This is a genomic window from Isoptericola sp. NPDC056605 (assembly GCF_042792795.1).
Classification (GTDB): Bacteria; Actinomycetota; Actinomycetes; order Actinomycetales; family Cellulomonadaceae; genus Isoptericola.
This window is the reverse complement of the sequence record NZ_JBHTVT010000012.1, coordinates 1-114,402: the sequence shown is the minus strand read 5'-3', so window position 1 is coordinate 114,402 and position 114,402 is coordinate 1. Positions and strand designations below refer to the sequence as shown.

97 protein-coding genes, 1 tRNA gene and 1 other RNA gene (1 of these 99 only partly in view) are annotated in these 114,402 nt (G+C 72.6%); 41 read left to right on the top strand and 58 right to left on the bottom strand.

Annotated elements, in window-relative coordinates:
• On the top strand, window positions 1-1,106 hold the 3' portion of the coding sequence (gene glnA, locus ACFQ8Y_RS13755) for a type I glutamate--ammonia ligase (RefSeq protein ID WP_429764245.1). The gene continues 319 nt to the left of window position 1, outside the view; the window shows 1,106 of its 1,425 coding nt (coding positions 320-1,425); its start codon lies beyond the left edge, outside the window; the stop codon is at window positions 1,104-1,106.
• A gap of 385 nt (window positions 1,107-1,491) precedes the next feature.
• Here the strand turns inward: glnA (ACFQ8Y_RS13755) and ACFQ8Y_RS13750 are convergent, their stop codons facing one another.
• The 10 genes from ACFQ8Y_RS13750 to ACFQ8Y_RS13705 form a co-directional block, all read right to left on the bottom strand.
• On the bottom strand, window positions 1,492-1,785 hold the full coding sequence (locus tag ACFQ8Y_RS13750) for a hypothetical protein (RefSeq protein ID WP_430564754.1): 294 nt from the start codon (window positions 1,783-1,785) through the stop codon (window positions 1,492-1,494).
• 58 nt (window positions 1,786-1,843) lie between these two features.
• Window positions 1,844-2,227 carry an ankyrin repeat domain-containing protein gene (locus ACFQ8Y_RS13745; RefSeq protein WP_430585803.1) on the bottom strand — a complete coding sequence of 128 codons (384 nt, stop codon included), beginning with the start codon at window positions 2,225-2,227 and terminating at the stop codon, window positions 1,844-1,846.
• 16 nt (window positions 2,228-2,243) lie between these two features.
• Complete coding sequence (locus ACFQ8Y_RS13740; RefSeq protein WP_430585802.1) at window positions 2,244-3,188, bottom strand: IS1595 family transposase; 945 nt, start codon at window positions 3,186-3,188, stop codon at window positions 2,244-2,246.
• Window positions 3,189-3,252: 64 nt separating this feature from the next.
• The gene (locus ACFQ8Y_RS13735; protein ID WP_430585801.1) at window positions 3,253-4,428 is read right to left on the bottom strand and encodes a bifunctional 2-methylcitrate synthase/citrate synthase; all 1,176 of its coding nucleotides are present in this window, start codon (window positions 4,426-4,428) and stop codon (window positions 3,253-3,255) included.
• A gap of 49 nt (window positions 4,429-4,477) precedes the next feature.
• Window positions 4,478-5,824, bottom strand: a complete 1,347-nt coding sequence (locus ACFQ8Y_RS13730; RefSeq protein WP_430585800.1) for a cytochrome b/b6 domain-containing protein — start codon at window positions 5,822-5,824, stop codon at window positions 4,478-4,480.
• A complete protein-coding gene (locus tag ACFQ8Y_RS13725; protein ID WP_430585799.1) occupies window positions 5,821-6,801 on the bottom strand; it encodes an electron transfer flavoprotein subunit alpha/FixB family protein in 981 nt (326 codons plus the stop codon). The genes ACFQ8Y_RS13730 and ACFQ8Y_RS13725 overlap by 4 nt, the downstream gene beginning before the upstream one ends.
• A 12-nt stretch (window positions 6,802-6,813) precedes the next feature.
• Window positions 6,814-7,590, bottom strand: coding sequence for an electron transfer flavoprotein subunit beta/FixA family protein (locus tag ACFQ8Y_RS13720; protein WP_430585798.1), 777 nt, complete (start codon window positions 7,588-7,590; stop codon window positions 6,814-6,816).
• The gene (locus ACFQ8Y_RS13715) at window positions 7,587-8,693 is read right to left on the bottom strand and encodes a phosphotransferase family protein (RefSeq protein ID WP_430585797.1); all 1,107 of its coding nucleotides are present in this window, start codon (window positions 8,691-8,693) and stop codon (window positions 7,587-7,589) included. Before ACFQ8Y_RS13715 ends, ACFQ8Y_RS13720 begins: the two co-directional genes overlap by 4 nt.
• On the bottom strand, window positions 8,690-9,919 hold the full coding sequence (locus ACFQ8Y_RS13710) for an acyl-CoA dehydrogenase family protein (protein WP_430585796.1): 1,230 nt from the start codon (window positions 9,917-9,919) through the stop codon (window positions 8,690-8,692). The genes ACFQ8Y_RS13715 and ACFQ8Y_RS13710 overlap by 4 nt, the downstream gene beginning before the upstream one ends.
• On the bottom strand, window positions 9,916-10,704 hold the full coding sequence (locus ACFQ8Y_RS13705; protein WP_430585795.1) for an SDR family oxidoreductase: 789 nt from the start codon (window positions 10,702-10,704) through the stop codon (window positions 9,916-9,918). The genes ACFQ8Y_RS13710 and ACFQ8Y_RS13705 overlap by 4 nt, the downstream gene beginning before the upstream one ends.
• Window positions 10,705-10,853: 149 nt before the next feature.
• On the opposite strand from ACFQ8Y_RS13705, the gene ACFQ8Y_RS13700 reads away from it, so the two are divergent.
• From ACFQ8Y_RS13700 to ACFQ8Y_RS13685, 4 genes are read left to right on the top strand one after another with little or no spacing between them, the layout of a single operon-like run.
• Complete coding sequence (locus ACFQ8Y_RS13700; RefSeq protein WP_430585794.1) at window positions 10,854-12,014, top strand: acyl-CoA dehydrogenase family protein; 1,161 nt, start codon at window positions 10,854-10,856, stop codon at window positions 12,012-12,014.
• Between the two features lie 8 nt (window positions 12,015-12,022).
• Window positions 12,023-13,249 (top strand): acetyl-CoA C-acetyltransferase, encoded by a 1,227-nt coding sequence (locus ACFQ8Y_RS13695; protein ID WP_430585793.1) that lies wholly within the window; start codon window positions 12,023-12,025, stop codon window positions 13,247-13,249.
• Window positions 13,246-15,435 (top strand): 3-hydroxyacyl-CoA dehydrogenase NAD-binding domain-containing protein, encoded by a 2,190-nt coding sequence (locus ACFQ8Y_RS13690; RefSeq protein WP_430549970.1) that lies wholly within the window; start codon window positions 13,246-13,248, stop codon window positions 15,433-15,435. Before ACFQ8Y_RS13695 ends, ACFQ8Y_RS13690 begins: the two co-directional genes overlap by 4 nt.
• Window positions 15,344-16,435 (top strand): NAD(P)H-dependent flavin oxidoreductase, encoded by a 1,092-nt coding sequence (locus ACFQ8Y_RS13685; RefSeq protein ID WP_430585792.1) that lies wholly within the window; start codon window positions 15,344-15,346, stop codon window positions 16,433-16,435. The genes ACFQ8Y_RS13690 and ACFQ8Y_RS13685 overlap by 92 nt, the downstream gene beginning before the upstream one ends.
• Here the strand turns inward: ACFQ8Y_RS13685 and ACFQ8Y_RS13680 are convergent.
• Window positions 16,410-17,030 (bottom strand): TetR/AcrR family transcriptional regulator, encoded by a 621-nt coding sequence (locus ACFQ8Y_RS13680; protein WP_430549972.1) that lies wholly within the window; start codon window positions 17,028-17,030, stop codon window positions 16,410-16,412. The genes ACFQ8Y_RS13685 and ACFQ8Y_RS13680 overlap by 26 nt on opposite strands.
• A gap of 121 nt (window positions 17,031-17,151) precedes the next feature.
• Between ACFQ8Y_RS13680 and ACFQ8Y_RS13675 the strand changes: the two genes are divergently transcribed.
• On the top strand, window positions 17,152-18,666 hold the full coding sequence (locus ACFQ8Y_RS13675) for an aldehyde dehydrogenase family protein (protein ID WP_430585791.1): 1,515 nt from the start codon (window positions 17,152-17,154) through the stop codon (window positions 18,664-18,666).
• Between the two features lie 25 nt (window positions 18,667-18,691).
• Here ACFQ8Y_RS13675 and ACFQ8Y_RS13670 read toward each other — a convergent pair whose 3' ends face one another.
• The 6 genes from ACFQ8Y_RS13670 to ACFQ8Y_RS13645 form a co-directional block, all read right to left on the bottom strand.
• Window positions 18,692-20,980: an alginate lyase family protein gene (locus tag ACFQ8Y_RS13670; RefSeq protein WP_430585790.1), complete on the bottom strand. Its 2,289-nt coding sequence runs from the start codon at window positions 20,978-20,980 to the stop codon at window positions 18,692-18,694.
• A 100-nt stretch (window positions 20,981-21,080) separates the two neighbouring features.
• A complete protein-coding gene (locus ACFQ8Y_RS13665; RefSeq protein ID WP_430585789.1) occupies window positions 21,081-21,869 on the bottom strand; it encodes an SDR family NAD(P)-dependent oxidoreductase in 789 nt (262 codons plus the stop codon).
• A 64-nt stretch (window positions 21,870-21,933) separates the two neighbouring features.
• On the bottom strand, window positions 21,934-23,136 hold the full coding sequence (locus ACFQ8Y_RS13660) for a mandelate racemase/muconate lactonizing enzyme family protein (RefSeq protein ID WP_430585788.1): 1,203 nt from the start codon (window positions 23,134-23,136) through the stop codon (window positions 21,934-21,936).
• Window position 23,137: 1 nt separating this feature from the next.
• Window positions 23,138-24,445: an extracellular solute-binding protein gene (locus ACFQ8Y_RS13655; RefSeq protein WP_430585787.1), complete on the bottom strand. Its 1,308-nt coding sequence runs from the start codon at window positions 24,443-24,445 to the stop codon at window positions 23,138-23,140.
• Window positions 24,446-24,495: 50 nt separating this feature from the next.
• Window positions 24,496-25,434: a carbohydrate ABC transporter permease gene (locus ACFQ8Y_RS13650; RefSeq protein ID WP_430585786.1), complete on the bottom strand. Its 939-nt coding sequence runs from the start codon at window positions 25,432-25,434 to the stop codon at window positions 24,496-24,498.
• Complete coding sequence (locus ACFQ8Y_RS13645; protein ID WP_430585785.1) at window positions 25,431-26,231, bottom strand: carbohydrate ABC transporter permease; 801 nt, start codon at window positions 26,229-26,231, stop codon at window positions 25,431-25,433. The genes ACFQ8Y_RS13650 and ACFQ8Y_RS13645 overlap by 4 nt, the downstream gene beginning before the upstream one ends.
• Before the next feature lie 217 nt (window positions 26,232-26,448).
• On the opposite strand from ACFQ8Y_RS13645, the gene ACFQ8Y_RS13640 reads away from it, so the two are divergent.
• The gene (locus ACFQ8Y_RS13640; RefSeq protein WP_430585784.1) at window positions 26,449-27,138 is read left to right on the top strand and encodes a GntR family transcriptional regulator; all 690 of its coding nucleotides are present in this window, start codon (window positions 26,449-26,451) and stop codon (window positions 27,136-27,138) included.
• 116 nt (window positions 27,139-27,254) lie between these two features.
• On the opposite strand, the gene ACFQ8Y_RS13635 is transcribed toward ACFQ8Y_RS13640, so the two are convergent.
• Complete coding sequence (locus tag ACFQ8Y_RS13635; RefSeq protein WP_430549974.1) at window positions 27,255-28,463, bottom strand: TetR/AcrR family transcriptional regulator; 1,209 nt, start codon at window positions 28,461-28,463, stop codon at window positions 27,255-27,257.
• 158 nt (window positions 28,464-28,621) lie between these two features.
• Here ACFQ8Y_RS13635 and ACFQ8Y_RS13630 point away from each other — a divergent pair, with 158 nt between their 5' ends.
• Window positions 28,622-30,202, top strand: coding sequence for a long-chain-fatty-acid--CoA ligase (locus tag ACFQ8Y_RS13630; protein WP_430564768.1), 1,581 nt, complete (start codon window positions 28,622-28,624; stop codon window positions 30,200-30,202).
• Between the two features lie 149 nt (window positions 30,203-30,351).
• Here the strand turns inward: ACFQ8Y_RS13630 and ACFQ8Y_RS13625 are convergent, their stop codons facing one another.
• The 3 genes from ACFQ8Y_RS13625 to glnA (ACFQ8Y_RS13615) all read right to left on the bottom strand — a co-directional run bounded on the left by ACFQ8Y_RS13625 (window position 30,352) and on the right by glnA (ACFQ8Y_RS13615) (window position 36,127).
• Entirely contained in the window at window positions 30,352-31,434 is a 1,083-nt protein-coding gene (locus ACFQ8Y_RS13625) for a DUF808 domain-containing protein (RefSeq protein ID WP_430585783.1), read from the bottom strand.
• 152 nt (window positions 31,435-31,586) lie between these two features.
• Window positions 31,587-34,793: a bifunctional [glutamine synthetase] adenylyltransferase/[glutamine synthetase]-adenylyl-L-tyrosine phosphorylase gene (locus ACFQ8Y_RS13620; RefSeq protein ID WP_430585782.1), complete on the bottom strand. Its 3,207-nt coding sequence runs from the start codon at window positions 34,791-34,793 to the stop codon at window positions 31,587-31,589.
• On the bottom strand, window positions 34,790-36,127 hold the full coding sequence (glnA, locus tag ACFQ8Y_RS13615) for a type I glutamate--ammonia ligase (RefSeq protein WP_429764241.1): 1,338 nt from the start codon (window positions 36,125-36,127) through the stop codon (window positions 34,790-34,792). The genes ACFQ8Y_RS13620 and glnA (ACFQ8Y_RS13615) overlap by 4 nt, the downstream gene beginning before the upstream one ends.
• Window positions 36,128-36,245: 118 nt before the next feature.
• Here glnA (ACFQ8Y_RS13615) and panB point away from each other — a divergent pair, with 118 nt between their 5' ends.
• On the top strand, window positions 36,246-37,118 hold the full coding sequence (panB, locus tag ACFQ8Y_RS13610; protein ID WP_430563688.1) for a 3-methyl-2-oxobutanoate hydroxymethyltransferase: 873 nt from the start codon (window positions 36,246-36,248) through the stop codon (window positions 37,116-37,118).
• 7 nt (window positions 37,119-37,125) lie between these two features.
• On the opposite strand, the gene ACFQ8Y_RS13605 is transcribed toward panB, so the two are convergent.
• Both ACFQ8Y_RS13605 and ACFQ8Y_RS13600 read right to left on the bottom strand, forming a co-directional pair.
• Window positions 37,126-37,989, bottom strand: a complete 864-nt coding sequence (locus ACFQ8Y_RS13605; RefSeq protein WP_430585781.1) for an alpha/beta fold hydrolase — start codon at window positions 37,987-37,989, stop codon at window positions 37,126-37,128.
• Window positions 37,990-38,048: 59 nt separating this feature from the next.
• Window positions 38,049-38,246: an SPOR domain-containing protein gene (locus tag ACFQ8Y_RS13600; protein WP_430549980.1), complete on the bottom strand. Its 198-nt coding sequence runs from the start codon at window positions 38,244-38,246 to the stop codon at window positions 38,049-38,051.
• Window positions 38,247-38,274: 28 nt separating this feature from the next.
• On the opposite strand from ACFQ8Y_RS13600, the gene ppgK reads away from it, so the two are divergent.
• On the top strand, window positions 38,275-39,042 hold the full coding sequence (gene ppgK / locus ACFQ8Y_RS13595) for a polyphosphate--glucose phosphotransferase (RefSeq protein WP_430549981.1): 768 nt from the start codon (window positions 38,275-38,277) through the stop codon (window positions 39,040-39,042).
• A gap of 18 nt (window positions 39,043-39,060) precedes the next feature.
• Here ppgK and ACFQ8Y_RS13590 read toward each other — a convergent pair whose 3' ends face one another.
• The 5 genes from ACFQ8Y_RS13590 to ACFQ8Y_RS13570 all read right to left on the bottom strand — a co-directional run bounded on the left by ACFQ8Y_RS13590 (window position 39,061) and on the right by ACFQ8Y_RS13570 (window position 42,956).
• Window positions 39,061-39,450, bottom strand: coding sequence for an STAS domain-containing protein (locus ACFQ8Y_RS13590; RefSeq protein WP_430549982.1), 390 nt, complete (start codon window positions 39,448-39,450; stop codon window positions 39,061-39,063).
• Window positions 39,451-39,639: 189 nt separating this feature from the next.
• Entirely contained in the window at window positions 39,640-40,863 is a 1,224-nt protein-coding gene (locus ACFQ8Y_RS13585) for a hypothetical protein (protein ID WP_430585780.1), read from the bottom strand.
• Window positions 40,851-41,516, bottom strand: a complete 666-nt coding sequence (locus ACFQ8Y_RS13580; protein WP_430545157.1) for a response regulator — start codon at window positions 41,514-41,516, stop codon at window positions 40,851-40,853. Before ACFQ8Y_RS13580 ends, ACFQ8Y_RS13585 begins: the two co-directional genes overlap by 13 nt.
• Window positions 41,517-41,555: 39 nt before the next feature.
• Window positions 41,556-42,497 carry a universal stress protein gene (locus tag ACFQ8Y_RS13575; protein WP_430585779.1) on the bottom strand — a complete coding sequence of 314 codons (942 nt, stop codon included), beginning with the start codon at window positions 42,495-42,497 and terminating at the stop codon, window positions 41,556-41,558.
• 87 nt (window positions 42,498-42,584) lie between these two features.
• Window positions 42,585-42,956 (bottom strand): STAS domain-containing protein, encoded by a 372-nt coding sequence (locus tag ACFQ8Y_RS13570; protein WP_430585778.1) that lies wholly within the window; start codon window positions 42,954-42,956, stop codon window positions 42,585-42,587.
• Window positions 42,957-43,219: 263 nt separating this feature from the next.
• Here ACFQ8Y_RS13570 and ACFQ8Y_RS13565 point away from each other — a divergent pair, with 263 nt between their 5' ends.
• From ACFQ8Y_RS13565 to ACFQ8Y_RS13545, 5 genes are all read left to right on the top strand, one after another.
• The gene (locus ACFQ8Y_RS13565) at window positions 43,220-44,074 is read left to right on the top strand and encodes an alpha/beta fold hydrolase (RefSeq protein WP_430549987.1); all 855 of its coding nucleotides are present in this window, start codon (window positions 43,220-43,222) and stop codon (window positions 44,072-44,074) included.
• A 129-nt stretch (window positions 44,075-44,203) separates the two neighbouring features.
• Complete coding sequence (locus tag ACFQ8Y_RS13560; protein WP_430585777.1) at window positions 44,204-46,933, top strand: LuxR C-terminal-related transcriptional regulator; 2,730 nt, start codon at window positions 44,204-44,206, stop codon at window positions 46,931-46,933.
• 98 nt (window positions 46,934-47,031) lie between these two features.
• Complete coding sequence (locus ACFQ8Y_RS13555; RefSeq protein WP_430585776.1) at window positions 47,032-47,856, top strand: alpha/beta fold hydrolase; 825 nt, start codon at window positions 47,032-47,034, stop codon at window positions 47,854-47,856.
• A 16-nt stretch (window positions 47,857-47,872) separates the two neighbouring features.
• A complete protein-coding gene (locus ACFQ8Y_RS13550; protein ID WP_430585775.1) occupies window positions 47,873-48,715 on the top strand; it encodes an alpha/beta hydrolase in 843 nt (280 codons plus the stop codon).
• A gap of 123 nt (window positions 48,716-48,838) precedes the next feature.
• Complete coding sequence (locus ACFQ8Y_RS13545; RefSeq protein WP_430585774.1) at window positions 48,839-50,014, top strand: epoxide hydrolase family protein; 1,176 nt, start codon at window positions 48,839-48,841, stop codon at window positions 50,012-50,014.
• A gap of 843 nt (window positions 50,015-50,857) precedes the next feature.
• Here the strand turns inward: ACFQ8Y_RS13545 and rnpB are convergent.
• Window positions 50,858-51,262, bottom strand: an RNA gene (rnpB, locus tag ACFQ8Y_RS13540) — RNase P RNA component class A.
• A 60-nt stretch (window positions 51,263-51,322) separates the two neighbouring features.
• On the bottom strand, window positions 51,323-51,706 hold the full coding sequence (locus tag ACFQ8Y_RS13535) for a tautomerase family protein (RefSeq protein WP_430585773.1): 384 nt from the start codon (window positions 51,704-51,706) through the stop codon (window positions 51,323-51,325).
• Window positions 51,707-51,793: 87 nt separating this feature from the next.
• Between ACFQ8Y_RS13535 and ACFQ8Y_RS13530 the strand changes: the two genes are divergently transcribed.
• Together ACFQ8Y_RS13530 and ACFQ8Y_RS13525 are read left to right on the top strand one after the other, a co-directional pair.
• Window positions 51,794-52,630: a YaaA family protein gene (locus ACFQ8Y_RS13530; protein WP_430585772.1), complete on the top strand. Its 837-nt coding sequence runs from the start codon at window positions 51,794-51,796 to the stop codon at window positions 52,628-52,630.
• 36 nt (window positions 52,631-52,666) lie between these two features.
• Entirely contained in the window at window positions 52,667-53,020 is a 354-nt protein-coding gene (locus tag ACFQ8Y_RS13525; protein WP_430585771.1) for a TfoX/Sxy family protein, read from the top strand.
• A gap of 18 nt (window positions 53,021-53,038) precedes the next feature.
• On the opposite strand, the gene ACFQ8Y_RS13520 is transcribed toward ACFQ8Y_RS13525, so the two are convergent.
• The 5 genes from ACFQ8Y_RS13520 to ACFQ8Y_RS13500 are packed head-to-tail and all read right to left on the bottom strand — an operon-like array spanning window position 53,039 to window position 57,649.
• The gene (locus ACFQ8Y_RS13520) at window positions 53,039-53,746 is read right to left on the bottom strand and encodes a histidine phosphatase family protein (RefSeq protein WP_430549995.1); all 708 of its coding nucleotides are present in this window, start codon (window positions 53,744-53,746) and stop codon (window positions 53,039-53,041) included.
• Window positions 53,746-54,495, bottom strand: coding sequence for a zinc ribbon domain-containing protein (locus tag ACFQ8Y_RS13515; RefSeq protein WP_430549996.1), 750 nt, complete (start codon window positions 54,493-54,495; stop codon window positions 53,746-53,748). The genes ACFQ8Y_RS13520 and ACFQ8Y_RS13515 overlap by 1 nt, the downstream gene beginning before the upstream one ends.
• Window positions 54,496-54,517: 22 nt before the next feature.
• Window positions 54,518-55,480, bottom strand: a complete 963-nt coding sequence (locus ACFQ8Y_RS13510) for a Nif3-like dinuclear metal center hexameric protein (RefSeq protein ID WP_430549997.1) — start codon at window positions 55,478-55,480, stop codon at window positions 54,518-54,520.
• A gap of 25 nt (window positions 55,481-55,505) precedes the next feature.
• Window positions 55,506-57,254 (bottom strand): bifunctional 3'-5' exonuclease/DNA polymerase, encoded by a 1,749-nt coding sequence (locus tag ACFQ8Y_RS13505; RefSeq protein WP_430585770.1) that lies wholly within the window; start codon window positions 57,252-57,254, stop codon window positions 55,506-55,508.
• 29 nt (window positions 57,255-57,283) lie between these two features.
• Window positions 57,284-57,649, bottom strand: coding sequence for a phosphotransferase (locus ACFQ8Y_RS13500; RefSeq protein ID WP_430585769.1), 366 nt, complete (start codon window positions 57,647-57,649; stop codon window positions 57,284-57,286).
• A 293-nt stretch (window positions 57,650-57,942) separates the two neighbouring features.
• Between ACFQ8Y_RS13500 and ACFQ8Y_RS13495 the strand changes: the two genes are divergently transcribed.
• The 7 genes from ACFQ8Y_RS13495 to ACFQ8Y_RS13465 all read left to right on the top strand — a co-directional run bounded on the left by ACFQ8Y_RS13495 (window position 57,943) and on the right by ACFQ8Y_RS13465 (window position 67,965).
• Window positions 57,943-59,367 (top strand): dihydrolipoyl dehydrogenase family protein, encoded by a 1,425-nt coding sequence (locus tag ACFQ8Y_RS13495; RefSeq protein ID WP_430585768.1) that lies wholly within the window; start codon window positions 57,943-57,945, stop codon window positions 59,365-59,367.
• A 137-nt stretch (window positions 59,368-59,504) separates the two neighbouring features.
• Window positions 59,505-61,325: a protein kinase gene (locus ACFQ8Y_RS13490; RefSeq protein WP_430585767.1), complete on the top strand. Its 1,821-nt coding sequence runs from the start codon at window positions 59,505-59,507 to the stop codon at window positions 61,323-61,325.
• 115 nt (window positions 61,326-61,440) lie between these two features.
• Window positions 61,441-62,820, top strand: a complete 1,380-nt coding sequence (locus ACFQ8Y_RS13485) for an efflux RND transporter periplasmic adaptor subunit (RefSeq protein ID WP_430585766.1) — start codon at window positions 61,441-61,443, stop codon at window positions 62,818-62,820.
• A complete protein-coding gene (locus ACFQ8Y_RS13480) occupies window positions 62,817-63,569 on the top strand; it encodes an ABC transporter ATP-binding protein (protein ID WP_430550001.1) in 753 nt (250 codons plus the stop codon). Before ACFQ8Y_RS13485 ends, ACFQ8Y_RS13480 begins: the two co-directional genes overlap by 4 nt.
• Window positions 63,566-64,783, top strand: a complete 1,218-nt coding sequence (locus ACFQ8Y_RS13475) for an ABC transporter permease (RefSeq protein ID WP_430585765.1) — start codon at window positions 63,566-63,568, stop codon at window positions 64,781-64,783. The genes ACFQ8Y_RS13480 and ACFQ8Y_RS13475 overlap by 4 nt, the downstream gene beginning before the upstream one ends.
• 70 nt (window positions 64,784-64,853) lie before the next feature.
• Complete coding sequence (locus ACFQ8Y_RS13470; protein WP_430585764.1) at window positions 64,854-65,840, top strand: hypothetical protein; 987 nt, start codon at window positions 64,854-64,856, stop codon at window positions 65,838-65,840.
• On the top strand, window positions 65,833-67,965 hold the full coding sequence (locus tag ACFQ8Y_RS13465; protein WP_430585763.1) for an HlyD family efflux transporter periplasmic adaptor subunit: 2,133 nt from the start codon (window positions 65,833-65,835) through the stop codon (window positions 67,963-67,965). Before ACFQ8Y_RS13470 ends, ACFQ8Y_RS13465 begins: the two co-directional genes overlap by 8 nt.
• On the opposite strand, the gene ACFQ8Y_RS13460 is transcribed toward ACFQ8Y_RS13465, so the two are convergent.
• Both ACFQ8Y_RS13460 and ACFQ8Y_RS13455 read right to left on the bottom strand, forming a co-directional pair.
• Window positions 67,957-69,543, bottom strand: a complete 1,587-nt coding sequence (locus ACFQ8Y_RS13460) for a sensor histidine kinase (protein WP_430585762.1) — start codon at window positions 69,541-69,543, stop codon at window positions 67,957-67,959. The genes ACFQ8Y_RS13465 and ACFQ8Y_RS13460 overlap by 9 nt on opposite strands.
• A gap of 94 nt (window positions 69,544-69,637) precedes the next feature.
• Window positions 69,638-70,426: a response regulator transcription factor gene (locus ACFQ8Y_RS13455; protein WP_430585761.1), complete on the bottom strand. Its 789-nt coding sequence runs from the start codon at window positions 70,424-70,426 to the stop codon at window positions 69,638-69,640.
• Between the two features lie 195 nt (window positions 70,427-70,621).
• Between ACFQ8Y_RS13455 and ACFQ8Y_RS13450 the strand changes: the two genes are divergently transcribed.
• From ACFQ8Y_RS13450 to ACFQ8Y_RS13440, 3 genes are read left to right on the top strand one after another with little or no spacing between them, the layout of a single operon-like run.
• Window positions 70,622-71,590 carry a polyphosphate polymerase domain-containing protein gene (locus ACFQ8Y_RS13450; RefSeq protein WP_430585760.1) on the top strand — a complete coding sequence of 323 codons (969 nt, stop codon included), beginning with the start codon at window positions 70,622-70,624 and terminating at the stop codon, window positions 71,588-71,590.
• Window positions 71,587-72,258, top strand: a complete 672-nt coding sequence (locus tag ACFQ8Y_RS13445) for a DUF4956 domain-containing protein (protein WP_430550008.1) — start codon at window positions 71,587-71,589, stop codon at window positions 72,256-72,258. The genes ACFQ8Y_RS13450 and ACFQ8Y_RS13445 overlap by 4 nt, the downstream gene beginning before the upstream one ends.
• Window positions 72,259-72,280: 22 nt before the next feature.
• Window positions 72,281-73,894 (top strand): CotH kinase family protein, encoded by a 1,614-nt coding sequence (locus ACFQ8Y_RS13440; protein ID WP_430585759.1) that lies wholly within the window; start codon window positions 72,281-72,283, stop codon window positions 73,892-73,894.
• A 102-nt stretch (window positions 73,895-73,996) separates the two neighbouring features.
• Here the strand turns inward: ACFQ8Y_RS13440 and ACFQ8Y_RS13435 are convergent, their stop codons facing one another.
• From ACFQ8Y_RS13435 to ACFQ8Y_RS13425, 3 genes are all read right to left on the bottom strand, one after another.
• A complete protein-coding gene (locus ACFQ8Y_RS13435; protein WP_430585758.1) occupies window positions 73,997-74,497 on the bottom strand; it encodes a MarR family winged helix-turn-helix transcriptional regulator in 501 nt (166 codons plus the stop codon).
• Window positions 74,494-75,252, bottom strand: coding sequence for an SDR family NAD(P)-dependent oxidoreductase (locus tag ACFQ8Y_RS13430; protein WP_430585757.1), 759 nt, complete (start codon window positions 75,250-75,252; stop codon window positions 74,494-74,496). The genes ACFQ8Y_RS13435 and ACFQ8Y_RS13430 overlap by 4 nt, the downstream gene beginning before the upstream one ends.
• 88 nt (window positions 75,253-75,340) lie before the next feature.
• Window positions 75,341-76,324, bottom strand: coding sequence for a GlxA family transcriptional regulator (locus tag ACFQ8Y_RS13425; protein WP_430563637.1), 984 nt, complete (start codon window positions 76,322-76,324; stop codon window positions 75,341-75,343).
• Window positions 76,325-76,915: 591 nt separating this feature from the next.
• On the opposite strand from ACFQ8Y_RS13425, the gene ACFQ8Y_RS13420 reads away from it, so the two are divergent.
• Together ACFQ8Y_RS13420 and ACFQ8Y_RS13415 are read left to right on the top strand one after the other, a co-directional pair.
• Window positions 76,916-77,068, top strand: a complete 153-nt coding sequence (locus ACFQ8Y_RS13420) for a hypothetical protein (RefSeq protein ID WP_430585756.1) — start codon at window positions 76,916-76,918, stop codon at window positions 77,066-77,068.
• Window positions 77,069-77,154: 86 nt separating this feature from the next.
• Window positions 77,155-77,721 (top strand): dihydrofolate reductase family protein, encoded by a 567-nt coding sequence (locus tag ACFQ8Y_RS13415; RefSeq protein ID WP_430550014.1) that lies wholly within the window; start codon window positions 77,155-77,157, stop codon window positions 77,719-77,721.
• Between the two features lie 612 nt (window positions 77,722-78,333).
• Here ACFQ8Y_RS13415 and ACFQ8Y_RS13410 read toward each other — a convergent pair.
• The 3 genes from ACFQ8Y_RS13410 to mobF all read right to left on the bottom strand — a co-directional run bounded on the left by ACFQ8Y_RS13410 (window position 78,334) and on the right by mobF (window position 83,954).
• On the bottom strand, window positions 78,334-79,644 hold the full coding sequence (locus ACFQ8Y_RS13410; RefSeq protein ID WP_430585755.1) for a nucleotidyltransferase: 1,311 nt from the start codon (window positions 79,642-79,644) through the stop codon (window positions 78,334-78,336).
• Window positions 79,641-80,243: an SLATT domain-containing protein gene (locus tag ACFQ8Y_RS13405; protein ID WP_430585754.1), complete on the bottom strand. Its 603-nt coding sequence runs from the start codon at window positions 80,241-80,243 to the stop codon at window positions 79,641-79,643. Before ACFQ8Y_RS13405 ends, ACFQ8Y_RS13410 begins: the two co-directional genes overlap by 4 nt.
• Before the next feature lie 186 nt (window positions 80,244-80,429).
• Window positions 80,430-83,954: a MobF family relaxase gene (mobF, locus tag ACFQ8Y_RS13400; protein WP_430585815.1), complete on the bottom strand. Its 3,525-nt coding sequence runs from the start codon at window positions 83,952-83,954 to the stop codon at window positions 80,430-80,432.
• Between the two features lie 362 nt (window positions 83,955-84,316).
• On the opposite strand from mobF, the gene ACFQ8Y_RS13395 reads away from it, so the two are divergent.
• Window positions 84,317-84,451: a hypothetical protein gene (locus ACFQ8Y_RS13395; protein ID WP_430585753.1), complete on the top strand. Its 135-nt coding sequence runs from the start codon at window positions 84,317-84,319 to the stop codon at window positions 84,449-84,451.
• 657 nt (window positions 84,452-85,108) lie between these two features.
• Here ACFQ8Y_RS13395 and ACFQ8Y_RS13390 read toward each other — a convergent pair.
• Both ACFQ8Y_RS13390 and ACFQ8Y_RS13385 read right to left on the bottom strand, forming a co-directional pair.
• Window positions 85,109-85,840 (bottom strand): hypothetical protein, encoded by a 732-nt coding sequence (locus ACFQ8Y_RS13390; protein ID WP_430585752.1) that lies wholly within the window; start codon window positions 85,838-85,840, stop codon window positions 85,109-85,111.
• Window positions 85,804-86,541 carry a hypothetical protein gene (locus tag ACFQ8Y_RS13385; RefSeq protein ID WP_430585751.1) on the bottom strand — a complete coding sequence of 246 codons (738 nt, stop codon included), beginning with the start codon at window positions 86,539-86,541 and terminating at the stop codon, window positions 85,804-85,806. The genes ACFQ8Y_RS13390 and ACFQ8Y_RS13385 overlap by 37 nt, the downstream gene beginning before the upstream one ends.
• A 374-nt stretch (window positions 86,542-86,915) precedes the next feature.
• On the opposite strand from ACFQ8Y_RS13385, the gene ACFQ8Y_RS13380 reads away from it, so the two are divergent.
• A complete protein-coding gene (locus tag ACFQ8Y_RS13380) occupies window positions 86,916-87,446 on the top strand; it encodes a hypothetical protein (protein ID WP_430585750.1) in 531 nt (176 codons plus the stop codon).
• Window positions 87,447-87,722: 276 nt separating this feature from the next.
• On the opposite strand, the gene ACFQ8Y_RS13375 is transcribed toward ACFQ8Y_RS13380, so the two are convergent.
• A complete protein-coding gene (locus ACFQ8Y_RS13375) occupies window positions 87,723-88,250 on the bottom strand; it encodes a hypothetical protein (RefSeq protein WP_430585749.1) in 528 nt (175 codons plus the stop codon).
• Window positions 88,251-88,617: 367 nt separating this feature from the next.
• Between ACFQ8Y_RS13375 and ACFQ8Y_RS13370 the strand changes: the two genes are divergently transcribed.
• Window positions 88,618-89,112 (top strand): DUF2199 domain-containing protein, encoded by a 495-nt coding sequence (locus tag ACFQ8Y_RS13370; protein WP_430585748.1) that lies wholly within the window; start codon window positions 88,618-88,620, stop codon window positions 89,110-89,112.
• A gap of 576 nt (window positions 89,113-89,688) precedes the next feature.
• Here ACFQ8Y_RS13370 and ACFQ8Y_RS13365 read toward each other — a convergent pair.
• The 5 genes from ACFQ8Y_RS13365 to ACFQ8Y_RS13345 form a co-directional block, all read right to left on the bottom strand.
• Window positions 89,689-90,570, bottom strand: coding sequence for a hypothetical protein (locus ACFQ8Y_RS13365; protein ID WP_430585747.1), 882 nt, complete (start codon window positions 90,568-90,570; stop codon window positions 89,689-89,691).
• 18 nt (window positions 90,571-90,588) lie between these two features.
• Window positions 90,589-90,822: a hypothetical protein gene (locus ACFQ8Y_RS13360; RefSeq protein WP_430585746.1), complete on the bottom strand. Its 234-nt coding sequence runs from the start codon at window positions 90,820-90,822 to the stop codon at window positions 90,589-90,591.
• Window positions 90,823-91,201: 379 nt separating this feature from the next.
• On the bottom strand, window positions 91,202-91,972 hold the full coding sequence (locus ACFQ8Y_RS13355; RefSeq protein ID WP_430585745.1) for a hypothetical protein: 771 nt from the start codon (window positions 91,970-91,972) through the stop codon (window positions 91,202-91,204).
• Window positions 91,973-92,151: 179 nt separating this feature from the next.
• Window positions 92,152-92,790, bottom strand: a complete 639-nt coding sequence (locus ACFQ8Y_RS13350; protein ID WP_430585744.1) for an RNA polymerase sigma factor — start codon at window positions 92,788-92,790, stop codon at window positions 92,152-92,154.
• Window positions 92,791-92,917: 127 nt separating this feature from the next.
• Window positions 92,918-93,640 (bottom strand): hypothetical protein, encoded by a 723-nt coding sequence (locus ACFQ8Y_RS13345; RefSeq protein WP_430585743.1) that lies wholly within the window; start codon window positions 93,638-93,640, stop codon window positions 92,918-92,920.
• Window positions 93,641-93,878: 238 nt separating this feature from the next.
• Between ACFQ8Y_RS13345 and ACFQ8Y_RS13340 the strand changes: the two genes are divergently transcribed.
• Complete coding sequence (locus ACFQ8Y_RS13340) at window positions 93,879-94,283, top strand: hypothetical protein (RefSeq protein ID WP_430585742.1); 405 nt, start codon at window positions 93,879-93,881, stop codon at window positions 94,281-94,283.
• Between the two features lie 93 nt (window positions 94,284-94,376).
• Here ACFQ8Y_RS13340 and ACFQ8Y_RS13335 read toward each other — a convergent pair whose 3' ends face one another.
• Window positions 94,377-95,129, bottom strand: a complete 753-nt coding sequence (locus tag ACFQ8Y_RS13335) for a hypothetical protein (protein ID WP_430585741.1) — start codon at window positions 95,127-95,129, stop codon at window positions 94,377-94,379.
• Window positions 95,130-95,288: 159 nt separating this feature from the next.
• On the opposite strand from ACFQ8Y_RS13335, the gene ACFQ8Y_RS13330 reads away from it, so the two are divergent.
• Window positions 95,289-95,912, top strand: coding sequence for a GNAT family N-acetyltransferase (locus ACFQ8Y_RS13330; RefSeq protein ID WP_430585740.1), 624 nt, complete (start codon window positions 95,289-95,291; stop codon window positions 95,910-95,912).
• Window positions 95,913-96,664: 752 nt separating this feature from the next.
• Here the strand turns inward: ACFQ8Y_RS13330 and ACFQ8Y_RS13325 are convergent.
• From ACFQ8Y_RS13325 to ACFQ8Y_RS13305, 5 genes are all read right to left on the bottom strand, one after another.
• A complete protein-coding gene (locus ACFQ8Y_RS13325) occupies window positions 96,665-96,892 on the bottom strand; it encodes a helix-turn-helix domain-containing protein (protein ID WP_430585739.1) in 228 nt (75 codons plus the stop codon).
• 120 nt (window positions 96,893-97,012) lie between these two features.
• Window positions 97,013-98,092: a tyrosine-type recombinase/integrase gene (locus ACFQ8Y_RS13320; RefSeq protein WP_430585738.1), complete on the bottom strand. Its 1,080-nt coding sequence runs from the start codon at window positions 98,090-98,092 to the stop codon at window positions 97,013-97,015.
• Between the two features lie 294 nt (window positions 98,093-98,386).
• Window positions 98,387-98,463: transfer RNA gene (locus tag ACFQ8Y_RS13315), tRNA-Val, on the bottom strand.
• Window positions 98,464-98,531: 68 nt separating this feature from the next.
• Entirely contained in the window at window positions 98,532-99,008 is a 477-nt protein-coding gene (locus ACFQ8Y_RS13310; protein WP_430563630.1) for a peroxiredoxin, read from the bottom strand.
• Between the two features lie 15 nt (window positions 99,009-99,023).
• Window positions 99,024-99,434 (bottom strand): DUF3052 domain-containing protein, encoded by a 411-nt coding sequence (locus tag ACFQ8Y_RS13305; protein ID WP_429764203.1) that lies wholly within the window; start codon window positions 99,432-99,434, stop codon window positions 99,024-99,026.
• A gap of 381 nt (window positions 99,435-99,815) precedes the next feature.
• Here ACFQ8Y_RS13305 and aceE point away from each other — a divergent pair, with 381 nt between their 5' ends.
• The gene (gene aceE, locus ACFQ8Y_RS13300; protein ID WP_430585737.1) at window positions 99,816-102,563 is read left to right on the top strand and encodes a pyruvate dehydrogenase (acetyl-transferring), homodimeric type; all 2,748 of its coding nucleotides are present in this window, start codon (window positions 99,816-99,818) and stop codon (window positions 102,561-102,563) included.
• A gap of 95 nt (window positions 102,564-102,658) precedes the next feature.
• On the opposite strand, the gene ACFQ8Y_RS13295 is transcribed toward aceE, so the two are convergent.
• Window positions 102,659-103,333 (bottom strand): hypothetical protein, encoded by a 675-nt coding sequence (locus ACFQ8Y_RS13295; protein WP_430550021.1) that lies wholly within the window; start codon window positions 103,331-103,333, stop codon window positions 102,659-102,661.
• A gap of 99 nt (window positions 103,334-103,432) precedes the next feature.
• On the opposite strand from ACFQ8Y_RS13295, the gene ACFQ8Y_RS13290 reads away from it, so the two are divergent.
• The 6 genes from ACFQ8Y_RS13290 to ACFQ8Y_RS13265 all read left to right on the top strand — a co-directional run bounded on the left by ACFQ8Y_RS13290 (window position 103,433) and on the right by ACFQ8Y_RS13265 (window position 114,368).
• A complete protein-coding gene (locus tag ACFQ8Y_RS13290; RefSeq protein ID WP_430550022.1) occupies window positions 103,433-104,665 on the top strand; it encodes a PucR family transcriptional regulator in 1,233 nt (410 codons plus the stop codon).
• A 125-nt stretch (window positions 104,666-104,790) separates the two neighbouring features.
• Window positions 104,791-105,771, top strand: coding sequence for an ACP S-malonyltransferase (locus ACFQ8Y_RS13285; RefSeq protein WP_430565096.1), 981 nt, complete (start codon window positions 104,791-104,793; stop codon window positions 105,769-105,771).
• Complete coding sequence (locus ACFQ8Y_RS13280; protein WP_430585736.1) at window positions 105,768-106,793, top strand: beta-ketoacyl-ACP synthase III; 1,026 nt, start codon at window positions 105,768-105,770, stop codon at window positions 106,791-106,793. The genes ACFQ8Y_RS13285 and ACFQ8Y_RS13280 overlap by 4 nt, the downstream gene beginning before the upstream one ends.
• A 151-nt stretch (window positions 106,794-106,944) precedes the next feature.
• Complete coding sequence (locus ACFQ8Y_RS13275; RefSeq protein ID WP_079574895.1) at window positions 106,945-107,196, top strand: acyl carrier protein; 252 nt, start codon at window positions 106,945-106,947, stop codon at window positions 107,194-107,196.
• A gap of 103 nt (window positions 107,197-107,299) precedes the next feature.
• Window positions 107,300-108,553, top strand: a complete 1,254-nt coding sequence (locus tag ACFQ8Y_RS13270; protein WP_430550025.1) for a beta-ketoacyl-[acyl-carrier-protein] synthase family protein — start codon at window positions 107,300-107,302, stop codon at window positions 108,551-108,553.
• A gap of 286 nt (window positions 108,554-108,839) precedes the next feature.
• Window positions 108,840-114,368: a choice-of-anchor G family protein gene (locus tag ACFQ8Y_RS13265; protein ID WP_430585735.1), complete on the top strand. Its 5,529-nt coding sequence runs from the start codon at window positions 108,840-108,842 to the stop codon at window positions 114,366-114,368.
• The last annotated feature ends 34 nt before the right edge of the window (window positions 114,369-114,402 follow it).

Genomic DNA, 114,402 nt, shown 5'->3' with positions numbered 1-114,402 from the left:
CCCGCACGATCGCCGCCAAGGCGGAGGCCTACCTCAAGTCGACCGGCATCGCGGACACGGCGTTCTTCGCCCCCGAGGCCGAGTTCTACGTCTTCGACGACGTCCGCTTCTCGACGAACCAGCACGAGAGCTTCTACAGCGTCGACTCGGTCGAGGCCGCGTGGAACACCGGGCGCGAGGAGGAGGGCGGCAACCTCGGGTACAAGACCCGCTACAAGGGCGGCTACTTCCCCGTCTCCCCCAACGACCAGTTCGCCGACCTGCGCGACGAGATGTGCGCGGTCCTGGCGGAGGTCGGGCTCGACGTCGAGCGCGCGCACCACGAGGTGGGCACCGCCGGCCAGCAGGAGATCAACTACCGGTTCAACACCCTGCTGCACTCGGCCGACGACCTGATGAAGTTCAAGTACGTCATCAAGAACGTCGCCTGGCAGCACGGCAAGACCGTCACCTTCATGCCGAAGCCGATCTTCGGCGACAACGGCTCGGGCATGCACTCGCACCAGTCGCTGTGGCTGAACGGCGAGCCGCTGTTCTACGACGAGAAGGGCTACGGCGGCCTGTCCGACACGGCCCGCTGGTACATCGGCGGCCTGCTCAAGCACGCCCCGTCGCTGCTGGCCTTCACCAACCCGTCGGTGAACTCCTACCGCCGCCTGGTGCCCGGCTACGAGGCCCCGGTCAACCTGGTCTACTCGGCCCGCAACCGCTCCGCGTGCATCCGTATCCCGGTGACCGGCTCCTCGCCGAAGGCCAAGCGCGTCGAGTTCCGCGTGCCGGACCCGACGGCCAACCCGTACCTCGCGTTCGCCGCGCAGCTCCTCGCGGGCATCGACGGCATCAAGAACCGCATCGAGCCGCCGGCGCCGATCGACAAGGACCTGTACGAGCTGCCCCCCGAGGAGCACGCGCAGATCGCCCAGGTGCCCGCGTCCCTCGAGGAGGCCCTCGACAACCTCGAGCGCGACCACGAGTTCCTCACGCAGGGCGACGTCTTCTCCGAGGACCTCATCGCCACCTGGATCGACTACAAGCGCAGCAACGAGATCGACCCGATCCGCCTGCGCCCGCACCCCCACGAGTTCGAGCTCTACTACGACATCTGATCGGCGGCCCGCAGGGGCCCGCTGACGTCGCCAGGACGGCGGCCCTCCCTTCGGGGCGGGCCGCCGTTCGGCGTCTTCCGCCAGCAGGTCACGACGCCACCGGCCGCCGGACGGCGTCGGCGGATGTCGTCAGACCATCCGCCCGATCGGTGGTACCCACCCGTCCGTCGGCCGGTCCCGCCCGCAGCGGGCGCAGAGCAGGTATTGCGAGTCCTCGTTCTGGCGCCGGAGCCATTTGTGCATGCCCAGCACGCAACGCACGTCCCTCATGACGTGCTCCCCTCGACGACGCGGACGTGGCGACGGCCGCCACGGGTCGCCTTCTCAGGCTAGGCCGCGGCCCACCGACTCGACAGCCGAGCGCGACCGCGCGCACGACGCCCGGCTACCGCCTCGTGACGGCACCCGCCCACAACCAGACGAAGCCTTCGCGGCCGTGGGAGTCGACGTAGCGCACGTGCACCTGCGCGTCGGTCCAGGCGGTCGCCTCGCCGTCGACGAGCTGCTCGCCGGACTGCCGCGACGTGATCCAGGCGCGCACGGGGATCCCGCGCTCGGGGCGCGTGACGTGCGCCCCGTCGCGCGATCTCCCCGGCGCCCCCTCGGCGGCGTCGCGCAGCGGCACGCGGTCGACCGCACCTGACGATCCGCCGGCCTCGTCTCGTCGCCTGCTTCCCACGGGAGCAGGATAGCCCCGGTTCGAACAGGTGTTCTGGGTATCTGCTTGAGTGAAGCGGCTACCGGAGTTCCGTGATGTCATGGTTCGCGATCGTGACGGCGAGGTCGCGCGGCGTGCGCCCTGCGGCGTTGACGTGGTCGCGGTTCGCGCCTGCGCCCAAAAGGAGGCGGATGACCGTCTGGTCGTCCCGGGAGTTGAAGACGGCCCCCCAGAGTGCAGTGTTCCCGTGGCGGTTGGTGATCTCGGTGTCGGCACCGGCCTCCAGGAGGAGGCGCGTGGCCGCCACGTTCTGATTGATGGCCGCCAGGGCGAGCGCCGTGTGTCCCTGATCGTCGACGGCGTCGATGGGCGCACCGCTTGAGATGGCGGCCGTGATGGCCGCAGCATCGCCGTCGGTCGCGGCATCGTGAAGCGCAGTCCGGCGGTGCCGTTCATCTGGCATGGGTGATCGGTGCTCCTCAGTGGTCTCGGATCAGTTCGCGGAGCGGGTGCGGATCGGTTTGAACCGCTTGCTCCAGAAGTCGGTAGAACAGCAGGCCGCGCGACCTGGAGTCGCGCCGGTTGAAGCGAAAGGTGTACTCATCGAGGTAGTAGGGCAGGTGCTCGGCGGCGATGCCGTAGTGCAGTGTCCCGATGATCCATCGCTTGAGCAGCGAGGCGACCATGTGCAGGCCGGGCAGCAGCGTCTCCTTGTCGACGGTGCGCATCGCGACGGTGCGTTCGTGGGCGTAGCCCATATCGGTCAGCCGGCGGAACATCTGCGCTCCGTCGGTGTGGATCTCGCTGCCCGGCGCGATGACCTCCTGGGCGAACTCGAGGATCTCGATCGAGCCGGGCCGAGTGGCGACCTGGGCCCGGATGCGGCCGATCGTGCGCCCGTTCTTCTCGACGGCGAGCATCACGCACGCCTTGTCGGTGCTGGCGCCGTAGCCGCCGCGTGACACGCCGCCGATGAACGTCTCGTCCAGCTCAACCACTACACCTGGGCCACCGAGCAGGTCCCGCTCGGGCCGGACCATCGCTCGGCGCAGCTTGTGCAGCCAGGCCCAGGCCGTCTCATAGGACCCGAACCCGAGCACGCGCTGCAGCCCGAGCGCCGAGACCCCGCCCTTCTGCGACGTCACGAACCACACGGCGGCGAACCACGTCGTCAACGGCCTTCGGGTGCGGTGAAAGATCGTGCCCGCGGTGACCGACGTGCGTCGCCCGCAGGCCTTGCACATCCACTGCCCTCTAGCTGTCTTCCAAAACCCGTCAGCGTCGCAGACCGGGCAGCGAAACCCGCTCGACCAACGCAAGCGAGCCAGGTATTCCAGGCACGCATCGTCGTCCGGGAACCACGCCAGCAGATCCGCATAGGTGCGGGGATAGTCGACCCCGGCCTCGGGGTGCCCGTCCTTCATCCACCGAGACTACTTCACGCAAGCAGATACCCAGAACAGGTGTTCTACCCGCGAGCGGCGCGGGTCACCCTGCCCGCTCCACCTCCCGGGTCGCGGCCGCGAGCGCGGCGTCGTCGGGCACGTAGCCCTGGACGTGCCGTTCGGCCACGCCGTCGTAGGTGCTGAGGGGGCGGATGAGCGCGTTGGACGCGAGCTGCTCCTGGACGTGCGCCGTCCACCCCGCGATGCGCGAGGCGACGAAGATCGGGGTGAACAGCTCCGTGTCGAAGCCGATGAGGTGGTACGCCGGGCCCGACGGGTAGTCGAGGTTGGGGTAGATGCCCTTGCGGCCCACGAACTCGTCCTCGAGCGCGTCGTACAGGGCCGCCAGGTCGGGGCGGTCGTAGTGCTCCACCAGGGTGTCGAGGGCGGCCTTCATGGTGGGGACCCGCGAGTCGCCGCGCTTGTAGACCCGGTGCCCGAAGCCCATGACCTTCCGCTGGGCCGCGAGCGCGTCGTCGAGCCACCCGGCCGCGGCGTCCGCCGTCCCTATCTCGGCGAAGGTGTGCATGACGGCCTCGTTCGCCCCGCCGTGCAGCGGGCCCTTGAGCGCGCCGACGGCCGCGACGATCGCGCTGTAGTAGTCCGACAGGGTCGACGTGACGACGCGCGCGGCGAACGTCGACGCGTTGAACGAGTGCTCCGCGTACAGCGTCATCGAGACGTCGAACGCCCGGCACGCGACGTCGTCCGGCTCCTCGCCGAACGACATCCACAGGAAGTTGGCGGCATACCCCAGGTCGTCGCGCGGGGGCACCGGCGGCAGCCCGCGGCGGCGGCGCTGCAGGTGCGCGACGACGGTGGGCAGCTTCGCGTACAGCACGAGGGCCTTGTCGAGGACGGCGTCCGGCTCGTGGTCCCACGCGTCCGGGTCGTCCGTGCCGAGGATGCTGACGGCGGTGCGCACCACGTCCATCGGGTGGGCGGCGGACGACAGCCCGTCGATCACCTGCACCAGGGCGGGGTCGAGCGCGCGGTGACGGCGCTCCGCCGCCACGAAGCGCTCGAGCTGGGCGGCGTCGGGGAGCTCCCCGTGCCACAGCAGGTGCACCACCTCCTCGAACGAGGCGGTCGCGGCGAGCTCCTGGACGGGATATCCCCGGTACAGCAGCGAGTTGGTCGCGGCGTTGACGGACGAGACCGCGGTGCGGTCGACCGTCACCCCCGCGAGGCCCTTCTTGATCTCGACGGTGTCGCTCATGGTCGCTCCTTCACGCTGGGAGATGGACGTTCGGGGCAGGGAGGGATGCTCAGCGCCCGCTGACCGTGCCGAAGCGCCGGGCCACCGGCGCGACGACGACGGGGCGCATCGCGGCGGCGGCACCTGCGATCACCACGACGGAGACAAGGAACAGCGCGAGGCCGACCCAGCTCCCGTCGTCGCGCGCGCCGAACATGTGGTCGAGGTTGCGCCGGGCCCCCGTCGCGAGCACCAGGCCCACGTGCAGGACGACGAACGCGACGAAGTAGAGCATCACCGGGAAGTGGACGCGGCGGGCGAGCCCGATCGGGACGAGCCGGTCCGCGGCGGGCCGGGACCGCCAGTACACGCTCATCCGCACGCCGCTGAGGATCGCCAGGGGCGCCGCGACGAAGACGGTCACGAAGTAGGCGAGCTGCTGGAGGCCGTTGTAGTGCACCCACCCGTCCTCGGTGGGCCACTGCAGCGACAGGTACTGGAGCCCGGCCGACAGGGCCTCCGGGACGACGGTCCAGCTGGTCGGGACGACCCGCACCCACTGACCGGTCACGAACAGCAGCACGATGTAGACCGCGCCGTTGACCACCCAGAGCACGTCGAGCGCCTGGTGCGCCCACGCCATGAGGCCGATGCGCGCCCCCGGGTCCGCGCGGGGTGCCCACGACGCCGCGGGACGGCGCTGCAGCCGCACCTGCCACCCGGTCCGCACCGCCAGCACCAGCAGGAACACGTTGAAGAAGTGCTGCCACGCCAGCCAGGCCGGGATGCCCACCGGCGCGTCGTCGGGCATCGGGGCGGTGCCCGGGTAGGTCGCGAGGAAGCCCTGCCCGGCGTCGGTGCCGACCCACCAGCGCGCGGCCAGGACGAGCAGCCCGAGGACGACCGCCGCCACGGCGGCCGCGATCCCCGTCCGGCCCGCCCACGCCGGGAGCCGACGGCGGCGCGGGGCTGCCGCGACGGGTGGGGCCACCGGCTCGGGCACGGGCGACGACGGCGCGGGCTCGACCGTGGGCGGCGGCTCCGCCGGCCGGTCGTCCGGTGTGACGGGGACGGACGATTCCCGCCCGGGCGGCACGACCCCGGCCGGGGGCCACGGCACCCCGCCCGCGGTCCTCGGCAGGCCACGCCGCAGAGGTGTGCCGACCACAGCGGCTGGAGCCGTCTGGGCGAGGCCGGCTCCCGGCTCCGCGGTGGCGCCCGCCGTCGTCGACCGGGCGACGCGCGGCAGGCCCTGCCGCACCCCACCGGGTGCGGCCGCCCCGCCGGCCGTCCCGGCCCCGGTCGGACCGTCCGCTCGCGTCGTCGCGTGCGCGACCTCCGCCGTGCCGGCGTCCGCGCCGTCCACCGGCGGCCACGGCGGGCCGCCGGGCCGGCGCGGCAGCCCCTGGCGCGTCATGCGTCCCGCCTCGCCTCGAGCGCCGCGACGAGCTGGGGCACCACCTCGAAGACGTCGCCCACCACGCCGAAGTCGGCGATCTCGAACAGGGGCGCGTGCTCGTCGGAGTTGACGACGACGATGGTCTGCGCGGTCTGCATCCCCGCGAGGTGCTGGATCGCGCCCGAGATGCCGAGCGCCACGTACAGCCGCGGCGACACCGTCACGCCCGTCTGCCCGACCTGGCAGGACGCGGCGACGTAGCCCGCGTCGACCGCCGCCCGCGAGGCGCCGACCGCGCCGCCGAGGGTGTCCGCGAGCTGCTCGACCAGGGCGAAGCCCTCCACCGACCCCAGCCCGCGCCCGCCGGACACGACCGTGCCCGCCCCGCGCAGCTCGGGCCGGGTCGAGCCCGACTCGACGGGCTCGACGGCGAGCACCGTGGCCGCGGGCCTCCCCGACCCGGGGACCGCGAGCGCCTCCACCTGCGGGTCGTCGACGGCCGGGGCGCGGTCGTCGACGGCGCCGACGCGCAGCGTGACGACCGGGGCGCCGAAGGTCGCCGCCGACTCGACGAGGTACGTGCCGCCGTAGGCCGCGTGGTGCGCGACGACGCCCTCGTCGTCACGCGACACGCCCACCGCGTCGAGGGCGAGCGCCGAGCGCGACCGCACGGCGTAGCGCGCGGCCGCCTCCCGGCCCTCGACCGAGTGCGACACGAGGACCGCGGCGGGCCGGACGAGCTCGGCCGCGGCCTCGAGGGCGTCGACGACCGGCACGCCGAGACGTTCCGCGTCCCCGGGGGCGAGCAGCACGCGGCGGGCCCCGAGGCGCGCGGCCGCGGGCGCCTGGTCGTCGGCGCCGGGCCCCACGACGAGCGCCACGGGGGTGCCGATCGACGCGGCGGCCGCCAGCAGCCCCGCCGACGATCGTGCGAGCCCTCCGTGCGGCTCACGGTCCACCAGGACCAGGACGGGTTCTTCCCGGACGTCGGTCATGTCGTCGCCTCCTCAGGCCAGCCGGTGGTCGACGAGGAAGGCCGCCAGCTGCTCGCCGGCGTCGCCCGTGTCGACGATCCTGGTGCCGGCCGTGCGTGGCGGCCGACGGGTGATCGCGGTCATGATCGAGCGCGCGGCGTCCGAGGGCTCGGGGTCCGCCCCCAGGTCGGTCGCCGTGACGGTCTCGACGACCTTCTTCTTGGCGGCCATGATCCCCTTGAAGCCCGTCAGCCGGGGCCCCGGCGCGGCCTCGGTCACGGAGACGACCGCGGGCAGCGGCGCCGAGACGCGCAGCGTGGCGGCGTCCGACACCCGCACGCCGGTGACCTCGGTGTCCGTGATCGTGACCTCGCGCAGCGCCGTCGCGCACGGCACGCCGAGCGTCTCCGCCACGGCGGCGGGCACCGCTCCCCCGGCCCCGTCGGTGGACGCGTCGCCCGCGACGACGAGGTCGGCTCCCGCGTGCCGCACCGCGGCGGCGAGCACCTCGGCGGTCAGGACGACGTCCGCGCCGACCAGCCTCTCGTCCACCACCTGGAGGGCCGACGTCGCCCCCATGGCGAGCGCCTTGCGGAGGCTGGTCTGCGCGAGCTCGGGCGCCATGGCGATCACGACCACGTCGGTGTCGGGGTGGTCGTCCGCGTGGGCCAGGGCCGCCTCGAGCGCCCGCTCGTCGATCTCGTCGAGGACGGCGTCGTCGGCGCTGCGCTCCGCGAGCCCCGTCTCGAGGGACAGCGTGCGGTCGCCGTACGTGTCCGGGACCACCTTCATCAGGACGGCGATCTTCATCGGCTTCCTCTCTCGTGACGGTGCAGTGCGTGCGCGGCGGCCTCGGCGAGCGCGGGGACGCCGTCGGCGAGGGCCGGGGCGAAGGAGTCGTCGGGCCGCTGCCCGTCGAGCCACCGGGTGTAGATGGCCTCGCAGAAGATCGCCGACTTCCACAGGGCGAGCGCCTCGTACCAGGGCAGCTCCCCTACGTCGGCGCCGGTGCGCGCCGCGTACCGGTCGACGAGATCCGTGCGCGTGGGGAACCCCGGCCCGGCGGTGACGGGCGTGAGGTCCATCGGCGTGGGCGCGGCCCCGGGCGCGGAGTAGGTCGCGACGAGGTAGCCGAGGTCGGCGAGCGGGTCGCCGAGCGTCGCCATCTCCCAGTCCAGGATCGCCGCCACCCGCCCGGGCGCAGCGAACATGAGGTTCCCCAGCCGGTAGTCCCCGTGCACGACGGCGGCCCGGTCCGACGCGGGCACGGTGGCCGCCAGCCGCTCGGCCAGGGTCTCGACGAGCGGCACCGACCGCCGGGTGTTCAGCGGCCACAGCTGGGCGAACCGGCGGACCTGGCGGTCCAGGTAGCCGTCCGGCCGGCCGAGGCCGGCGACGTCGCCGTCGAGCGGGACGGCGTGCAGGTCCGCGAGCGCGTCGACCGCGGCGTGCACCAGGTCGGCGCGGGCGCCGCGGCCGTCGAAGCCCGCGGGGAGGTGGTCCGTCACCACCTGCCCCTCGACCAGCTCCATGAGGTAGAACGGCGCCCCCACGACGGCAGGGTCGTCGCAGACCGCACGGACGACCGGCACCGGCACGCCCGCCGCCCCCACCGCCGCGACGACGCGCGCCTCGCGCAGCATGTCGTGGGCCGACGGCGGGAAAGGGGGCCGCGGGCCGCGCCGGAGGACCACGCGCTCCCCGCCGCGCCGCAGCTCGTACGTGACGTTCGCCTGGCCGTCGCCGATCCGCCGCCATGCCAGCTCCCCGGCGGGCATCCCCACGCCGTCGAGGAAGCGCCCGAGCGGCTCGAGCACCAGCAACGGCGGTCGCGCGGGCGCGGCGACGCCGTCCCCCGCGGGCAGCGCACGCACGACGTCGACGCCGTCCGGCGCGCTCGCGAGCGCCGTCATCGTCGCCCCTCCGCCCGGTCCAGGACCCGTTCGCCCGCGTCGACCTCCCGGCGCCGGCGCGCGACGGCGCGGCGGGCGATCGCCCAGCGGTGCGTCTCGCTCGACCCGTCGTAGACGCGGAACGGGCGCACCTCGTCGAGGAACGCGGCCAGCGGCAGCTCGAGCGTGACGCCGTCTCCCCCGCACAGCTGCACGGCCCGGTCGACGACGCGGCCCACGGCCTCGGAGCAGTGCACCTTGGCGATCGACGAGGCCTGCGCACCCGCCCGGACGTCACCGTCCTCCAGCGCCGCGGCCGCCCGGTCGATCAGGGCGGCGCTGCTGGCGAGGTCGATCTCGGAGTCGGCGAGCAGGCCCTGGGCGAGCCCGAGGTCGGCGAGCGGGGCGCCGAACAGCTCGCGGTGCCGCACGCGGTCGAGCGCCGTGTCGTGGGCCCGACGGGCGAGGCCGAGCCAGCGCATGCAGTGCGTGAGCCGGGCGGGGCCGAGGCGCACCTGCGCGTGGCGGAAGCCGTCGCCGGGCGTGCCCAGCACGTCGCCGTCGGCCACGAAGCAGTCGGTGAGCGAGACGTGCGGGTGCCCGCCCGTGATCGCCCGCTCGAGCGTGCGGATGCGGTGACCGAGCTCGAACCCGTCGGCGTCGGTACGGACGAGGAAGAGCGTCGCGGCGTCGTCCCCGAGGTCGGGCGTGCGGGCCATGACGATGGCGAAGTCCGCCTCCTCGGCCCCCGAGACGAACCGCTTCTCGCCGTCGAGCACCCAGCCCCCGTCGACGCGGCGGGCGGTGGTGGCCAGCGCGGCCGGGTCCGACCCTGCTCCGGGGTGCGGCTCGGTCATGGCGAAGCACGACCGCGCCTCGCCGGCGGCGAGCGGGGCGAGGAACCGCTCCTGCTGCTCGGCGGAGGCGATCCTCTCGAGCAGCAGCACGTTCCCCTCGTCCGGGGCCATGCAGTTCAGGGCCGCGGGCCCGACCGGGGAGTACCCGGCCTCCTGGAAGACGGCGGACCACGCGCCCAGCGGGAGCCCCAGCCCGCCGAGGCGGACCGGCACGTGCGGGGCGAAGACGCCCGCCTCGCGCGCCCGCTGCTGCAGCGCGCGGCGCCCGGCGGCGTCGAGGGCCGTCCCCGCCGGCGGCTCCGCGGGGAGCACGACGTCCCGGACGAAGCGGCGGGTGCGCTCCACGACACCGGCGACGTCGACGGCGCCCACCCTCCCCCGCGCGCTCACGCCGTCCCTCCCGCGGCCAGCAGCCCGCCGTCGAGGGTCAGCACCTGGCCGGTGACCCAGCCCGCCTCGTCGGAGCAGAGGTAGGCCGCGGCGGCGGCCACGTCGTCCGGGCTGCCCAGCCGCCGCATCGGGTAGGCCGCGGCCACCTCCTCCTCGCGCCCCTCGTACAGGGCGCGCGCGAACTGCGTCCGCACGACCGCCGGGGCGAGCGCGTTGACCCGGACCCGGGGGCCGAGCTCGGCCGCCAGCGTCACGGTGAGGTGCGAGACCGCGGCCTTGCTCACGCCGTACCACCCGATCCCCGGCGACGGCACGGCCCCGGCCACCGACGACATGTTGAGCACGGCCGCGCCGTCCCGCGCGCCCAGCCCGGCGGCACAGGCCTCCTGGACCCAGCCCAGCGTGCCCAGCACGTTGACGTCCAGGATCTTGCGGGCCGCCTCGGGGTCCAGGTCGACCAGCGGCCCGTACACGGGATTGATGCCGACGTTGTTGACCAGGACGTCCAGCCCGCCGAGCTCGCGCACGGCGGTACCGATCGCCTCGCGCCGGTGCGCGGGGTCCTGGGCGCGGCCGGCCACGACGCGTACCGGGACCCCGTCCCCGAGCGACTCCGCCGCGGTGGCCAGCGCGTCCGCCGACCGCGCGGTCAGCACGAGCGCGGCGCCCTCGGCCGCGAAGCGCCGCGCGATCGCGTGCCCGATGCCGCGGCTCGCCCCGGTGACGACCGCGACGCGGCCACGCAGCCGGTCGCCGCCCGTCGTCGGGGAGGGGTGCTCTCCCATGTCACGCTCCCTTGCGCGATTGCTTAATGCAGATTCAAACCTCGGGAGCATCGCATCATGACTAGAGGTCAGGATCAAGCCCTGGTAGCCGCGGTTTCTAACATGGTATAAAAAGTGGGACGTCGAGATCAAGGATGATCGGAGGCAGCATGACCGGCATCATCGGGCCGCGTGACCTGTACGAGGACGAGCACGAGCAGTTCCGCGACATGGTGCGCGCCTTCGTGGAGCAGTACGCGCGCCCCCACGCCGACCGCTGGGACGCCGAGGGGCGGGTCGACCGCAAGCTCTTCGTCCAGGCGGCCGAGGCGGGGATCCTCGGGTTCGGCATCCCGGAGCGCTTCGGCGGCGGCGGGTCGGACGACTTCCGCTTCAACGCGGTGATGGGCGAGGAGCTCGCCCGCCACCCCGTGTCGTCCGGGATGGCCGGCATCGCCCTGTCGAACGACATCGTCATCCCCTACTTCACCGACCTGACGACCGAGGAGCAGAAGCAGCGCTGGCTCCCCGGCATCGCCGCCGGCGAGACCGTCGTGGCCGTGGCGATGTCCGAGCCCGGCACCGGCAGCGACCTCGCAGGGATCCGCACGTCGGCGGTCCGCGACGGCGACGACTACGTCGTCGACGGGTCGAAGATCTTCATCTCCAACGGGCAGAACGCCGACCTGGTGGTCACGGCCGTGCGCACCGGGGAGCACCCGCACCGCGGGCTGAGCCTGCTCGTGATCCCCGCCGACTCCCCCGGCTTCTCCCGGGGGCGCCGGCTCGACAAGATCGGCCTGCACGCCCAGGACACGAGCGAGCTCGCCTTCCAGGGCGTACGCGTCCCGGCCGCGAACCTGCTCGGCGAGGAGGGCACGGGGTTCGCGGGCCTCATGCGCAACCTCCCGCAGGAGCGCATCTCCATCGCCGCGGCCGCCGTCGCCTCCAGCGAGGGCGTGCTGGAGCGCACGCTGGAGTACGTCAAGCAGCGACAGGCCTTCGGGCAGCCGATCGGGTCGTTCCAGAACACCCGCTTCGAGCTCGCCGAGATGGTCACGGCCGTGCGCGCCGGCCGCGCGCTGATCGACGGCTGCCTGAAGCGGCACGACGCGGGATCCCTGGATCCCGAGGACGCCGCCGCCGCCAAGTTCTGGACCACCGAGCAGTACGTCGACGTCGTGGGCCGCTGCCTGCAGCTCCACGGCGGCTACGGCTACATGCGCGAGTACCGCATCGCGCGGGACTACGAGGACGCCCGCATCACCACCATCTACGGAGGCACGACCGAGATCATGAAGGAGATCGTCGGTCGGGGCCTCGGGCTGTGAGGACATCCGTGACAGAGGCATACATCTACGACGCCGTCCGCACGCCGCGCGGCAAGAACCGCGGCGGGGCGCTCCACGGCGTCAAGCCCGTCGACCTGGTCGTGGGGCTGATCCACGCCCTCGGCGAGCGCCACCCCACGCTCGACCCGGCGGCCGTCGACGACATCGTGCTCGGCGTCGTCTCGCCCGTCGGCGAGCAGGGCGGCGACATCGCCCGCACCGCGGCGCTCGTCGCCGGCCTGCCCGAGACCGTCGCGGGCGTCCAGCTCAACCGGTTCTGCGCCTCGGGCCTGGAGGCCGTCAACGTCGCCGCCCAGAAGGTCGCCAGCGGCTTCGAGGACCTCGTGCTGGCGGGTGGCGTCGAGTCGATGTCGCGCGTGCCGATCGGCTCCGACGGCGGCGCCTACGTGCAGGACCCGACCACGAACTACGACCTCTACTTCGTCCCGCAGGGCATCGGCGCCGACCTCATCGCCACGCTCGACGGGTTCTCCCGCGAGGACGTCGACGCCTACGCCGTGGAGTCGCAGCGACGGGCCGACGAGGCGTGGCGCGAGGACCGGTTCGCCCGGTCGGTCGTGCCGGTGCGCGACCTCAACGGCGTCACGCTGCTCGACCACGACGAGCACCGCCGGCCGGGCTCCACGGTCGAGAGCCTGGGCCACCTCAAGCCCGCGTTCGAGATCCCCGGGGCGCAGGCCGGCTACGACGCCGTGGCGCTGCAGAAGTACCACTGGCTCGAGTCGATCGACCACGTGCACACGGCCGCGAACTCGTCGGGCATCGTCGACGGCGCGGCCCTGGTCGTGGTCGGCAGCAGGGAGGTGGGCGAGCGACTCGGCCTCACGCCGAGAGCGCGGGTCGTCGCCACCGCCGTGACGGGCTCGGAGCCCACCATCATGCTCACCGGACCCGCCCCCGCCACGCGCAAGGCGCTCGATCGTGCGGGCCTCACGGTCGACGACATCGACCTGTTCGAGCTCAACGAGGCCTTCGCCTCGGTCGTCATGCGGTGGGAGCGCGAGCTCGGCATCCCGCACGACAAGGTCAACGTCAACGGCGGGGCGATCGCCATGGGGCACCCCCTGGGCGCCACGGGCGCGATGATCCTCGGCACGCTGCTCGACGAGCTGGAGCGCCGCGACCTGCGTCGCGGCCTCGCCACGCTGTGCGTCGGGGCGGGCATGGGCATCGCCACCATCATCGAGCGGGTCGAGGAAGGGGAGACGGCATGAGCGTCATCGAGGACCGGGCGGGCGTGCAGGGCGGGTACGCCTGGGACGAGGACGGGGACGGCGTCGTCACCCTCACCATGGACGACCCCGACCGCGGCGCCAACACCATGAACGCCCACTTCCGGGCCGCGCTCGAGGCGAGCGTCGAGCGCCTCGAGGCCGAGCGCGACCGGATCTCCGGCGTCGTCCTCGCGTCGGCGAAGAAGAGCTGGTTCGCCGGCGGGGACCTCGAGCTGCTCCGCTCCGCCGACCCGGCGCGGTCGGCCGAGGAGACCGCGGACATCGAGCACGTGAAGTCGCTGCTGCGCCGGATCGAGCGGCTCGGCCGGCCGGTGGTCGCCGCGATCGACGGCACGGCGCTGGGCGGGGGGCTCGAGGTCGCGCTCGCCACCCACCACCGCATCGCCGCCGGCGACGTCAAGGGCCTGCGCCTCGGCCTCCCCGAGGTCTCCCTCGGCCTGCTGCCCGGCGGCGGCGGCGTGAGCCGCACGGTGCGGATGCTCGGGCTACAGAAGGCGCTGGCGGACGTCATCCTGCCGGCCACGAAGTTCACCGCCGCGGGCGCGCTCGAGGTCGGCCTCGTCGACGAGGTGGTCCCCGCGGCGGAGGTCCGCGACCGCGCGAAGGCATGGATCGCCGCGAACCCCGACCCGGTCAAGCCGTGGGACGTCAAGGGCTTCCGGCTGCCCGGCGGCGCGCCGACCTCCCCGTCCCTCGCACAGGCGCTCGCGGCGATGCCCGCGATGCTGCGCCGGCAGGTCAAGGGGGCCCCGATGCCCGCGCCGCGCGCCGCGATGGCGGCCGCCGTGGAGGGGGCGTACGTCGACTTCGACACCGCCTCGACGATCGAGACCCGCTACCTGGTGCAGCTCACGCACTCGCCGGTCGCGAAGAACATGATCAAGGCGTTCTTCTTCGACCTGGAGAGCATCAACGCCGGCGCCAGCCGGCCCGCCGGGTACCCGACGTTCCGGGCGAAGAAGGTCGGCGTCGTCGGCGCCGGGATGATGGGCGCCGCCATCGCCTACGTGGCCGCCCGCAGCGGCGTCGACGTCGTGCTCAAGGACACGTCGGCGGGTGCCGCGGAGCGGGGCAAGGACTACGGGCGCCGCCTCGAAGAGAAGGCCCTGGGCCGCGGGAGGACGACGCCGGAGGCGAGCGCGGCCCTCCTGGAGCGGATCTCCACGACCGACGACCCCGCCGACTTCGCGGGCGTGGACTTCGTCGTCGAGGCGGTCTTCGAGTCCGTCGACCTCAAGCAGTCCGTGTTCCGGGAGATCCAGGACGTCGTCGAGCCCGACGCCGTGCTCGGCTCGAACACGTCCACCCTGCCGATCTCGCTGCTCGCCGAGGGGGTCGACCGGGCCGAGGACTTCATCGGGATCCACTTCTTCTCCCCCGTCGACAAGATGCCGCTGGTCGAGATCGTCCGGGGCGCGCGCACCAGCGACGTCGTCCTCGCGAAGGTCTTCGACTTCGTGCTGCAGATCCGCAAGACGCCCATCGTCGTCAACGACGCCCGGGGCTTCTTCACCTCGCGGGTGATCGGCCGGTTCATCGACGAGGCCGTCGCCGCCGTGGGCGAGGGCGTCGAGCCCGCGTCCGTGGAGCAGGCCGCGCTCCAGGCCGGGTATCCCGCGGGGCCTCTGCAGCTCCTCGACGAGCTCACGATCTCCCTCACCCAGAAGATCCGCACCGAGACACGGGCCGCGCACGAGGCGGAGGGCGGCACCTGGACGGCGCACCCCGCCGAGGCGGTCGTCGACTGGATGGTCGACGACCAGGACCGGCCCGGACGCAGGGCGCGGCGCGGCTTCTACGACTACGACGAGGCGGGCCGGCGCACGCGCCTGTGGCCGGGGCTGCGCGACCGGTACGGCTCGGGGAGCGCCCGGGTGCCCCTGGTGGACCTGCAGGAGCGGATGCTCTTCGCCGAGGCGCTGGACGCGATCGCCTGCCTCGACGACGGCGTGCTCACCTCCGTCGCGGACGCCAACGTCGGGTCGATCTACGGCATCGGGTTCCCCGCCTGGACCGGCGGGGTGCTGCAGTACGTCAACCAGTACGACGGCGGCCTGACGGGCTTCGTCGCCCGTGCGCACGAGCTGGCCGACACCTACGGCGAGCGGTTCCGGCCACCCGCCTCCCTGGTCGCGCGGGCCGCCGCCGGCGAGACCTACGAGTGAGCGGGGGGACGTCGTGATCAGCACGCGCTTCACCGAGGCGTTCGGGATCGAGCACCCGGTCGTCCAGGGCGGCATGATGTGGGTCGGCCGGGCAGAGCTGGCCGCCGCGGTCTCCGAGGCGGGCGGGCTGGGCATCATCACCGCGCTCACCCAGCCCACCCCGGCCGACCTCGTCAGGGAGATCGAGCGGGCCCGCCGCCTGACCGACAAGCCCCTCGGCGTCAACCTCACGATCCTGCCGGCGATCGACCCGCCGCCGTACGACGAGTACCGGCGGGCGATCGTCGACGCCGGCATCACGATCGTCGAGACCGCCGGCTCCAACCCCGAGCCGCACATGGAGATGTTCGGCGCCCACGGGGTGCGGGTGATCCACAAGTGCACCAGCGTGCGGCACGCGCTCAAGGCCCAGGCCGTCGGGGTGACGGCGGTGTCGATCGACGGGTTCGAGTGCGCCGGTCACCCCGGCGAGGACGACGTGCCCGGCATGGTGCTGCTCCCGGCCGCCGCGGACCGGCTGACGATCCCGTTCCTCGCCTGCGGCGGGATCGCGGACGGCCGGGGCCTGGCGGCGGCGCTGGCCCTCGGGGCCGACGGGGTCACGATGGGCTCGCGGTTCATGTGCACGGTCGAGTCGCCCGTCGCGCCGGCCGTGAAGGAGCGGATCGTCGCCGGGTCGGAGCTCGACACCAACCTCATCTTCCGCTCCCTGCGCAACACGGCGCGGGTCGCGAAGAACGCCGTCAGCGACGAGGTCGTCGAGATCCTGGCGGGCGGCGGGCGGTTCGAGGACGTGCGCGACCTGGTCGCGGGCGCCCGGGGCCGGAAGGTCTTCGAGCACGGCGACCTCGACGCGGGGATCTGGACCGTCGGGCTCGTCCAGGGCCTCATCCACGACGTCCCGGCCGCCGGGGAGGTGGTCCGCCGCACCGTGGCCGAGGCCGAGGAGGTGCTGCGGGCCCGGCTGGAGCTGGTCAGCCGGCCCCGGCTCCGTGCCTGACCATCCCCTGCGCGGTCGCCACCAGCTCGTCGAGGGAGCGCGTGCGCGGGTTCCACCACTCGACCACCCAGTTCATCGCCCCCAGCAGGAGCAGGCGGAAGGTGTTGACGTCCAGGTCGGCGCGCACCTCCCCCGCCTGCTGGGCGGCGACGAACAGGTCGCGCCACAGCCTGCTGTAGAGCGCCTCCTCGGCGGCCGGGCGCACCCGCAGCTGCTCCGGGACGTGCCCCGCGTTGCGGATCGAGGCGGTGGCGTAGTCGGACAGCTGCAGCTCGTAGCGCAGGTGCGCGTCCACGGCCACGAGGAGCCGCTCCATCGCGGTGGTGCCGTCGGGCAGCGCCTCCAGCGTCTCCTCGACGTGGAGCCGGACGCGGTGCGCACCCTCCCACATGACCTCCTCGACGAGACCGTCGCGCGAGGAGAAGTAGTAGTAGATCGCGGGCGCCTGGACGCCGGCGACCGCGGCGACGTCGGCGAGGCGCGTGCCCGCGTACCCCTTGCGCGACAGCACCTCGGCGGCCGCGTCCAGGATGCGCTGTCGCGTCTGCGCCGATTTCGACGCCGGTCGCGTCGCCTCCGTCCCGGTGACGTCCATGCTCCGATCCTAGCCTGATTTCTAACCAAGATTAGAGAAATCCTTGCGCGTCGTCCCGGAGCGGCCCTAATGTGTGACTCGCGATTTACTTGTCTGCTCGACGTGGAGTAGGAGACCGGCGATGACGCTTGCGGACCAGACCGCCCAGGCCGGGCGGGAAGCCCGGCAGATCACCACGTACCGCCCCGTCGACGGCGAGCCCGTCGCCAGCTACCCGGTGGCGGACGCCGCCCAGGTCGGCATCGCCGTCACCAGCGCCCGGGACGGCGCCCGCTGGTGGCGCGAGCAGGGCTTCGCCGGACGTCGCGCGCACCTCCTGCGCTGGAAGTCGCACGTCGCGCTGCGCGCCCGGGAGCTGGCCGACCTCATCGCCGCGGAGACCGGGAAGCCGGCGGACGACGCCCTGCTCGAGGTCATGCTCACCCTGGGGCACCTCGACTGGGCGGCGAAGAACGCCGCCCGCGTGCTGCGCCGCCGCCGGGTGCGCGCCGGCCTGGTCAACTACAACCAGCACGCCACGGTCGGCTACGAGCCCTACGGCGTCGTGGGCGTCATCGGGCCGTGGAACTACCCGCTGTACACCCCCATGGGCTCGATCTCGTACGCGCTCGCCGCCGGCAACGCCGTCGTCTTCAAGCCCAGCGAGCTGACGCCCGGCCCGGCCGTGTGGCTCGCCGAGCGCTGGCGGGAGGCTGTGGGGCACGACGTCCTCGTCGCCGTCACGGGCGACGGGGCGACGGGCGCCGCGCTCGTCGCGGCCGACGTCGACAAGGTCGCGTTCACGGGCTCCACCGCGACGGCGAAGAAGGTCATGGCGGCCGCCGCCGAGCGGCTGGTGCCGATCGTGGCCGAGTGCGGCGGCAAGGACGCGCTGCTCGTCGCGGCCGACGCCGACCTCGACGCCGCGGCCGACTTCGTCGTCTTCGGCGCGATGGGCAACGCGGGCCAGACGTGCGTGGGCGTCGAGCGCGTCTACGTCGTCGAGGCGGTGCGCGACGCCCTCGTGTCCCGTGTCGTGGAGCGGGCGGGACGGCTGCGCACCTCGGGCGCCGACGCGCAGTACGGCCCGATGACGTTGCCCGCCCAGGCGGACGTGGTGCGCCGGCACGTCGAGGACGCCGTGCGGTCGGGCACGGCGGTGCTCGGTGGTACCGAGAGCGTGCACGGCCGGGTGATCGACCCGATCGTCATCACCGACGTCGACGAGCACTCCCTCGCGGTGCGGCACGAGACGTTCGGCCCGCTCGTCGTGATCAACACCGTCGCCTCCCTCGAGGAGGCGGTCGAGCGGGCGAACGCGACCCCGTACGGGCTCGGCGCGGCGGTCTTCACCAAGGACGCCCGCGCGGCGTCGGCGGCCGCCGACGCCCTGCGCGCCGGCGTCGTGACCGTGAACTCGGTGCTCGGGTTCGCCGCGGTCGCGGCCCTCCCCTTCGGCGGGGTCAAGGAGTCCGGATTCGGCCGCATCCACGGCGCCGACGGCCTGCGCGAGTTCAGCACGGTGAAGTCCGTGGCACGCCAGACCCGGAAGGCCGCGCTGAACCTCCTGACGATGGACCGCACCGAGAAGGACATGCACCTGGTCGCCAGGATGATCCCGCTGCTCCACGGTCGCGCGAAGGGCTCCCGGGGCTAGGGCCCGGATCCAGGGGCGGTGCCGGTCACCTCGACCGTGATGACCCGGCCCCCTCCTGGTCGGTCACGACCACCGGTGCGGACGCTCGCGACCCCGGCGCCACCAGCGTGAACTCCGACCGGGTCACGTTCCCGGCGACGTCGAACACCTCCAGCGTGTTCGCGCCCAGCACCGCGCCGAAGGCTCCCGGCTCCACCTGGTTGACGTCGCTCCACGGGTTGTCGGCCAGGTCCTTGGGCTTCCCGTTCACCACCACCCGGTCGACCCGGTAGGCATCGAACACCTTGAACGACACGCTGCTGAACCCGCCGGGCGCCGCCACCGACTCGTCCTTGACGGTCACGGTGGGAGGTGCGTCGTCCAGGACGAACCTCATCGTCGTCACGTTGCCCGCCACGTCGAGGACGCTCAGCTCGTTGTCTCCGGCCCTCCCGCCGGAGACGCCCGGCGCCACGCCGTCCAGGTCCGACCAGACGTCGTCAACCAGATCTCGCTCGGTCCCGTTCAGGATCAGCTTGTCGACGAACCCCTCGTCGTGGAACCGGAACGCCACGTGCCCGAAGACTCCGTCCCGACCCTGAGACCCGGGCTTCACGGAGATCACCGGTCCGGACGTGTCCTGCTCGACGACCGCGGGCCCATGGGTGAACGTCAGGTACGGAGAGGTGTGCAGGGTCGACACGGGCCGGTCGGCGACGAGAACGGAGTCGGCCGCCTCGGACGGCCAGTGGGCGTTCAGGATCTCGAAGTAGCTGACGGTGGACTCGCGCACCTGCCGTCCGTCGAACACGTACTCGATCGTGCGGACGTTGGTCATCCCGGAGGGGTCGCCCTGCCACACCGGGAAGGTCTCCGGCTCGGCGACCCACCCGGAGACGGCTTCGTACGCCTGCCGGAGCGAACGCCCGCTCGGCGACCGGTAGTCGTACAGGTCGACGCCGTTCACGAGTGCGATCTCGGCCGCGATCGTCTGTGGCTGCAGGGTGAAGTGGGTGTACCAGATGCCGTGGCTTCCCGTCCCGTCGTTGCGGGAGATCTCCAGGGGGAGGGTGCCGTCGGCATCGATCTGGTGCTCGACGAAGTACTTCCACCGGTGGACGGCCGTCTGGAAGAGCGCCTCGTCCTCGAGATACGCAGCGGTGGCGATCACGAGGACCATCCCCCAGTTCCCCCAGTTGTTGGTCCGGTCCATGGTGTTCGCGTTCAGGGACCCGCCGCGGAGGAAGGCGGTGAACGCGGCGCGGTCGCCGGCGCTGAACCCGTCGTAGTCGTCGATGAGGTCGGCCGCGAAGATCATCGCGGGGAAATGGTAGGAGAACGTGAGCCCCGAGTCCTCGGTCGTGCGGACCTCCTGCACGTGCGACCAGGCACGGATCATCTTGGCTGCCGCCTCGGCATACACCTCCTCACCGGTCACGGAGTACGCGATCCCGGCGGCATACGCCTGGTTCGCGTCGTCCAGCAGTGCGTGCTTTGCCGCACGGTTGGCGTCCGCCCCCGCGTAGAAGGGCGGCACCTCCCAGATCTCCGGCGCCTGGGCATCGCGCGAGACCGCTCGTTCCGCCTGAGCGAGGACGTCCTGCCACGCGATGTCCTGCGGGTTCCGGGTGACACGGTCCCGCAGCTCGGCGAGCTTGGCCTCGCCGAGGAAGACGCCGCCCCAGTCCGTCCCCGCGGCAGGAGGTGGCTCCTCCTCGACGCCGTCGTCGTGGGAGATCCGGACGTCGTCGAAGGTCGCGAACGCGGCGCCGACCACGAGGCCGACCTTCCCGCGGGTGAACTGCGTGTCCGTGGTCGAGATCGCCGGCTCGGTGGCGCCGTCGACGAAGACCTCGAGGCTCGAGCCCTCCGCCCGGAGCGTGAGCGAGACCGGAGCCTTCCGTGGGTCGATGCCCGTCGACGCCGTCGCGATGGTGGAGACGGCGGTCGGATCGGACGCGTGAGGCTTGACCAGGGCCAGCTGCCCGTTCATGCGCAGGAACGCGGTGTAGCCGCTCTGCCGGAAATCTTCCTGACCGGCCGTCATGCGGGTCGACAGGCCGACCCAGCTGTTGCTGTCGGCGGCGTCCGTGGCTCGGACGTTCACCGTCGTCGCGGAGTCACCGAACTGCCATCGCGTGAGGTGCATCGCGCGGGGTCCGGTCAGGGTCTCGCCGTCGACTCGGGCGGCGCCGTCCTCGGCGGTCCACCGTCCGCTCTCGACCGTCCAGTCGTCGAGGCCGTTCGCGAAGTCTTCGGTGTGGGTGCTCTCGAGTGGTGCAGCGAGTGCCGAGGGCGCGGCGAGCGACAGCAGGAGGACTGCCGACAACCCCATCGTGGCTATGCGATTCATAGGACCATTCCTCATCCTTGGGGATTGGAGACGAACATCAGTACCGAAGACGAAAGGCGATGTGCCCAGGACTCGTGAAAGGTCACCTCGAGGCGTCGAGTCCCAGCCGCTGCCGGTAGCCCTGGCGCAGCACGGTCGCACCGCCGAGCAACGAGGCGCCGCCGTCGACCACGATCTCGGCCCCGGTCACGCGGCTCGCCGCCCCGGACATCAGCCAGGCGACAGCCTCAGCGAGGTCGCTGGGCTCGACGAGCTCCCTCAAGGGGGTCGTGTCGAGCAGGGCGGCCTCGTCCTGCGGCTCGAGGCGGCCCACGGTGTGCGGAGCTCGCGTCCAGCCCGGGGTGACGAGGTTGGCCCGGACGCCGACGTGGCCGTACTCGGCTGCGACCTGGCGCACGAGGGCCGCGACCGCGGCCTTGGCCGCGGCGTAGGCGGGATACCCGGGCTGGGGATCCGCGGCGTGCACGGAGCCGATCACGCAGACCGGCCCGCCGGTGTGCCGAAGCGTGCCGACCCCCGCCCGCAGCGAGTGGAACACCGTGGTCAGGTTCGACCCCAGGATGGTGTCCCACGACGCCTCGTCGAGCTCGTGGATCGATCCTCCGGACGTGGTCCCGACGGCCACCGCGAGCCGGGCGAGGCCGCCGGCTCGGGAGATCTCCGCGAACGCGGCATCGACCGCCCCACCATCCCTGGCGTCCACCGGCAGCACCAGGGGCCGCTCGGGCAGGCTCGCGGCGACGTCGGCCAGCCGCGCCGCGTCCCGGTCGAGGAGGGCGACCGTCCCCTCGCCCGCGAGCCGGGCGGCGATCGCGGCGCCGATCGCGCCGCCCGCACCCACGACGGCCGTGACGCCCTGCACCGTGCTCATCCGACCCTCCTTCGTCCTGACGCCCGCCGAACCTCGCGCGCGCCGCCTGACCTCGGGACAGCTGTCATCGCGCGCGGAACTCTTCCACGGCGGACCAGTCCAGCGAGATGCCGAGCCCGGGGCCCGTCGGCACGCCGAGCGAGCCGCCGGAGAAGTCGAACGGCTCGGTCGCGAGAGCGTCGCGCAACGGGTTCGGCAGCCGGTTGTACTCGTAGATCCGGAAGTTCGGCACGGCAGCGGAGAGCTGGAGCGCCGCGGCGAGGCCCACCGCCGACCCGACGCCGTGCGGCGCGATGTCCACGTGGAACGTCTCGCACAGCGCCGCGATCTTCCGCGACTCGGTGATCCCGCCCGCGCGTGCGAGGTTCGGCATCACGACATCGACCGCGCCTGCCACGAGGAACTCCCGGAAGTCCCATCGCGTGAAGAGGGTCTCGCCGTTGACCAACGACACCGGGAGGGACGACCGGATGCGCCGGTAGCCGGCGACGTCGTCGACGGCGACGGGCTCCTCGATCCAGGTGATGCCGAGATCGACCAGTCGGCGCGTCACATCGGTCGCGACGTCGGCGGTGTACGCGCAGTTCAGGTCGACGAGCAGCTGGCGGTCGGGGCCGATCGCCTCGCGCACGGCGGCAGCGTGCGCCACGTCCACGGCCGCGCCTCGACCCAGCTTGAGCTTGAGCGCGTCGAACCCTGCGGCGACGAACCCGAGAGCGTACTCGGCGGACTCCGCCGGCTCGTCGAGCATCGGCACCGGGCTCGCGTAGACATCGATCCGCTCCCGGTGCGGGCCGCCGAGCAGGCGGTGCACCGGGAGTCCCAGCGCCTTGCCCCGAAGGTCCCACAGGGCGAGGTCGATGCCGCTCATCGCCTCGAGGTAGTACCCCCGGACCTGCCCGCCCCCGCTCATCGAGGAGTAGACCTTCGACCACAGCCGATCGACGGCATGGGCGTCCTCGCCGAGGAGCAGGGGCTCGATGATGTCGTGCACGATCTGCGCGGTCACCTTCGGAGCGGGCAGCCCGTAGCACTCCCCGACGCCTTCCAGGCCATCGTCCGTCCGGATGCGGACGAGGGTCGAGTACTGCCCCTTGCGCTCCAGGGTCCGGTGGCTGGCAGCGGGCCGCAGGAGCCACCCCGGGACGTCACCGTCGGGGTACAGGCGGCTGAACGGGGCGAGCATCGGGATGGCTTCCACCGAGGCGATCCGCAGGGGCGAGGTGGCGTCGGCCGGCGTGGCAGGGAAGGTGTCGAGGACGCTCATCTCAGTCGGCCAGCCCCTGCATCGCCGCCTGCGCGTCGTCGAGCGCGTCCTGCGCCGACTTCTTCCCGGTCATGGCCGCCTGGATCTCCTCGGCGAGCTTCGCCTCCATCTGGGCGTAGTTCGGGAACTGCCACAGCGGGTTCGGCGCGGCACTGTCCGTGATCTGCGACTGCCAGGTCGAGGCGTACGGATCGGAGGTCAGAGCCTCGTCCTTCAGGGCCGCGTCGGTCGTGGGGACCGACCCGATCTCCTTGTACCGGTTGACGCCGACCTCCGGCGTCGAGGTGTAGTACTTCGCGAACTCGGCCGCGGTCTGCGTCGGCCCCTCCTCGAACACGACGATGAGGCCGCCCCACGCGAGGGACTGCGGCGCGTCGCCCGGCGCCACGACCGGGCGCGCCACCGGCACGGTGTGGTCGATGAGCCCGGGGTCGGTCGCCTGGTCGGCGATGGTCCCCCGCACCTGGTTGGCGTCGTCGAAGAACGCCGTCTTGCCCTGGACGTAGAGCGTGCGCGCCTCCGGGCGGCCGAGGCCGAGCTCCACGAGACCGTCCTGGTTGAGCTGGGTGAGCCACTCGAGGGCCTTGACGGCGCCGTCGTCGTTGACGGAGATCTTTCCGCCGGCGACGATGGCGGACCCGAACGTGCGGAACCAGGGGATGAAGTCCTTGATCGCCTCCGGCTTGGTCGCCAGGGCATAGGGCACGACGTCGTCACCGAGCGCCTTGACCTTGCGCAGCGCGTCCTCGAAGTCCGCGACGGTGGCGGGCGCCTCGGTGACACCGGCCTCCTTGAGGAGCTGCTCGTTCTGGATGAGGCCGATCGAGCCGGTGTACCACGGCAGGCCGTACTGGACGCCGTCGACCTGGCCGTTCTTCAGCGCGGCTTCCGTGTAGTCGGCGCCCTCCGAGTACGCGGACAGGTCGGCGAGGACGCCTGACGCCGCGAGGGAGGGCAGGTCAGCGATGTCGAGCTGGGCGGCGCCCGTCGTCGACCCGTCGCGCGAGCGCAGGATCAGCTGGTTCTTGTACTCGGCGAAGGGGAACGTGACCAGGTCGGCCGTGACGTCGTGCTCATCGGTGAACTCGGCGACCTCCTGCTCGATGAGGGCTCTCTGGGCGTCCTCGCCATAGTTCCAGCTGGTGAACGTGAAGTCTTCGTAGCTCTCCGGCGCGCCCGAGGGAGCGGGACCGGCAGGGTCGACGCCGGTCGAGCAGGAGGCCAGTGCGAACGTGGCCGCGATGCCGGCGGCTGTGACGGCCGCGAGCCGGCGGCGGCGGGCCGCGGCGCTGGAGTGGTGGTGAGACATGGGACGGTCCTCTCCGATGAGGTGGGGTCGGGTGTCAGGTGGTCCGGGGGTCAGCCCTTGACGGCGCCGGAGCTCAGCCCGGCGACGAAGTACCGCTGCAGTGCGAGGAAGACGACGATGACCGGGAGCGAGGCGACCAGGGACGCCGCCATGAGCTCGGGCCATCGGTCGCTGAACTCGCTGAGGTAGGTGTTGACGAGGCCGGGCGGCAGGGTGCGGGTGGCCTCGCCCGAGAGCGTGAGCGAGTAGACGAAGTCGTTCCAGCCACGGATGAAGGCGAAGAGACCCGCGGCGATCATGCCCGGGGCGACGAGCGGCATGAGGATGCGGTGGATGATCACCCGCTGCCCCGCCCCGTCCACCTTGGCCGCCTCGATGATCTCGTCCGGGACGTTGTCGAAGACGCCCTTCATCATCCAGACGCACAGCGGGAGCGTGAACGTGGTGAACGAGATGATCAGGGCGAGGTAGGAGTCGAGCAGACCCATCGCGCTGAACATCCCGTAGATGGTGATCAGCAAGAGGATCTGCGGGAACAGCTGCGAGACGAGCAGCAGGAACATGAAGGACCGGCGCCCCCGGTAGCGGAACTTCGAGAACGAGTAGGCGCAGTACATGCCCACCAGCACGCTCCCGACAGCGGTCACGGTGGCGACGAGCACGCTGTTGAGCAGGAAGTGCACGATCTGGCCGTCGCCGAGCACCCGCGCGTAGGAGCTGAGGTCGAAGCCCGTCGGCAGCAGCCGGGGAGGAAACTCGAAGACCTCCGACCCGGACCGCAGACTAGTCAGGACCATCCAGTAGATCGGCGCCAGGGCGAACACCGTGATGAGGGTCAGCGAGGTGCGCCGCCCCCAGGCGACCTGACGCGTCTCGCCGGAAGGGCCACCACGCGTCCCGACGGGGCGTGCTCGGTGGGGCGGGCGGCGCGTCGAGCCGCCTCGGTCGCGCACGGTCACCACGGGATCCTTCTCGATCTGAGTCGTCATCGCTCCTTCTCCGTCCCGCGCAGGTAGAGCACCACGACGGGCAGGAGCACGAGCATCCACAGCACGCCCAACGCGCCGGCGGTGCCGAGGTCGAAGCCCTTGAAGGCCGTCTCGTAGACGGCGAGGGAGAAGGTCGTGGTCGCCCCCGCCGGTCCCCCCTGCGTCAGGACGTAGAGGAGGTCGAACTGCTGGAAGTTCCAGATGAATTCGAGCAGCACGACGACGCCCGCGACGGGCGCGAGGCCGGGCACCGTGACGTGCCAGAACCGTTCCCAGGAGTTGGCGCCGTCCATGCGGGCCGCCTCGTAGACGTCGCCGGGGAAGGACTGCAGCGCGGCGAGGAGCATCACCATCATCCACGGGAAGGACGCCCAGGTCCGCGCCACGATCACGGCGGTCATCGCGCCGGGTCCCGACTGGAGCCAGCCCACGTTCTCGTCGACGATCCCGGTGGTCCGCAGCACCCCGTTGAGCACGCCGTAGTTCGCGTCGAAGATCCACAGCCACAGGAAGCTGACGACGACGCCGGGAAGCACCCACGGGAACAGCAGCACGCTCCGCAGTGCGGCGCGCCCACGCATGCGCTGGTTGAGGCCGAGCGCAGCGACGAGCCCGACCGCGAAGGGAAGCACGGTGGCGGGGACGGCGAAGGTGAGCGTCTTGGCCAGCAGCGGGCCGAAGTCGCTCTGAAACGCGGAGACGATGTTCTCCAGCCCGACGAACGACTTCTCCGACGAGATGAGGCTGGCGTCGAAGAAGGCATCCGCGAGCGCCGCGACGAGCGGATAGATGAGCACCGCGAAGAGCAGCGTCGCTGCGGGCGCGATGAGCAGTAGCGGGAAGCGATCTGATTCACCGCGGCGTCGCGGTGTCCTGGCCGTTGTGGGGTGGATGGCCACCGTGTCCTCCTTGACCGACGGGGATGAGCACACGATATACGAAATGCGAACGAGGGCAAGGCCGTGGCATCATCACAGGGCCGGGCGGCCGCAGCCCGCGTCGTCGAGGAGGAAGATGAACGCGTTCGTAGGACGCCCGCTGGTCGTCGACACCAAGGCCAGCCTGATCCGTCAACGTCTCGCCGAGGCGATCATCACCGGTGAGCTGCGCCCCGGGGACCGCATCGTCCTCGACGAGATCGCCCGCGAGTTCGGCGTCAGCAAGATCCCGCTCCGCGAAGCGCTGTCCGGCCTCGAAGGCGCAGGGCTCGTGGTCAACACCCCTCACGCCGGCCCCCGCGTCGCGCCGTTGCCGCGCCACGAGATCCACGGCGTGTACCGGCTGCGCGAGGCCGTGGAGCCTCTCGCGGTGCGACTCGCGCTCGAGCGGGGCGGCCGCCTCGCGGTCGAGCTGCGTGACATCAACGACCGGATGCGCCAGAGCCTGGGTGCCTCACCGGACTCGGAGATCAGCAGCCTCAATGCCGAGTTCCACCTCGCGGTGGCCCGCGCGACGACCTTCGCGACGGTGGTCGAGTCCGTGGACGGGCTGCTCGTCAAGATCCGGCGGTATCGGGCCGCAGGCTTCGCCGCGACCTGGGACGGCGTGATCGCGGAGCACGAGGCGATCGTGACGGCCGTCGAGTCCGGCGACGTCGAAGGAGCCGTGGAGGCCATGCGCGCCCACGTCCACGCCCAGGGAGCGAGCGAGGCGCCCGACGAGCTCGACGCCGCGAGCAGCGACTTCGTGAACAGCGACGACTGACGCCCTCGCCGTGGGCCGCCACGGCACGTACGGCTCCGGCACGTCGTGCCACGGAGCACCGACCCGAACCGGTCACTTCACGCGGGACGGACTCCCGACACCGACCTGGATCGGCGCTAGACGCCCAGCACGGTCTCCAGCACGGCCCCGATCCACCGCTTGGCCTCGGGCGCCGGGCTGCGGCGCAGCGCGACGCTCAGGTCGGCGACCACGTTGAAGCCGGCGTGCACGAGGAACCGCAGGTCGCGCGGGTCGAGGTCCGGACGCAACCGCCCGAGCAGCTCCACCCAGTCGTCGACGTGCGCGCGCTGGAGCCGCCGCAGGCGGCGCTGGTCCTCGGCGTCGAGCGCACCGACGTCCGCCGTGTAGACGTCCATGAGGTCGCGGTCCTCGACGGCGAAGCGGACGTACGCCGCCTCGAGGCTGTGCAGCGCCTCGCGGGGGTCGGGGCGGCCCAGCGCGTCGTCGGCCGCGGCGTCCAGGGCCGCCGCGGCCCGCTCGCACGCCGTGCGCAGGATCTCGGACTTGCCGCTGAAGTGTCGGTAGACGCCCGACGGCGTGATCCCCACCGCGGCGGCGATCTCCTCGATCGACGCCTCGTGGTAGCCCCTGCGGGCGAACGCCGCGATCCCCGCCTGCGCGAGCTGGTCGCGGCGTCGGCCCGGCGGCGCGGCCTCGACCGGTCCGTGCCCCTCCGCCGGCGCGGTCGGCGCCGGACCCGGCGCCTCGGTGAGCACGCGCATCGCCGCCTCGCGCAGCAGCGCCTGCAGCGCCGCGACGGCCATCGGGGTGCGGTGGGCGGTGACGCTCGCGATCACGCTCAGCGCGGCCAGGGCGACGAGGTCCAGCGTCGGCGGGTCGAGGTCGGGCCGCAGCATCGCGGCGGGCTCGGCGAGACGGCGCCGCAGGGCCGTGAACTCCGCGGCCAGGGCCCGGCGGTCCTCGGGGCGCAGGTAGCGGCTCTCCCAGCGGTAGATGTTCCCCGACGACCGCATCGCGACGGTCTCGCCCGAGACGGCGTCGAGGACGGCCGCGGCCTCCGTGCGCGCCGTCGCCGGAGTGCGGTCGCTCACCTCCCCCACCGCCGCGGTCGCGTCGGTCAGCCGGGCGACGAGGTCCATCGCGATCTCGCGGAACAGCTCGTACTTGTTGTCGAAGTGCCGGTAGAGCGCCGCCGCGGTGATCCCCACCGCGTCGGCGACGTCCTGCATCGCCACCCGGTGGTACCCGCGCTCCGCGAAGGCGACCGCGGCGGCCGCCTCGATGGTCTGCCGCCGGTCACGTGGGCGCCTCCTGACCTGGTCCGCCGCCCTCGCCTCGCTCACGGTGCACACACTAACGCCGGCCCCCCGCAGGGGCTGGCACTCCGATGTGAATGATGAGTAACATGATCTCGTCGACCCCCGCGGGCGGCAGGAACGGACGGGACGTGGCGACGGCGCCACGCCCCCCGACTCGGCTCACGTACGAAGAGGTGCATGCCATGAGCGACGCCACGGACGCCATCCCCCCGACTGTCCGCCGCAACCACTGGATGAACCAGGTCCTCACCCACGCCGCGACCAAGCCCGACGCGACCGCCTTCTCCTTCCAGGGCGAGGTGACCACCTGGGCCGACGCCGCCCGGCACATGGACACCCTCGCCGCGGCGCTCCGGCGGCGCGGCGTCGGCTTCGGTGACCGCGTCCTGCTCCTGACGCTCAACCACACCCTCGTGGTGGAGACCGTCTTCGCGATCAACCGCCTCGGCGCCGTCGCGGTCCCCATGAACGTGCGTCTCTCCCCCGCCGAGATCGCCTACGTCGTCGACGACGCCGACGCGGACCTCGTGGTCGTCGACCAGCCGCTCGCCCCCCTGCTCTCCGCCGCGCAGCAGCTCACCGACCGACTCCGCGGCGTCGTCGTGGTGGGCGACGCCGCCGACGGGCAGGAGAGCATCGCGGACCTCCTCGCCGAGCCCCTCGACGGCTTCGTCGCACCCGACGTCCCCGAGGACACGACCTGTCTCATCATGTACACGTCGGGGACCACCGGGCGGCCCAAGGGCGCCATGCTCGACCACCTCAACATGACGGCCCAGTCCCTCACCGTCCTGCGGGTGAACGAGATCTTCGACGAGTCCGACGTCGCCTTCCTCACCGCGCCCCTGTTCCACATCGCCGGGCTCGGGTCGATCGCCGCCAACTTCGTGGTCGGCATCCCGACCGTCATCCACCCGCTCGGCGCCTTCGACGCCGCGGCGCTCGTCGACGCGTGGGAGCGGGAGGGTGCCACCATCGTCTTCAACGTGCCGCAGCAGTGGCAGGCGATCTGCGCCGTCCCCGGCATCCGCGACCGCGACCTGCGGCTGCGCGTGATCAGCTGGGGTGCCGCGCCGGCGTCCGACACGTTGCTGCGCACGATGACCGAGACGTTCCCCGACGCCCTCAACGTCGCCGTCTTCGGCCAGACCGAGCTCTCCCCCATCACCTGCGCGCTGCGCGGCCGGGACGCGCTGCGCAAGCTCGGGTCGGTCGGGCGTCCGGTCCCCACCGTCCAGTGGAGGATCGTCGACGCCGAGCTCCGCGACGTCCCGACCGGGAGCATCGGGGAGATCGTCTACCGCGGGCCGAACCTCATGAAGGGGTACTGGCGCAAGCCCGCCGAGACGGCGGCGGCCTTCGACGGCGGCTGGTTCCACTCGGGCGACCTGGTCCGCCAGGACGAGGACGGCTTCGTCTGGGTCGTCGACCGGCTCAAGGACATGATCATCTCGGGCGGCGAGAACGTGTACTGCGCCGAGGTGGAGAACGCCCTCTTCGCGCACCCGCGGATCGCCGCGGCGGCCGTGTACGGCCGGCGCGACGAGCGCTGGGGCGAGGTGCCCGTCGCCGCCGTGGTCCTGACCCCCGGAGAGCCGCTCGGCCTCGCGGAGCTCCAGGACTGGCTGGGCGACACCCTCGCCCGCTTCAAGCAGCCCAAGGACCTCGTCGTCGTCGACGCGATCCCCACGAACGCGTCCGGCAAGGTGAACAAGGTGGCCCTGCGCGAGGCCGACCGCGGCGCCGTGACGGTCGCGTCGTGACGACGGCGTGGGCCCCCCCCCCCCCCGCGCGGCCCCCCCCCACCCCCCCCGCCCCCCCGGGGGGGCGGAGGGGGGGGCCCGCGGGGGGCGGGTTGGGGGGGGGGGGGGCTCCCGGGGGCCCCCCGGCCCGCCGCGGGGCCCCCGCCGCCTCAGGCCCGCGGACCGTCGGTGGGCTCGTCGGTGGGCCCGTCGGTGGACGTTGCCTCGACGTCGCCCTCGTGCTCGGTGGCGTGATCGGCCGGGTGGTCGGCCGGGTGGTCGGCCGGGTGGTCGGCCGGGTGGTCGGCCGAGTGCTCCTCACCGTGCTTCTTCCCGAACGGCAGCACGTGCATGACGGCGACGACGACGGCTCCCACGACCACGCCGACCAGGGCGGAGAAGAACGTGTTGACCAGCCAGCCGAGGAACCCGCCGATGCCGGGCACGGCGTGCGCGACGGCCTCCTCGAGGTGGTGCACGAACGCGTAGGGCGCGTGCCAGCCGAGCTCGTCGGTGCCGGTCAGCAGGATGTGACCGCCCACCCACAGCATCGCGACGGTGCCCACGACGGAGATCACGGCGAGCACCTTGGGCATCCCGGTCACGAGGGCGCGCCCCACGCGCTGGCTGGTCCGGGAGTCACGGCCCGCGAGGGCCAGGCCCATGTCGTCCATCCGCACGATGAGGCCGACGACGCCGTAGACGATCACGGTGATGGCGAGCGCGACGACCAGCAGGATGACCAGCCGCGAGAAGAACGGCTCGTGCGCCACCTCGTTGAGGGCGATGACCATGATCTCCGCGGACAGGATGAGGTCGGTGCGCACGGCGCCGGCGACGAGGCTCTTCTCGGCCTCGGGGCCCACCGTCGCGGCGGGCTTGTCGTGCCCCTCGTGCCCGCGCAGGCGACCCCAGATCTTCTCGGCACCCTCGAAGGCCAGGTACGTGCCGCCCACCATGAGGATCGGCGTGAGCAGCCACGGCGCCCACTGGCTGAGGATCAGGGCCACCGGGAGGATGTAGAACACCTTGTTCCGGATCGAGCCCCAGGCGATCTTCTTGACGATGGGGATCTCGCGGTTCGCGGCGACGCCGTGCACGTACTGCGGCGTCACGGCGGTGTCGTCGACGACGACGCCCGCCGCCTTCGCCGTCGCCTTCGCGGCGGCGGCCCCGACGTCGTCGAGCGAGGCGGCGGCGAGCTTGGCGATCGCCGCGACGTCGTCGAGCAGGCCGAGCAGGCCGGCGCTCACGCGACCGCTCCCGAGGGTCGTCGGCGAGCGGTCGGCGCGCCCGCGGGCGACGGCATGGGCTGATGCATGCCCCAGATTCTGCCGTACCCGCGGGCGCCTCCGGGAGGGGTCTCAGGGGAAGGCCGGCTCCGCGGCCCGACGCCGCGCCGAGGTCACTCCTCGCCGTAGAAGACGCGCTCCACGACCGCGCGGGCGCGGCGGGCCGTGCGCAGGTAGAGCTCCTCGAGCTCTCCCCCGGTGCCCACGTCGCCGAGCAGGGCGGCGACGCCGGACAGGTCGCGCGAGTCGTGCGGCAACCGGTCGGTCTGCGCCCCCGTGGTGCGCCCGGACCAGAGCACGACGGCGGAGCGCAGGCGCGAGGCGAGCACCCACGCGTCGCGCAGCTGGGCGGCGTCCTCGGGGTCCAGGAGCCCCGCCGACGTCGCGGCGTCGAGCGCCGCGACCGTGCCGGTGGTGCGCAGGCCCGGCACCTCGCCCGCGTGCTGCAGCTGGAGCAGCTGCGCCGTCCACTCGACGTCGGCGACGCCGCCCCGGCCGAGCTTGAGGTGGCGCGAGGGGTCCGCACCGCGGGGCAGTCGCTCGGCCTCGACGCGGGCCTTGATCCGGCGCACCTCGCGCAGGTGCGCGTCGTCCAGCCCGCCGGCCGGGTAGCGCAGCGGGTCCACCAGCGCCCCGAACCGGGTGCCCAGCGAGTCCTCTCCGCCGACGTCTCCCGCCACCGGCCGCGCGCGCAGCAGCGCCTGGGCCTCCCACACGCTCGACCACCGCCCGTAGTACTCGGCGTACGAGTCGAGCGTGCGCACGAGCGGTCCCTGCCGGCCCTCCGGCCGCAGGTCCGCGTCCACCGGCAGGGTCGGCTCCGGGCCCACCTCCGACAGCAGCGCCCGCAGGCGCGTCGCGGCGCGGGTGGCGAAGTCCTGCGCGAGCTGCGGCTCAGCATCCGGCACGGGCTCGTGCACGAACATCACGTCGGCGTCGGAGCCGTACCCCATCTCATGGCCGCCGAGCCGCCCCATCGCGACGACGAGCAGCCGTGTGGGGTTCGCCTCGCGCGACTCCCCCAGCCCGAGCTCCGTGCGCGCGACGTGCTCGGCCACGCGCAGTCCGCCCGCCAGGACGACGTCGGCCGCGTCCGAGACCGCGGCCGCGGCGCCCACGGGGGGCAGCAGCCCGAGGACCTCGGCCGCGCCGGTGCGGGCCAGCTCCCGCCGGCGCAGGGCCCGCAGCCGCTGGGCGGCGGACCTCGGTTCGTCGGCCCGCGTGAGGATGGCGTCCGCCTCCGCGGCCAGCCGCTGCGGGCCGCGGGGGTCGAGCCCGGACGTGTCGGCCAGCCAGCGCACGGACTCGGGCGAGCGCGCCAGGGCCTCGGCGAGGTACGTCGACGACGCCAGGAGCCGGCTCAGGTGGTAGGCCGCGTTCTCCGAGTCGCGCAGCAGGCGCAGGTACCAGGGCGTGGCGCCCAGCTCGTCGGACAGCTTGCGGAACGCCAGCAGCCCGCCATCCGGGTCGGCGCCCTCGGCGAACCAGCCGAGCAGCACCGGCAGCAGCTGCCGCTGCAGCGCCGCCCGGCGCGACGTGCCCGCCGTCAGGGCCACGACGTGCCGCATCGCGCCGTCGGGGTCGCGGTACCCGACGGCGGCGAACCGCTCGCGTGCGACGTCCGGGGACAGCGACAGCTCGGCGTCCGAGAGCTGCGCCGAGGCGGGCAGCAGCGGCCGGTAGAAGACCTCCTCGTGCAGGGCGCGGACCTCGCGCCGCGTCGCGCGCCAGCGCTCGAGGAGGCCTGAGGCGCCCTCCGCGCGCATGCCGAGCGACCGCGCGAGACGGCGCAGGTCCTCCTCCGCGGTGGGCAGCAGGTGCGTCCGGCGCAGCCGGTACAGCTGCACCCGGTGCTCCAGCGCCCGCAGGAACCGGTAGCAGACCGCCATCCGCGCGGCGTGCTCCCGCCCGACGTACCCGCCAGCGGCGAGGGCGGCGAGCGCGGACAGCGTGTGCGGCGAGCGGATCTGCGGGTCGGCGCGACCGTGCACCAGCTGCAGCAGCTGGACCGTGAACTCGACGTCGCGCAGGCCGCCCTTGCCCAGCTTGATCTGCCGGTCCGCCTCGGCGGCGGGGACGTGCTGCTCGACCCGGCGGCGCATCGCGCGGGCGTCCTCGACGAAGTGCTCGCGGTGCACGGCCGACCAGATGAACGGGTCGACGGCCGCGCGGTAGTCGCGCCCCAGCGCCGCGTCGCCGGCCACGGGGCGCGCCTTGAGCAGGGCCTGGAACTCCCATGTCGCGGCCCAGCGCTCGTAGTACGCGACGTGGCTCGCGAGGGTGCGCACCAGGGGCCCCTGCGCGCCCTCGGGCCGCAGCGCGGCGTCGACCGGCCACAGGGCCGGCTCCGCGGAGGCGGCCGAGCACACCCGCTGCAGCCCGGTCGCGAGGCGGGTGCCGACCGCGACGGCGGCCTCCTCGTCGAGGACGCCGCCGTCCGGCAGCTCGCCGGGCTCGCACACGTACACGACGTCGACGTCGGAGACGTAGTTCAGCTCGCGCCCCCCGGTCTTGCCCATGCCCAGGACGGCGAGCCGCACGCCGGCGCCGTGGTCGTCCAGGTCGGCCCGCGCGACGGCGAGCGCGGCCTCCAGGGCGGCCGACGCCAGGTCGGCGAGGGCCGCCCCGACGACGGGCATGCGCGTCAGCGGCTCGCTGGCGGTGAGGTCGTCGGCGGCCAGCGCCAGCAGCCGGGCGCGATACGCCCGGCGCAGCGCGTCCGTGGTGGTCGCCGCGTCCGCGTCCGGCCAGCCGACGCCCGGCCCGGAGCCCGGGTCGGCGGCCACCGGCACCGCGGCGTCCGGGTCGGCGCCGACGGCGCGCAGCAGCGCGGCGCGCACCTCGGCCGGGCCCTTCAGGGTGCGCGGGCCGGGGTCGCCGCCGTCCTCCCCCTCCCCCTCGTCGTCGTCGTCGGCGTCGGCGTCGTCGAGCTCGTCGGCGTCGTCGGCGTCGAGCGCCGCGCCGTCGGGCACCGCGAGGACGTCGAGCAGCTCGGGCCGGCGCACCACCTCGTCCCCCAGGGCCGACGAGGCCCCGAGCACCGCCAGCAGCCGGGTGCGCGCCCGCGGCGAGGCGCCCTCGTCGAGCAGCGCTCCGAGCCGCTCACGGGCGTCGGGGTGCTCCGCGAGGCGCACCAGCTGCAGGAGCGCCAGGTCCGGGTCGGCGCAGGCCCCCACCGCCCCCAGGAGCGCGTCCGCGCGCCCGGGCGCCGCGAGGGCGTCCTGCAGCGCGTCGTCGGACCAGAGCGACGCCGACCGGGTGAGGTCCGCGAAGCCGGCGTGCAGCAACCGGCTCGTGAGGGTCGGCGGACGGGCGGTCACAGGTTCTGCAGGAACCGGCGCAGCTCGTAGGGCGTCACCTGCGCGCGGTACGCGTCCCACTCCTGCCGCTTGTTGCGCAGGACGAAGTCGTAGACGTGCTCCCCGAGCGTCTCGGCCACCAGCTCGGAACGCTCCATGAGCTCGATCGCCTCGTCGAGCGACTGCGGCAGCGGGGCGATGCCGAGCGCGCGACGCTCGCGGTCCGTCAGCTCCCAGACGTCGTCGCCCGTGGCCTCCGGCAGCTCGTAGCCGTGCTCGATGCCCTTGAGTCCGGCGGCGAGCAGCACCGCGAACGCGAGGTACGGGTTCGCCGCCGAGTCGAGGGCCCGGTACTCGACGCGGGCGGAGTTGCCCTTGCCCGGCTTGTACATGGGCACGCGCACGAGGGCGGACCTGTTGTTGTGGCCCCAGCAGATGTAGCTGGGAGCCTCGGCGCCGCCCCAGAGCCGCTTGTACGAGTTGACGTACTGGTTGGTCACGGCCGTGATCTCGGCCGCGTGCACCAGCAGGCCGGCGATGAACTGCCGGGCCGTCTTCGACAGCTCGAACTGCGCGCCCGGCTCGTGGAAGGCGTTCTGGTCGTCCTCGAACAGGGACAGGTGCGTGTGCATCCCCGAGCCCGGCTGATCGGCCATCGGCTTGGGCATGAACGACGCGAAGACGCCCTGCTCCAGCGCCACCTCCTTGACCACCGTGCGGAAGGTCATGAGGTTGTCCGCCGTGGTCAGCGCGTCGGCGTACCGCAGGTCGATCTCGTTCTGGCCCGGCCCCGCCTCGTGGTGGGAGAACTCCACCGAGATGCCCATCGACTCGAGCATCGTGATCGCGGCCCGGCGGAAGTCGTGCGTGCTGCCGCGGGCCAGGTGGTCGAAGTAGCCGCCGTTGTCGACCGGGACCAGCGGGTCCTCCGGCGCCGCGAGCTGGTTGAACAGGTAGAACTCGACCTCGGGGTGCGTGTAGAAGGTGAACCCGCGGTCGCTGGCCTTGGCGAGCTGCCGCTTGAGCACGTTGCGCGAGTCCGCGAGGGAGGGCTCGCCGTCCGGCGTGAGGATGTCGCAGAACATGCGGCCCGTGCCGTGCCGCTCACCGCGCCAGGGCAGCACCTGGAACGTCGTCGGGTCGGGCTTGGCGATCATGTCCGCCTCGTAGACCCGCGTCAGCCCCTCGATGGAGCTGCCGTCGAAGCCGATGCCCTCCGTGAACGCCTGCTCGAGCTCGGCCGGGGCGACCGCCACCGACTTCAGCACCCCGAGCACGTCGGTGAACCAGAGCCGGATGAAGCGGATGTCGCGCTCCTCGACCGTGCGGAGCACGAACTCCTGCTGCCTGTCCATGAGCCCATCCTGCCCGAGAAGTGTTAACGGGGTATGTCCTGGCGCCTGCCCCGCGCGCGCCGGGCTCCGACCTGGACGGATACCCGGTACCACGCGTCGGAGGCATAGGCTGGCCGCCATGTCGAACCCCGGTCCCGACGCCGCCGCCGACGTCGCCGCAGCCCCCTCGCCCGCCGCCGACCTCACGCGCCGGCGGCGCGTCCGGGTCCACCACCTGGCCGAGGCCAAGGAGCGCGGCGAGAAGCTCACGATGCTCACGGCGTACGACGCCGTCACGGCGCGGATCTTCGACGCCGCGGGTCTCGACCTGCTGCTCGTCGGCGACTCGATCGGCAACACCATGCACGGGCACGCGACGACCCTGCCCGTCACCCTCGACGACATGATCCCGCCGGCCCGCGCCGTCGCCCGGGCGGCCGAGCACGCGCTCGTCGTCGTCGACCTGCCGTTCGGCACCTACGAGGCCGGGCCGGAGCAGGCCCTCGCCTCCGCCGTCCGCGTCATGAAGGAGACGGGCGCCGCCGCGATCAAGCTCGAGGGCGGCCGCCGGTCCGCCGCGCAGATCCGCGCGCTCACCGACGCCGGCATCCCCGTGGTCGGGCACCTCGGCTTCACGCCGCAGTCGGAGAACATCCTCGGCGGGCCGCGCGTGCAGGGCCGGGGCGACGACGCCGCGGAGGCGCTGTGCGAGGACGCGCTCGCCGTGCAGGAGGCCGGGGCGGTCGCCGTCGTGCTGGAGATGGTGCCGGTGGAGGTCGCGGCGCGCGCCACGGAGATCCTGCGCATCCCGACCATCGGCATCGGCGCGGGGCCGCGCGTGGACGGGCAGGTGCTGGTCTGGACCGACATGGCGGGGATGACGGACTGGTCGCCGCGGTTCGCGCGCCGGTTCGCCGAGGTCGGCAACCTGTTGCGGCAGGCGGCGCAGGACTATGCCGCCGAGGTCCGCGGGGGCTCGTTCCCCGACGCCGCGCACTCCTTCGAGCGCTAGGCGGGCGTCAGCCGACGCCGACGGCGTCCGCCAGGTCGAGCATCGCCGCCGCGACCCGGCCGGCGGCGGCGTCCGGGACCGCCGTCGAAGCCTCCGCGAGGACGAGCAGGCGCGCGTCCGGGATCTCCCGGGCGAGGGCCTCCCCGTTCCCGACCGGGAAGAACGGGTCACGCCGGCCGTGCACCACGAGCGCCGGGACCGCGATCTCCCCGAGGCGTTCACGCCAGCGGGGCGCGCAGTCGAGCCGGGCGAAGACCATGCCCTCCTGGTTGGCCGCGTGCAGGGCGGGCGACGTGCCGGGCGTCCGGTCCCAGACCCGCCCGGCGACCGCGCGCGCCGCGGCCGGGTCGTCCCCGAGGATCGCGGCGCCCAGGGCGGCGTGCTCGGTCACCGCGTCGCGGTCGGACCAGTCGGGCTCCGGCAGCGAGAACAGCCGCTCCATCGCCGCGGCGTCGTGGTCCGGCAGGTCGTCGTCGACCGGGCCCGGCGCGACGGGTCGCGTGCCGACCAGGGTCAGCGCCGCGAACGCCTCCGGGTGGTCGAGCGCGGCGACCTGGGCGACCATCCCGCCGACACCGAGGCCCGCCAGGTGCGCGGGCCGGTCGTCGAGCTCCCGTGCGAGCGCGGCGGCGTCGGCCGCGAGGTCCCGCAGCGTGTAGGCCGGCGCCTCGGGGTCCACGGTCGTGGACGCCCCGGCGTCGCGCAGGTCGTACCGCACCACGTGACGTCCCCCGCGGGCGAGGGCCGCGCAGAGCGCGTCGGGCCAGGACACCATGGTGGGGGCGCCCACGCAGAGCACCAGCGGGGCCGCCTCGTCGCCGAGGTGCTCCACGCCGTGCGCGACACCGTTCGCCTCGATCGTCGTCGTCATGCCGGGTCGACCGGGGGCGGCACGCGGACTCATCGGTCCCGTCGTGCGGGGCGCCGGCGTCAGTCCTTGCCGCGCCAGTCGGCGTCCTCGCCCTCCCACTCCTCGTTGCGGCGCTGCGCCGAGTCCAGGGCGTTGCGGGCGGCCTCCCGCGTGGGGTAGGGGCCCATCCGGTGGCTCCAGCTGGAGCGGTCGCGGCTCTCCTCGACCTCACCGGTCTTGGTGTTGTACCAGTACTGCACCGGGCTTGTGTCGCTCATAGGACGATCCTGCATCAAGATGGGGCCCATGGTGGAGGCAGCGCAGCCGGTCGCGTTCGGCATCGACATCGGCGGGTCGGGCATCAAGGGGGCTCCGGTCGACCTCGCGACGGGCGAGTTCGCGGACGAACGACGCCGCATCCCCACCCCCGAGAGGTCCACCCCGGAGGCCGTGGCCGGCGTGCTCGCCGAGCTCGTCGACTCGTTCGAGCTGCCGCCGCACGTGCCGGTCGGCGTCGCCTTCCCCGCTCCGATGGACCACGGCGTCGTCCGGTTCATCGCCAACCTGCACAAGTCGTGGAAGGGCGTCGACCTGCCCGCCCTCGCGAGCGAGGCGACGGGCCGGCAGGTGACGGCCGTCAACGACGCCGATGCCGCCGGCGTCGGCGAGCAGCGGTACGGCGCCGCCCAGGGGCGCGAGGGGGTCGTCCTCGTGGTCACGCTGGGCACCGGGATCGGGTCCGCGCTGCTGGTGGACGGCCTGCTCGTGCCGAACACCGAGCTCGGGCACCTCGAGATCGACGGGCACGACGCCGAGTCGCGGGCCGCCGAGTCCGCCCGCGAGCGCCACGACCTGTCGTGGCACCAGTGGGCCGAACGGCTGCAGCGCTACTTCGAGACGGTCGAGATGCTGCTCGCCCCCGAGCTCATCGTCGTCGGCGGCGGCGTGAGCAAGCACCACGAGAAGTTCCTGCCCCTGCTGAACCTGCGCGCGCCGATCATCCCGGCCACGCTGCGCAACCGCGCGGGGATCGTCGGGGCTGCGGCCCTCGCCGCCAGCGGTCGCGACCACTGACGCTCCCGCGTCCGCCCGTCAGCCGGCCAGGCTGTGCGGCGCGGCGGGCGTCGGCGCCGTCGGGGTCGTGGGCCGGTCGAGGATGTTCGCGTCCGGGGGCACGTCGAGGTCGAGCATCCGCAGCACGTCGAGCACCGCTGCCGGCGGACGGTGCAGCGACACCCGCAGGCCCTCGTCCCGGCCGATCCGGCAGAGCTGGACGAGGAACGCGACCCCGGCGGAGTCGATGAACGTCACCCGCGACGTGTCGACGACGACGGGGAGGTCGCGCTCGAACGCCCTCGCGAGCGCCGCGCTCGCCTCGTTGCGCAGGGCGATGTCGATCTCGCCCCACATGTCCACCACGCTCACGTCGGTCCGCTCCACCAGGGCGATTCCCCCGGCCTGCGCCTCGTCGGTGAAAGTCACTGCCGCACCTTCGTCCCACGTCCTGCGTCCTGCGCGCCTCGGTCTCGAGCGCTGCGATCCGGACTCGCGACCTCGTCGTCGCGACGCCCGCAACGCTACACCTCTGCGAACCTCCGGCGGAACCTCACCAGAGACTTTCTTTACCGAGCGTTCACAGAGCGGTTCACGGGCACCGGGGCCCGACGCCGGTCACGACGCACCGTCCCCGGCCGCGGGGTCCGCGGTGAACGGGAGCCGGAAGGCGAGCCGACCCCCTCCGTCGGGACCGGCGCCGAGGGCGAGGGTGCCGCCGCGGTACTCGATGCGCTCGAGGTGGCGCCGCAGGCCGTGCAGCTCCGGCGCAGGGTCCGTGGGCCCCGTGCCGTCGTCGTCGACCACGGTGACGAACACCCAGCGGTCGGCGTCGGCGGTGGGCTCGGCGTCCGCACGGACGGTGACCGTCCGCGCCCGCCCGTGCCGGAGGGCGTTGGTCACCGCCTCCTCGACCGTGTAGATCACCACGAGACGCTCCGCCATCGGCATCCGCAGCCCGTCCCGGGCCACGAGGTCCCGGTAGCGGTCGCCGAGCTCGATCGACGCGTCGACCTGGGGCGGCAGCCGCCGCAGCAGGAGCTCGATCGCCTCCTGGGGGCCGAGGTCGGCGCCCGACGGGAAGACGCTGTGGCTCAGCGAGCGCACGTCCTCCTCGCGGATCTCCTCGATCGTCTCGGCCCAGTGGCGCACCTCGGCGGCACGGTCGTCGTCGCCGGCCGACGCCAGCTGCTCGGCGACGCGGTCGAGCCCCGCCGTCACCGTCACGAGGTGGAACTGCAGCGTGCCGTGCAGCTGGTCGAACACCAGCCGGCGCACCCGGATCTCCTCGTCCTGCAGCTCTTCCACGGCACGGGCTGCGCGGAGCGCCTCCTCCTCGCGGCGCTGCTGCTCCGTCCGGGCCTGGTCGACCAGCGACGCGGACAGGAGCCCGGCGGACATCCCGACGACGCCCGCGGCGAGCCCGAGCGTGCCGACGGCCGCGACGTAGGCGCCGCCGGTCGGCGTGCTGCTGATCGCGGTGAGCGCGAGCATCCGTGGCACCGAGGCCACGGCAGAGACGCCCGTGACGACGGCGAGCCGGGCAGGCCACCGGCGCGACAGCGGGCGGAAGGCGAGCGTGCCGGCGATGACCACCGCCCCGAACGCCAGGTTCACCACGAGCACGACGACGCCGTCGAGGGTCACCCCGAGAGCGCTGCGCTCGTGCGTGATCGCGGTCTGCAGCCCGCCCCAGCCGGCCCACCCGGCCACGGTCATCAGGGCGTACAGCACGAAGTTGGCCCCGGCGACGGCGACCGCGATCCGCGTCCTGTCCCGCAGCAGGACGGTCTCCGCGGCGCGCCCCCGTGCCGGGGCGACCCGCGCGCTCAGGCCCGCCACGAGCGTCCGGTCTGCTCGAGGAACGCGAGCACCGCGGCGACGCGCCGGTTGTGCTCGGTGCCGTCGACGCCCAGGCGCTGGTAGATCGACTTCAGATGGCTCTCGACCGACCGCTCGTTGATCCCGAGCCGGTCTGCCGTGGCGTGGTTCGACAGTCCCTCGGCCACGAGCCGCAGGACCCCGAACTGGGCGGGCGTCAGCGCGGAGACGGCCGACCCGGGGCGCGGCGTGGAGCGCTGCACGAGGTACGGGTCGAGCACCACCTGCCCCTGCGCCGCCGCCGCGACCGCGCGCACCAGGACGTCGCGCGCGAAGCTCGACCGCTTGGACAGGTAGCTCCACGGGCGGGTCGCCTCGCCCTGCACGGTCGTGAACAGGCCCATCACGTCCTCGCTCGACAGCAGCATGACCGCCAGGCGCGGGTCGGCCCGCTGCAGCGCCACCCCGAGCGCCACCCCGTTGCCGTCGGGCAGGTTCACGTCCAGCAGGGCGACGTCGCACGACCCGGGGGTGAAGACCAGCCTCGCCTCGGTCACGCCGGGCACCGAGTGCACCACGCGCAACGACTCCTCGGCCGACAGGGTCTGCTCGAGCATCCCCCGCATCAGGGCCTCGTCCTCGACGATGCCCACACGCGTGCGGGGAGTCACCATGCCGCCGATCGTAGGCAGGGCGCGGTCCTCCCCGCCTGGTCAGTCGCCGTCCGTGCGTCCGCCACCGGCCCGCTCGGACGCGCGCGCCGGGATCAGCACGGGGCAGTGGGACCGCCGCAGCACCGCCTGGCTCGTCGAGCCCAGCAGGAGGCCGCGGATCCCGCCTCGTCCGCGAGAGCCGACGACGAGCAGGTCCGCGGCCGCCGAGCTGTCGGCCAGGACGTCGGACGCGTGCCCCTCGACGACGTCGGCGCTCACGCTCAGATCCGGGTGCTCCGCCCGGAGGCGCGCGACGTCCCGGTCGAGCTCCGCGCGGGCGCCGCCGAGGACCGACTCCCGGAATCCCGGGTCGAGCCAGGGTGAACCGCTCCAGCCGACGAGGGAGACCGCCCGCACGAGCTCGACGGCGGCTCCCCAGGCACGCGCCTGCACGACGGCGGCCCGCAGCGCGGCGTCCGAGGACGGCGAGCCGTCCACCCCGACGACGACCTTGCCGAAGCGGTCGATGGAGTCAGCCGCGAGGGAGCCGTCGTCGTCGGCCCGCGCCCGCCCCGGCACGACGACCGTGGGGCAGGCCGACCGCACGGGGAGGTTCGCCGAGACCGTGCCGAGCAGCCGCTCCATGAAGCCACCGGCACCGCGCGCCCCGACGACGACCAGCCCGGACCGCGCCGACCGCTCCGAAAGCGCGGTCGTCGCGTCGGCGATGGTCACCTCGGTCGTCGCGGGCACCCCGGTCGCGACCACCCGCTCGTGCGCGCGGGCCAGCAGGTCCTCGACGTACCGCTTCGCGTACAGGTCGTCGACCATCGGGACGTCGTGGGCGAAGCTGTAGCTCCCGGTGAACCCCGGCAGCGTGTAGGCGCTGAGGACGTGCAGCTCCACGCCGGCGCAGCGGGCGTAGGCGGCGGCCCAGTCGAGCGCGTGCAGGCTCTCGTCCGAGCCGTCGACCCCGACCAGGACGTGCTGCGGTGCGTTCATCTCCACCCCTCGGTGTCGTGGCCGCGAGGGCGGTGCACCCGCGGGTCGGTCGTGGTGGCCCCGCCACCGTGGTCCTCCTGCCCGGCGTCAGGCACTGGCACGGTCTGCGGAGCGCACCACCGGGAACCAGCGGTCCAGCCCGAGGAGCCCCAGCACCTCCGTGACGACGACGGCCGGGTCGAGCAGCGCCACCGGGACGCCGGCCGCGCGGCACAGGCGCACCACCCGCTCCAGCAGGGCGACGCCCGACGAGTCCATGAACGTCACGTCGTGCGTGTCGACGAGCACCGGGCGGCACCCCGCCAGCGTGTCGAGCATCGCGATCGTGGGCACGGCCTCGGCGACACATGCCGCATCCACCTCGCCGGCCATCCGCACCATCACCACCCGGCCGCGCACGGCGGCCTCGATCGTTGCGTGCGGCGCGCCGCGCGATCCTCCGGGCGGACTGCCGACCACGTCGGCTACCGAGGTGGGCGAAGCGGAACGGTTCACGGGAGGCCTCCGGTCGGGGTGTCGGACCTGTCCATCCCACTCCGGCCCGTCCACGCCGGCGCCGCCGCCTGCGTGCTACCACGCAGGCCGACTCCGGGAACCCGGGCACGCGGCAACCCCTGGGTCGCCACGGCAGCGCCTCCGCCTCGGACTACGCGCGGCGCGTGGTCCGCGACGCCTCCTTGCCCCGGAGGCTGGGATCCCCTGAACTCGTCGAAGGAGATGCCATGTCTGAGCAGTCCTCGCTGGCGATCCGGTCACGCCGCGTCGTCGCGGCCCTGATCACGGTGCTCGTCGCCGTTCTCGGTCTGGCTCCGCTCACGGCGTCGGCCGGCCCCTCGGCCGCGCCCGCGGCCGTCGCGGAGGGCCGTCCGACCGCCCCCAGACCCACCGTCGTCCTGGTCCACGGGGCGTTCGCCGACTCGAGCGGCTGGACCGTCGTCGCCGAACGGCTGCTGGACGACGGCTACCCGGTCCTGTCCTTCTCGAACCCCCTGCGCGGCGTCGCGCACGACGCGGAGTACCTGCGGCAGTTCCTCTCGACCGTGGACGGCCCGATCGTCCTGGTGGGCCACTCGTACGGCGGTGCGGTCATCACGAACGCCGCGACCGGGAACGACCAGGTGAAGTCGCTCGTGTACGTGGCCGGCTACGCGCTCGACGAGGGCGAGTCCGTCGCCGCGGCGAACGCGCTCGGCGGGGGCCACACCGACGTGATCGACCACCTCGTGCTGCGGCCCTTCCCGGGTGCCGGCGAGGGGAACGCCGACGCGTACATCGACCCCGAGTGGTACCCGCGGCTGTTCGCCCAGGACCTTCCGCGACGTCTCGCCGAGACGATGGCCGGCGCCCAGCGACCGGGGGCCCTCGCGTCGTTGGTCGAGCCGTCCGGCGAGCCCGCGTGGAGGTCCGTCCCGAGCTGGTACATCGTGGCGAAGGACGACCGCATCATCCCCCCGGAGGCGGAGCGTGCCATGGCGAAGCGCGCCGGCGCGACGACGGTGGAGATCCGCGCCTCGCACTCGGTGATGATCAGCCATCCCCTCCAGGTCCTGCGGGTCATCAAGGCGGCCGCGAGGTAGCCACGCCGGCGTCGTCCCCGCCCCTGTCCGGGCCCTGCCTGCGCCGTCCCGCGGCGCGGCAGGGCCCGGTGCGGGTGATCTTCGCGCTCGGCCGCGCAGGCGTGGGAGCGCTTCCCTATCGTGTGGCTCGTGCACGGCACCGGCGGCCTGCTCGGCCGCGAGAGCGAACAGCGAAGGGTCGCCGAGGTGGTCGGCGCGGCCCGCAACGGGCACGGCAGCGCGCTCCTGGTCCTCGGTGAGCCCGGCGTCGGGAAGACGACCCTGCTGCGTGACGCCGCGCCGGGCGCCGGGACACGGGTCCTGCGCCTCGACGGCTACGAGTCGGAGTCGTCCATGCCGTACGCGGCGGTCGAGCGCCTCACCGGAGTGCTGCGGGAGCACCTGGCCGAGATCCCGGAGCGGCAACGCCTGAGCCTCCAGGTGGCCTCGGGCGCCGCCGACGGGCCCCCGCCGGACCGGTTCCTGGTCGGCCTCGGCGTGCTCAGCCTGCTCGCCGCCGCAAGCACCCGGGCCGGGCTGCTCTGCACCGTCGACGACGCGCACCTCCTCGACCGCGAGAGCCTCGAGTCGTTCGCATTCGTCGCGCGCCGCCTCGGCGCCGAGCGCCTGGCGCTCGTCCTCGCCGGGCGCGAGGAGCGCGAGCTGGACGCGGTGCTGCGCGGGGTGCCGGTCCTCGCGCTCGCGGGGCTGTCGCCCGAGCCGGCCGCGGCGCTGCTGAACCGGTCCGCGGCGGGGCCGTTCACCCCGACGGCCACCGCCGCGATCGTCCGCGCGACGGAGGGCAACCCGCTGGCCCTGGTCGACCTGGCGGCCGATCCCCTGCTCCGGGAGATGACCGACCTCGGTCTCGGCCCCGAGCCGGTGCCCGTCGGGCAGCACCTGGAGGCCCACTACCTGCGCCGCGTCATGCACCTGCCGCCGGCCTCGCAGCGCTGGCTCCTGCTCGCCGCGACCGACTCCACCGGCGACCTGGAGCTGCTCGAGATCGCCGGCGCCGCCCTCGCCATCGATCCCTCCCGTCGGGAGGACGCGGAGTCGGCCGGCCTCGTGCACCTCGAACCGACGGTCGGGTTCCGGCACCCCCTCGTCCGGTCCGCGGTCTACGGGTCGGCGTCCCGGGCCGAGCGCCGGAGGGTCCACGGCGCGCTGGCGGAGGCCGCCGCGAAGCTCGGGCTCGTCGAGACCGAGGCGTGGCACGCCTCGCGCGCGGCGAGCGGGACCGACGAGACCGTCGCGGAACGCCTCGTGCGTGCGGCGGACCTCGCGGCGCAGCGTGGCGGCTCGTCGTCGCGCGCCAGCATCCTCGCCCGCGCGGCCGAGCTCACGCCGTCCGGTCCAGTGCGTGGCGAGCGGCTGGTCGGCGCCGCCGAGGCCGCCCTGGAGGCAGGGGCCGCCGACGTCGCCGTGCGCCTGCTCGCGAACGTCCGGGAGGCGGGCCTCGACCGGGTGACGCGCGGCCGCGCGATCCTCGTCCGTAGCGCCGCCGCCCTGTTCGTCTCCGATCCCGACGGCGTCCGGGCGTCGACCTCCGACCAGCTCCGGGCCGCCGACGAGTTCCACGGCCACGACGTCGAGCGGGAGCAGCGCGCGCTCCTGCAGGCCTTCGAACGGTGCAGCAGCGCGGACCGGCTCCTGGTCGGGGTCGACATCCCGACGCTGGGGCGCCGGATCGCCGCCGGGGCGGAGACGCCCGGTCCTGCCTCCGTGATCCTGCGGGGGGTCGCCGCACTGATCCTCGAGCCGTACGAGCGCGCCGTCCGACCGGTGCGCGAGGCCTTCGACGCGATCCTCGCGCTGCCGGACCGGGACCTGGTCCACCTGGGCACCCTGATCGCGGCGATCGGCGCCTTCCTGTGGGACGACGCCGGGCGCCGGGCGGGACTGGAGCGGGCGATGCGCGCCGCGCGGGACGGGGGCGCCCTGCAGGCGCTCGACACCCTGCTCTGGGTCGGCGCGCTGTCGGAGCTCATGGGGGGCACCGTGAGCCGCGCCCTCTCCTTCGACGCGACGGTCCGCGAGGTCCGCCGGGCGATGGGCTACGACGGCGAGAACGTCGTCAACGCGGCCGTCATGGCCTGGAGCGGGAGCCCGGACGAGACCGTGGAGGCCGTCGGGCAGGGCGCCGCCGCGGCCGGGTGGGGCGGCGTCGAGGCGTCGGCCACCGCGGCCCTCGCGGTCCGCCATCTCGCCGAGCGCCGTTACGAACGGGCCTTCGCGCGGCTCCACCCCCTCGTCGAGGATCCGTTCCTGCAGGTCACCCCGCTCCACCTCGCCGACTACGCCGAGGCGGCCGTGCGGAGCGGTCGGCCCGAGGACGCGGCACGCGCTGCCGCGGCGCTCGACGTGCGCGCGGGGGCGAACGGCTCCGCATGGTGCCGCGGCCTCGCCGAGCGTGCCCTCGCCCTCGCCGGCTCCGACGACGACGAGTCCCACTACGCGGCGTCGGTCGACGCGCTCTCGAGCACCGGCGCGACCGTCGAGCTCGCACGCTCGCACCTCGTCTACGGCGAGTGGCTCCGACGGGCCCGACGACGGCGGGACGCCGCCACGCACCTCCACCTCGCCCTGGACCTCGCCGACCGCAGCGGCGCCACCGTCTTCCAGGGCCGGATCCGCGCCGAGCTCGAGGCGGCCGGCGGCACCGCGGGCGCGCCGGCTCCCAGGTCCGGCCAGGACCTGACGACGCAGGAACGGGCCGTCGCCACGATGGCCGCGGCCGGACGGACCAACGCCGAGATCGCGGCCCGCCTGTTCCTCAGCCCCCACACCGTCGACTACCACCTGAGAAAGGTCTTCCAGAAGCTCGGCGTCACGTCCCGGCGACAGCTCTCCGAGCGCTTCGGCCCCGTCACCCCGTAGGCCCGGCCACGGACTACGCGAACCACGTGGTCCGGGCAGGACCGGAAGGCGGGGACCCTCGGAGCAACCCGTCCCGACCAGCGCCAGGGAGGCCCACCGTGCCCTACATCACCGCCGACGACGGTGCCGAGATCTACTACACCGACTGGGGCACCGAGGGGACGCCCGTCCTCCTCAGCCACGGCTGGCCCCTCAACTCCGACGCCTGGGCGGCCGCCGCCCTGTTCCTCGCCGAGCACGGCCACCGCGCCATCGCGCACGACCGGCGGGGGCACGGACGGTCGAGCCGCACCTGGGACGGCAACGAGATGGACACCTACGCCGACGACCTGGCGTGCCTGGTCGACGCGCTCGACCTGCGCGACCTCACCCTGGTCGGCCACTCCACCGGCGGCGGCGAGGTCGTGCGGTACGTCGCACGGCACGGCACCGACCGCGTGGCCCGCGTCGTCCTGGTGTCCGCCGTCCCGCCCCTCATGGTGCGGACCGACGACAACCCCGACGGGCTGCCGCTGGAGGTGTTCGACCAGATCCGCGCCGGCGAGCGCGCGGACCGGTCGCAGCTCTACCGGGACCTGGCCGACGGGCCGTTCTTCGGGCACAACCGCCGCGGCGACGTCGACCAGGGCTTCCGCGACGCCTTCTGGCTCCAGAGCATGGCCTGCGGTCACCGCGCGGCGTACGAGTGCATCGCGGCGTTCTCCGCGACGGACTTCCGGCCCGACCTGGCCGCGATCGACGTCCCGGCCCTGGTGATCCACGGCGACGACGACCAGATCGTGCCCTACGACGTCGGGGGCAGGCGGTCGGTCGAGCTCATCCCCGACGCCCGCCTCCTGACCTATCCGGGCAGCGGCCACGCCCTGCCCGACACCGACCGCGACCGGCTGCACGCGGACCTGCTGGCGTTCATCAACTCCTGAGAGGGACCCCACGACCATGAGCTCCGACACTTCAGGCAGCACCGCACCCGACACCGTCGTCCTCGTCCACGGCCTCTGGATGACCCCCCGCAGCTGGGAGGGCTGGGTCCAGCACTATCAGGAGAAGGGCCTCACCGTCGTGACGCCCGCGTATCCCGGGTTCGAGATCGAGGTCGAGGCTCTCCGCGAGAACCCGCAGGTCATCGCGGACCTGTCGGTCCCCGAGACCGTCGATCACCTCGCCGGCGTCATCACCGCCCTGGACCGGCCGCCGATCATCATGGGCCACTCCTTCGGGGGTGCCCTGACCCAGATCCTCCTGGCCCGGGGCCTCGGCGCCGCCGGGGTGGTCATCGACTCCGCCCCGACCGAGGGCGTGCGGGTCAACCCGCCGTCGCAGGCGAGGTCGCTCCTCCCCGCGCTCAAGAACCCCGCGAACCGGCACCGCGCCGTCGGGTTCACGCCCGAGGAGTTCCACTACGCGTTCACCAACACCCTCTCGGAGGAGGAGTCCCGGGCGGTGTGGGAGCGCTACGCGATCCCGGCGCCCGGACGCTGGGTGTGGGACTACGGCCTGATCGCCAACTTCAAGCCCGGGCACCAGGAGACCTGGGTGGACTTCAGCACCGACCGGGCGCCCCTGCTGTTCATCGCCGGCGGGCAGGACCACATCATGCCGGCGTCGGTGAACCGGTCGAACGCCAAGCACTGGGAGAAGTCCCCGGCGCTCACCGAGTACTACGAGTTCGAGGACCGCGACCACTGGACCTGCGGAGCGCCGGGCTGGGAGCAGGTGGCCGACCACGCCCTCGCCTGGGCCGTCGAGCACGCGCAGGGGGCCGAGCGGGCCACGGCCTGACGCCGGACGCGCGGGCGGACGCGCCGGGGGCGGACCACTCCCCCGGCGTGTCAGGGCCGCTTGGTAGAACCGTGAGGTCGGCTCCCGACGGCGGAGCCGGCTTCGCGACGACCAGGAGCCCCCATGCCCCACCTGTCCAGCGACGTCCAGGCGTTCGAGTCCCGCGCCACCGACGCCGACCTCGACGACCTGCGCGCGCGGCTCGCCGCGGCACGGCTGCCGGAGCCGGAGACGGTCCGCCGCCCCGCGCCCGACCCGCGCCGGTGGGACCAGGGGGTCCCCCTGGCCGACCTCGTGGACGTCGTCGACCACTGGCGCACCGGGTACGACTGGCGGGCGTTCGAGAGGCGCCTCGAGGAGATCGGCCAGTTCCGCACGACCGTCGACGGCCTGGGCATCCACTTCCTGCACCGCCGGTCCCCGCGCGCGGACGCCACGCCGCTGATCCTGACCCACGGCTGGCCGGGCAGCGTCGCCGAGTTCGTCGACGTGGTGGACGAGCTGGCCGATCCGACGGACCCCGGCGCGCCGGCGTTCCACGTCGTCGTCCCGTCCCTGCCCGGTTTCGGCTACAGCGACAGGCCGGCCGTCACCGGATGGGGCGTCGAGAAGACCGCGGCCGCGTGGGTGGAGCTGATGGGACGGCTCGGCTACGACGAGTTCCTCGCCCACGGCGGGGACTGGGGCGGCAACGTCACCGCGGTCCTCGGCGGGAGGTTCCCCGCGCACGTGCTCGGCATCCACACCACGCTCGCCCTGGCACCGCCCGGGATGACGACGGACGGCCTGACGGCGCAGGAGCGCCGGCACGCCGAGGAGACCCGTGACTTCTGGCTCCACCACCGGTCGTACGCGACGCAGCAGGCGACCCGGCCGCAGACCATCGGGTACTCGCTCGTCGACTCGCCCGTCGGCCTGCTCGCCTGGATCCTCGACAAGTTCGCCGAGTGGTCCGACACCGAGGACAGCCCGTTCGAGACGATCTCGCGGGACCGGATCCTCGACGACGTCACCCTGTACTGGCTGACCCGGACCGGCGCCTCGGCCGCCCGCATCTACGCCGAGAGCCCCGGCTCCCTGGACCCCGACCTGCGGGTGGACGTCCCCTGCGCCCTCACCATGTATCCCGGCGACATCGAGTCGCGTACCCCGCGCGCCTGGGCGGAGCAGCGCTACCGGCGGATCGTCCGGTGGACCGAGCCCGAGCGCGGCGGGCACTTCCCGTCGCTGGAGGTCCCCGACTTCTTCGTCAAGGACCTGCGCGCCGGCCTCGCGGCCGTGCTGGCCGCGAGCAGATGAGTGCGGACGAGCCGGTCCGGGCAGCACCAATGCCAACAGCGACTCGGCCACCCGTCACCTCATGGCAGCGCCCGGAGTCCTGGGCACCGGGGTGTCCAGAAAGAGGGTCAGTGCGCTGATACGCGCTCCGTGCGTCGGGTCGGTTACATCACTCATTGCGTGATCGCCTGGTCTTCGAAATGCAGCTGGTTCATCAGCGCAGCCGATATGGCGGTCGGGTCGGAATCTCGTCGGGTGCTTGCGCCTTCTCCAGGTCACCTCGCCACGATCGCCGCCACCAGACGTTGCGATGATCGCGGAACCACGTTGCGCAGACTATGTCCGTATCCGAAGTGGGCGGGGTGTGGCCGGTCGACCCCAGGTGCATCGTGGCGGTCGTCGATGGGCCATTTGCAGGTGGCAGTACCGGCGACCTAACAACCTGGACGACCGTCTCCGACGGCACTGAGAGAACGTGAACCGTGAGATCCCACACGGGCATGGTGCTGTTGTTGACGACCGCCAGGTCCACCGCTTCGTCAGGAACGTGCGGAGTCCTCCAGGCAACGACGAGCCTTGCTTGGTCCATCTCCGCCTCGGTTTTGGCGAGCCTGTAGGTGCGCCATGCAGGGACGACTGCCAGCGCGGCTGCGACTAGCGCCAGTACGGCCGCAATCGCAGCCACCCACGTCGGAACGTCACCCCAGTCCATTCGGGCAGATTACGGCGACGGCCGCTCGGATGCAGGGACGCGTCGGACACCCACCGGCGGGGCGCCGAATGCGTACACAGGGGTAACTCGCGTTTCCGTTCGTGGCCCTATGACCCGCGGGACTAACCGCTCCATGGGTCATTTCGTTGTGGCGGACGAGCCGGTCTGTACGCCGGGTTCTGTTCCCGCGCCCGGTTACCCGGGCGCGGGCGACGGTCATCCATCTAGGCCCTGCGTTGCCGCAGGGCTCGAGCGGTCTACCCGACTGTGCTTCTCCGAAGAGAATCGGGCGGGCAACCCTCAAACACAATCTGTCTGACCTTGCTCCAGGTGGGGTTTACCGAGCCACGACCGTCACCGGCCGCGCTGGTGGTCTCTTACACCACCGTTTCACCCTCACCGCCACCGGTTGCCCGGCGACGGCGGTCTGTTTTCTGTGGCACTGTCCCGCGGGTCACCCCGGGTGGCCGTTAGCCACCACCTCGCCCTTCGGAGCCCGGACGTTCCTCGGCGACGGCGCCCGAGGGCACCGCCGACGCGACCGTCCGACCGACTCGTCCGCGTCGCACAGTCTATGCGCCGTCGAGCCGGTCGGACGCCCTCTCACGCCGGCAGGGTCAGACGTCGACCTTGTAGCTCAGCGACAGCTCGTCGCCGGAGCGGCCGCGGATCCCCCAGCTCTCGGCGGGCGACTCGATGACGACCAGCTCGACGTCGTCCGTCGCGACGCCCAGGGCGGGCGCGACGTCGTCGTACACGCGCCGGATCAGCTCGCGCTTGGCCTCCCGCGTGCGCCCGGCGAACGCCACGATCTCGATCATGAGGTACTCGTCCGAGCGGGGTGCGACCAGGTCGCCGTCGTCCAGCAGCAGGAACCGGTGGAACCGCTTGTCCTCGGGGATCCGCCAGGCACCGACCAGCGCCGCGTGCAGCGCGTCGGAGACCTCCGTGCGCCGCTGACCCCACACCCGTCGGTTGCCGTAGATCTTCACCTGGACCATGCCCGGCGACGCTAGCGGTGACGGACCGCACTGTCACCGGCAGGTCCGGCTGCCGAGACCCGCCCGGCGCGGTCATAGGGTGTCCGGGTGCTGATCTGCCTGCCGCCCTCCGAGGGCAAGACCCCCGCGCCCGAGGGTGCCGCCCCGGTCGACCTGGCCCGCCTCACGGCGGCGGCGCACCTCACCGACCAGCGCCGCGCGGTGCTCGACGCGCTCGCCGCCGCGAGCGCCCGGCCGGACGCGACCGGCCTCCTGGGCGTGGGCGCGTCGCTCGGCGACGAGGTCGCGCGCAACACCGACCTCAAGGCCGCGCCGACGGCGCCCGCCGCCCAGGTCTACACCGGCGTGCTGTACGCCGCGGCCGGCCTCGCGGACCTGCCCGGCGACGCGGCCCGCCGCGCCGCCGACGACGTCCGCGTCTTCTCGGGCCTGTGGGGCGCCGTCTCCCCCGCCGACCGCATCCCGGCGTACCGCCTCTCGATGGGCGTCGACCTGCCCGGTGTCGGCAAGCTCGCCACCGCGTGGCGGTCGCACCTGTCCGCCGCCCTCGACGCGCGTGCCACGGGCGACGTCGTCGTCGACTGCCGCTCGGCCGCCTACCTCGCCGCGTGGAAGCCGGCCACGACCGGCGACGCGGCCGCCGACTGGGTGGCCGTCCGCGTGGTGCGCGAGACGGACGGGAAGCGCGCCGTCGTCTCGCACAACGCCAAGCACACGCGCGGCGTGCTCGCGGGCCACCTGCTGCGCCGCTCCGGCCCGGCGCCCACCAGCGCCGCGGAGCTGCTCGACGCCGCCCGCGAGCTCGACGGTCAGGTCATCGGCACGGAGGTCGGGACGGGCCTGTCGTACCGGATGGTCGAGGCCACCCTGCACGACGCCGCCACCCGGCGCGGCCCGCGCACCCTCGAGGTCGTCATCGCCTGACGGGCGGGTCGTCGGACACCCGGCGACACTGGCCGCATGGCCTACGACGAGGTCCTCGCCGCGCGCGTGCGCGACGCCGTCGCCGAGCGCGCGGAGTTCACCGAGCAGAAGATGTTCGGCGGGCTGGCGTTCATGGTGCACACGCACATGGCCGTCGGGATCACCCGCGACGAGCTCATGGTGCGCGTCGGCACGGACGGCTACGACGCGGCTCTCGCAGACGGGGCGCACGAGCTGCGCATGGGCGAACGCGTGATGCGCGGGACGGTCGGGGTGGCGGCGTCGGTCACCGCCGACGAGGACGCGCTGCACCACTGGGTGGCCCGCGGTGTCGACCTCGCCCTGGCCACCCCTCCCCAGCCGCCCCGGCCCACCAGGGCGAAGGGGTAGGCGGCGCGGCACGCGGGCTCAGGCGTCGGTCGGAAAACCGGCCGCGGTGACCTCCGCGAGCGCAGGCTCGCCGTCCTCCCCGAGGCCGAAGCGCAGCACGGTGAGCGAGCAGGGAGGCACGCGCAGCAGCCGCCACGACGACGCGGGCGCACCGAGCGAACGCCCCGCCAGGGCGCGGATCGTCACGGTGTGCGCGACGACGACGGTCGCCGCGCCCGGGTCCGTCGCGGTGACGACGTCCCGCAGCCCGGCCCACGCCCGCTCGCCCACGTCCTCGTACGACTCGCCGCCGGGCGCCCGGTCGGTGCCCGTCGTGGCCCAGGCGGCGAACTCGTCGGGCCAGCCGGCGGCGATGGCGTCGGGGGTGAGGCCCTCCCAGTCACCGAACACGCACTCGGCGAACCGGTCGTCCGGGCGCACGTGCTGGCCGGTGCGCCGCCCGACCGCCGCGGCGGTCTCGAGCGTGCGCACGAGGGGCGAGGCGACGAGGGCACCCGCGCGCGGCAGGTCCGGCCACAGGTCCTTGCCGAGGCGGAAGACGGCGTCCGCGGCGCGCGCCGCCTGGGTGCGTCCCCGCGTCGTCAGCGACGGCCCGGGGACGCCGCCGCCCGAGTAGGCGCGCGCCTCGGTCAGCTCCGTCACGCCGTGCCGGACGAGCACGACGGTGCGCAGGGTGGTGCCCGCCCCGGTGCCCGCCGCCGGGCTCGCTCCGGACGGTCGGGTCATCAGGCCGCGGCGCCGTCGTCCGCCGGGCGCACGAGGATGCGGCCGCACTCCTCGCACCGCACGACCTGCTCGGGCGGGGCCGCCTTGACCGCGGCGAGGTCGCGGGGGTTGAGGTCGAGGCGGCAGCCCTCGCACCGGCCGCCGCGCAGCGCCGCGGCGCCGACACCACCGAGCTGGGCGCGCAGCTTGTCGTACAGGGCGACCAGGCCAGCGTCGAGCCCGGCCGCGGTCGCCTCGCGCTCCGCCTTGACCTTCGACCCGGTCGCGTTGATCTCGGCCCAGGCCTCGTCCCGCTCGGCGGTGGCCTTCGCCTTCGCGGCCTCGAGCTCGGCGTGCGCCGACTCCACCTCGGCCAGCGAGCCCTGGTGCGCCTCCAGGCGCTCCATGACCTCGATCTCGGCGTCCTCGAGGACCGACTGGCGGCGGGCCAGGGACTCGAGCTCGCTCACCAGGGCCTGGGAGTCCTTCGCCGACAGGGCGCCGGAGTCGAGCTTCTGCTGGTCGCGCTCGGCCCGGGTGCGCACCTGGGCGACGTCGGACTCCGCCTTGGCGAGCTCACGCTCGAGGTCGGCCACGGCGGTGCGCGAGTCGACGAGCGACGTGTGCAGGTCACCGATGCGGCCGTCGAGCTCGGCGATGGTCGCCAGCGCCGGGTGGTTGCGGCGCTGGTGGACGAGCTGCTGCAGCCGGGTGTCGAGGGCCTGGACCTCGAGCAGTCGGCGCTGGTCCTCGGGGGGTGCAGTGGCCACGGGCGGGTCCTCTCGCAGTGATTCAGCTGGTGGGGCGGTCGGTCTCGCGCACGGTGCTCGGCACCCGCGCGGTCCACGGGTCGGTGCCGATCGTGCTCACCCTCGTGGTCACCGTACCTTCTCCGGAACCGTCTCCGGTCCCCCCTCCGGCCCGCTCCCCGAGCCGCGCCAGGACGTCGTCGGCGGCGTACGCGAGCCACGGCCACTCGCTCGCGAAGTGGGCCACGTCCACGAGGAACGGCGTCGCCGTGCCGCCGGGTCCCGCCTCGAAGTCCGCCCGCTCCCGCAGCTCCGAGGCGGGGTGGTGGCGCAGGTCGGCGGTCACGTAGACGTCGACGGCGGCGGCTCGGACCGCGTCGAACAGCGAGTCCCCGGAGCCGCCCACCACGGCGGCGGTCGCGACCGGGGCGTCGAGGTCGCCGGCGACGCGCACGCCCTGCGCCGTCGCCGGCAGCACGGCCGCGACGCGCTCGGCGAACGCACCGAGCGTCGTGGGCTCGGCGAGCCGCCCGACCCGGCCGATCCCCCGCACGACCCCGTCGCCGTCGTCCCCGACGACGAGGGGGCTCCGGTCGGTGATGCCGACGAGGTCCGCGAGCGCGTCCGCGACGCCGCGCGGGGCGGCGTCGGCGTTGGTGTGCGCGACGTACAGGCCGCAGCCCGCGGTGAGCAGCCGGTGCACGACGTCGCCCTTGAACGTCGTCGCCGCCACCGAGTGCACGGGCCGCAGGAACAGGGGGTGATGGGTGACGAGCAGGTCCGCGCCCCAGGCGATCGCCTCGTCGACCACCGCGGCCACGGGGTCCACGGCGAACAGGATCTTGCGCACCGGCGCCGCCGGGTCGCCCACCACCAGGCCGACGGCGTCCCAGCCCTCCGCCGTCGACGGCGGGTAGAGGTCCTCGAGGGCGGCGACGACGTCGCGCAGCCTCGGAGGGTTCGCGGGGGTGCGCGGTGCGGTGCTGTCTCCGGTACCGGTGGTCATGGCCCGACCCTAAAGCCGGGGCCGGTCACTTGGCGTCGGCGTAGGAGTCGACCGCCGCGACGGTCAGCGGGAAGTCGACCGGGAAGTCCCCGAACAGCAGGCGGCCCGCTTCCTCGGCGGCCGCGCGCACCTCGGCCGCGACCACGTCGGCGAGCTCCCGCGGGGCGTGCACCACCACCTCGTCGTGCAGGAAGAACGCCAGGTGCGGGCGGTCGGCGAACGGGGCGGGGGCCAGGCCGGGCCGCGCTCCCCCGGCGGCGCCGAGCGCCCAGAGGCGGCGGCGGATCGAGGCCAGCCAGCACAGCGCCCACTCCGCCGCGGTGCCCTGCACCACGAAGTTACGGGTGAACCGCCCCCACGACCGGGTCGCCGACCGGGCGCGCGCCGCGGCGTCGGCCCCCGCGTCGTCGGCGAACGCCCCCGCCTGCGCCTCGTCCCAGGCGGAGCCGGGGGCGGGGGACGACCGGCCGAGCCACGTCGTCACGACGCCGCCGCGCTCCCCCGTGCGGGCCGCCTCCTCCACCAGCGCGATCGCCCGCGGGTACTCCCGGCCCAGCCGCGGCAGCACCTGGGCGCTCGCCCCCGTGGTGCCGCCGTACATCGCGCCGAGCATGCCCACCTTGGCCAGCTCCCGCGTCGGCACCGCCCCGGACGCGACGATGCCGGCATACAGGTCGCCGGCGCGGCCCGCCGTCGCCATCGCCTCGTCGCCCGCCATGCCCGCCAGGACGCGCGGCTCGAGCTGGGCGACGTCCGCCACGACGAGGCACCAGCCCGGGTCGGCGACCACCGCGCGCCGCACGCCCTTCGGGAGCTGCAGCGCCCCACCACCGGTGGAGGCCCAGCGTCCGGTCACCACGCCGCCCACCACGTACTCGGTGCGGAACCTCCCGTCGGTCACCCACTCGTCGAGCCAGTGCCAGCCGTTGGCGGTGAGCAGCCGGTAGAGGTTCTTGTACTCCAGCAGCGGCGGGACGACCGGGTGGTCGATCGTCGAGAGCTCCCACTTGCGCAGGCTGCGCGCCCCGACACCCGCGTACTGCATCGCCTTGAGCAGGTCGGGGTGCGAGTCGGGGTTGAGGGACGGCGGCGCGTCGAGGGCCGCCCGGATCTGCCGGGCGAGCTCCTCGAGCCGCGCGGGTCGCTGCCCCTCGGGCGGCCGGGGGCCCAGCGCCTCGGTGAGGACGGCGTCGTGCACGTCGGCGCGCCACGGCAGCCCGGCGTGGTGCATCTCGGCCGCGACCAGAGCACCCGCCGACTCCCCCGCCGCGAGCAGCCGCAGCCGCCCGGGCGCCGTCGAGCCGCGCACCGCGTCCTCCTGCCGCCGCAGCTCCGCCACGGGGTCGACCGCCTCGCCCCCCTGCGGGGCCGGGGCCGACGGCGCGGGTGCCGCGAGGTCGAAGAGCGCCTCGCCCTGCGGCGCGCGGCGGGCGCCCACCGGCGCCGCCGCGCCCGCCGGCGTCGGGGTCATCGTGTCCCACGCGCCGGCCGGCGACCCCGCGAGCTCCGAGCCCGCGGTCGCCGTGGAGTGCCGCAGGACGCGGTGCACGAGGCGCAGGTCGTGCGACCGCTCCACGCGGACGCCCGCCCGCAGCAGTCCGAGGTACCAGCGGTTCGTGTCGTCCCACGTCCAGCGCGGCACGACGCCCCCCTTGCGCGCGCCGTCCTCCGCGTCCGCCACGAGCGCGGGCAGGTCCGCGGCGGGCACGGCACGCTGCGTACCGTCGTGCACGCGGACCGTGCCGCCGGGCTCTCGGGTCAGGACGACGTGCACGAGGCCATCCTGCCGTCCCCCACCGACGCTCAGGCAGGTCGGGCCGCGAGCGCCCGGGCGTCGTCCAGCCGCGCGAGCTCGTGGTCGGTCAGCACGGGAACGGCACGACGCCGCGCGACCGCCTCGCCCAGGTGGTCGCGGTAGCCGGGCCCGGTCCGGGCGTCGGTCCAGTCGATCACCACGGGCCCGCGCGCGGCCAGCACCACGTTCGACGGGTGCAGGTCGAGGTGCAGGAGGGGCCCGTCCGGCCAGGGCAGGGCGTGCAGGCGCGCGTGCAGCGACGCGAGGAGGGCTCCCGCCTCGCCCGCGTCGCGGCGGCCCGCCAGCAGCTCGTCCGCCAGCGTGGGGCCGGCCAGCCGCTCGAGCAGCATGCCGGGGCCGTCGACCCCGAGCACGGCGGGCGCCGGGTACCCCGCGTCGACGACGGCGGCGAGCAGGGTGGCGTCCGGTGCGCGGGACGGCCGTCGCGGTAGCGGCGCAGCACCCGGTGGTCGTCCAGGGCGAAGACGTCGGCGTCGCGACCCGCGGCGATCAGCTCCAACGCGCCAGCGTGGCAGAGGTGTGCGACCACCGGCACCGGCATCTCGCCGCGCGACGAGCGCGCCGATGTGGTGCGCTGGCCCAGGTCGGAGTCCCCGGCCGGCCGGGCCCGCAGCCCGCAGCCCGCACCCCGCACGAGGAGGACCGCATGACGACCGAGCAGCCCGTCGAGACCGTCGACGTCGTGGTGATCGGCACGGGTCCGGGCGGGGAGGACGCGACCGGTCGGCTGGCCCGCGCAGGGCTCGACGTCGTCGCGGTCGAGGCGCGGCTGGTCGGCGGCGAGTGCCCCTACTTCGGCTGCATCCCGACCAAGATGATGGTGCGCGCGTCGGACGCGCTCGCGGAGGCCCGCCGGGCGGGCACGCTGGCCGGGCGGGTCGACGTCGTGCCGGACTGGGCGCCCGTCGCCGCGCGCGTCCGCGACGAGGCGACCGTCGACTGGGACGACACCGCCGCCGTCGAGCGGCTGGAGAAGGCGGGCGCGCGCGTCGTGCGCGGCCGTGGGCGCCTGGCCGGACCGGGCGAGGTCGTCGTGGCGACGGCCGACGGCGAGCGCCGCTTCCGCGCGACGCGCGGCGTCCTGCTCAACCCGGGCACCGAGCCGGCCGTGCCGCCGGTGGAGGGCCTGGCCGACACCCCCTACTGGACCAACCGCGACGCCGTGCGCGCGACCGAGGCGCCGGCGTCGCTCACCGTGCTGGGCGGCGGCGCCATCGGCTGCGAGCTGGCGCAGGTCTTCGCCCGGTTCGGCACCGCCGTGGAGGTCGTCGAGGCGGGCCCGCGCCTGCTGGCGCCCGACGAGCCCGAGGCGAGCACGCTCCTGGCCGGCCGCTTCGCCGCCGAGGGCATCGGGGTGCGCACCGATGCCAAGGTGTCGTCGGTCTCGCACGACGGCGGCGGGTTCACCCTGACCCTGGGCGACGGCACGCAGCTCGTCTCCGAGCGGCTGCTGGTGGCTGCGGGCCGCCGTACCGACCTGCGGGCGCTCGGCGTCGCGACGGTCGGCATCGACGACACGGGCCGCACGATCCCGGTCGACGACCGGCTGCGCGCGGCGGACGGCGTCTGGGTGATCGGGGACGTCACCGGCAAGGGGGCGTTCACCCACGTGTCGATGTACCAGGCGCGCATCGCGGTCGCGGACATCCTCGCGGCCGGGGGCGACAGCGGAAACGGCGGGGACGCCGGCGGCGAGGAGCGTGCCGACTACCGCGCCGTCCCGCACGTGACGTTCACCGACCCGGAGATCGGCGGCGTCGGGCTCACGGAGGCCGCCGCCCGCGACGCCGGGACAACGGTCCGCACGGGTCTCACCGACCTCGCCGCGTCGTCGCGCGGGTTCGTGCACGGTCCCGGCAACGAGGGCCTGATCAAGCTGGTCGTGGACGCCGACGCCGGCGTGCTGGTCGGCGCGACCGCCGCCGGGCCGGCGGGCGGCGAGATCCTCGCGGTCCTCACCCTCGCCGTGCAGGCCCGGGTGCCCGTCTCCGAGCTGCGGCACATGATCTACGCCTACCCGACGTTCCACCGGGCGATCGAGAGCGCGCTGGCCGACCTCCAGGAGGCGTGACCGGGCACACTGCAGTACGAGTGACCACCACCTATCCTGTGATGGCCCATGACTGAAATGACCGAGTTCGCCGCCGCCCCGACGCCCTCCCCCGCAGGCCTCCGCATCGACGCCCCGCACTCGCCGCGGTGCCCGGCATGACGCCGAACGACCCGGCCGACGAGCCGACGGCCGGGCACGTCGTGCTCGGCGGAAAGTACGTGCTGGGAGACATCCTCGGCACGGGAGGCACGTACACCGTCTACGAGGCCACCCGCCTGCCCGGCGAGTCCGACGAGCCCGGTGACGAGACCGGCGACGAGACCGGCGACGAGACCGGCGACGAGACCGGCGACGAGACCGGTGAAGGGTCCGGCGAAGGGTCCGGCGACGCGCCGGCGCTCCTCGTCAAGGTGCTCCACCCGCACCTGGTCGACGACGAGGCGGCACGGGCCAGCCTCGCCCGCGAGGTCGCGGCGTCGGACCTGATGGACCACCCGGGCGTCGCGAAGGTCCTCGACACCGGGGAGGACGAGGTCGCGGGCGCGAACGTCCCCTGGCTCCTCATGCGTCGCCTGCCCGGCACCCCCCTGTCGGAGCTGGCGGGCGGCACCGGCGTGCCCTGGCCGGTGGCGCTCTCGGTGGTCGGCGGGCTGCTGGAAGGGATCGCGGCGGTGCACGAGGCGGGGCTGGTGCACCGCGACGTCGGCCCGCGCAACGTCGTGGTCGACCAGCACGACGACGGCAGCATGACGGTCGGCCTGCTGGACCTCGGCCTCACCGCGCCCGGCGGCGGCGACGGCGAAGGTGAGCGCGTCGCCGGCTCGGCGTCGTACATGTCCCCCGAGCAGGCACAGGGCCGGCCCCTCGACGGGCGCAGCGACCTGTACTCGGTCGGGGCCCTCGCCTACTTCGCCCTCACGGGGCACCCCCCGTACGAGCGCGCCCGGCCGGGCGACGTCCTGCTGGCCCACGTCGGGGCGCCCGTGCCCGCGCCGTCGGCCCGCCGCGCCGCCGTGCCGTCCGCCGTGGACCGGTTCGTGGCCCGCGCGATGGCGAAGAACCCGGCCCGGCGGTTCGCGACCGCGGGTGCGATGAGCGAGACGGTCGCCACCCTGCTCGCCGGGGCGCCCCGCGTGGCCGTCCCCCACCCCGACGCGGGACCCGAGACCCCGGAGCCGGACGGCGACCAGACCATGACGATGGGCCAGATCGCCGCCCAGGACCCGCACCGGACGGCGGCGATCGGCGCCGCAGGTCTCGCCGCCGCCGCGGCAGCCGCCGCCGAGGCGGAGCTCCAGCGCACCCGGATGCTCGGGGCCGTCGACGCGACCGAGCCCCAGGCACCTCTCCCGGACGACGGCGAACCGACCGAGCCCCTCCCCGACTCCGGGGAGGCGCCCACCGAGGTGCTGGGCGGGCCGCCGGCCGAGCCGCCCGCGGACACCCCCGTCGCCGGGGTGCCCGCCGCCGGGGAGCCCGAGCCGTCCCGCCGGCGTCGGATCCTCCTGATCGTCGTGGCCGCGCTCCTGGTGGCCGCCCTCGGCGCCGGCGCCTTCTGGTTCTTCCGCGACGCCGACGGCGGCTCCCCGGTCGCGCCGGTCACGCACAGCCCGTCGCCGTCGCCCACGCCGTCGCGCACGCCGACCACGACCGCCCCGACGACCCAGGCCCCGGACGAGCCGACGTCGCGCCCCGACCGGACGTCGACGCCCACCCCGACCGGCACGCCCACGCCCAGCGTGACGCCGTCGGAGACCTCGACCCCCACCCCCACGTCGACCCCCACGCCGACCGACGAGCCGACCTCGACCCCCACCCCGACCGACGAGCCGACCTCGACGCCGACACCGACGGACGAGCCGACGGAGCCCGACCCGGACCCGACCGACGAGGAGACCACTCCTCCGGCGGAACCCGACCCCACCGACGGTCCCGTCGACGACGCCGGCGGGTCCACCTCGACCCCTGCCCCCTGATCGCGCCGGCGCTCCCAGGAACCGCATAGCCGCGCGCTCACCGCGTCCCAGGCACGCTCCCTAGCCTCCGGATCACGCGCCGCCTGCCTGGCGGCACCGATCCAGGGAGTCGAGGGTGTTGCTCCAGCGCTCACGGTCGTCCGCGACCTCACCGTCGTCGGGGGTCCCCGACGATCCGACGGCCCGCCGCGGTCGCGTCGCCCTGCGGCTGCGCGGGCGCCGCCCGGGACGCCGCGCGGTGCTGCTCGGCGCGGTCGCCGTCGTCGTGGTGGCGGCGCTCGTCGTCTGGCTCGCCGTGCTGCGGCCCCGCGCCGGCACGCCGGACGCGGCGGCCGCCACCCGGTCCACCACCGCCCAGGCGAGCACCGCGACGTTCGAGCAGTCCGTCACGACCACCGGCACGCTGACGCCGAGCGTCCAGGAGGACGTGTCCTTCGAGGCGTCGGGCACCGTGCAGAGCGTGCAGGTCGCCGAGGGCGACACGGTGACGAAGGGGCAGACCCTCGCGACCGTCGACACGCTGCAGCTCGACGCCGCGCTGGCGCAGGCGAAGGCCGACCTGGCCCAGGCGCAGGCGGACCTCGCGGACGCGCAGGACTCCGACGACGGGTCGGACGCGGCCGAGGCCACGGTCGAGGCGCGCGAGGCCGCCGTCGCCGTCGCCCGGCAGTCGTCCGACGACGCCGAGGCCGCGATGTCCCACGCCACGCTCCAGGCCCCCGCGGCGGGGCTGGTGACGTCGGTGGGGGTCGCGGTGGGCGACACGGTCGGCTCCTCCTCGGGCAGCGGCTCGACGTCCGGCCAGGGCGGCACCGGCGCGACGCCGAGCGCCTCGGGCGGGTCGGCGAGCTCGTCGGGCTCCACCGGCTCGACGGACGCCGCGGCGTTCACGATCGTCGGCACCGACGCGTGGACGGTCGACGTGAGCGTCGGCGAGGCGGACGTCGCGTCGATCGCGACGGGCGACCAGGTCGAGATGACGTCCGACGACCTCACCGACACCGTCTTCGGCACCGTGAGCGAGATCGGCCGGCTCCCGTCCACGTCGCAGGGCGCGGTGGCCTACCCGGTCACGGTGACGGTGACGGGCGACCCGGAGGGCCTGCACGACGGCGTGAGCGTCGACGTCTCCATCGTCACCGAGCGCCGCAGCGACGTGCTGTCCGTGCCCGCGGCCGCCGTGACGACGGGCGACGACGGCGCGTCGACCGTGACGCTCGTCGGCGACGACGGCTCGACCGCCGAGCAGGCGGTCGAGACGGGCGAGACGTCCGGCCAGCTGGTCGAGATCACGTCGGGGCTGTCCGAGGGCGACACCGTGCAGTACACGACGTTCACCCCCGGCACCGGGCGCGGGCAGGACGGCGGGCAGGGCGACCTGCCGGAGGGCTTCGACCCGTCCCAGCTGCGCGGCGGCGGCCAGGGCGGTCTCCCCGAGGGCTTCGACCCCTCGCAGATGGGCGCTCCCGGCGGCGGGCGAGGAGGGGACTCGTGACCGCGCCGAGCCCGACCGTCGTCGGCCTCGAGGCGGACGACACGCCGTCCGACCCGGTCATCGACCTCCGGGGCGCGCGCAAGACCTATCGCACCGGCGACCTGGAGTTCGAGGCGCTGCGCGGCGTCGACCTGCGCATCGAGCGCGGCGAGTACGTGGCGATCGTGGGGCCGTCCGGCTCCGGCAAGTCGACGCTCATGAACGTGCTGGGTTGCCTTGACACGCTCACGTCCGGCAGCTACCGGATCGCGGGCGACGACGTGGACGACATGGACGAGACCGACCTCGCGAGCGTGCGCAACGAGCAGATCGGGTTCGTGTTCCAGCAGTTCAACCTGCTGCCCTCGCTGTCGGCGCTGCGCAACGTCGAGCTGCCGCTCGTGTACCGCGGCGTGGCGCCGGCCGAGCGGCGGGCCCGGGCCGTGCAGGCGCTGGAGCGCGTCGGCCTCGGCGACCGCACGGCGAACCGGCCGGGGCAGCTCTCGGGCGGCCAGCAGCAGCGCGTCGCCGTGGCGCGGGCGCTGGTCGGCGAGCCCGCGCTGGTCCTCGCGGACGAGCCGACGGGCAACCTCGACTCGCGCTCCACGGCCGACGTGCTCGACCTGTTCGACGCGCTGCACGCGCACGGCCGCACCATCGTGCTCATCACGCACGAGCACGAGGTGGCCGAACGGTCGCGCCGCGTCGTGCGGGTGCTCGACGGGCTGATCACGTCCGACGCCCCGAGCGGCCGGGCGGTGGCGCCATGAGCTGGGCGGAGACCCTCGCCACCGCGTGGCACGCGATCCGCGCGCACACGATGCGCTCGCTGCTGACCGTGCTGGGCATCCTCATCGGCATCGCCGCGGTCATCCTCACCGTGGGCCTCGGGCTCGGCACGCAGAAGGACGTGTCCGAGGACATCAGCTCGCTCGGGTCGAACCTGCTCATCGTCACGCCGGGGTCGTCCACCGACTCCTCCGGCGTGCGCGGCGGCTTCGGCTCCGCGTCCACGCTGACGACGGCGGACGCCGACGCGCTGGGCTCCGGCGTCGCCGTGCCGGACGTCGCGGCCGTCACGGCCGAGAAGGAGTCGTCGCAGTCCCTCGAGGCCGGCGACGCCAACTGGACCACCACGGTCACCGGCGTCACCGGCGACTGGCTCGGCGTGCGCTCCCGCGAGCTCGCCTCGGGCGAGTTCGTCGGCGACGGGTCGACCGACGAGGTCGTGCTCGGCCCCGAGACGGCGACGGAGCTGTTCGGCTCCACCCGCGTCGTCGGGCGCACGGTGAGCATCGCCGGGACGACGTTCGACGTCGTCGGCGTGCTCGAGGCGGCCGGGTCGAGCGCGTCGGCCAACCTCGACGACACCGCCGTCGTGTCCATGACCGCGATGACGTCCGGCATCACGGGCGACTCCGACACGTCGGTCAGCACCATCTACCTCAAGGCGACCGACACCGACGCCATCTCCGCCGCGTACCAGGAGGCGCAGTCGCTCCTGCTCGCGCTGCACGGCGCGACGAGCGCGGACGCCGCCGACTTCACGATCGACTCGCAGGACTCGCTCGTGTCGACGGCGACGTCGGTGTACCGCACCCTCACCGTGCTGCTCGCCGGGGTGGCGGGCCTGTCCCTGCTGGTCGGCGGCATCGGCGTCATGAACATCATGCTCGTGTCCGTCACCGAGCGGACCCGCGAGATCGGGCTGCGCAAGGCCCTCGGCGCCCCGCCCGGGGCGATCCGGCGGCAGTTCCTCACGGAGGCGTCGATCCTCGGCATCACCGGCGGGCTCGTCGGCGCCGGCCTCGGTGTCCTCGCCGCGGTGACCCTGCCGTCGGTGCTCGACTCGTCGATCGTCGTCTCGCCCGTCGCGGTGGCCGGCTCGCTCGCCGTCGCGCTCGCCATCGGGCTGGTGTTCGGCGTCTACCCCGCCGTCCGCGCCGCCCGTCTCGCCCCGATCGACGCGCTGCGGAGCGAGTAGCCGTGCACCGCGCCCCATCACGAGCGGCGGCCAGCCGCACCCCGACCCTCCCCACGTCCCGGAGAACCTCATGACCCGCCGCACCACCCCGCCCAGCACCACCTTGTTTTCCGCCACCTCCTCCGCCCGACGCTCGCGCACCGCACTCGCGTCGTACGGCGTCCTGGGGGTCGTGGGCCTCGCGCTCGCGCTCGCCGGCTGCTCGTCGTCGGACGCCGCGACGTCGGACGCGCCGCCCGCCGCCGAGGGCCAGCAGCAGGACCAGCAGGAGGGCCGGGGCGGCCCGCAGGGCGGCGGCCGCGCTCCCGGCGTCTCGGGCGAGGTGGCCGCCGTCGACGGCACGACGGCACAGGTCCAGGGCTCCGACTCCCAGACCGCCGTCAGCTGGACGGACGACACCACGATCACGGTCACCGTCGACGGCTCGCTCGACGACGTCGCCGTGGGTTCGTGCGTCGTCGCGACGGCGGGCGGGATGCCCGGCGGCGACTCGTCCTCGTCCGCCGGCTCGGGCTCGGCCGACGACGAGGGCTCCGCGGTGTCGTCCGTCGTCGTGAGCGCACCGGTCGACGGCGAGTGCACCGGCGGGCTCGGCGGCGGGTTCCCAGGGGGCGGCGACCGTCCGGAGGGCGCGCCGTCCGACCTGCCCACCGACCTGCCGTCGGGGATGCCGACCGACATGCCGACCGACGTGCCGTCCGGGGGCCCGGGCAGCGGCCGGGGCGGCTTCGGCGGCGTGACCGCCGGGGCCGTCACCGCGGTCGACGGGACCACGGTCACGCTGACCACGACCTCCGCGGACGGCGAGACGGGCGAGGAGACCGTCATGGTCGACGACGCCACCACGTACTCCGTGCAGCAGGGCGGGTCGGCCGACGACGTCGCCGTCGGGCAGTGCGTCACCGCGCAGGGCGAGGAGGACGACGGCGGCGCGGTCACCGCGACCAGCCTCACCGTCTCGGCGCCCGGCGACGACGGCTGCTCCACCGGGTTCGGCGGTCGCGGCGGGTTCCCCGGCGGGCAGGACGGCGGGCAGGGCGGTGACGGCGATGCGTGACGCCGCCGTCCGCCGACGCCGCACGCGGCGCCGGCGCCTCGTCGCAGCGGGGGTCGCCGTGGTCGTCATCGGTGCCGGGGGCACGGCGTTCGCCCTGCGCCCGGCCGACGCTCGCTACCGCACGGTGGCGGCGACCACGGGCGACGTCGTGCAGCACGTGTCCGTCAGCGCGACCGTCGCGTCCGCCGGCCGCGCCGACACGACGTTCGGCACGTCCGGCACCGTCGCCTCGGTGAAGGTGGCCGCGGGCGACGAGGTCGAGGCGGGCGACACGCTCGCCACGCTCGACGCCGACGAGCTGCAGGACGCCGTCGACGATGCCACCGAGACCCTCGCCGACGCGAAGCAGACGCTCGCCGACGACCTGGAGGCCCAGGCCGACGGGACGAGCGCCAGCACGAGCGCCGGCACCGTGACGGGCAGCACCGCGACCGGGAGCACGTCCGGGTCCGGCGACGTCCAGCCCAGCTCCGCGACGACGGACGCCTCGTCGGCTACCGGGTCGGTACGGCTCGTCAGCACGACCGGCACCGTGAGCACGGCCGCCGCCGCGGCGGCCACGGAGGGCGGCACCGACCTGGAGGAGGCGGTCACGGCGGCGCGCGCCGCGCTCGCCGCGGCCCGGAAGGACGTCGAGGCGGCCCAGGACGCGCTCCTGGACGGTTACGAGTCCGTGGAGGACGCGCTGGCCGCGGGCACGACGGCGCTCGGTGCCTCGGGCGACGCCGTGTCCGCCGCGACCGGCGACGACGGCGCCTGCGCGGCCGTCCTGGCCGCGGCCGACGCCACCGACGGTGCTTCCGGCGACGACGGGACCACGGACGACGAGACCACGGACGACGACCTCGCGGCCTGCGTGGACGCGATCGTCGCCGCGCAGGACGCGCTCGTCGCGACCGGCACCGCCCAGCAGGCGACCGGGAAGGCCGAGGGGGCGCTGACCGACCTGGTGGCCGACCTGGACGACGCCGTGACGAGCCTGGGCGAGGAGGCCGACGCTCTCGACGACGCCGTCCGGGCGCTCCAGGACGCCGACGCCCCCGGCTCCGCCGGGGGCACGCCGGACAGCGGCAGCACCGGCTCCGGAACTGGCTCCGGAACTGGCTCCGGGACCGGCGGCAGCACCGGCACGGGCACCGGGGGCGGGGCCGCCGCAGGCGACGTCCCGTCGGGCCAGGCGCCCGAGGCGGGCTCGGAGGACACGTCCCGGGGCGGAGCACCGAGCGGCGCGGACGGGGGCGCTGCGCCCTCAGGCTCCGCGCCCTCCGGAACGTCGGGTACGGGCGGCACCAGCGGCACGGCCGGAACCGGAACGCCCGGCGGATCCGGCACGAGCGCCGGCAGCGTCACGGCCGAGCGCATCCTCGCGGACCGCGCCGCGGTCACGGTCGCGCAGAGCGAGGTCGACATCGCGGCGGCGGCCGCCGCCGCGGGCACCCTCACGGCACCCGTCTCCGGGACGGTGGCCCAGGTCGACGCCGCGAAGGGCACGAGCGTGAGCGCGGGCGACGCGGCCGTGACGATCCTCGGCGACGGCGGCTACGTCCTGTCCACGACGCTCGACCTCGCCGAGGTCGGGTCGGTCGAGGTCGGGCAGCCCGTCACCGCGACGGTGCCCGCGACCGGCGGCGAGTACACCGGCACGGTGAGCAGCGTGGGCGTCCTCGACTCCTCGGAGACGTCGACCCCCTCGTACGCGGCGACGATCGCGCTCGACCCGTCCGACGGGGCGGCAGGCGGGGGCGGCTCGCTGCCGGAGGGCGCCTCCGCTTCGGCGACGATCGAGGTCGCGACCGTGGACGACGCGCTCGTGGTCCCGACGTCGGCCGTGAGCGCCGACGGCTCCGCGCGGACGGTGCGGGTGCTCGACGGCGACGCCGTGCGCACGGTCGAGGTCACGACGGGCGCCGTCGGGCCGGAGCGCACCGAGATCACGGGTGGGCTCGACGCCGGCGACGAGGTCGTGCTCGCCGACCTGGACCAGCAGCTCGTGCAGGACGACGAGGAGGGGTCGAGCGGCCTCGGCGGGCTCGGTGGCTCCGACGAGCAGACCGGGCCGCAGGGCGGGTTCCCGGGCGGCGGCTTCCCGGAGGGCTTCCAGCCGCCGTCGGGCGCGTCACGCTGAGCGCGGCGCGGCGTCCGCCGTGCGCCCGCGCGGCAGGCGCACGGTGAACGTCGTCCCGGTCCCGCCCTCATGTCGCTCGCCGACGGTGGCGGACCGGACGTCGATCGAGCCGGCGTGAGCGGCCACGATCGCGTCGGCGATCGCGAGGCCGAGTCCGGTCGACCCGCCGGCCCGGTGACGCGACGCGTCACCCCGCGTGAAGCGGCGGAACAGCCCCGGGCGGAGGTCGGGGGCGATGCCGGGGCCGTCGTCGGCCACCTCGATCTCGACGGCGTCGCCGCGGTCCAGCAGCCGCACCGCCACGCGCGTGCCCGCCGGCGTGTGCGTGCGGGCGTTCGCGAGCAGGTTCGCCAGCACCTGGCGCAGGCTCGCCTCGTCGCCGGTCACGACCGGCGCGTCCTCACCGGGACCGGCGTCGTCCCCGTCACCGCGCCCCTCGCCGTCGTCGTCACCGTCGTCGTCACCGTCGTCATCACCGTCGTCGTCACCGTCGCCCGGCAGCGCGAGCACCCAGTCGTGGGCCGGACCCGCGGCGTGGGCGTCCATCACCGCGTCGACCGCGAGCGCGGCGAGGTCGACCGGTTTCCGGTCGAGCGGGCGGCCGGCGTCGAGCCGGGCGAGGAGCAACAGGTCCTCGACCAGTCCGGACATGCGCACCGCCTCGGACTCGATCCGGTCGAGCGACCGGGCGGTGCCGCCGGCAGGCTCGTCGGGGGCGCGGCGCACGAGCTCGGCATAGCCGCGGATCGTCGCGAGCGGGGTGCGCAGCTCGTGGCTCGCGTCCGCGACGAACCGGCGCACCTGCTGCTCCGAGTCGTGCCGCGCCTGGAGAGAGGTCTCGACGTGCTCGAGCATCCGGTTGAGCGCGGCGCCCACCTGGCCCACCTCCATGCGCTCGTCCGTGAGGCCCGCGGGCACTCGCGGGATGCCGGCGACCTTGCCCCGGGCGAGCTCGAGCTCCGAGACCCGGACGGCGGCCTCGGCGACGTCGTCGAGGGGGCGCAGCGAGCGCCGCACCAGCAATGCGCCACCGAGCACGGCCACCGCCAGGCCGGCCGCCCCGAGCGCCACCTGCACGAGGACGTAGCCCCGCACGGTCGTGGCGACCGTCGCGGTGCTCGTGGCCACGACGGTTTCCACGTCGCCGCTCGTCCGGTGCACGGCGCGGAACGCGCCGAGGTCCGGCACGTCGACGTCGTGCGCCCGGCCGTCCGCGGGCACCGCCTCGAGGGCGGCGACCTGCGCGTCGTCCAGGGTGGTGCGCTCCAGCGCCTCCGTCACGTGGTCGGCCAGCTCCGGCTCGCCGTCCACGGAGCGCACCACGGCGCTGCCGGGGCCAAAGCCCGCGGGGAACTCCGAAGGGTCGTCGCCGGCGGCGGGCGGGACGTCGTCCGGGACGGCCGACCCGTCCTCGGCGGCGACGCCGGGCGGCCGAGGCCCCGGCCCGTCCACGAGGCGCCGGCTCGCCTGCTCCAGCCGCTGGTCGCTCTGCGCGACGAGCTGGGATCGCAGCACCGCCGTCGAGGCCGTCACGAGGCCGACCGTCACGACGACGACCACGGCGGCGAGCACGATCACGAGGCGCCGCCTCAGGGTGACGGGCCTCAGGGTGCGGGGCGGCGCGGCGGCAGGTCCCGGGGTGGCGGACCGCCGTCCCGCCCGCCGGCCACGGTCACGCACGGGCGCCGCCGTCCGGCGTGCCGGCCGCGGGCTTGAGGACGTATCCCACCCCGCGCAGCGTGTGGATCATCGGCTCCCGCCCCTTGTCGATCTTGCGGCGCAGGTAGGAGACGTACAGCTCGACGATGCTCGACTGGCCGCCGAAGTCGTAGTTCCACACGCGGTCGAGGATCTGGCCCTTCGACAGCACCCGGCGCGGGTTGCGCATGAAGAACCGCAGCAGCTCGAACTCCGTGACGGTGAGGTGGACCTCCTCCCCCGCCCGGCGCACCTCGTGCGCGTCCTCGTCGAGCTCGAGGTCGCCGACGACGAGCAGCCCGTCCTCGGACCGCGTCACCGCTCCCGCACGCCGCAGCAGGCCACGCACCCGGGCGACGACCTCCTCGAGGCTGAACGGCTTCGTCACGTAGTCGTCGCCCCCGACGGTGAGGCCCGCGACCCGGTCCTCGACGGCGTCGCGCGCAGTGAGGAACAGCACTGGCATCCGGGCGCCCTGGGCGCGCAACCGTCGCAGCACGGTGAACCCGTCCATGTCCGGGAGCATCACGTCGAGCACGACGAGGTCCGGCCCGGTCTCGCGCGCCAGGCGGAGCGCCGACGCGCCGTCGGGCGCGGCCGTGACGTCCATCCCCTCGAGCCGGAGCGCCGTCGCGAGGAGCTCGGCGAGGTTGAGCTCGTCGTCCACCACGAGGGCGCGGACGGGCGACCCGTCCGGTCGGGTCAGGAGCGGCTGGTCAGGACGCCCGACGGTCGTGAAGGAGGGTACGGAGGACGACGTCATGGCGCCAGCCTGCGGCCTCGACCCCCGCGGTTCCTGTACCGAACCTGTGAGCCCGCTATGTCTTCGCCCGTGAACCCGCAGATCTCAGCGGGCGCATAAGTTGCCCCGCCAGCCTGCAGGCTCCCGGTTGTTCACCTGCCGGACGGCCGTCGTTCATCCCCGGCGCCGCCCCGGCACCGACGAGAGGAGCCTCCCGTGCGACGTCGGTCCCGACGTTCCGAGACCCGGACGACAGCCAGCGCCCCCGGACCGCAGCACCCGGGTCGCCCCGCCGGCCCCGCGTCCTCGGCACGCACCGCCACCGCGAGCCGCCTGCACGCGTTCAACCGGTTCGAGATCAAGTACCTCGTGCCGCAGGACCAGGCCGAGGAGCTCCGCGCCGAGCTGCGCCGGCACATGGACGACGACGCGTACTCCGGCGAGCGGGGCTACCCGATCACCAGCGTCTACTACGACACCGCCCGGCTGACGTTCTACTGGGAGAAGATCGAGGGCCTGAAGTTCCGGCGCAAGCTGCGCGTGCGGCACTACGGCACGGCCGACGACCTGACGCCGGACTCGACGGTCTTCGTCGAGATCAAGCAGCGCGTCAACCGCGTCACGCAGAAGCGCCGCGTCGTGCTGCCGTACCGGGACGCGCTGCGGCTCTGCTCGCCGGAGGGCTACGAGCCCGAGGGCGAGGTCAGCCCCCGCGAGCGCGCTTTCCTCGACGAGGTGTCGACCCTGGTGGGCGAGCTCGACCTGCGCCCGACGGTGACCACCGGGTACCACCGCGAGGCCTGGGTGGGGCGCGAGGCCGACCTCGGTCTGCGCGTCACCCTCGACCACCGCCTGCGCGGCCGCGACCGCGACTTCCACCTCGCCTCCGAGGCCCCGAACCGGCTCATCCTGCCCGCCCGCCTGTCCGTGCTCGAGGTCAAGGCCAACGAGCGCGTGCCGGCGTGGGTCACGGACCTCACCGCCCGCATGAGCCTCGACGTCGTGCGGATCTCGAAGTACTGCCAGAGCGTGCAGGCCTTCGGCCTCGTGCCGCGCTCGACCATGCACGCCCCGGACGAGCTCGAGGCCGTCCTCGGCGACCCCGCCAGCGTCCAGACCACCGACCCCACCACCCCGACCGGCGTCGCCGACGCCCCGAACCGAAAGAGTGTCCTCGTCCGATGAACCTGCAAGATCTGAGCGGAACCTTCTCCGTCTTCGACGTCGCGATGACGCTGGTGCTGTCCTTCGTCCTGTCCTCGGCCATCGGCTGGGTGTACAAGCGGACGCACCGGAACATCTCCTACAGCCAGTCCTACGTCCAGACCCTCGTCATCATCGGCATGGTCGTCGCCGTGATCATGCTGGTCGTCGGGTCGAACATCGCCCGCGCTTTCGCGCTCGTCGGCGCCCTGTCCGTGATCCGGTTCCGCAACGCGATCAAGGAGACCCGCGACGTCGGGTTCATCTTCCTCGTGATGGCGATCGGCATGGCCGTCGGCACGCGCTTCTACCTGCTGGCCGCCGCGGCGACCGCGATCATCCTGCTCGTCATCTTCCTCATGCAGCGCTTCGACTGGTTCAAGCTCGACATCCAGCGACAGGTCGTCAAGGTCCAGGTGCCGCCCGAGCCCCGGTACCAGCAGGACGTCGCCGACGTGCTGATCCGTCTGACCCAGGAGTTCGAGCTGGTGAGCGTCGAGACCGTGCGCGGCGGTGCCCTGACCGAGCTCTTCTACTCCGTGCGTCTCCAGGGCGGCGTCACGACCGCCGAGGTCATCGAGGCGCTCGGCGCGATCAACTCCGGGCAGAAGGTCACCGTCCTGACCGGGTACGACCAGTCCGACATGTGAGCGGGTGACCGATCAGGTGAACATGAGTCTCGCAAGCCTTCGCCAGCGCCTCCCGGTACGGCTGCGCCAGCACTGGAAGCCCCTGACCGCGGGAGTCGTCGGGGTGGCCGTCGCCCTGACCTTCTTCGGGGACCTGACGATCCGGCCGTACTCCACGAGCTCGGCCGCCGTCACCGACGAAGAACGCCTCACCCAGGACATCACGGGGGCGGTCGACCTCTTCGACGACTCCGTGGACCACGAGATCTCGCTGTCGTACACGCAGGAGCGATACGACGAGATGCTCGACGCCTACTTCGCCGACGGCGAGAAGGAGTGGATGTCCGCCGACATCACCATCGACGGCACCACGATCGAGGACGTGGCCGTGCGCCTCAAGGGCAACTCCACGCTCTCGTCGCTGGTCGACGACCGTTCGGGGTCCGACACGGAGGGCGAGCGCGCGCCGGGTGGCATCGGTGGCGGCATGGGCGGCGGCGAGGGTGGTATGCCCCAGCCGCCCGAGGGCATGGAGCTCCCCGAAGGCATGGAGCCGCCCGCGGACGGCCAGACGCCGGAAGGCGGGATGCCCGGCGGCGAGGACGGCGGTGGTTTCGGCGGCACCGGGGTGTCCCTGACCACCGCCGAGCCGGAGAACCTGCCGCTGCTCGTGAGCTTCGACGAGAACGAGCCGGGGCGCGCATACCAGGGGCGGACCGAGCTCTCGATCCGCCCCGCGAGCGCGTCGAGCGAGTCGTCGCTCAACGAGGCGGTCGCGCTCGAGCTCACGGCGCGGTCGGGACAGCCCACGCAGGACTACGCGTTCACCACCTATGCCGTGAACGACCGTCCGACCACGACCCGTCTCGTCGTCGAGAACCCCGACCCGCAGTACGCCGACGGGCTCGAGGGCGAGGGGGTGCTCTACAAGCTGCTGTCGACGAGCTCGTTCGAGTACCAGGGCGACGACCAGACCGAGTACACGGACGACTTCAAGCAGGTCAACCTCGTCGGCAGCCAGGACCTGCAGCCGATCGTGTCGTTCCTGAGGTGGTTGGACGGCGCGTCGGACGAGGAGTTCGCCGACGAGCTCGACCAGTGGGTCGACGTCGAGTCCTTCGCCCGGTACCTGGGCACGCAGGAGGTCATCGACAACTTCGACACCATCTCCGGGCCGGGCAAGAACGCCTACCTGTACTACGACGTCGACACCGGCCTCCTCAGCGTCGTGTCCTGGGACCTCAACCTCGCCCTCGGCGGGATGTCCGGTCCCGGCGGGATGGGCGGGATGATGCCCGGTGGCGGCGAGGGTGGCGGCACGTCGGACGACGACGCCCAGGGCCCGCCCGAGGGCATGGAGGGCGGCCCGGGAGGGGCCGGGGGCGGTGGCATGGGCGGGATGACGAGCCAGAACGCGCTCGTCACCCGGTTCGAGGAGGACGCCGGCCTCGCCGCGAAGATCGACGCCACCGTCGACGACCTGACCGCCGAGTGGATCGACAGCGGGAAGGCCGCCGACCTGGTCGACGAGGTGGCCGCACGGGTGCCCGCCACCGACGGTGTCGACCAGGCGACGATCGACGCGGACGCGGAGTCGGTCCGAGAGCTCGTCGGCGGCGGCACCGACGAGTCGGACGCCGGGTCATCCGGCCGGTGACGACGCGGGCAGGGGTGGTCTCGACGGCCGCTCCCCCGCCTCGGCGTCTCCTCTGCGGGGTTCGTGGCGGGGAGGGTCGGTGCGGGGTCGGACGCACGGTGGTCACGACCGGCGCAGATGGTCCTCCGTGGCGGTCTCGAGGCGACGCAGCAGCACGGCGAGCGCACGACGGTCGGAGACCTCCCACCCCGCGAGGAGCTCGTCCACCAGCCGGTCGCCGCCCTCGACGAACCGGCGGGCGACGTCCACGCCCGCCGGCGTGAGGTGCACGCGGGAGGCGCGGGCGTCGGCGGGGTCGGGCCGCCGCTCGACGAGCACCCTGGCCTCGAGGCGGCCGAGGATCTTGCTGACGTTGGACGCGCCCGTCGACAGGTGCTCCGCGACGTCGGACGGCCGTCGGGGACCATGCCGCCAGAGCACCGTCATGACGACGATCGCGGGGGCGTCGAGGTCCACGCCCTCGCGACGCGCGATCGACGCCATGAGGTCTCCGCCTGACCACAGGCCCATGACGCGCACCAGCGCGTCGAGCAGGTCCGAGCGGTACCCGGGGACGTCCGCCGCGTCCGCGGGCCGGGTCTCGGGACCGGTCGCCGGCGTCATGCGATCCGCGTGCCGCCGTCGACGGGCAGCACCACGCCGGTGACGAAGGCCGCCTCGTCGGACAGGAGGAACGCGGTGGCCGCGGCGATCTCCTCGGGGCGCCCGAGGCGCCCCATGGGCACGTCGGCGGCGTAGCCCGCGCGCGCCTCGGCGGGGAGCGACGCGAGCGCGGCGGTCTCGATCGCGCCGGGCGCGACCGCGTTGACGCGGATCCCGTCGCGGACGTACTCCAGGGCCGTCGCGTGCGTGAGGGAGACGACACCCGCCTTGGCCGCCGAGTAGGGCGACATGCCCGGCGACGCCTTGAGCCCGGCGATCGACGCGGTGTTGACGATCGACCCACCGCCGTGGGCGGCCATGTGCGCGATCTCCGCCCGCAGGCACAGGAACGTGCCCCGCAGGGTGATGTCCTCCACCCGGTCCCAGGCCTCGACCGGCATCTCGTGCACGCGCGTCGGCCGCGTGCCGACGCCCGCGTTGTTCACCGCCAGGTGGAGCCCGCCGAACGTCTCGACGGCGGTCGCGACCAGCGCCTCGACGGCCGCGGCGTCACTGACGTCGGCACCCTGGAACACGGCACGGCCACCGGACGCGGTGATCCCCTCGACTACCCGCGCCCCGGCCTCCGCGTCGACGTCGGAGACGACGACCGAGGCCCCCTCGGCGGCGAGCCGGGTGGCGACGGCTGCGCCGATCCCCGCGCCCGAGGCGGTCACGAGGGCGACCTTGTCGGCGAAGCGTGCGGTGGTGGACATGGACGGCCTCCTGAGCGAGCAATTTACTGTCCTCACGACAGTATCACCGCTCTCGAGCTCGGCATCGCGCCCGAACGCCCGTGTCAGGTCAGGACGGCGAGACGACCCGCGTCGCACGCCGATGAGCCGTGCGGTACCGCGACGGCGCGATGCCGTACTCGGCGACGAACGCCTGCCGCAGCGACTCGGCAGAGGCGAGACCGCAGTCGCGCGCGATGGCGCTGACGGTGCGGTCGGTCGACGCGAGCAGGTGCGCGGCCGCTTCGGTGCGTACCCGCCGGACGTAGCGCCCGGGGGTGCGGCCGACGTGCCGGACGAAGAGCCTGCTGAGCTGGCGCGCGCTGATACCGGCGTGGGCGGACAACGCACGAAGCGAGAGATCGGCGTCGAGCTGCGTGGTCACCAGGTCCGTGACCGACCGGACATACGCGTCGCGCACCTGCGGCGCCGCGGTGAACGAGCTCATCTGCGCCTGGTTCCCCGGACGCTGGAGGTAGGTCACGAGATCCCGGGCGAGGCGGCGCGCGAGTTCCGGGCCGTGGTCCTCCTCGACCAGCGCCAGCGTCAGATCGAGGGCGCTGGTCACGCCGGCCGACGTGTAGACGCGACCGTCCCGGACGTAGATCGGCGCCGGGTCGACGCGGACGGCCGGGTAGTCGCGGGCGAGCCGGTCCGCGAACCGCCAGTGGGTGGTCGCACGGCGCCCGTCGAGCAGACCTGCCGCCGCGAGCACCGTCGCCCCGGTGCACACGGATGCGACCCGACGGCTCAGCGCGGCGAGCCGACGGACGTGCGTGACCACGAGCTGATCAGCTCCGGCGTCCTCGTGCCCGAGCCCGCCGGTCACGACGACCGTGTCGACCGGCTCGACCCAGCGCTGCAAGGAGCCCTGGCTCGCCAGCACCAGGCCGGAGTCGCACGCGACAGGCGCATTCCCCGGCGTGAGCAGCACGAGCCGGTACCCGGGACGGGCGCCGAGCCGATTCGCCAGGACCAGCGTGGAGGTCACGCAGGCGATGTCGAGAAGCTCCGCACCGGCGTACCCGATGACCGCGACGACACGCTCGTCCATGAGCCCCACCCCGATTTCGCGACGCCTGGTCCAAGGATCTGGACACCTCCAGACGGTACCCCCGGGGCGTACCCGAATCGAGAGGGAGCCTGGGTCCACGAGGTCGCGGCTGCACGACGCACCACCCACCCGACGGAGCGAGGACGACATGAGCGCGGAACCCACGATTCGTACGAGCACCGCGGCACCCGCCCTGGAACCGTCGTCCGGCGCAATCGTGCGCCGCGTCGTGAGCCGCTGGCCGGCCGCGCTGGGCCTGGGCGTCGCGGCCGCTCTGCTCGCGACCGGGGTGGGTGACCGCGCCACGCTTGCCATCGGGGTGAGCGCGGCTGCGCTCTGCTACCTGGCCGCGGCAGCGTTCGGGCGCCGATGGGTCGCGTGGGCGAGCGTCCTCGGCACGTCGCTCGTGATCGTGGCGAGCGAGGCCGCGGGGATCCCCTGGTGGACGGGGGTGGGCACCACCGCCCTGATGCTCCTCATCGTCAGCGCGACGCGCGGGGCGACGCGAGCCGCAGTGCCGCAAGCACTTGCGCTCGTCGGCTTCGGAGCCGTGGCCGTGACCGCGCTGGCGATCGACCCCAGGCCGGTCTCGTGGTCGCGGGGCTCGCGCTCGCCGGCCACGGCGTGTGGGACGTCGTCCATCACCGGAGGGACCAGGTGGTGCCCCGGTCGATGGCGGAGGCCTGCCTCTTCCTCGATGTCCCGCTCGGCCTGGGCTGCATCGCCCTGGCGTTCTTCGGCTGAGAGGGCGCCGACGCCGTTCTACCGCCTCCCGGCAGGCACACCGATCGAGCCTGTCGACCACCGACGATCGACACTCAGGAGATGACATGCGGAAGCTGACCTATGGGATGAACGTGAGCCTGGACGGCTACGTGGCCGCGGCGGACGACGACCTCGGTTGGAGCCGGCCCAGCGACGAGTGGTTCCAGTGGTGGTCCGATCGGGTCGCCGCAACCGGCCTGGCGCTGTACGGGCGCAGGCTGTGGGAGACGATGAGCTCGCACTGGCCGACCGCCGATCAGCAGCCCGGCGTCACCCCGGCCCAGGTCGAGTTCGCCCGCCGCTGGCGAGACATGCCGAAGGTGGTCTTCTCCTCGACGCCGAGGCCTGTCGGCTGGAACGCCCGCGTGGTCACCGGTGACGTCGTCGACGAGATCACCCGGTTGAAGGCCGAGGACGGCGGCCCCCTGGACATCGGGGGCGGCCCCACGCTCGCCGCGACCGCCATGCGCGCCGGACTGATCGACGAGTACTCGATCGTCACCCACCCGGTGCTCGTGGGTGCCGGCAGACCGTTCTTCACGGCGCTCGAGCACTGGGTGAGCCTTGATCTGGTGGAGAGGCGAGAGTTCCCCGGTGGTGTGGTCCTGACACGATACGAGACCAGACGTTGAGCGTTGCCCGTCTGGCTCTGTGAGACGAGAGCGCTTCGTGTGCGCCCAGACCGTGGGGCTGTACCGGTCGTCGGGTCGATGTGCACCCGCAGGATCCGCGAGTGGTCCCGCGGCATCCGGGCCGATGTACCGGCCACCGTTGCCACCCCTCCCGCGAGGAAGGTGGGGGCGCTCCGCCATTCCCCCGCGGGGGTGTGGCGGGGGAATGAACGGCCATTCGGGGGAGCTGGTGTCCAGCCGTGTCCACGAGCGGTGGGAGCAAAGCCGCAGGTCAGCGCAAGAAATGCGGGGTGGTGGGCCCGGAGGGACTCGAACCCCCGACATCCACGGTGTAAGCCTCGGAAGTGTTCCTGACCTGCGTCTTTGCTCTCCCAGTGCCGTCCGCGGGGGTCCAGCGGGGGTAGGAAGGTGAGCAAGACTGCATGGACCCACGGTGCCACGGAAGAACGGAGCCGCACCCACGGGCCGCGCTCGTGCACTCGTGGCGACTCGCTGACGCCAGTTCGTCCGACCTAGCACCTCCACCGGCAGCCCCGACGGGTGCGCAAACGCCTCTGATCGTCTGCCGTCGGCTTCGCCGGGACGATCGCGCCAAAGCTGCTTACACCGGCGTCACTCCGCGCGGGTGGTGGTGATCGGCACGTCGATGCGGTCTCGGGCGACGACGACCCCATCCTTGATGGCGAAGCACTCGACGACGTGCTCACCTCGAAAGCTCGAGTGCTCGATGCGAGTACCCAGACCCGTCGAAGAGATGATGTCACCACGGGTCATGCGTCGCCGCTCGGCTGCCTCGCCGCGGTTCAGCACCTTCCACTTCAGCGAGTACGGCTCTTCGACCGTGCAGTTGGTGACCTTGAACTTCAACCGTTTGCCCGCCAAGAGGGGCATCCCGCTGCGGTTCATCACACGCAGCCACCGCGGTCGCCAGCCGTCCTGGGTGACCTCGCAGTCGACGGTCAGCGTCTCGCGGATGTCGACCGGGTACAGGTCCTCGATGAACTGCTCGCCGCTCCGGTCCTGGCCTTCTGCCGACGCCTGGAGAGCAGCCTCGGCGGATGTCAGCGGCACGCTGGTGCCGAAGACCTCGCGCCACTTCTTGGCCGCCGCGGTCTTGCCCTCGTTCTCGATCGCGTCGACACAGCGGTTGTAAGCCTTCTTCGCCTTGGCCTGGAACTTGGCCTTGACGTAGACGCGCTGCCGGCTTCCGAGGGCCTGGTAGTAGTCCTTCTCGGGCTCGTCCTTGAGGAACTCGAAGAAGTCACGGGCCATCAGGTCGAACGAGCCGGTGTTCGCCGAGTCGTACGCACTGGTCTGCTGGAAGAAGTTGTAGACCAGCGTGTCGATGACCAGACCGCCCAGGTTGACGCCGGACGTGTTCTTCCATGCTCGGGCCATCCGGGCGAGGTGGCGCATGTTCGTCGAGGTGCGGTCGTTGCACTCCGTCGTGGCCGCGATCTCCGCGCGCGGCTTGGTGGTCTTCCAGGACTCGGCCTTGGTATCGGGGTAGTCGAAGCTACCCTCGTCATTCTCGAACGCCGGCTGGACCTCGAACTTGAACGCGTTCGTGGTGAACTGAACCCGCACGACGCACTGGTCGACCCGGACGATCGTGCTCGGGTACCGCGCCTTGAGCACGTCTCGGACGCGCTCAAGCATGCGACGCGGTCCGTTGGCGTCGTTGTAGTCGTCGCGCAGCCCCGACGGCAGGATGAAAACCATGTCGAGGTCGGAGATGCTCTTGATCGCCGTGTGCCGTCCGAACGAGCCGATCATCAGCCTGTAGTCGACGCACGCGTCCTTGTCGCGGAAGTACTTGTTCAGGGCCTTGGTGATCTCGTCCCGGCGAGCCCTGACCGTCGCGGCCTTGTCCCCCACCTTGAGGTTCGCCAGCAGTCCGTCGAAGATCTCGGAGGTCTTCATCGTCCGGCCTCGCTCTCGTTGAGCCGCAGCGCCGCGGGGAGCAGGAGGTCGAGCTCGCGGGAGCTGAACGTCAGCTCCTCGTTGTTCTTCAGCTTGTCCTGAGCCCTGTAATACGCCTTGCTACTCGTCCGCGGTGCTCCGGAGTAGATCTCGCGAGCAGCCTCCTGCAGCTCATCGCGACGCGCCCTGGCATCAGCGTCCGAGATCTCGCCGGACATCAGGTCGGCGATGAGCGAGATGTAGGACTCACGCACGTCCCACAGCCGCGCCGCGCTGTCTCGGTGCGTTTCGGCCTCCTCGTGAAACCGGAACGTCTTCGCCCCGAGCGTCACCCACGTGACCAGGACGGCGACGGTCGAGGTCACGAAGCTGGTCACCGTCGTGCTAGCGAAATGGCTCATCACCGCGACGAGGAAGGTACCCGAGCTGATCGCGGTCAGCGCAATGAGCACACCCTGCTGCAGGCGGTGCTTGGCGAAGCAGATGTCCGCCTGCTTCTCGTGGGTCTTGTGGGTGTACGCCACACGTCCGAACGACTCGCGCACCTGCGCGAGCAAGTACCGGTCGGGGCCGGCTGTCGCGGCGTCTTCGTCGGTCAACTCGCTCCGATCGCCCAAGAATCTTCGAAGCGCACGCGACCAGCGAGCGCACCGGCACCGAGTATGCCGACGACCACCGACACGGTGGGGCTGCAGGCCCGTCCTTCGGCCAGCATCGCGAGGCGCCGAGGTCAAAGCAGGGCTCCACAGGCAGACCCTGGGCGCGTCAGGCATTCGGAGACACCCCTAGCGCCCTTGGATGCCGACACCGACAGCGCGGCGGACGCCTCTGCGATCACGAGCAGTGCTTCCTTCGTCGAAATGCGTCAGACGCTGCAGAACCACTGCCGCCCGCCTGCGATCGCGGTCCTGCACGAGCGACGCGGTGCGGGTGCCGAGCGGCTCTGGCCCAGCGATGTCGTATCGGTCGCGGTAGGCGGCGACGATCGAGAGGTCGACAAGCCAGCGATCACGTTCGCGGACGCTCTGCGGTCGAGAGCCGACGGCTCGTACCCATGGCGCGTGGTCGCCCACGGCGGCTTCGGCGAGTGCCCGGGCGCGGGCTTCGATGAGGCTCCGTCGCACGGCGAGACCCTGTGCGACGTCGTCATCCAGCGGGCCGCGGGCGGCGGGGATGAGTCCCGCGACGAGGTCCGGGGTGGTGGATCGCGCCGGGCGTCCGGCGGCGCGGTCCAGTCGAGCCGTCAGGACGGCGGCGACGTCGTCGGCGTCGAGGAGGCAGCGCCGGGCGACGAGTCGCGGGAGCAGGGCTTCGACGTCGTGGCCGTCCGCCTCGGCTCGGCGTAGCTCGGCGGCCAGCACGCCGAACGCCTCCGACTGGATCGCCCGGTCGGTCTCAGCCGGCGTCAGCCGGCCGACGTCCCGCAGGGCGTGTCGGACGACGCGGGTCCAGCGGTCACGTTGCGCTTCGGTGGCGATGGCCTCGTACTCGGCGGCGAGCTGGGCGATCCCGGCCCACCGCGTCTGCTCGCTCTCGGTCGCCTGGTGTGCCGAGACCTCTGCGCCCGTGTGGTGCAGCACGCCAAAGCGGACGCTGCGCGCGGTGACGTTCGGGGCAGGCGGGGTGGCGTGCAGCACGTCGGACCGGTCAAGGGCCACGTAGGCGGTGTTCGCGTAGCGGCCTCGCGTCATGGACACGTAGAGGTTCTCGCGGGTGCTCGACGGCGAGACGACCACATGCGCCGTGTCCACCGTCAGGCCCTGAGCGCGGTGGGCCGTGACCGCGTAGCCGAGGTCGACGTGTTCGACGACATAGCCCGCAGGCAGCACCACGCTCCCCCGCCGTCGCCCCTCGGGCCGGACCTCCAGCCCGCCGTCGAGGCGCACATGTGTCACCTTCCAGCGGTCGCCGTTGCGCACCCATCCGTTCGAACCCATGCGTAGGCGGCGGTCGTTGCGGCGCGTGACGATCACGTCGCCCGCGGACGCGCGGACGTCGTCGCGCAGGACGACGTCGCGACCGGCCGACGTCAGGCCGGAGCGGATGCGTTCGGCGCGGGCGCGGTCGTTGAGCCGTCCGACCGTCTCGGCCGACTCGGTCACGAGAATGCTCGCCCTGCCGTGCTCGGCGTCATGGCGCCAGGCGGTGTAGGCGGCGTCGACCATCTCGTCGGTGCTGCCCTCACGAATGCGCCCGTGCGACTCGTACTGGTCGATGACGGCCGGGTCGCCGTCCCGCAGACGCAGCGAGGCGGACTTCTCCCAGTCGTGCACAAATCGGTGCACCTCGGTCAGCCGCGGCACGTCCTCACCGTGCGCCGAGACCAGCATCGCGAAGGCGCCGCCGGCGCCCACGGACTGCAGCTGGGCCGGGTCGCCGACGAGGACGACTTTCGCGCCGACCTGCGCGGCACGGGACGCGATGGTGTCCAAGGCGCGCGTGGAGGCGAGCGTGGCCTCGTCGAGGATCACGAGCTGCCCCGGAGCGAAGTCCGCGCGCCCACGGCGGTGGTCGTGGATCCACTTCGCCGTGTTGTCGCAGCGGATGCCGAGATCCTCTCCCAGCACCTGGGCCGCTGCGGCCGACGGCGCCAATCCGACGACGCTCCCCCGCCCTTGCGCTGCGATCCACCCCGCCGCCAGGGCACACATCGCCGTGGTCTTGCCCGTGCCGGCCGGACCGACGAGCACATCTAGCCGCCGACCTGACGTGAGCAGCCGCGCGACGGCGCGAGCCTGCTCGGCGCAGAGCCGGACGCCGTCGGGCGTGCCGCCGGCGACGACGCGCGCCGCGATCCTCCGCTCGACAGCCTGCCCGCCGGCGTCGTCCGCGAGGCGCAGGAGCCGGTCCTCCCTCGCCAGCAGCTCATGACTGGTGAATTTCTCGCTGTGCTGCGGGCGCAGGGTGCTCGTCCCGTCGGGGCGACGCATCGCCGCGGGGCTGCCGGCCAGCTCGCCCGGCGTGAGCTGGACGGAACGCCGGGTGGCGGCGTCCACCACGAGCGCCATGACCTGCTCACGGTCCTCGGCGGTTGCCATCCGCCACCCCATCGTCCGCCGTGACGCCTCCGCCCACAGGTTCCAGTACTGCCACGTCGCCCTCTTCTCCGATACGGCCGCCACGACCTCGGCCGCGACCTGGTCGACGACGTCCATCGAGAGGGCATCCGCCCTCAGCACGGGGGCGGTCCGCGCCGTCGTGAGGTTCCGTGCCCACGCGGCCGGGTCGCGGCGGGTCAGCCGCTCGGCGCGCTGTCGCCATCCGGCAGTCAGATCGGCCAGGGAATGGATCGTCTTCTCCGGCCTGGTGGCCAGGGTCGCTCGGGCACGCAGCTTCACGATCGCGCGGGGCGATGGCCGACGCCCGTGCGCCACCTCGTACTGGTCGATCAAGCGGTCCGTCGCCACGTCGATGTCCCGGCTGCGGGAGGAGAACTCCGCCAGCAGGTCGTCCGGGACTCCGGCGATCTCCCACTGCGTCGACCTGTCGGGCCCGCGCTGGCGGCGCTCCCACCCGACGCCGAACGTGTTCGTCAGCCGGTCAGCCAGGACGGCGTTGCAATGCTCGGACAGCGCGACGACCGCGTGGTGCAGAGCGCGGGAGTCCAGCGTGCGCCACCGGCCGTCGTGAGCGGCCCTCACCTTGTTCGAGACCACCAGATGCGTGTGCAGCTGCGGGTCGTTCGCCCGCGAATCCCAGTGGTCGTACGCCGTCGCCGCCACGCCGACGACCGGGACCTGGGCTACTCCCCCGTGCCCCGTGCGAGTGGCGGCCACCTCGCGCTCGAGCAAGTCGAGCACCTGCGCGACGGCATCGTGATGTGCCGCGACGATGAGGTCCTGCGTCGTCGCGTCCGCCAGGCCCCACAGCACCGACACCGACTTCGGCACCGAGAACGTCAGATCGAACCCCGCCGTCGCCGTCTGGCTCCCGCGCGCCGTCTCCTGCGTCTGGATCCGCGCCACCTCGGCATCGAACTCTGCGGCAGGAAGCGAACGATCGACGCTCTTGATGCGGTCGGCGGCGCGCTCAGCTGCCGTCGGGTACTCGCGGAACGGCCGCCCCAGCGGCTCACCGGTCACCGGGTCCACGCCGTGACCGAGCAGCGCCTGCAGCTGCGCCGGTGTCACCGTCATCCCCGGCTCCAGTATGCCGCCGCCCAGGTGCTCGACCCCGCGCCCCATCCACACCCCGGGCGGCGTACCCGCCTCCGTGAAGTACCGCGTGAACGCCGACGCCCGCGGCTCGTACCCGTCACCGGTCACGACCGACCGCAGCAGGTACGCGTACCCCTGCCCGGCCGAGATCACCCGCAGCGAGACCGTCACACCTGACAGGTGTGGAGCTCGACCCGCCTCGGGTGCCAGAGGTGTGAACGCCCGCGCTCACACTCGCGGGTCGACAAGCTGCGACGCCTGTCGGCCTCCCTCGCCGTACGGCAGGAGCCCGGCACGGTCGGTGGACTTGGCCGGCGACGACCGCACACCTGGTTGTCGAGGCAGGCTCTGGGCACGCTGGCAGTCCGCGTTCGGGACCGAAGCGAAATCGCTGTTCCAGGGTTCTGAACCAGCAGGGGTTTTGAACCAGGTTTCTGAGCCGCGTGTCGACGGCGTGTCGAGCGCGCGGTCCGGCCGTGTCAGAAACGGTCGATTTTGAGCGGTAGGTTCACAGCATGGCGACGCATCAGCGACCCGAGCCGAAGAGGGTCGCGCTCTGGAAGATGGTGGCGTTGATGCTCGGGGTCATCGCGGCGGTGGCCCTCGTGAGCAACTCGCTGCCGGTGATTCTGATGATGCTCGGCGTCTGAATCGACGCTGGTCACGGCCCTGACCAGCGGACGGCGGCGGCGTCCCGCGTCGACGGAATCAACTCGCACCGTTCTGTGCCGATGAACCCAATTTTGTTTGCTAGGCCCGATATGCCGGGTTCACGGGTTTTCAAGGTAGGCATCGAACCCAAGTCAGATGGTGGCCTGTGGACAAGCGCGTCGCTCGCCGCGCCCGCGCTGAGAGGTTGGCGGCATGACGACCTCGCCAGGCTTCCTGTCCGTAAAGGACATCGCCGAGGAGCTCGCGATCACGGAGACGGCGGTGTACACGCCGCTCAAGCCGGCGAGGTCCCCGCGATCCAGGTCGGGCCGAAGCGAGTGTGGCGCATCGAGCGGGCAAAGCTCGAGGAGTACATCGAGCGGCAGTACGCGGCCGCGCGAGACGCCATCGCCAGGGGGCAGGTCGGACCTGAGGACGCCGAGGCATAGCCCAGTCCCGTGCGGCCCCCCGCGCATTGCGCGCGGCCGAGGCCCGGTCGAGCCGGCATCGGCGCCGGCCATCGTCGTACCGGTAAGTGTTCTCGGCCGTCACGCCTCTCACCCTCGTTCCGGAGCGGCGGTTCAGTCGGGAGAAAGCCGTGGCGAGCCCACGACACTACAAGTCGTGGGCTCGCCCCGAATGCATAGCTCAAAGAATCAGCTTGTGGTGACCGACCGCACCCCATTATAGGTGAGCCAGAACCCAAGGTAGACGTCGGTCTGGTGGAGGTTGCTCCACGCCTTGTAGTCGGAGTGGTACTTCACGGCCGCCTTAGTGGTGCGAGTGGACTGCGTCCGATACAGCACACGCTCAGGGTCGCTGATCGTTCCGGTTCCAGACGACGCGTCAGCACTACCGGCACCCTTGATTGCCGCGTTCGCTGCACCAAAGTACGTTTCGTAGGTGACCTTGAACCCGATACGGTAGATGCCGTTATCGCCAACCACTTTGCACCCACTATACCGCATCACAGCGGCGTTTCCGGACACCGCGTCGCATCCTGTAACGGCCGCTGACAGCGCCGACATCGTGCCGCTTGCGTTCTCAGTCGGGCCTTCCGCCGACGTCACGGAAATTGAGCCGTCAGCAAAGGTAGCGACGCTGGCCGGGACGCCGTCAAAGGTCCCCGAAGTCACAGAGACAGGCTCAGTGTACGCTTCAGTTGCATCAATCGACCCAGTCGTCAAGAACTTGTGCGCGAGGTCTTCCTGGACAGAGGCCGAAACCCCGTACTTTGTCCAGAAGTCTCGAGTCTCACCGAGACCATCGTCCGCTGCCGCTGCAGGAACAACCGCGGACGCAACAACTAGGGAGCCAAGCAGCGCTGCCCCTGAAATCTTACGAAGAATGTTCAACTCTCTGCTCCCTTTCGTGCCCACCGGGTCCATGCCGTGTCCTTGCCGACAAGTGCTCGCATCTCGTATGTGCCAGAAGGCGCTCCCGCGAAACCGGTATACGTACTCACGGACTTTGCCCATGACGAACCAGTGGAGTTCTCGCGCGCCTTGACGATCGACGCCTTCGCCGTGGTCGCCGTGCCAGTCACGACACTGCGGAACGGGGAGTGAACATCGAAAATGTAGTCGTAACCCCCTTGAACCAGCGTGTAGGAGATGTAGAACCCCATCGTCATAATGCCGGTCGAAGCAGATGCTTTGCAATCGTATCGGCTGACATACCCTGATCCGCTAGAACTTGACTGGCAGCCACCCACCGATAGGGGCGCGACTTGACCAGGACTAGCTTCGCCGGGCTTCTCAACCTCTTCGACAGAGATTGATCCGTCGGCAAAAACCGACGTGACCTTCACGACGTTCGCGTCGGTCGCGCTGGTTGTGGATACGGGTTCCATCTCACTCATGGAGTCCCACATCTCACCATGTTCCAGCTTCTGGAACAACTCCTCTTGAACCGCAGGAGAAACCCCATTCTCGTTCAAGAACTGACTCAGTTCCTCACGGTCCGAACTAGAGAGTTCTTCCGGCGAAGCAGATGCCGCCGGGGCGCCGGCCAGCGCCAGCGTGAAAGCAGACAATGCGACGATGAATGCTAGACAACGATTTCTGGCGGGATGAGTAACCGGTTGCACGTGCGCTCCTTTGCGTCACCAGATATGGCAGGGAAAAGGTGGCACGACGATGCGTTGGGGGCAACCCTCTGGGGTGTGAGATAGATCACAGTAGCAATGCCTAGTTGCCGGCAATAGGCCGCGCGCGTTCGGTTGTCCGCCAGAGCTGTTCTGGTAGCGGGTGCCAACAGTTCCGCGGAAGGTGGCGGTTCAGATGACGTTTCCGGGCGTGCGCAGGACGTTAGCTCGCGGGGATTCCGTGGTGGAGGGCTGGCTCGGCCGGCCCTAGGATTCACCCGCACCGGGCACCGGTCATGAGAAATGTTCGGGAAGGGCTTGGGTGGTAGCATCTGCTCATGACGAAGGGGTGCACTGACGGCGACACGGCTCGGTCAATGGCGATCCTGCGAGGACTGCCGACATTCACGGCAGGAGTTGGCTACTCGGCCCTCTCCATGCTTGTTGTCGCTGGACACCCGGAATCTTACGTGCTGGCCATGGCTATTCCTGTCGCTACGGTTCTTGTCGCACGCTTGGCTGCGTACTTGGCGGGACAAAGGACTGGTGTCACGCCTAGTACTTCTGGCTATGCCGTCGTTACCCTGGCCTGCTTGCTCCTAGGAGTCGTTAGTCTGGTGGTTCATTTTCCTGGTCCTGCCGTTATCCTCGGCTTCGCATTTATGTTACTTGGTATCGCGCACCATGATTCCCGTGCTTGCGCCATTGCGTTCGGTGCGATGATCGCATCCGTTCCGCTCGATATCATGGGTTTTTCTGTGCGAAACGCATCCGAAGAAGTCGAGGTATGGAAGGGGTTCGCCCTCGGTGTCGTGGGCGTCATGGTTATTTTGGTCAGCCTGTATTTCTTCGTTCGCGACCGTCGCCTACCTCCGCGGAGGCGCGATCGCCTCGGTGGGCTGATTTGAGTCGGTTCGAGGCATTGAATTGCCTACCCTCAGCTTCCCGAATCTGATGCACAGCCTTGGTCGCGTCGGTGACCCGACGGCTAACGGCTCAGCGGGGCCTCTGCGGGGCCTGGGACCTGATTCGGCTGTTGGCGACGGATCGAGTGCCCGAAGCACCTTCACCCGCCGCGCTTAGCCCGCGTTCTTGCATCAGATGCATCGCACCAGTCGACTGGTAGTGGTGCGTACTCGTGAGGTGCGAGTTCCTGGTCTTGGATCAGGTGGCCGCGGGAGACGTCAGTTGCTGTGGCTGCTGCGCCTGGCCGACCAACTCGCGATGAGACGGAACGCATCAGCCGTCCGTGAGCCGGGTTCCGCGCCGTAGACGACGAGGCTCTGTCCTGGGTCGGCCGGGAGCGGCATCTGTTCGTAGGTGAGTGCGAGGTCGCCAACAACGGGGTGATGGATCGCCTTGAATCCGACGTGGTGGTAGCGGACGTCGTGCGAGCTCCACAGCCCACGGAAGACCTCATTGTCGCGACGGAGGTCGTGGATGAGGGCCTGCAGCACGGGGTCGTCCGGGTGCTCGCCGTCGGTGGCGCGAAGGTGGGCGACCGTGTCCGCCGCGGAGTCCTCCCACTCGGTGAAGGAGTCCCGTGCCGCAGGATCGAGGAACAGGAACCGGGGCGTGCTCGGGGCAGCCCGTGACGTGACGTCGCTGTCGTACAGCGGGGAGAACACGGCTCGGCCGAGGGCATTCGCGGCGAGGAGATCTCCGGTGGAGGTGTGGACGAAGGCAGGTGCGTCGGTGATCGCGTCGAGCACCCGCCAAGGCAGGAGAGAACGCCGAGCCCTTCGACATCGATGACGCCACCCACGTCGACCTCTACTACCGCGACGAGCACGTCGCCCAGGCCGTCGACAAGCTCACCGAGTTCTACACCACGCACCTGGCGAACTGACGGCGCTGCACGGCGACGGGCGGCACGCACAGCGAAAGCCGGCCGTCCGTCGCCTGTGATCGTGCGACCCCTTACACCAGAAGCAACTCGCACTAGTCAGCTGGTAGAGGCGCGTGCTCGTGACGTGCGAGTTCCTCTCGTCTGAGTGGCGGTCCAGGGCCGTCGTGACCGAACCTGATGGGACGAGGATCCGCCAGATTGCGGGGGCTAGAGGCGCTAGCATTCGCTGGATGACGGCTTCTACCTGTCCCTCGTGCGGACGCGAGCTGGCCGCGCATGAGCGTGACGTTCGGTTCTCACTTCCCGATCCTGTGCTGAACCTCCCCGAGCGCGAGGAGACCGACGGGTTCTGGATGAGTGGTCCCTCCGCTTCGGAGTCGGTCATGATGCAGGTGCCCTCGATGGGTGCGTTCGTTCGGGCACTACTCCCCGTGCAGTTGACTGGCGGGTATTCCGTTCGATTCGGCGTCTGGGTCGGGGTCCATCCCAATGATCTGCAGCACGCCGCGAAGGTCTGGTGGAAGCCGGAGTATGCGGAATTGCGGCTCAGCGGTCGACTCGCGAACGCTGTCGAGCCGTGGGGGATGTTGGCGGCACCTGTAGAGCTTGCCGTCCTCGATCCTGATGTGTCTCCGTGGTGCGTAGGCAGCAGCGATGAGTTGCTCTCGGCCGTCCTTGGTCGCGAGTGGGATCACCAGTTGGTCTTGGACCAGCCTCCCGCCTGAACGACGGCCGTCCTTCCGAGGAATCCTGCATCAGATGCACGAAACCTGCGGTGAACTGCGGCGACACGGCAAGGACTAGGGGATCTCTGGCCACGCCACGACAGAGCGGCAGGCGCCCTGACCTGCACAGACGCGGATCTCGTCGCGAGGTGCGGGTTCTTGCATCAGATGCAGCTCGCACTCTTAGCTAACGATAACCGTCGTTATGTCAGATACGCCCTGTATGCCCGTTCTTGTGTGCCCCGGTGAGCCCTTCGGCCAGCACGGTCGCGACCCGCTCTCCCGCGTCGTCCGGCGCATAACACAGCGCCTGCCGCGGTTCTACACCCATCAGCCGCGCCACGGACGCGACCTGACGGTTGAGCGCTTCATCGACGAGGCCCTCCGGGACCGCGAGGCCCCGTAGTTCGAGCTGTTCGTGTTCAGCAGGGACTTGAGGGGGACGATAAATGTAGGAACGATGGGCGGGTCGAAAATCCGACTCGCGCAAGGGCAGGACCCGTTTCGACCGCGGAGAGTTCCGCGGATCTCGGCGGGCCCTGCCCCTCAGGCGTGTCTAGGAGAGATATTCCTTGTCTAGTGGCCGTTCTTGGCCAGGTAGGCCTCTGCGTCCGCAACCTGCTGCTCGTACTTGTCGTGCAGGGCGGACAGCTCGGAGCTCCACTCGTCGAGCACGGGGGCCTCGTATGCGGCGTGGAGATCGGCAAGGCGCTGGATCATGTCGATGCTCTGCTTACAGTTCGCGTCCACGATTGCGACGTCTCGTGTTGCAGCGGACGAGGTCAGGTAGGCATCCCTGGGGACTGCCGCGTCAAGGGTCCTGGTGTCGGAGGCGGCATCGATGCCGTTCCCGCTGAGGCACTTGGCCCACTCATTGCGGATGGTGTTGTAAACATCGGAAGACTGGAACGCCGTCCACGCGTTGCCCAGACCTTCAGACCAGGGGCCGCTTCCCTTGTGTTCGGTGAGGCGCAGGACGTCCGGGTCGTTGGCGCAGTTCTGCTCGAGCTTTGCGAAGTCGGCGTCGCTGATCTCGACATCCGACTCTCCGGAGAGCGTCTCGGCGACAGCCTGCTTCTTCTCCTCCGATTCGACGGGAGCATATCCTGCCTGCTTCGCCGCGGCGGGGACCCACAGGCCGTAGTCACGGTCGGTTTCGGTCTCCGGAATGATCTCACCGTAGTGATAGGCGATGCCGTTGCGCTCCGCGCAGTTGGCGATTGCCAACGTGTGTGCGTTGAAGATCGCTTCGTGCTCTTGCTGCGTGGGGAAGTACTCTTCGCTAGGGCGTGTGATCTTCCCAGCCGCCAGGTCGACCTTGGCGGCGCCTGCTACCAGCGGTCCCGGCTCGGCAAGATTCTCAGACGAGGCGGTGCCGGCAGAGATCGACAGTGCAACCACTGCAGCCGTGGTCCCCGCTAGCGCCGCGAACATCGCCGACTTGTGGACTTTTTTCATTGGTCTAGCCTCCGAGGTTCAGGAAATGCAGTCGGTGAATCGAAGCGAGCTAACTTGCTTCTCGAAGTTGTTGCTCGAGTACTTCCCTGTGCCAGCACCGTTGCGAAGGTAGGGATCCTTGTAGTTGGAGAGGTCGAGTGCGCGAAGCATGTAGAACCATTCTCCGCTGTAGCCCGTGCCCTTGTACCAGAGCGTGCGGCATTTGGAGCCGTTGCTAACGGCGCCGTAGCCAATATTTCCGACGTTGGTCATGCTATTGGCGTACGCATCCCGGGGGAATCCGTAGTCGGCACTGTGGTAGAAGCACGCATATCCCTGCGTACACCCTTGGATGGTGGCGGCGCTGGCTGCAGGAGCGATAGTCGCCGTCAACGAGAGAGTTCCGAGTATCACTGCGATTCGGCGTACGAGGCGCTGCCTACGTGTGAGTGTTTTCGGCACAAGGGCTCCTTCGAGGTCGGGGACAGCGCTGTCCACGACCTGGCGCAGACGACGTCGTCCCACGGTGAGCGGTATCCAGGGGCAACTTGCCCCGGCGCGTCCGAACCTAGGGTTTGCGCTTGGACCGCACCACCGCAGGAGCGGGTGAAATTTCTTCGCTGCGGGGACGACGCCGTCTGCGCTCGGGGGGCTAGCTCTTGGTCGGGCCGTAGACGATGACCTGCACGTCCCCTCCGATGGTGGCGTCCACTCGAGCGCAGGAACTGGTCTCGTCAGGCACTAGCGTCGTGGGCCACGTCTCCTCGTAGTACTTCGAGATCAGTTCGTCAGCGAGCTTGCCCGCTTCGTCGAGCGAAAGGCAATCGCCCTTGAACGCCGCATGAAGGTCGTCGGACAGTGGCCACTCCCCGTCCTCGAAGACGATGGAGTGCTGGTCCTCGGCTGCACGAATCTGAAGGACTCCCTTGGTCTCGTCGGTGATGAGCGCGCACGGCTTCGAGGAGTCGTTCACGCTGTCTGGTGCACGCACGACCGACCAGTCGTCGAGTCCGAGCCTCTTCAGCTCCCCTTCGGCCCAGGCACGCTGTTCGTCGACATCACGGCAGACGTACCCGCCGTCGACCCAGTCCTGCAGGCTGCTCTCGAGCTCGCGAACTTCGGGACGTACGACGTAGCGAGAGTCGATCGGGGTGACGCCGTCTGGCACAAGGTTGGACGGGACCACGACAATTAGGCTGCCGTCCTGGTACGCGACAGGGTTCTTGATGTCGGGGTTCCCGGCATCTTCGAGCGCGTTTGCGCAGTCGGCGATCGGATCTCCCGTGGCCAAGGGCGTTGAGAGCGCCCCGTTCGTCTCGCTGCCCCCATCCGGACGGCACGACACCACACCCGTTGGCTCCTGGACGATCGCTGCGTACGCCACGCCGCCGAGGGCCAACGTCCCAACAACCGCGCTCGTCACGATCACACGCTTGCGCCGCTTTCCGGTGACCTGGCGCGACATCCTCGCGGGCGAGGGCGCGTGGGCGGGTGTTGCTTCGATCCTTGTTCGAAGGTCGCTCCAGGCTTCGGGCGCGATCGCAGACCGGTCGGCATGGCGCAGGGGGTCTGCGGCCCGTAGCTCCGTTCTCACGTCTCGCATCACGCCTCCTCTATTCGTGGCTTGCTCGCGAGCACTTCGCGATTCGGTCGTCGGAGCTGCGGCTTGCTTGCCGTGTGAGCGGGCCGAGACGGTTCAGGTGTTGGCCGCAGCTGAGGTGGCGGGCTGGCGCCGCGATCGAGCTCTTCACGGAGACGTTTGCGTGCGCGATGGAGGCGCACCCTCACAGCGGGACGCGTCAGACCAAGGGCACGGGCTATCTCGTCACGGGCCAGGCCATCCCAGGCCTCCAGGCGAAGGAGCTCCCGGTCGTCGTCGTTCAGGCACTCGAGTGCGCGCTCGACCTCGCTCAGCCCTCCCGCATCGAGACTCGGCACGATCAGCTCAATCTCAGATCGCAGCCGATCAGCCAGGGCATTCCTACGCCGCTCACCGCGCCGATGATTGGCCAGGACCCTCCTCGCGACACCAAAAAGCCAAGCGCGGGACTCAGGCCCCGCTGGCACCTCGTCGATTCGCCGCCAAGCGACCAAGAACGTCTCAGCGACAACGTCGGCCGCGTCCTCAGGCACCACCACCCGGCGTAGGGCATAGGCGAGCAGCGCATCATTGGTCTCCTCGAACAGCGCAGCAAACCTGCCATCGTCGAGTGGCGGATCCGACCGCCCATGCGCCGGCACCCGGCCCCCCTTTCTGGAATCCCTCACACCCTCTACATGTCCGCCAGCATGGGGACCGTTACAGCAGGACCCGAAGGCACCACACGTGGGGGTGTCACCTATCCGTGCAGCAGACCCACGGCTCCGGTCAGCTCGTCGGTCTCGTGCCTAGGGTGTCCGGTACTGACGAGCTGCTCTCGAGCCATGACGCGAGGTTGCGGTCGATGGTTCGCAACAGCAGGACGCAGGCGTCGTAGCCGTCCTGCACGGTGATCCGCCGGTCCTGCCCGGGCAAGGGGATTCCGCGGATGAGCGGCTCGTGGTGAGCGCATCGGTTGCGCACGGCGTGCACCGTGGACGCGATGGAGTGTGTCCATGACCGGGTGAACTGCTCGCCGAGCATCGCTGCCTCGGTCCGTCCTCCGGGGAACGCCCGATGGAGCCCGGCGCGCCACATCTGCTCGTAGTCGGCCTTGGATGACTGCGGTGCGTCGCCGATCTCGCCACCGGCGTCCAGCAGGTCGGCCCAGAAACCGAACATGAGCTGCGCGATTACCTTGCCAGGGACTCGCCGGCCGCTCTTGGTGAGCCGTCGCCAGGCGGTGGTGAGGCTGTTGCGGGAGCGGGCATCCAGCCCGATGTCTTGGGTGTACCACTCCGGTCCATGCGCGGCCACGAGCTGGTGATTGATCGCGTTGCGAAGGGCGATCTCGACGATCGCGATGTCGGCCAGGAGTGCGGCCGAGAGGTCCCGGTCCCACACATACAGGCGACAGGCCAACTCGCGGTCGTCGGCCGCGGCCGCGAGATACGACGCGAACCGGTCCGGGCCGACCGCGCGCACCAGCGCTTCGACGTGCTGGTGGTCCATGCCGCTCCTCGAAACTCGTGACGGAAACCTCTACAGGAATCTCTGCAGCCTGTGTTAGGTTCGAACGGAACTCCCCGGATCCGCCTCTCTGGACACGAGCCATGAAGCGGCCGGGGTTCTCTTTTGCCCGGACGCAGCGGTCCGGACAGATCCCATTGTGCCGAATCAACGCTGGTCGGGGGCGTGAGAACGCCTCGCCCGGCAGGTCGAGGCGCTTCAGTCGCGCTACGTTCGTGGCATGGCCAGGATCGTCCGCCCGCTGCATGGCCGGGTGCGGGTCTGGCTCCCGTTCCGCGGCGGCGGCGGCAACTACCAGCTGCTCAAGGACATGTGCGGTCTGAGGACACGGCCTGACTACAACCGGGACCTGAAGTGCTTCGAGGTGGCGCGCGAACACCTGCCGGTGCTGCTGGACGAGCTCCCAGGTGCCCTCGGGCAGCCCGTCAGCGTGGCCCTGCACGGCTCGGCACAGACCAAGTGCGTCGAGGTGTGCTGGAACGCGTCACCCGACACCCTGTGGAAATGTGAATGCTCGTGCGCAGGCCGTTACCACGGCTCCCGGACCGGGCCTCCGAAACAGGTCGCTCCAGGACTCGGGGTCGACACGGAGTACACGAAGCACGAGTTCACACTGTTCCCGTAGCGCGCGGACGCTGCGGACCACGCCGCGCGGTGCCGGACCACCACGCCGGTCGCGCATCTGGGCCGGGCGGGGCCTGTGCGGTGCAGAGTCCGCCTAGTACACAGCGACCGCGTCAACAACCACGGCGGGGCCCTGGATGTACGCCTGGACGTCGTCGACCGGAAGGTCGACGTCGAGGCTGTTCGCGAGGGACGCGACGGTGTCGTCCATCGTGGTCATCAACGTGCGCTTCACGAGCCACTCCCAGCCGTGCAGGAGCCACTTTTCGGCGCTGGTGAACGCATCATCGTAGACGAGTGTCTCCACCGTGCCCAGGACGCCGACCTCGCCTTCGACATGGTCAGGCACGGCCTGGTCGACGAAGTGCCCAGGACGCAGGCTAAGGAGGACCCGGGGCTCGAGCCCGGTGCTCTCGAGCTCGAAGAGCATCGGCATCGGGACCAGCTCGTTCCCCAGGTACACGTTCTTGAGGCCCTGGGCGACGCTGTCCGGCATCTTCGCGGACACCAGATCGTCGAGCGAGGTTTCCGACGACTGGATCGCCTGCAGTGCGACGTACAGCAGCTTTCCGGCGATCGACGCGGTCGTCAGTCGTGCGGTGCCCTCCAGCACGAGGGGAAGGTCCTTGTGCAGGGGCAGGTCACCGCGCGGCAGCTCGACGTGGTTGCCCGCGACCAGGCCGTCGAGGACCTTGCTGACGGCGGCCTTCTCGCGGGGTTGGAGCGTGTAACTCGTCTGGATCTCGACCTCGCTGCCGCTTTCTCCACCGAGCTGCGCGGCCCGTGGGCCGACGCGGCCAGTGCCCTTGCGCGCCTTGGTCGTGCGCTCGGTGATCTCCTGCGCCATCGGGACAGCGACCTCGGCGTAGTCCGCCAGCGCGAACAGGGTCTCGGCGTCGAGGAACTTCGGTGATCGAAGCGGCATGGGCCTGATGATGCACTACGGCTCGAGGATCACAACAGTGCCTGATCGGAGGCGGCGCGGGTGGGATAGGGTTCTGGCGGTGTGAGCGAGAGCACGACCCCCAAGGACCCTCACCTGCAGGTGCGTATCGGCTGCCAGCGTGACGTGCCCGCGATCGAGGAGCTCGCGCGGCGGCGTTTGCCGACCATGAGCCACCTGCACGACCGGTCGTCCTGGGATCGGACCGATCGGTTCGGCCCTGGGAGCCACCCACGCGACCGGTACTCCCCGGTGGTGCACGACGCGCGCACCGACGGAACGGAGAACCTCGTCGCCTTCGCATGGGTCGATGCCGCACTCGCCGACGACTACGGCGTAGAGGAACCCTGGTGGTGCATCAACGCCATCGCGGTTGCCGAGCCGTACGCCGGTCACGGGATCGGCGGCGGACTCGTCGAGATGATCGAGGGCCAGGCGCGCGAAGCCGGCGTGGTGTCCCTGTACGGCCAGGCGTACCAGTCCGCCGCGCAATTCTGGCGTTCGAACGGCTTCTCCGTGGGCGCGCTCGGCGGCCTCCTGACGTCCGAGAGCAAGGTGTCCGTCGCCGGTCGCGGGCGGCAGCAGGTGGTGCTGAACGCGGAGGCCAATCAGCACTTCTTCGTGAAACAGATCGACGGGTCGCCAGGGGTGCGTCTGCGGACTGCCCAGCGCGACACCCAATCCTGACCGGCGCACAGACGCGGCCATCGCCGCGAGATGCGAGGTGTTGCATCAGATGCAACTCGCACACGCGTTCCTGTCCGATAACCCTGATTTCGTCGACGAGCGCCCCGAGGTGGCCCTTGATGACCTTCCCCGATTGAACCGGGGCAGCACATCCAAGCTCGCGACCTCGGTGGATTCGAATGAACGTCACTTCGGAAGATCAGAATCTCGCGCAACCGATCCCCGTACGCAGGATGACCTGCACCGATACCTCCCCGAAGGGTGCGAACGGGGTAGCTACCCCGTACGTTTTCGGTAACGCGCTCGAGGGACGATCCGCGGCATGGATCGAACCTCTACGGTGATCGAGCGGACCCAGGCACCCGCCGGGTCCTCGCCTGCCTTCCGGTCCAGGGACCTTGCACCGGAAGGGATGGTGGTGATGAGTCGTCACCACCGTGGGGTGCCGCTCGTCTGGGTGAACGCCACGGTGGTGGTGATTCACAACCACCGTCGTTGGCCGCGCACTTCTGCACCGGCTCGGAACCCTCTCGCCAGAACGAACGGCGCCGCGGAGTCGCCCGGCCCGCGCCTTTTGGGGGAGCCTACGGTGGTGCGGACTCCACACCACCGTGCGACCTGCATGTTCGCTGTTGTGCGCCACGAACGGGCGGCGCCAACCCCGCGAGTCCCCGATCGAGAAACCGAGGTGCGGCCTCGCACGCAGGCGCGACGTCGGGACGCACAGACGGCCACCGCAGCCCCGCCCGCGGTCACGCCCCGAAGTGCCCCTTCGTGGCCGGGATGGCCACCGCGAGCCGCTCGCGCAGCTCATCGAGGTCGACGCGGATGAGCCTGCCCACGCGGTACCCCGTGACGGTGCCGTCGGCGATGCGCCTGCGGATCGTCTTCACCGAGACGCTGAACTCTTCTGCCGCGTCGGCGAGGGCGACGAGCTTCCCGTGGCCTCGCGCCGGCCTCTGGATGTCTGACGATCGCATGATCCCGCTCCTCCCCGGGCGGAGCGCTCGCACCGCCCTTCACGACTCAGGTGTGCACACGGCGCCACGGGTGGACTCCGTATCCGACGGCACCGCGATGCTCTCCACGGTCCGCCCTCATCACCCCGACGCCGCACCTCGTGCACGACGCGCGGCCAGCTCGTCCTCGCGAGCCATGGCCGCCATGCGTTCGGCGATCATGCGGTCCCGGTCGGCGGCCGCGTGCTGGTAGATCATCGCCACCCGGGCCTCCGAGTGCCCGGCGCGGTGCATCAGCTCGGCGGTGGTCGCGCCGGCCCGAGCCGCCATGGTCAGGCTGGTGTGCCGCAGATCGTGCGTGCGCACGTCGGGCAGACCCGCCTTCTCGCGTGCGCGGATCCACGCGTACCGCCAGGTGCCCTCGGGCAGCACTCCCCCAGACCTACCGGGGAACAGCAGCCCGTCGCGTCCGGGCTGGGCGAACCGCTCGATGTGGGCCTTAAGGACGAGCGCCAGCGTCTCCGGGATCGCGACCGTCCGGTAGCCGGCGTCGGTCTTCACCCGCCCGACGACGGCGTTGATGCCCTTGCCGCCCTGCGAGACGTTCTGCGCCACGCTGACGGTCGCCGACGCCAGGTCACGCAGGTCCACGTCCCGACGCCGCAACGCGCGGGCCTCGCCGATGCGCAGTCCTGTCCAGCTCAGCAAATCGGCCAGCGCCCGCAGGTGTTCGGGCAGCGCCTGAGCGAGAGCCTGGGCCTCCGCCGCGCTGAGCACCACCGGCTGCCGCTGCCGCTTGTGCCGCCCGCCTGCGACCACGCGTGCGGGCGAGGCGTCGAGCAGCCCGCGGGCGATCGCCGCCTTGAACACGGCCGACAGGAACTTGTAGGTCTGCGCGGCCTCCCCCGAGCCGTCGGTCGTCCGCTTCGCGTTCCGGGCTCGTGTTCGCAGATCCTTCTTGAGCCGGGCGTGCCATGCCGCGACGTCGGCCACGGTGACCTCGTCGAGGTACTTGGTGCCGATCGTCGGGTCGATGTGCACCCGCAGGATCCGCGAGTAGTCCCGCAGCGTCCCGGGCGCCAGGGTCCGGGCCTCGATGTACTCGGTGGCCCACTCGCTAAGCGTGAGGCGTTCGACGACGGCATCGCGCCGGTCGGGCGGGAGCCACTCGTCGCGGTCGATGAGCCGGCGTTCGTCGACGAGCCAGGCCTCGGCGGCCATCCGGTCCCCGAAGGTCCGCGTATGTCGACCGAGGTCTGGTCCCCAGTACCGCGCGCGCCAGCCGGTCACCTTGCCGGTGCTCCGGCTGCGACGCGCCTCGAGCTCTCCGAACAGCCTTCGCGAAGTAGGTCGAGTCACGTCACACACCTCCCTCAGCGAGGAAGGTGTGCCGCCGGCACCGGAACCCTGTGGGGGTCTGGTGGGGGTAGGAATGCCCCTGTGGGGGTAGAACTGTCCACTCGAGTCCACGAGCGGTCGGAGCAAAGATGCAGGTCAGGACCGTAAAACGAGGGGTGGTGGGCCCGGAGGGACTCGAACCCCCGACATCCACGGTGTAAGCGTGGCGCTCTGACCAGCTGAGCTACAGGCCCTGGACAGCGCAGCAAAGAATACCCGGCGACGGAGCGCCCGCCGGACAGCCGCGCGGCCCTCGTCAGGGTCAGATCTCGGCGAGCGCCTCGCGGTAGGCCTGGAGGTCGCGCCGCTGGCCGCGCGGGTTGACGACCGACCACCGCACGATCCCGTCGGCGTCGACGAGGAACGTGCCGCGCAGCGCGTGGCCGCTGGTGGGGTCGAAAACCCCGTAGGCGTCGGCGACGGCGCCGTGGGGCCAGAAGTCACTGAGCAGGTCGAAGCCGAAACCCTCCTGCTCGTGCCAGGCCTTGAGCGTGAAGACCGGGTCGGTGGAGACGCCCAGCACCCGCACCCCGGCCGCCTCGAAGTCCTCGATGTTGTCGCGCAGCTCGCACAGCTCACCGGTGCAGATGCCCGAGAACGCGAACGGGAAGAACACGAGCAGCACCGGCTCGCCGCGCAGGTCGGCGAGGTGCACGGGCGTGCCGTGGGTGTCCGGCAGCGTGAAGTCGGGAGCGGGGTCGCCCGCGCGCCGGCGCACCTCGGGGGCCGAGGCCGTCACCGGCCGGTCACCGCGTCAGCGCCCACGACCGCGGTTGGCCAGCTTGGTGGCCGACCAGTCGGGCGCGACCGCGAAGGTGCTCGTCGCGTGCAGGCCGGCGGTGGTCGCGGCCTCCTGGATCTCGTCGTGGCCGACGTGGCCGTCGCGCCCCGGCTTCGGCGTCAGCAGCCAGATGAGGCCGCCGTCGTCGAGCACCGTCAGGACGTCGACGAGCATGTCCGTGAGGTCGCCGTCCTCGTCGCGCCACCACGCGATGACGCCGTCGGTGACGTCGTCGTAGTCCTCGTCGACGAGCTCGCTCCCGACCGCGGCCTCGACCTCGGCCCGCAGCGCGTCGTCGACGTCGTCTCCCCACCCGAACTCCTGCACGACCTGACCGGGCGTGAACCCGAATCGAGCTGCCGGGGATTCCGCCTGCTTACCCACTTTGGACCTTCGTTCCTCTCCGTCTGACCATCACCGACACGTACGGACGCGCGCGCGGGGCGCACGTCTGTCGTGTGCGCCAACGTAGTCCACCGGAAGCACGTCCGCCCGGCAACCCCCACACGCCCGTGGTTTGCTCGGAGCGGGGCTGCACAGTGACCTCGGCAACATCGACGACCTGCGGCATGACGTAGATCACGGATCCTTGACCGCCCGATGGTGTTCCCCCGGGCCGTCTGGGGACACAATGAGTGATGACCACCCGTTCGTGGTCCGCACCGTCGCGACCACGCGCCATGGTGCCTTCACGACGGGATGCCTGACACGGACCGGGGCGGCGACCATGTGCCGCACACCGTCCGAAGATGAGAGAGGTTGCTGGTGGCTTCGTACGACGAGACCGGACCGTTGATCAACGGCCTGCTCAGCGCCGTCCCGGACATCGACCCCGCCGAGACCGGCGAGTGGGTCGAGTCGTTCGACGGCCTGATCGACGACAAGGGCGGCCCGCGGGCGCGCTACGTCATGCTCAACCTGCTGCGCCGCGCGCGGGAGCGCAACGTGCACATCCCCGCGACGCTCGCGACGCCCTACGTCAACACGATCGCCGTGCACGACGAGCCGTACTTCCCCGGCGACGAGGCGATGGAGCGGCGCTACCGCTCGTGGATCCGCTGGAACGCGGCCGTCATGGTGACGCGCGCGCAGCGCCCCGAGATCTCCGTGGGCGGCCACATCTCCTCCTACGCGTCCGTCGCGACGCTGTACGAGGTGGGCCTGAACCACTTCTTCCGCGGCAAGGACCACCCGGGCGGCGGCGACCAGGTGTACTTCCAGGGGCACTCCTCCCCCGGCCAGTACGCCCGCAGCTTCCTCGAGGGCCGCATGTCGGCCGAGACGCTCGACGGGTTCCGCCAGGAGAAGTCCCACGCCGGCGGCGGCCTGCCCTCGTACCCGCACCCGCGCATGCTGCCGGACTTCTGGGAGTTCCCGACGGTCTCGATGGGCCTCGGCCCGGCGTCGGCGATCTACCAGGCGTGGACGAACAAGTACCTGCACAACCGCGGCATCAAGGACACCAGCCAGCAGGACGTCTGGGCGTTCCTCGGCGACGGCGAGATGGACGAGCCGGAGTCGCGCGGCATGCTGCAGCAGGCGGCGCACCAGCAGCTCGACAACCTGACGTTCGTCGTGAACTGCAACCTGCAGCGCCTCGACGGCCCGGTGCGCGGAAACGGCAAGATCATCCAGGAGCTGGAGGCCCAGTTCAAGGGCGCCGGCTGGAACGTCATCAAGGTCGTCTGGGGCCGCGAGTGGGACGCCCTGCTCAACGCGGACAAGGACCGCGCCCTGGTCAACCTCATGAACGCCACGCCCGACGGCGACTACCAGACGTACCGCGCGGAGTCTGGCGCGTTCATCCGCGAGCACTTCTTCGGCCGCGACCCGCGGACGAAGGCCCTCGTCGAGAACATGACCGACGACGACATCTGGAACATGAAGCGCGGCGGTCACGACTACCGCAAGATCTACGCGGCGTACTCCGCGGCCCGGGCCCACACGGGCCAGCCGACGGTGATCCTCGCGCAGACGGTCAAGGGCTACGCCCTCGGTTCGAGCTTCGCGGGCCGCAACGCCACGCACCAGATGAAGAAGGTCAAGAACTCCGACCTCAAGGCGCTGCGCGACAACCTGCACATCCCGCTGACGGACGAGCAGATCGACGCCGACCCGTACCTGCCCCCGTACTACCACCCGGGGATGGACGACGAGGGCATCCAGTACATGCTGGAGCGCCGCCGGCACCTGGGCGGCTTCCTGCCCGAGCGCCGCTCGACGCCGAAGCCGCTGACGCTCCCGGAGCCGAAGGCCTACGAGATCCTCAAGAAGGGCTCGGGCACGCAGCACGTCGCCAGCACGATGGCCTTCGTGCGCCTGCTCAAGGACCTCATCAAGGACAAGGAGTTCGGCAAGCGCGTCGTGCCGATCATCCCGGACGAGGCCCGCACCTTCGGTCTGGACGCGATCTTCCCCAGCGCCAAGATCTTCAACACGCAGGGGCAGAACTACCTCGCCGTGGACCGCGAGCTCATGCTGAGCTACAAGGAGTCCGAGTCCGGCCAGATCATGCACACCGGCATCAACGAGGCCGGCTCCGCCGCCGCCTTCCAGTCCGTCGGCACGTCGTACGCGACGCACGGCGAGGCCATGGTGCCGGTCTACATCTTCTACTCGATGTTCGGGTTCCAGCGCACGGGCGACCAGTTCTGGGCGGCCGGCGACCAGCTCGCCCGCGGCTTCATCATCGGCGCCACCGCCGGACGCACCACCCTGACCGGTGAGGGCCTGCAGCACGCCGACGGCCACTCGCCGCTCATCGCCGGCACCAACACGGCGATGGTCCAGTACGACCCGGCGTACGGCTACGAGATCCGCCACATCATGCGCGACGGCATCGAGCGCATGTACGGCGACGGGTCCGACGGCCGCGACCAGAACGTCATGTACTACCTCACGGTGTACAACGAGCCGATGATCCAGCCGGCGGAGCCGGAGGACGTGGACGTCGACGGCATCCTCCGCGGCATCCACCGGATCGCGACGTCCGACGTCGAGGGCCCCAAGGCCCAGCTCCTCGCCTCCGGCGTGGGCGTGCCGTGGGCGCTCGAGGCGCAGCAGCTCCTCGCCGAGGACTGGGGCGTGTCGGCCGACGTGTGGTCGGTGACCAGCTGGAACGAGCTGCGTCGTGACGCGCTCGCCGCGGAGAAGGACGCCCTCGTGGACCCGGCCGCGGAGCCGCGCACCCCGTACGTCACGCAGAAGCTGTCGGGCTCCCAGGGTCCGTTCGTCGCCACCAGCGACTACGACCACCTGGTGCCGGACCAGATCCGCGCCTGGGTGCCGGGTGACTACGCGGTGCTCGGTGCGGACGGCTTCGGCTTCTCCGACACCCGCGCGGCCGCGCGGCGCTACTTCCTCATCGACGGCCCGTCGATGGTCGTGAAGACGCTGCAGCAGCTCGCCCGTCGCGGCGAGGTCCCGGCCGACGTCGTGGCCAAGGCGGTGGAGAAGTACCGCCTGCTCGACGTCAACGCCGGCACGTCCGGCGTCGCCGGCGGCGACAGCTGACGCAGCGCCGCACCGCACGAAGGCCCCGAGCCGCACGGCTCGGGGCCTTCGTGCTGTCTCCGGCCGTGCCGGACCGTCGGGCGACGACGGTGGGGCTACATCGTCGAGGTCTGCTCGCGGGCGGCCACGACGCGAGCCAGCTCCGCCCGCAGCGCGGCGGTGCCGGGGTGCTGGGCGAGCGACTCCAGGTGCTGGCGCGCCTCCGCGACGCGACCGGCCTCGAGGGCCGCGAGCACGAGCTGCCGACCCACCTCGGGCGTGTGCTCGCGGGCGCGCCAGTGGCCGATGCCGAGACCCAGCGCCTCGGTGGGCATGCCGGCGTCGCGCAGGATCGCCAGGCCCTCGGCCAGGGCCTCGCCGCCCGGGTCGCGCTCGGCCGCGGTGGCGAGGCGCCGGGCCGCGCCCTCCGGGTCGTCGGCGACGGACAGGCGCCCGAGCTCGAGCAGCGGGCGCCACCCGCGCGGGTGACCGGCGAGCTCCTCCGCGAGCGACCACACGGCCAGGTCGGCGGCGCGCTGCTGCGCGGCCTCGTCGGCCGGGGCGGTGAGCGGGTCCTCCGGGTTCGGCGACTCGGCGGCGCGACGGCGCACGATCTCCGCGAGCGCCCGGAAGGCGGGCGCGTCGTTGGGGTCGTCGGTGAGGATGGCCCGCAGCGCGTCCTCGGGCACCGTGTCCCCGTGCTCCTGGGCGGGCGACGGCCGGCGCGCGGCCACCGTCGAGGCGGAGAACGGCCGGCGCAGCAGCTGCCGGAGCCGGGGCATGAGGGCCATAGCACCGACACTATCCAATGACCCCCGCCACGGCCGGGCCCCGCTCCGACCGCCCGGACGTTTGTGCACTCCCCACAACCACGCCCGTATCCTCGACCCATGACGAGCAGCGGCACCCCGACCTCCACGACCGACGGGACCGCCGTCCCCGAGGGCAGCGCGGACGGCACTCCCGTCTCCCGGGGCGAGAACGTGCAGCGCGTGCGGGAGGGCATGGGGCTGCTCACCTCGACCGCGATGCGCCGCCTCGAGGAGGACGTGCACTGGTACCGGCAGCTCCCGGCGGAGGACCGGTCGTACGTGGCCCTGGTCGCGCAGTCCGGCATCAACGCCTTCGTGAGCTGGTTCGCCGAGCCCACGCCCACCCCGCACGGCGTCGGCGAGATGTTCGCCGCCGCGCCGCCCGAGCTCACGCGCTCGATCTCCCTGCAGCACACGCTGCAGCTCGTCCGCCTCATGGTCGACGTCGTGGAGCAGCACTCGGACGAGATCGCGGCCCCCGGGTACGAGCGCGAGCTGCGCGAGGCGGTGCTGCGGTACTCCCGCGAGATCGCCTTCTCCGCCGCCGAGGTCTACGCCCGCGCCGCCGAGGTGCGTGGCGCCTGGGACGCCCGCCTCGAGGCGCTGGTGGTGGACGCGCTGGTGCGCGGCGACGGCGACGACTCGCTCCGCTCGCGCGTCTCGGCGCTCGGCTGGAGCGGCCGCGGCCAGGCCCTCGTGGTGGTGGGCGAGGCGACGACGCGGCTCGACGACGTCCGCACGGCGGAGCTGCGGCGGCTCGCACGCCGCGCCGCGGGCGACGCCCTGGTCGGCATCCACGGCGACCGTCTCGTGCTCGTGCTGGGCGGCGAGGGCGACCTCGTCGCCGCCGCCACGTCGCTCCTGGACCGCTTCGGTCCCGGGCCCGTCGTGATCGGCGGCGTCGTGCCCGACGTCTCGGACGCCGCGGCGTCCGCGGCCGCCGCCCTCGCCGGGCTGGCCGCCGCGCCCGCCTGGCCGCAGGCGCCGCGCCCGGTGCTCGCCGACGAGATCCTGCCGGAGCGCGTGCTGACCGGCGACGTCACCGCGCGCCGCACCCTCGTGGCCCAGGCGTACCGCCCCCTGCAGGAGGCGTCCGGCTCCGTGCTCGAGACGCTGTCCGCCTACCTGGGCACGGGCCGGTCGCTCGAGGCCGCCGCACGCCGCCTGTACGTGCACCCGAACACCGTGCGCTACCGGCTGCGCAAGGTCTCCGAGATCACCGGCTGGGACCCGCTCGACGCCCGCGAGTCGTTCGTCCTCCAGATCGCCCTGGCCCTCGGGCAGCTGGAGGGGGACCCGGGCGCCGGCTGAGCGCGCCGGGCACGGTCTCGGCCCGTGCGACGCGCGCGTCCTTGGAGGTTTCCCACAATCGCTTTCCACCAGGTTCGTGCGCGTCGCGACGACGCACCCCCGCCGCGGGGTGACACCGTGGGCACGTGCTCGCCGTCGTCTGCCCTGGACAGGGCTCTCAGACCCCCGGGATGCTCAGCCCCTGGCTGGAGCTGCCCGGCACCGCCGACCTGCTCGACACCTTCTCGGCCGCGGCCGGGACCGACCTCGCCCAGCACGGGACGACGTCGGACGCGGACACGATCCGCGACACCGCCGTGGCCCAGCCGCTGATCGTCTCGTCGTCGCTCCTCGCCCTGCGCGCCGTCCTCGACGGGCGCCCCACGACCGAGGTCGTGGACGTCACGGCCGGCCACTCGGTCGGCGAGCTCAGCGCCGCGGCCGTCGCGGGCGCGCTCGACGACGCCGGCGCCGTCGGCCTGGTCTCGCACCGGGCGCGCGCGATGGCGGAGGCCGCCGCGGCCGCGCCGTCCGGCATGAGCGCCGTCGTCGGCGGCGACCCCGACGAGGTCCTGGCCTCGATCGAGGCCGCCGGCCTGTTCCCCGCGAACGTCAACGGCGGCGGCCAGGTCGTCGCCGCCGGCGACCTGGAGCGCCTCGCTGCGCTGGCCGCCGACCCGCCGACCCGCGCCCGCGTGATCCCGCTGCAGGTCGCGGGCGCGTTCCACACGCCGTTCATGGAGTCGGCCAGGGTCGCGTTCGAGCAGGTCGCGACCGGCTGGCTCGCCACCGACCCGCGGCTGCCGCTGCTGTCGAACGCCGACGGCGCGTCCTACGACACGCTCGGGACCGGCGCCCACGGTCACGGCACCGCCACGGACGTCCTCGCGCGCCTCGTCGCGCAGGTCACCGCGCCGGTGCGCTGGGACCTGTGCCAGGCGACGCTCGCCGAGCGCGGCGTCACCGGCATCCTCGAGCTCGCCCCGGGCGGGGTCCTCACCGGCCTGGCCAAGCGCGCGCTCAAGGGCGTCGAGTCGGTCGCCGTGAAGTCCCCCGACGACGTCGAGGCCGCGCGCGACCTCATCTCCCGCCACTCGGTCGCCGCGGGCGCCGGGACCGCCGCGTGAGCCAGTCGCTCCCCGGGCCGCGCCGCACGCTCCGTCAGGCCGAGCCCGTCCGCTTCTCGCGGATCCTCGCGATCGCGGGCGAGCGCGGCGAGCGCGTCGTGACGAACGACGACGTCGCCGGCCCGATCGACTCCTCCGACGAGTGGATCCGCCAGCGCACGGGCATCGTCACGCGCCGGTACGCCGCCGCGGACGTCGACGTGCTCGACCTGGCCGAGGCGGCGGCCCGCAGGGCGCTCGACGCCGCCGGCCTCACCGGCGCGGACGTGGACGTGGTGATCCTGTCCACGGTGACGTACTTCCACCAGACGCCGGCGGGCGCCGCCGTCCTCGCGGAGCGCCTCGGCGCCACCCCGGCCGCCGCGTACGACGTCTCGGCCGCCTGCGCGGGCTACGCCTACGGGATCGGCCAGGCGGACGCCCTCGTCCGCTCCGGCGCCGCCCGGCACGTGCTGGTGATCGGCGCCGAGAAGATGTCCGACTTCGTCGACCCGACGGACCGCTCCATCTCGTTCCTGCTGGGCGACGGCGCGGGCGCGGCCGTCGTCGGCCCCTCGGACACCCCGGGCATCGGCCCGACGGTGTGGGGGTCGGACGGCGCGAAGTCGCAGGCCATCTCGCAGACACGCGGCTGGTCGGACCTCCGCGCGGAGCCGACGGCCGGCTGGCCGACGCTGCGCCAGGACGGCCCGACCGTCTTCAAGTGGGCCAGCTTCCAGATGGCCCCGATCGCGGCGAAGGCCATGGCGGAGGCGGGCGTCGAGCCCGAGGACGTCCAGGTCTTCGTGCCGCACCAGGCGAACATGCGCATCATCGACCAGCTCGTCAAGCAGCTGCGGCTGCCCGAGAGCGTCGTCGTGGCACGTGACATCGCCGACACCGGCAACACGTCCGCCGCGTCGATCCCGCTCGCCACGGAGCGGCTGATCTCCGCGGGGCAGGCCCGCTCCGGCGACCTGGCCCTGCAGATCGGCTTCGGCGCCGGCCTCGTCTACGCGGCCCAGGTCGTGGTGCTGCCCTAACCTCTGGTGCGACCCTGGCACTCGGTCGCGCGACAGGTCGCGCGATCGGTCGCCCGGGGTCGTGACCGACCCCCGTGGTGCGGGACAATCGCACCGCAACACCCCACGGTGCCGGACGGCCGGTACCCCGTTTCAAGGAGAGACGCACCCCATGGCTTACACCTCCCAGGAGATCCTCGAGGGCCTCGCCGAGATCGTCGCCGAGGAGACCGGTCTGCCCACGGACGCGGTCGTGTCGGAGAAGTCGTTCACGGACGACCTCGACATCGACTCGCTGTCGATGATGACGATCGTGACCCACGCCGAGGACAAGTTCGGCGTCCGCATCCCCGACGACGAGGTCAAGAACCTCACCACGGTCGGCGACGCCGTCTCGTACATCGAGGGTGCGCAGGCCGCGTGACGCCGCGGGGCGCTCGCCCCGCCGCGCGGGCGGGCCGGTGACCCCGGCCCGCCCGGCAACCTGAACGACTCGTACCCGCTCTCACCTCAGGAGTGACCCACCCATGACTGCCGCACCCGCCTCGCGCGACGTCGTCGTCACCGGCCTCGGCGCCACCACCCCGCTCGGTGGCGACGCTCCCAGCACCTGGGCTGCCGCCCTCGCGGGTGAGTCGGGCGCGCGCACCCTGGACAACGACTGGTCGGAGAAGTACGGGATCCCCGTCACGTTCGCCGCCACCATCAAGGTCACGCCCGACCAGGTCCTCTCGCGGCCCGAGACCAAGCGCATGGACCCGTCCACGCAGTACGCGATGGTCGCCGCCCGCGAGGCCTGGCAGGACGCCGGCGCCCCCGAGGTCGACGGCGAGCGGCTGGGCGCCGTGGTCTCCTCCGGCATCGGCGGCATCTGGACCACGCTCGACGGCTGGGACACGCTCAAGGAGCGCGGCGCCCGCCGGATGCTTCCCATGACCGTCCCGATGCTCATGCCGAACTCCCCCGCGGCCTACGTGTCGCTCGAGTTCGGCGCCAAGGCCGGGGCCCACGCCCTCGTGTCCGCCTGCGCGTCGGGCGCCGAGGCGATCGGCTACGGCGTGGACATGATCCGCGCCGGCCGGGCCGACGTCGTCGTGTGCGGCGGCACCGAGGCGACGATCCACCCGATGCCCATCGCGGCCTTCGCCGCGTCGCGCACGCTCTCGCTGCGCAACGACGACCCGCAGGGCGCCTCGCGACCGTACGACGTCGACCGCGACGGCTTCGTCATCGGCGAGGGCGCCGCGATCGTGGTGCTGGAGAGCGCGGAGCACGCCGCCGCCCGCGGTGCCCGCGTCTACGCGAAGATCGCCGGCGTCGGCCTCTCCGCCGACGCCTTCCACATCACCTCTCCCGACCCCGAAGGCACCGGACAGGTCTCCGCGATGCGCCGGTCGCTCGAGGACGCCGGCGTGACGTCGCGCGACGTCGTGCACGTCAACGCGCACGCCACCTCCACCAAGGTCGGCGACCTCACCGAGACCGCGTCGATCCGCACCCTCATGGGCGGCGAGGCCGACCACGTGCGGCTCTCGGCCACCAAGTCCATGACCGGCCACCTGCTGGGCGGCGCCGGCGCGCTCGAGACGCTCTTCACCGTCAAGGCGGTGCACGAGCGCCTCGCCCCGCCCACGATCAACGTGGCGAACCCGGACCCCGAGCTCCAGGTGCCTCTGGTGCGGGCCACCCCGGAGAAGCTGCCCGACGGCGACATCGTGGCGCTCAACAACTCGTTCGGTTTCGGCGGCCACAACGTCGCCCTCACGGTGACGAGCGCCTGAGGGTCCGTACCGCCCGCGTCGCACCGTCCGCAACACCTGTCCCTGATGCCCGGACTCGTCGTCCGGGTCGGTTTGTCCCTCGTGGTGCCTGCATGATCCGAGCAACCTATGTTGGCGCCCGAGGCCACCAACGTCGGTGTGCCGCAGTCAAGGTCCAAGGGGGAGACCGATGGCACGTGCGCGCCGTCATGCGGAGCAGGGTCGAACGACAGCTCACGGGAACGGGGCGGCTCCCCCGCCACGATCCCGACCGCGCGGCGACGCTCTGCGGAACCTCACCGCCGGTGTGACCTCAGCAGCCGTGCTCGGGGCGCTCGCTTTCGCGGGCGCCCCGAGTGCGTCCGCGGCGCCCACCGACGTGGCGGAGTCGCTGGGCAAGTTCCTCGGCGGCGAGGTGATCCTCGGGAACGTGGACCTCGACTCGATCGCCGAGGTGGAGGGCGCCGACGCCGCGTACCCGTCGGGCACCTCCCCGGACACCAACCCGCTCGCCGCCGACGTGCTCAACACGCTCGACGTCGACCTCACCGACACGCTCCAGCTCTTCGGCCCGGACGGCATCGTCGAGCTCGGTGCGGTGAACCAGTACGCCGGCGCCGACGAGGACGGCTCCACCTCCGCCTCGGGCGCCGTGACCGACCAGGGCGCCATCTCGGTGGGCGGCTCGGAGCAGTTCCCGGCCGACGCCACCGTGTCCCTGACGCCGCTGGTGCCCGAGGTCCTGCGCGACTCCACCGTCTCGCAGCTCGCCCTCTCCCTCGGCGCGCTCTCCGCGACGGCCCAGGCCGAGCCCGGCTCCGACCCGACGGGCGACTACCAGATCGCGGGCGCGACCCTCGACCTCACCAGCCCCCTCGTCGGCAACGTCTACACCCAGCTCCAGGACGCCATCACCCCGGTGCAGTCGTCCCTCGACGGCCTCGAGGGCACGCTCACCACGGCGCTCAACGGCCTGATCAACGTCAACCTGGCTGTCGCGCGCTCGACCGGTGCCGTGGACGTCACGGTCCCGGACCTCACGCAGGCGCTGCCCACCGGTTTCGTGGGCGACGGCGCCGTCCAGGTCAACCTCGAGACCGGCGAGGTCAGGGTCGACCTCGAGCAGCTGCTCGCGGACGACCCGGACCTGCCCGACCTCAACGAGCTGCCGGCCAACTACGAGATCCTCAACGGCGACGTGGTCGCCGCGATCTCCGACGCCGTCACCAGCACCATCACGTCGGTCGTGCAGGACGTCGCCGACGGCGTGCGCGCCGCCGTCGAGGCCACCGCCGTCAGCGTGGACATCGACTTCCAGGTGTTCTCCGTGCTCACGTGGACGGACGTCCTGAGCCTCGACCTCGACGCCAGCCTCGCGGAGATCGACGCCGGCACCGCCACCGCGGACGTCGACGTCCTCGGCAGCACCGCACTCGTCAACACCCTGCTCGGTGCTCTCGGGCTCGGCTCCACGCAGGCGCTCGCGTCCGCGGTCGTCAACGCCCTCCTCGCGCCGGTCGGTGCGGTCTTCACCCTCGTCGACACGCTGGAGAGCACGCTCGACGGCGTCACGGGAGACCTTGCGGACGAGGTCGTCGGGCCCGTCCTGGACGTGCTCACGGGAGTCGTCTCGCTGACCGGCAACGTCCAGGAACAGCCGGGCGACCTGCCAGACCAGGACCCGTCGGGCATCGAGTCGTTCACCGAGCGCGCCCTGTCGCTGCGCCTGCTGTCCCTCGGCACCGGCGACGACCTCGCCACCGTGAACCTGGCCTCCGCGAGCGTGCGCGCCGTCGCGGCGCCGACGATCGCCGCCGACCCTGCGACGGTCCAGGCGGGCGCCCAGAGCACGATCACGGGCTCCGGCTTCGCCCCCGACACCGACCTGACCGTGCAGCTCACGGACACCGACGGCGCGCCCGTCGGCGTCCCGGTCCCCGTCACGTCGGACGGCTCCGGCACCTTCACGGTCCCGCTGCCCGTCGACTCGGGCACCGCGGCCGGCGACCACACCGTGACCGCCTCGGGCGACCCGTCCGGCGTGACGCCGACGACGCCGCTCGCCGTCACGGCTGCCCCGAGCATCGCGGCCGACCCGGGCACCGTCCCGGCCGGCGGCACCTCCACGATCACCGGCGAGAACTTCACCCCCGGCGGCGGCGTCTCCGTCCAGCTCACCGACGACGCCGGCGATCGCGTCGGCGACCCCGTCACCACCACCGCGACTGACGACGGCACCATCTCCGTCGACCTGCCCACCGGCGCGGACACCGCCGCCGGCGGCTACACGGTCGTGGCCACGGACGCATCGACGGGCGCCACGGCCGACACGGCCCTCGCGGTGACCGACGCCCCGGCTCTGGCCCTCGACCCGACGACGGTCGTCCCGGGCGGGACGACCACCGTCACCGGCACCGGCTTCACCCCGGGCGAGGACGTCAGCGTCCAGCTCACCGCCCCCGACGGCACCGCCGTGGGTGACCCGGTCACGGTGGCCGCAAGCCCCGACGGCTCGATCTCCACACCGCTGACCGTGCCGGGCGGCGCGGACGCGGGCGACCACACCGTCGTCGCGACCGACGTGTCGGGCGCGACGGCGCAGGCGGACCTCGCGGTCCTCGTCCCGACCATCACGGTTGATCCCGCGACGGTCCCGGCCGGCGGCACCGCGACAGTCGCCGGCGAGGGCTTCACCCCCGGCAGCGACGTCACGGTCCAGCTCACCGACGCCGATGGGGCGCCGGTCGGCGATCCCGTGACGACGACCGCGACCGGCGACGGTGCGTTCAACGTCGACCTGCCGGTCCCGGCCGACGCCACCCCCGGCGACCACACCGTGGTCGCCACGGACGGCTCCGGCATCTCGGCCGAGACCGCCCTGGCGGTGACCGACGCACCGACGGTCATCGCCGACCCGGGCACCCTGCCCGCGGGCGGGGGCACGACCATCACCGGCACCGGCTTCACCCCGGGCGGCGACGTCACGATCCAGCTCGCCGACGCGGACGGTGCACCGGTCGGCGACCCGGTCACCACGACGGCCAGCGACGAGGGGGCCATCGAGGTCGACCTGCCGACCGACGCCGGGACCACGCCGGGCGACTACGCGGTCGTCGCGACGGACGTCTCGGGCGCCACCGCCGACGCGCCGCTCGAGGTCACCGCGGCCCCGACGATCGCCGCGGACCCGGCCATCGTCCCGGGGGGCGGCACCACGACCGTCACCGGAGAGGGCTTCACGCCGGACTCCGATGTGAGCCTCCAGCTCACCGACGCCTCCGGGGCCCCGATCGGCGCTCCCGTCACGGCGTCCGCCAGCCCGGACGGGACGATCACCTCTCCCCTGCCCGTGCCCGACGACGCGCCGAGCGGGCCGTACACCGTCGTGGCGACCGACGTCACCGGCGCCACCGCACGGGCCACGCTCGCCGTCACCGGGCCGCCGGCCCTGGCCGCCAACCCGGGCACGGTCCCGGCGGGCGGCACCACGACCGTGACCGGCGGAGGCTTCACGCCGGACGAGGACGTCACCGTCCAGCTCACCGACGACACCGGCGCCCCGGTCGGTGACCCGGTCACCGCGACCGCGACCGAGGGCGGCACGATCACGGTCGACCTGCCGGTCCCGGCCGACGCCGCCCCGGGCGACCACACGGTGGTCGCCACGGACTCCTCGGGCGCGTCCGCCGAGGCACCGCTGGAGGTCACGGCCGCGCCGACAGTCGCCGTCGACCCGGGCACGGTCCCGGCGGGCGGCACGACCACCGTGACGGGCGAGGGCTTCACGCCTGGTGGGGACGTCTCGGTCCAGCTCACCGACGAGGACGGGGCGCCGGTCGGCGACCCGGTCACGACGACGGCGGGCGACGACGGCACCATCGAGGTCGACCTGCCGGTCCCGGCCGACGCCACCCCCGGCGACGACCCCGTCGTCGCCACGGACGTCACCGGAGCGACGGCCGAGGCACCGCTGGAGGTCACCGCGGCCCCGACGATCACGGCCGAACCGGGCACCCTGCCCGCCGGCGGCACCACCACCATCACCGGCGAGGGCTTCACCCCCGGCGAGGACGTCACGGTGCACCTCGAGGACGGCGACGGCAACGCGGTCGGCGACCCCGTGACGGTCACCGCGGGCGACGACGGCAGCATCACCGCCGACGTCCACGTCCCGGCAGACGCGGAGCCCGGCGACCTCACCGTGGTGGCGGAGGACTCCTCCGGCGCCACCGCCAAGGCACCGCTGGAGGTCACGGCGGCGCCCACCGTCGTCGTCGACCCGGCGACGGTCCCGGCGGGCGGCACCACCACCGTCACCGGCACCGGCTTCACGCCCGGCGAGGACGTCACCGTCCAGCTCACCGACGCCGACGGGGCACCGGTCGGCGACCCCGTCACCGTGACCGCCGGCGACGACGGCACATTCACCGCCGACGTCCCGGTGCCCGCCGACAACACCCCCGGCGACCACTCCGTCGTCGCCACGGACGTCACCGGCGCGACGGCCGACGCACCGCTGGTCGTGACCGCGGCCCCGACCGTCGCCGCCGACCCGGGCACCCTGCCCGCCGGCGGCACCACCACCGTCACCGGCGAGGGCTTCACCCCCGGCGAGGACGTCACCGTCCAGCTCACCGACCCCGACGGCAACCCGATCGGGAGCCCGGTGACGGTCGCCGCCGGCGACGACGGCACGATCGAGACCGAGCTCACGGTCCCGGCCGGCGCCACCCCCGGCGACTACTCGGTCGTGGCCGAGGACTCCTCGGGCGCCACCGCCGAGACATCGCTGGAGGTCACCGCACCCGTGGTGCCCGTGATCACGGTGGATCCGGGGACGGTCCCGGCCGGCGGCTCGACGTCCCTCTCGGGCGGGGGCTTCACCCCCGGCGAGGACGTCACCGTCCAGCTCACCGACCCCGACGGCACCCCCGTCGGCGACCCCGTCACCACCCGGGTGGGCGACGACGGCACGTTCACCCTCGACCTGCCCGTTCCTGCGGGCACCGAGGCCGGCGACTACACCGTCGTCGCCGAGGACGGCGCCGGGGCGACCGCCGAGGTGCCGCTCGAGGTCACGGCCCCCACGCCGACCGACCCGTCGATCGACGTGGACCCCGGCACGGCGGCACCCGGCGACACCGTCACGGTGATCTGCGACGGCTTCGGCGAGGGCACCGTCGTGGTGCAGCTCGTCGGGCGTGACGGGGAGCCCGTCGGCGACCCCGTCGAGTGCGTCGCCGGCGAGGACGGGTCCGGCACCGTCGAGCTGCCGATCCCCGAGGACGCCGAGCCCGGCGACCACACGGTGGTCGGGAGCGGTCCCGACGGGACGGAGGCGGAAGCTCCCCTGACGATCACCGAGCCCGCCGGCGAGCGTCAGCTCTCGTCCCGGTTCTCCCAGGCGGAGGTCGAGCGCGGCGACTCGCAGACGTTCAGCGCGGGCGGGTTCGAGCCCGGTGAGGAGGTGCGGGCGGTCATCAACTCCGACCCGCTCCCCCTGCCCGTCACGACGGCCGACGAGAACGGGGTCGCTACCTGGACCTTCGTGGTCCCGGCGGACTTCGACCTCGGCGGCCACACGGGCACCGCGACGAGCGTCAGCGAGGAGGACTCCACGACCGCCTCCTTCCAGGTGGTGCTCGACACCGGCCTTCCCGGCGGTGGCCTTCCCGGTGACGACGGCGCGACGACTCCGGGCGGGACGACGACGCCGGGCGGCACCCTGCCGCAGACGGGGGCCGGCGACCTCGCGACCGTCGGCGTCGTGGCCCTGTTCCTGCTCCTGGGCGGCCTCGGCGCGGTCCTGGCCAACCGGCGCCGTACGGCGCCGTGACGGGTCGCTGACACGACGACGCCCCGCCCCGGCA

Excerpts from the sequence above, each read along its gene's own strand:
- ACFQ8Y_RS13745 (WP_430585803.1), bottom strand. The coding sequence starts at position 2,227 with ATGCCAGATGAACGGCACCGCCGGACTGCGCTTCACGATGCCGCGACC.
- ACFQ8Y_RS13740 (WP_430585802.1), bottom strand. The coding sequence starts at position 3,188 with ATGAAGGACGGGCACCCCGAGGCCGGGGTCGACTATCCCCGCACCTAT.
- ACFQ8Y_RS13735 (WP_430585801.1), bottom strand. The coding sequence starts at position 4,428 with ATGAGCGACACCGTCGAGATCAAGAAGGGCCTCGCGGGGGTGACGGTC.
- ACFQ8Y_RS13730 (WP_430585800.1), bottom strand. The coding sequence starts at position 5,824 with ATGACGCGCCAGGGGCTGCCGCGCCGGCCCGGCGGCCCGCCGTGGCCG.
- ACFQ8Y_RS13725 (WP_430585799.1), bottom strand. The coding sequence starts at position 6,801 with ATGACCGACGTCCGGGAAGAACCCGTCCTGGTCCTGGTGGACCGTGAG.
- ACFQ8Y_RS13720 (WP_430585798.1), bottom strand. The coding sequence starts at position 7,590 with ATGAAGATCGCCGTCCTGATGAAGGTGGTCCCGGACACGTACGGCGAC.
- ACFQ8Y_RS13715 (WP_430585797.1), bottom strand. The coding sequence starts at position 8,693 with ATGACGGCGCTCGCGAGCGCGCCGGACGGCGTCGACGTCGTGCGTGCG.
- ACFQ8Y_RS13705 (WP_430585795.1), bottom strand. The coding sequence starts at position 10,704 with ATGGGAGAGCACCCCTCCCCGACGACGGGCGGCGACCGGCTGCGTGGC.
- ACFQ8Y_RS13700 (WP_430585794.1), top strand. The coding sequence starts at position 10,854 with ATGACCGGCATCATCGGGCCGCGTGACCTGTACGAGGACGAGCACGAG.
- ACFQ8Y_RS13690 (WP_430549970.1), top strand. The coding sequence starts at position 13,246 with ATGAGCGTCATCGAGGACCGGGCGGGCGTGCAGGGCGGGTACGCCTGG.
- ACFQ8Y_RS13680 (WP_430549972.1), bottom strand. The coding sequence starts at position 17,030 with ATGGACGTCACCGGGACGGAGGCGACGCGACCGGCGTCGAAATCGGCG.
- ACFQ8Y_RS13675 (WP_430585791.1), top strand. The coding sequence starts at position 17,152 with ATGACGCTTGCGGACCAGACCGCCCAGGCCGGGCGGGAAGCCCGGCAG.
- ACFQ8Y_RS13670 (WP_430585790.1), bottom strand. The coding sequence starts at position 20,980 with ATGGGGTTGTCGGCAGTCCTCCTGCTGTCGCTCGCCGCGCCCTCGGCA.
- ACFQ8Y_RS13665 (WP_430585789.1), bottom strand. The coding sequence starts at position 21,869 with ATGAGCACGGTGCAGGGCGTCACGGCCGTCGTGGGTGCGGGCGGCGCG.
- ACFQ8Y_RS13660 (WP_430585788.1), bottom strand. The coding sequence starts at position 23,136 with ATGAGCGTCCTCGACACCTTCCCTGCCACGCCGGCCGACGCCACCTCG.
- ACFQ8Y_RS13655 (WP_430585787.1), bottom strand. The coding sequence starts at position 24,445 with ATGTCTCACCACCACTCCAGCGCCGCGGCCCGCCGCCGCCGGCTCGCG.
- ACFQ8Y_RS13650 (WP_430585786.1), bottom strand. The coding sequence starts at position 25,434 with ATGACGACTCAGATCGAGAAGGATCCCGTGGTGACCGTGCGCGACCGA.
- ACFQ8Y_RS13640 (WP_430585784.1), top strand. The coding sequence starts at position 26,449 with ATGAACGCGTTCGTAGGACGCCCGCTGGTCGTCGACACCAAGGCCAGC.
- ACFQ8Y_RS13630 (WP_430564768.1), top strand. The coding sequence starts at position 28,622 with ATGAGCGACGCCACGGACGCCATCCCCCCGACTGTCCGCCGCAACCAC.
- glnA (WP_429764241.1), bottom strand. The coding sequence starts at position 36,127 with ATGGACAGGCAGCAGGAGTTCGTGCTCCGCACGGTCGAGGAGCGCGAC.
- panB (WP_430563688.1), top strand. The coding sequence starts at position 36,246 with ATGTCGAACCCCGGTCCCGACGCCGCCGCCGACGTCGCCGCAGCCCCC.
- ACFQ8Y_RS13605 (WP_430585781.1), bottom strand. The coding sequence starts at position 37,989 with ATGACGACGACGATCGAGGCGAACGGTGTCGCGCACGGCGTGGAGCAC.
- ACFQ8Y_RS13600 (WP_430549980.1), bottom strand. The coding sequence starts at position 38,246 with ATGAGCGACACAAGCCCGGTGCAGTACTGGTACAACACCAAGACCGGT.
- ppgK (WP_430549981.1), top strand. The coding sequence starts at position 38,275 with ATGGTGGAGGCAGCGCAGCCGGTCGCGTTCGGCATCGACATCGGCGGG.
- ACFQ8Y_RS13580 (WP_430545157.1), bottom strand. The coding sequence starts at position 41,516 with ATGGTGACTCCCCGCACGCGTGTGGGCATCGTCGAGGACGAGGCCCTG.
- ACFQ8Y_RS13575 (WP_430585779.1), bottom strand. The coding sequence starts at position 42,497 with ATGAACGCACCGCAGCACGTCCTGGTCGGGGTCGACGGCTCGGACGAG.
- ACFQ8Y_RS13565 (WP_430549987.1), top strand. The coding sequence starts at position 43,220 with ATGTCTGAGCAGTCCTCGCTGGCGATCCGGTCACGCCGCGTCGTCGCG.
- ACFQ8Y_RS13550 (WP_430585775.1), top strand. The coding sequence starts at position 47,873 with ATGAGCTCCGACACTTCAGGCAGCACCGCACCCGACACCGTCGTCCTC.
- ACFQ8Y_RS13545 (WP_430585774.1), top strand. The coding sequence starts at position 48,839 with ATGCCCCACCTGTCCAGCGACGTCCAGGCGTTCGAGTCCCGCGCCACC.
- ACFQ8Y_RS13535 (WP_430585773.1), bottom strand. The coding sequence starts at position 51,706 with ATGGTCCAGGTGAAGATCTACGGCAACCGACGGGTGTGGGGTCAGCGG.
- ACFQ8Y_RS13525 (WP_430585771.1), top strand. The coding sequence starts at position 52,667 with ATGGCCTACGACGAGGTCCTCGCCGCGCGCGTGCGCGACGCCGTCGCC.
- ACFQ8Y_RS13520 (WP_430549995.1), bottom strand. The coding sequence starts at position 53,746 with ATGACCCGACCGTCCGGAGCGAGCCCGGCGGCGGGCACCGGGGCGGGC.
- ACFQ8Y_RS13510 (WP_430549997.1), bottom strand. The coding sequence starts at position 55,480 with ATGACCACCGGTACCGGAGACAGCACCGCACCGCGCACCCCCGCGAAC.
- ACFQ8Y_RS13495 (WP_430585768.1), top strand. The coding sequence starts at position 57,943 with ATGACGACCGAGCAGCCCGTCGAGACCGTCGACGTCGTGGTGATCGGC.
- ACFQ8Y_RS13490 (WP_430585767.1), top strand. The coding sequence starts at position 59,505 with ATGACGCCGAACGACCCGGCCGACGAGCCGACGGCCGGGCACGTCGTG.
- ACFQ8Y_RS13475 (WP_430585765.1), top strand. The coding sequence starts at position 63,566 with ATGAGCTGGGCGGAGACCCTCGCCACCGCGTGGCACGCGATCCGCGCG.
- ACFQ8Y_RS13470 (WP_430585764.1), top strand. The coding sequence starts at position 64,854 with ATGACCCGCCGCACCACCCCGCCCAGCACCACCTTGTTTTCCGCCACC.
- ACFQ8Y_RS13465 (WP_430585763.1), top strand. The coding sequence starts at position 65,833 with ATGCGTGACGCCGCCGTCCGCCGACGCCGCACGCGGCGCCGGCGCCTC.
- ACFQ8Y_RS13455 (WP_430585761.1), bottom strand. The coding sequence starts at position 70,426 with ATGACGTCGTCCTCCGTACCCTCCTTCACGACCGTCGGGCGTCCTGAC.
- ACFQ8Y_RS13445 (WP_430550008.1), top strand. The coding sequence starts at position 71,587 with ATGAACCTGCAAGATCTGAGCGGAACCTTCTCCGTCTTCGACGTCGCG.
- ACFQ8Y_RS13440 (WP_430585759.1), top strand. The coding sequence starts at position 72,281 with ATGAGTCTCGCAAGCCTTCGCCAGCGCCTCCCGGTACGGCTGCGCCAG.
- ACFQ8Y_RS13435 (WP_430585758.1), bottom strand. The coding sequence starts at position 74,497 with ATGACGCCGGCGACCGGTCCCGAGACCCGGCCCGCGGACGCGGCGGAC.
- ACFQ8Y_RS13430 (WP_430585757.1), bottom strand. The coding sequence starts at position 75,252 with ATGTCCACCACCGCACGCTTCGCCGACAAGGTCGCCCTCGTGACCGCC.
- ACFQ8Y_RS13425 (WP_430563637.1), bottom strand. The coding sequence starts at position 76,324 with ATGGACGAGCGTGTCGTCGCGGTCATCGGGTACGCCGGTGCGGAGCTT.
- ACFQ8Y_RS13415 (WP_430550014.1), top strand. The coding sequence starts at position 77,155 with ATGCGGAAGCTGACCTATGGGATGAACGTGAGCCTGGACGGCTACGTG.
- ACFQ8Y_RS13410 (WP_430585755.1), bottom strand. The coding sequence starts at position 79,644 with ATGAAGACCTCCGAGATCTTCGACGGACTGCTGGCGAACCTCAAGGTG.
- ACFQ8Y_RS13395 (WP_430585753.1), top strand. The coding sequence starts at position 84,317 with ATGGCGACGCATCAGCGACCCGAGCCGAAGAGGGTCGCGCTCTGGAAG.
- ACFQ8Y_RS13390 (WP_430585752.1), bottom strand. The coding sequence starts at position 85,840 with ATGGACCCGGTGGGCACGAAAGGGAGCAGAGAGTTGAACATTCTTCGT.
- ACFQ8Y_RS13380 (WP_430585750.1), top strand. The coding sequence starts at position 86,916 with ATGGCGATCCTGCGAGGACTGCCGACATTCACGGCAGGAGTTGGCTAC.
- ACFQ8Y_RS13370 (WP_430585748.1), top strand. The coding sequence starts at position 88,618 with ATGACGGCTTCTACCTGTCCCTCGTGCGGACGCGAGCTGGCCGCGCAT.
- ACFQ8Y_RS13365 (WP_430585747.1), bottom strand. The coding sequence starts at position 90,570 with ATGAAAAAAGTCCACAAGTCGGCGATGTTCGCGGCGCTAGCGGGGACC.
- ACFQ8Y_RS13360 (WP_430585746.1), bottom strand. The coding sequence starts at position 90,822 with ATGACCAACGTCGGAAATATTGGCTACGGCGCCGTTAGCAACGGCTCC.
- ACFQ8Y_RS13345 (WP_430585743.1), bottom strand. The coding sequence starts at position 93,640 with ATGGACCACCAGCACGTCGAAGCGCTGGTGCGCGCGGTCGGCCCGGAC.
- ACFQ8Y_RS13340 (WP_430585742.1), top strand. The coding sequence starts at position 93,879 with ATGGCCAGGATCGTCCGCCCGCTGCATGGCCGGGTGCGGGTCTGGCTC.
- ACFQ8Y_RS13335 (WP_430585741.1), bottom strand. The coding sequence starts at position 95,129 with ATGGCGCAGGAGATCACCGAGCGCACGACCAAGGCGCGCAAGGGCACT.
- ACFQ8Y_RS13325 (WP_430585739.1), bottom strand. The coding sequence starts at position 96,892 with ATGCGATCGTCAGACATCCAGAGGCCGGCGCGAGGCCACGGGAAGCTC.
- ACFQ8Y_RS13320 (WP_430585738.1), bottom strand. The coding sequence starts at position 98,092 with ATGGCCGCCGAGGCCTGGCTCGTCGACGAACGCCGGCTCATCGACCGC.
- ACFQ8Y_RS13295 (WP_430550021.1), bottom strand. The coding sequence starts at position 103,333 with ATGGCCCTCATGCCCCGGCTCCGGCAGCTGCTGCGCCGGCCGTTCTCC.
- ACFQ8Y_RS13290 (WP_430550022.1), top strand. The coding sequence starts at position 103,433 with ATGACGAGCAGCGGCACCCCGACCTCCACGACCGACGGGACCGCCGTC.
- ACFQ8Y_RS13275 (WP_079574895.1), top strand. The coding sequence starts at position 106,945 with ATGGCTTACACCTCCCAGGAGATCCTCGAGGGCCTCGCCGAGATCGTC.
- ACFQ8Y_RS13270 (WP_430550025.1), top strand. The coding sequence starts at position 107,300 with ATGACTGCCGCACCCGCCTCGCGCGACGTCGTCGTCACCGGCCTCGGC.